Genomic DNA, 115,343 nt, shown 5'->3' on the forward strand with positions numbered 1-115,343 from the left:
CTTGGTCCATGTGGCGCTTGTCCATGAATTTATTGGCCACATAGCCATTTTCTTGGAACTGAGCCATCAGCATTTCACGACCCTTGTTGACAGACAATTCCTTATCTTGATTTTTAAAGAACTGACGAATCTTGTTACGAGCCTTGCTGGTCTTGACCATATTGAGCCAATCACGGCTCGGTCCAAAGGAGTTAGGGTTGGTGACAATTTCAACCTGATCCCCTGTCTTGAGCTTGGTTGTCAGTGGAACCATACGGCCATTGACCTTGGCACCAGTTGCTTTTTCCCCGACTTTTGTATGGATTTCGTAGGCAAAGTCAATCGGTCCTGAATCTTTTGGAAGGGAACGGACAGCTCCATCTGGGGTAAAGACGTAAATCTCCTCAGCCAAATAGTTTTCCTTGACAGAGTCCACAAATTCCTTGGCATCATCAGCCTGGTCTTGAAGCTCCATCATCTCCTTGATCCAGTTCATCCCAATAGCCGATTCCTTGCTGTTAACCTGTCCCTTAACACCTTTCTTATAAGCCCAGTGAGCCGCAACCCCGTACTCAGCCACCTCGTGCATGGCTTTAGTTCGAATCTGGAACTCAATCGGTCCTTTTGGCCCATAGACAGTCGTATGGATAGACTGGTAACCATTGGCCTTGCGGTTAGCGATATAGTCTTTGAAACGACCAGGCATGGGTTTCCAAAGTTCATGCACGTAACCAAGCATGGCATACACATCACTTTGGGTATCCAAAATACAACGAATGGCAATCAGGTCATAGATTTCCTCAAACCGTTTTCTCTTATCCTGCATTTTGCGGAAAATAGAGTAAATATGCTTGGGACGACCATAAATCTTCCCTTTTAGGTGACGATCTGTCGTATATTCCTCTAATTTTGTAACTACCTCATCCACCAAGGCTTCACGCTCTCTGCGCTTTTCCTTCATCATATGGGTAATCTTGTAAAACTCTGTCGGATTGAAATAACGGAAAGATAGGTCTTCCAATTCCCATTTGACGCTAGAAATCCCCAAACGGTGGGCAAGTGGGGCATAAATTTCCATGGTTTCTTTGGAAATACGCTCTTGCTTGTCTTTTCTAAGGTGTTTTAGCGTCCGCATATTGTGCAAGCGGTCAGACAGTTTGACCAAGATAACACGGATGTCCTCAGACATGGCCATGAGCATCTTACGATGATTTTCCGCTAATTGCTCCTCGATTGATTTGTACTCGACCTTACCAAGCTTGGTAACCCCATCTACGATTACCCGCACATCAGGACCAAACTCTCTTTCCAAATCGTCCAAGGTCGCATCTGTATCCTCCACCACATCGTGCAAGAAACCACAAGCTACCGTTACAGCATCTAGCTTGAGTTTGGCTAAAATACCTGCCACTTGGATAGGGTGAATGATATAAGGCTCGCCTGATTTGCGATACTGACCACTGTGGCAATCCACCGCATAGACCAAGGCCTTATGGACAAAATGGACATCCTCTTCTGTTAAATATTCTTTGGTTAAAGCGACAACTTCTTCGCCTGTTAAATTCACTTCTTTTGGCATCTCTACTCTCCAATTCTTCCTACCATTTTATCACTTTTTTAAGAATATGAAAACTAGATTGGAACAGAATAGGAAAAAAATATTTCAGAATTGCTTGACAATTCTGAAATATTTTTTTATAATACATTGTACAGTTAGATTTTCTATTTAGGTGATAGAAGGAGAGATAGAAGAACGGAAACCATATTGTAACCTAAATATAATTTAACTCCCTATCCTTATCACCTTTTCATTCAAGTCAATATAGTTGAATGACGTCGTTTTACAAAGGAGTATTCTATGAAAAAAACTGTACTAACACTATTAGGAGCTACTGCTCTATCTATTACCGTTCCAATCACTGCTGCTGAAACTAGTACAACAAATAACTTTGAAGGTCCTCGTTATGAGCGTATATATTCTCATCGTTATAGTAAAACAGTAACAAAATACTATAACGATGATGGTTACATCCCACCAACTATCTACTATTCAGAATATAATGATAGTTTCCATTCAACCTTCAAAGGAACACTTGAAATAGACAGTGTACGAAGATCAAACGGTGGGACTCGTGTCACATACACTGGTACCTTGACTGGATTTTGGAATTAAAAATCCTCAAGATGCTTTCTTTTATCCTTTAGTTTATAAGGAGAACGCCTATGAAAAAAACTGCTATTTCTATCTTTTCTCTCCTAGTGTTAGGAGTTTGCTGCCTGTTCCTATTCAGCCAGCAAGGCTATAAAAAAACAGTCGTTCAATACTATGCTAACGACCAGAACCTGCCCAATAGAATAACTTATAGTGAATATAGTGACAAACGAGAAGCCAACTACGGTGGCACTCTAAACATCACATCTATCAAACAAGCTAATGACGGAGTTTATGCAACCTATGAAGGGCAATTGACACCTCTCCAATAGTGATAAATTGATAACCAGCCTGTCTTCATCTAGTCATGCTGGTTTTTAAGTTCATCCTAAATCCTTACCTATTCTCCCTAACTGTGCTATACTTATTTAGTACATTCTTTGAGATTGGAGCTAATATGAAAATCCATAAAACCGTCAATCCTGTTGCCTATGAAAACACCTATTACCTGGAAGGCGAAAATCACCTTATCGTAGTAGATCCTGGTAGTCATTGGGAAGCCATTCGTCAGACAATCGAGAACCTCAACAAACCGATCTGCGCTATTCTCCTGACCCACGCCCATTATGACCATATCATGAGTCTGGACTTGGTTCGCGAGACTTTTGGCAATCCTCCTGTCTATATCGCAGAGAGCGAAGCCAGCTGGCTCTATACTCCTGTCGACAATCTCTCTGGACTTCCCCGCCACGATGATATGGCAGATGTGGTCGCAAAACCGGCTGAACGCACCTTTGTCTTTCACGAAGAATACCAACTGGAGGAATTTCGTTTCACTGTCTTGCCAACACCAGGTCACTCCATCGGCGGTGTTTCTATCGTCTTTCCTAATGCTCACCTAGTCTTGACAGGTGATGCTCTTTTCCGTGAAACAATCGGACGGACCGACCTTCCAACTGGTAGCATGGAACAACTCCTCCATAGTATCCAGACTCAACTCTTCACCCTACCAAACTACGATGTCTATCCAGGACATGGTCCAGCTACGACCATCGCCCATGAAAAGACCTTCAATCCCTTTTTCTAGTAAGATGGTGACAATGACTATCGCATTTTAAGTACATTATCCAGCAGTCTTTCCACTATAAAAGGCATCCTATCAAGGTTTTCACACCTGATTGGATGCCTTTTTTCTGATGACTAAATTTTTTGCCTTACCAAATAATCACGCGCGCTTCTGGTGAACGCCACATACCGTCTCCTTCTTTGACATCATAGGTTGTAAAGAAATCATCGAAGTTTGGTACTTGTACATTGACACGGAGTTTGGCTGGCGCGTGCACATCGACGCTAGCCAAAAGTTTCATAAATTCTGGACGACCTTTCATACGCCAGATGCGACCGAAGTTGTAGAAGAATTCTTCTGCTGAGAAGTCTGGTTCTCTCTTAGCTGCTTCAAGCGCTGCAGCGATTCCTCCCAAGTCAGCCACGTTTTCTGATACAGTCAATTTACCGTTGATGGTTGCTCCATAAGAATCTTGTCCATCAAATTGGTCAATGACTTTTTGTGTTTTCTCCTTGAAGGCAGCATAGTCACTCTCTGTCCACCAATCCTTGAGGCTACCATTTTCATCGAAGGAAGCTCCGTTGGTATCAAAGGCGTGAGAAATTTCATGGGCAATAACTGCACCAATCCCACCGTAATTAGCAGAAGATGACTGATGCAAGTCATAGAAAGGTGCCTGTAAAATAGCTGCTGGGAAGACAATTAAGTTCTTCTGTGGATTGTAATAAGCATTGACCATATGAGCAGGCATGCCCCATTCCTTGTAGTCAACAGGTTGGTTCCACTTGCTCCAACTGTGCTTGATTTCCACACGCGCAAAGGCTAGAGCATTGTCAAAAAGACTAGCAGTCTCATCCACTACCTTGTCTTTGTAGCGTGCTGGCATTTCTTCTGGGTAACCGATATAAGGCTTGATGACATTGAGTTTGACGATGGCCTTGTCACGAGTTTCAGGAGTCAGCCAGTCATTCTTAGCCAAGCGTTCCTTATAGACATCAATCATAGTTGCCACTTTTTTCTCCACATCCGCCTTAGCTTCTGGGGAGAATTTTTCATGGGCATACCAGAGACCCAAGGCTTGTTTGAATGGGCCTTGTGCTAGCTGGTAGGCTGCCTTGATCTTGTCTTTGGCTTCTGGAACTCCTGAAAGCGCACGGCTGTAAGCACCTGACAAGACACGGATTTCTTCTGTTAAATAGCTGGTTGAAAGATTCACAACACTTAAAATTAAGGTTGCCTTGAGGAGAGGCCAAGCTTCTTCACTATAGAATTGATCTGCTGCTTGCCAAAAACGTTCCTCGTCTACGATAACCTTATCTGGTACTTGTCCAAGAACAGCTTGGAAGAAGTCTTCCAGGGGTAAGGCGGGCGCAAATTTCTTGAAATCTTCATAAGAATATGGATGGTAGAGTTTAGCATATTCTGAACTTTCTTCATTAGAAAGCACCACTGCTGCAACGCGACGGTCCAATTCTAGTCTTTTCTCTAGCAAGTCTTCAATTTCTGCATCAGAGAAATCATAAGCCTTGAGAAGATTTGCGCTAGTTTCTTTCCAAAGAGTCAAGAGCTCTTCTCGCTGAGGATGGTCTTCTGCATAGTAGGTCGTATCTGGCAGGATCGTGCTTGGAGCGCTAGCCCATAAAACGTTGATTCTGGCATCCATAAAGTCTGGCGATACACCAAAAGGAAGGAAGTTCGGTTTTCCTGCAAGCTCAAACTCTGCTAGTTTAGCCGTGAAATCTGCAAAAGTCTCTAATGCTTGGAATTCTTTAAGGAGTGGTAAGACAGGTGTGATACCGTCAGCTTCTCTCTTGTCAAAATCACGAACTAGGCGGTGGTATTTGACAAAGTTTGCCAAGATAGCATCCTCAGGCACCTCTTCTCCTGCCAACCACTTGTCTGTTGTCGCCAGCATCAGATCTTCAATTTCCTGGTCTAAATCAACAAAACCTCCCGTTTGAGACTTATCTGCTGGGATTTCAGCTGTCTGTTGCCATTCTCCATTGATTGCATCATAAAAATCATCTTGATAACGTGTCATCGTGTTCTCCCTTTCATTTGTACTTGTTTTTAGCTTAACAAAAATTAACTGGGAATGCAATTAAAAATGAACTTTCTCTTGCCATCATTTTTCAGTTATTATTTTAATTTTTTAAAAATTCACAAAAAAATTAATTGTCTGAAAAATGAATTGACAAAAAATATATAAAATGATAAAATTTTATCTATCTCGTAGCTTTGCTACTTGAAATTTAAATATTAGGAGGTAGATTTTATGCTTAAGCAAAAACGTGTTCATTCTGCAAGTATTGCAGGAATCGCAGTAGAAGGATAGTAATACTTTCTTCACCGAGGCTGGTAACTAGACTTTCTCTAGTTACCTTTTCTTTTAATTGATATAAGGAGATATAATGGATCTACTAAAAGCTCGTCCAAAACTAAAAAAGGCTTACCCAGTAGTATATAAAGACGGATCGGTCTATATAGGTGGGTTTGGAGAAATTACAGAATATGAAGACCCTAGCGGAGCTATTGAATACATGCTCAAAAAAATGGATGGAATTAATACCGTCGAAAAAATCATAAGAGAAGTTTCAGAAACCTACAGTGAACTATCACCATCTGATGTAATGGAAGCTATTGATGAAATCAGTAAAGAACGATTTATCGAGGATTTAAATCTTACTGGTTCTAAAATATTATCCAAGTATGAATTAGAACGTTATCACAGAAACATCAACTTTTTTTCATCTTACGCAACTTTAAGTGAAAATAAATATATTTCTCAAAAAAAATTAATTGATTCAAAAATTGGAATTATTGGATTAGGCGGATTAGGCTCTCACATTATATATGACTTAGCTGGCTTAGGTATAGGAGAAATAAAAGCTGTTGAGTTTGATGTCGTTGATATATCTAATTTAAATAGACAAATTTTATATAACTTTGATGATATAGGAAAAAGTAAAGCAAGTATAGCAAAACAACGCATCTATGAATTTAATCCTCAAATAAAATTTACTGTTGAGGAAAAGAAAATCAATTCATCTGAAGATGTTGTTGAATCATTCCGTGGATTTGATTGCTTAATACTAGTTGCGGATAGACCTAAAGTCAAACTAGCAAGATGGGTAAATGAAGCTATAGTAAAGCTGAATATTCCTTTATTTTGTGCAGGTTTAGAAGCACAACGAGCCTTGCAATATACTATTATTCCCAAAATATCTGGATGCATTGATTGTTGGAGAAATACTATCCAAAAAGAACACCCTATTTCTCACCTAATCCTTGAAGAAAGAACTCGTTTAAACTTAGTTGGTGACAATACTGCCATAGCTCCTCTAGTATCTGTAGCAACTGGTATCATTTGTTCAGAAGTTACAAAATATATCACTGGTATCGGTGAATTAACTACTGTAGGCCAATTAAAATCCATAGATATGAATACAATGACTACAAAAATAGCCGAGCATTGGCATATAGATCCCAATTGTATAACCTGTCGTGGAGGTAATATTATTGAATAGAAATTACAAAATATTGTGGCTAACATTTCTTGTATCCAACTTTGGTGATTGGCTAAGAAAATTAGCTCTACCTTTGCTAGTATTTGAGAAAACAGGATCTCCATTTCATATGGCTACTCTATACGGTATTTCATTTTTACCATGGATTTTATTTTCTCTAGTAGGAGGTATATTAGCAGATAAATTCAAAAAAGTATATATCATCTCAATATGTCATTTAATCTCATTAGTCATTCTAAGTTTGCTAATAATATCTTTTAAAAATGATAATATACTCTTACTCTTAATTTATATTTTAACCTTCCTGCTCTCTTCTACAGAGCCATTAGTCCACCCAGCATTTCAAAGCTTGTTACCACAGATTGTGACAGACAATCAGCTATCAAAAGCCAATTCAGGAATCCAACTTATTGACAATACATTAAATCTTATTGGTCCTATGATTAGTGGATCTGTTCTATTACTTATTAATCCAGCTAAAGTTTTATGGGTCAATGCTCTTACCTTTTTAATTGCCAGCGTATTAATTCTCTTCATAAAAACTCCAGAAAATACACTAGTAAATATCTCTAAAAAAGAGAGTCTTTCTAAAACAATATCTATTGGTTTGCACTATGTAAAAAATGATAAAATCATCCTAAGTGGAGCTATTCTTTTTTTTGGAACAAACTTTGCCATTCATATATTTCAGGCCAACTTAGTTTACTATATTACAGATGTTCTAGGCTATACCTCCTTTCACTATGGATTAATACTCTCAATAGCTGGTGTAGGAGCTATATTAGGTGCTATTCTTGCCCCTGAATTAATTAAAAAGTTTAGATATGGAAAAATCCTCTCCATCAGTACAATGCTAGCTGGTCTATCTACTATGTTGCTATCAATTAACACAAACTATATATATATGGGAGTATTCTTAGGTTTGAGTAATATGTTTGGCAATATCAATGCCATTACATATTTTACGTTACGACAAAAAGTTGTCAAAAAAGAAATGTTGGGACGTGTTGTTAGTATTACTAGAATGATCTCATTTGCTTCTATCCCCTTAGGAGCATACCTTGGAGGAATACTTGTTTCACATAACTTAACTATCATAAGTATTCTAATATTAGCAGGTACTATAAGATTTCTTGCAGGGGGATTTAGTTACTTTAGTCCATTAACCAAAAGTAAAAACTATTGATGTTTAAAGTGTGATATACTTATTCAAAATAATTCATCAAAGAATCGCTCATACTCAATAAAAATCAAAGAGTAAACTAAGGGCTTATCCATAGATAGATTAAAATACTTTTTGAAGTACAGATACTAAATCTAATTAAAGAATCTTTAAAATCATAAAAACGCATAATATCAGTGTGTAAACCTTGAGATTATGCGTTTTATTAGACCTCCTACTAAATATATATCAAAATAAACTAAAAACAGGATAAATTGATTAGGAAATTCAAACCAATTTCTAACAATGTTTTAAAAAACTCGGTGGACTATTCCAGATTCAATCCACTATATATTGATTTCCTTGCGTAATGTGTAAAGATTTTGGTAAAGATTTTTCAGTTATTATTTTAATTTTTTTAAAAATTAACTTGACTTAATTTTTTTTTTAATGTATATTAAGATACAGGAGGAATATAAGTTTATGATACATATCGAAAACCTCAGTGTCTCCTACAAAGAAACGTTGGCACTTAAGGATATTTCACTAGTGCTCCAGGGACCAACAATTACCGGTATCATTGGTCCAAACGGTGCTGGGAAATCAACATTATTAAAAGGGATGCTGGGAATTATCCCACATCAAGGTCAGGCATTTCTCGATGACAAGGAAGTTAAAAAATCCTTACATCGAATCGCCTATGTCGAACAAAAAATCAATATCGACTACAACTTTCCCATCAAGGTCAAGGAATGCGTCTCGTTAGGACTCTTTCCCTCTATCCCTCTCTTTCGAAGTTTAAATGCTAAACATTGGAAGAAAGTGCAAGAGGCCCTTGAAATTGTCGGTCTAGCTGACTACGCTGAACGTCAAATCAGTCAACTGTCTGGAGGTCAGTTCCAGCGGGTCTTGATTGCCAGATGTTTGGTGCAGGAAGCTGACTATATCCTCTTGGATGAACCCTTTGTTGGGATTGACTCTGTCAGTGAGGAAATCATCATGAATACGCTGAGAGATTTGAAAAAAGCTGGGAAGACGGTTCTCATCGTCCACCACGACCTCAGCAAGGTTCCCCACTACTTCGATCAAGTCTTGCTTGTCAATCGAGAAGTGATTGCCTTTGGTCCAACCAAAGAAACCTTTACCGAAGCCAATCTTAAAGAAGCTTACGGTAATCGACTCTTTTTCAGTGGAGGTGACCTATGATTGCAGAATTTATCGATGGATTGCAAAAATTCCATTTCTTACAAAATGCCTTGATAACAGCTATTGTCGTCGGGGTCGTAGCTGGAGCTGTAGGATGTTTCATCATCCTACGCGGGATGTCACTCATGGGAGATGCCATTTCACATGCTGTCTTACCAGGTGTAGCCCTCTCCTTCATCTTGGGCCTTGACTTCTTTATCGGAGCCATTGTCTTTGGATTGCTAGCTGCTATCATCATTACCTACATCAAGGGGAACTCGATTATCAAAAGCGATACCGCCATCGGCATTACCTTTTCTTCTTTCTTAGCCCTCGGTATCATCTTGATTAGTGTCGCTAAAAGTTCAACTGACCTTTTCCATATCCTTTTTGGTAATATCCTAGCCGTCCAAGATACGGATATGTTTATTACTATGGGTGTTGGTGCAGCCATTCTCTTGTTAATCTGGATTTTCTTCAAGCAACTCTTGATAACTTCCTTTGATGAACTCTTGGCTAAAGCCATGGGAATGCCTGTCAATTTCTATCACTACCTTCTCATGGTACTCTTGACTCTCGTGTCTGTGACAGCCATGCAAAGTGTCGGAACTATCCTGATTGTAGCCATGCTGATTACCCCAGCTGCAACTGCTTATCTGTATGCTAATAGCCTGAAAAGCATGATTTTCCTTTCCTCAACCTTTGGAGCGACAGCTTCAGTTTTGGGGCTCTTTATCGGCTATAGCTTTAACGTTGCGGCAGGTTCTAGTATCGTGCTTACAGCCGCTAGTTTCTTTCTCATTAGCTTCTTTATCGCTCCAAAACAACGATATTTGAAACTAAAAAATAAACATTTGTTAAAATAAGGGGTAAAACCCCAATAAATTGGAGGATCTAATGAAAAAATTAGGTACATTACTCGTTCTCTTTCTTTCTGTTATTGCTCTTGTAGCATGTGCTAGCGGAAAAAAAGATACAGCTTCTGGTCAAAAACTAAAAGTTGTTGCTACAAACTCAATCATCGCTGATATTACTAAAAATATTGCTGGTGATAAAATTGATCTTCATAGTATCGTTCCGATTGGGCAAGACCCACACGAATACGAACCACTTCCTGAAGATGTTAAGAAAACTTCTGAGGCAGACCTCATTTTCTATAACGGTATCAACCTTGAAACAGGTGGCAATGCTTGGTTTACAAAATTGGTAGAAAATGCTAAGAAAACTGAAAACAAAGACTACTTTGCAGTCAGCGAAGGGGTTGAAGTTATCTACCTTGAAGGAAAAAATGAAAAAGGTAAAGAAGACCCACACGCTTGGCTCAACCTTGAAAATGGGATTATCTTTGCTAAAAATATCGCTAAACAATTGAGCGCCAAAGACCCTAACAACAAGGAATTCTATGAAAAAAATCTCAAAGAATATACTGATAAGTTAGACAAACTTGATAAAGAAAGTAAGGATAAATTTAATAACATCCCTGCTGAAAAGAAACTCATTGTAACCAGCGAAGGAGCATTCAAATACTTCTCTAAAGCCTATGGTGTCCCAAGTGCTTACATTTGGGAAATCAATACTGAAGAAGAAGGAACACCTGAACAAATCAAGACCTTGGTTGAAAAACTTCGCCAAACAAAAGTTCCATCACTCTTTGTAGAATCTAGTGTGGATGACCGTCCAATGAAAACTGTTTCTCAAGACACAAACATCCCAATCTACGCACAAATCTTTACTGACTCTATCGCAGAAGAAGGTAAAGAAGGCGACAGCTACTACAGCATGATGAAATACAACCTTGATAAAATTGCTGAAGGATTGGCAAAATAATACTCTTCAAAAATCTCTTCAAAACACTGTTTTGAGCAACCTGTGGCTAGCTTCCTAGTTTGCTCTTTGATTTTCATTGAGTATAAACCTCTGAAAAACGTCATTCTCACATGAACTGGCGTTTTTTTTCTATGTCCATATTTCCGATCAAATCATTGGATAATTTCGACCGTTTCAGCTAAAATGGAAGAAAAAAGATTGGAGTATCTTATGGTAACTTTTCTCGGAAATCCTGTGAGCTTTACAGGTAAACAACTACAAGTCGGCGACAAGGCACTTGATTTTTCACTCACTACAACAGACCTTTCTAAAAAATCTCTGGCTGATTTTGATGGCAAGAAAAAAGTCTTGAGTGTCGTGCCTTCTATCGATACAGGCATCTGCTCAACTCAAACGCGTCGTTTTAATGAAGAACTGGCTGGTCTGGATAATACAGTTGTCTTGACTGTTTCAATGGACCTGCCTTTTGCCCAAAAACGTTGGTGCGGTGCTGAAGGTATTGAAAATGCTATCATGCTCTCAGACTATTTCGACCATTCCTTTGGACGTGATTATGCCCTCTTAATCAATGAGTGGCACCTATTGGCACGCGCAGTCTTTGTCCTCGATACTGACAATACTATTCGCTACGTTGAATATGTGGACAATATCAATTCTGAGCCAAACTTCGAAGCCGCAATTGCAGCTGCTAAAGCCCTATAGAAAAAATCCTCTGTCACAAAGAGTTCCCTACTATTTGAAACGGAGGATTTTTGTTTACGAGTAAATATCAATTCAATCAGCTAAAAACAACTACCTTACTCTACGAAAATCTCTTCAAACCACGTCAGCTTTATCTGCAACCTCAAAGCGCGGTGCTTTGAGCAACCTACGGCTTGCTTCCTAGTTTGCTCTTTGATTTTCATTGAGTATTACTCTACAGATTTCAAGGCTTCAAGCATATCAACCTTTCTCAGATGATAATTGACAAAGAAACCAAGCAAGGTCAAAATGATACTTACTGCTGCCACTGGGATTACATAGACTTCCCAACCTACCTGCGGATAAAAGAGAATAGTCGCAGGCGAAATCATTTGAATCAAAAATTGGTGTAAATAGAAACCAGATACCAAACCAAGTACGATTCCCACAAGGGACAGCACAATCGTCTCACGGTAAATGTAGAGAGTGACTTCATTGTTATGAAAACCGAGAACCTTGATAGTGGAGAGTTCACGGATTCTCTCAGCTACGTTGATATTGGTCAAATTGTAGAGGATAACAATAGCCAACAGAACCGATACGATGACCAATATGGTCATGGTCTGATTGAGTGAACTTGCGACCGAGTCAAAGAGTCGAATGGCTGAAGCATTCTGGACAACGCTGGACACCGCAGATTGATTCATAAGCAAGCCTGCCTGCCTTTCGATACTAGTAGCACTGGTATCCCTTAACGAGACCAGATAAGTGTTGGCTTGGGGTAGCTGTCCGTAAATTTGCTCATAACTAGCCTGACTCATATAAATAAAGTGACCAACGTAGTTCTCAGTAATAGCAGCAACCTTTAGCTCCTTACCTTCAATTTCTAAAGTCTGCCCAACCTTAACACCTGCCAGCTGGGCTAGTTTAGCTGTGATGACAACTCCATCTTTTAATGTCAACTCTTGCTGATGATGTTGCAGATGAATAAAGGGAGTCAAATCTTCCTTCTCTGTCATCATAAGGGTAATTGTTTGAAGACCTGCCTTACCTTTGAAATCCTTGTCTAGCGTCTTAGAATAAATTTTCTGGTAGTCTTGAATATCCTGCCCTTTCAACACTTCTTCTAGCTCTTTCTTGTCCTGATTGGTCGCACTAGGATTTTCAGAAACAATCATCTGATACTGTTGGATTTGTTGAAACTGTCTGGACGGAACTCCTGCCACAGAGGATTGGATTCCCAAACCTGCAAAGAGAAGGGCTACAGAACCTGCCACACCAAAGATCGTCATCAACATCCGCTGCTTATAACGGAAGATATTGCGGGCTGTTACCTTATGAGTAAAACTGAGACGGCGCCAGATAAAACCGATGCGCTCCAGTAAGATTTTAGCTCCTTTAACAGGAGGTTTAGGCAGTAAAAGCTGGGCTGCTTCGTCATGAAGTTCCCTCCGAGCTACCAAGTAGGCTGGTAACACACTCGCCAACCAACTTAAGACAAGAGCCAGTAAGCTATAGGTCCAATAGAACTGAATCTGGGTTTCTCCCACCACCATGCCTTTTGTAATGACACTTGAAATCACACTGGCTAGTAAATAATGGCCAAGTATACTACCTAGAGCTGTTCCGACAGTCCCAGCTACTAGGCCGTAGAGGAGAAACTTGGCGATAATATCCTTGCTACGATAGCCCAAGGCCTTAAAAATCCCTGCATGTGTTCGCTCTTCATCCACAAAGCGAGTCATGGTCGTAAAGGTCACCATGGCTGCTACGGCATAAAGCACCACAGGAAAGATATTGCCCACTGCTCGAATACTGGATGAAGCATTGCTATACATGAGATAGCCCTGACCACCTGGCATGGTCTGACGATTATAGACCTGATACCTTGGCTCCACCAAATCATCCAAGACTTGCTGATGTTTTTCTAATTTTTCCTTTTCTTGGTCTAGATTTTGTTCAGCCTGCTTTAGCCTATCCTCTTCCTTGCTCAATTCCTGCTTGGCTTGGGTAAGTTGAGCACTGGCCTGCTCTCTCTGGGCTTGAGGAAGCAAGGCTAGTTGACTTTCTTGAGCCTGTATACGAGCTTGAGTAGCTGCTAAACGACGCTTGCCTTCCTGCAAATTAGTCTCAGCCTTGTCAAGGGTCTCTTGCCCCTTATCGAGAGACTCTTGCCCTTCTTTTTTCAACACTTGCAGACGTGCCTTGCCATTATCTGACAAAGCTTGTTCAAGGTCTTCCTGATGTTGCTTGGATTTCTCTTCATAAGCTTCTGAAAAAACATTTAAACCTGCCAAATCTTGATATTTCAAACGAGCTATATTGTAAACTTTCTGATCAAACTGACTAGGTAAAATCACTCCATAGGCTGTCAGAGTCCCACTTCCACTTGCTGCGTAGCCCATATCTCGCTGGGAGAGGATTTCAGCTGAATCCACAAAACCAGTAATGGTATATGTATGATTTTTTAAAGAGGAATGACCACCTTCTTTTTCTTTAAAGCTAATCTCCTGTCCCACACGATATTGACCTTGCAAATGACTTGCCAAGGCGATTTCCTTATCTGACTGCGGAAGTCGTCCCTTTCTTAGCTGAAAGGTTGAAATTCGATCTGGTTTGGAGTACAGCCGAATGGCATCCTGCCCATTATCCATAGTCACATCTGTCAAATAGCCAAACTCAACCTCTGCGCCCTGCGTCTGTTTTAGTTCTTCTTGATCTTCTTGATCCAAACCATAATTAGACATAACTGCCAAATCCAAGGTTTGAGCAGCTCTTAAATAAGCATTAGCTGTCGCCTCCATGTTGGGGCTAGTCACTTTGAGGCCTACTAGGGCTAAAGAACCCAACATCATCAAGGTCAAGATGGATAAAAAACGCCCCTTGGAGCCTGTGAAGGACTGAATTAAGTCCTTCCAATAGGTTTTTCGCTTGATCATGCTAGTACTCCAAACTATCGATATCCTGAGGATGCTGGTTGATCACCACATCCTTGACACTGGCATCGTGCATATGAATCACGCGATCAGCAATGGGAGCCAAAGCTCCATTGTGAGTCACGATAATCACCGTCGCTCCCTTTTGACGAGACATATCTTGGAGGATTTTCAAAACCTGCTTGCCCGTCTGATAATCCAAGGCGCCTGTCGGTTCGTCACAAAGGAGAATTTTAGGATTTTTGGCTACCGCGCGTGCAATGGAGACTCGCTGTTGCTCCCCTCCAGAAAGCTGGGCTGGAAAGTTATTGAGACGATGAGCCAGACCTACATCTGTCAAGACCTGTTCAGGATTCAAGGCATCTGTCACGATTTCTGAAGCCAACTCCACATTTTCCTTAGCAGTCAGATTGGACACTAGATTGTAGAACTGAAAAATAAAACCGACATCATTGCGGCGGTAATTGGTTCTCTGGTGGGAACTATAGCCTGCAATATTGGCACCATCAATCCAGATTTCCCCTTCATCATTGGTATCCATGCCTCCAAGAAGGTTAAGAACCGTTGACTTGCCTGCACCAGATGCACCTAGAATAATAACCAATTCACCCTTTTCAATCTCAAAATTCACATCACGATTGGCCACAATCTCCGTGTCCCCAACCTGATACCGCTTGTAACAGTGTTTCATCTCAATATAAGCCATCAGACCCACCCTCTCTCAAACAAATTACTTCATATTACCATTATAACGCTTTTTCAACTAGTTGGAAACTGCTTACATTCTCAAATCCTTATTAAAAGGCAGTCTCAAACTACTGCCTTCTATCACCTTCTTAAAAATAAAATTGAACCAGATCACCTTCTGCTGTCGCTACTGAAATACAATCTTTCTCTATGCATTTCGCTTTTATTTTTTCTTGATTCACTTCAATCACACTCTTCTCAATATCTGGATAAGAAACTCGCAAATCTCCTCCACTCCTTGATAAAATGGTCAACTGTAAAAGTTTTTTATCCTCCCACCTCATGCTCACTTCAAAATGTCCACGTGCCACTAAGCCTGAAACATAACCTGTTGACCATGCATCGGGAAGGGCAGCTAGAGGTACCAGATAAGCTGCATGAGACTGGAGTAACATTTCTGCCATGCCACTAGTAGCACCAAAATTACCATCTATCTGAAAAGGAGGGTGGCTACACCAAAGATTTGGCAAGGTGGATGACTTTAACTGCTCTGCTAATAATTTATGGGCTCGATTGCCATCTCCTAGACGCGCCCAAAGATTGATCTTATTGGCCTTAGACCAGCCTGTACCCCCATCTCCACGATCACTGAGGCTAGCACGCGCCGCTTCAAGATACTCTTGTCCCTTATAGCTAAAGAGAGTTCCAGGATAGAGTCCCACCAGATGGGAAGCGTGCCGATGCTGGGCCTCCACTTTCTCATTTTGAAAATGCTGCTCTTCCTCCTCATACCACTCCCTGATTCGACCAGATTGAGTGATTTGAAGAGGATTAAGCAAGTCAAACTTCTCCTTGACCTCAGTCAACAAAGTCTCATCCAGTCCCAATTCCTGAGCAGCCTGAATAAAATCATGAAATAACTGCCAAATCAGAGATTGGTCATAGGTATTGCCAATCGAAATCGGCCCATGTTCTGGCGAATAAGATGGAGAAGAGACCCAACGCTGCGCCTGCTGATCCTTATGTAAAAAGGCATTCCAAAAACGAACCGTTTCCCTCAACATGGGATAAATTTTCTCCCTGAGATAGTCTTGGTCCCTGTAAAATGTATAGGCCTCATAAACAGTTTGCATCATCCACGCATTGGCAGCTGGTGACCAACCCCAATAGTAATCCCAACCAGGTGCCGTCCAGCCAAAAGGAGTCGCTTGGGTATGGACTAACCAACCATTCTCTTCCCCTTTCTGAGAAACGATTCCTGCATACCTTGCAGCTGCTAGGCGACCATAGACACGCAAATCATCGATATAGTTGATGACTGGAAAAGCCGTCTCTAGGAGATTGGTAACATAGGCTGGCCAATAATTCATCTGCAGGTTGATATTCAGGTGATAGTCCGAATTCCAAGGAGGATTATCGACCGCATTCCAGACTCCTTGCAGGTTAGCTGGTAGCGAATCTGGGCAATCTCTAGAAGAACTAATCAATAAATACCGCCCATACTGGAAGAACAGTTCCTCCAAAGCCTGCCCTTCTTGTGGCTTATAATTTCTTAGCAACACATCTGTAGTAGAGGCGTCAACCTCAGCTTTCAAATCCAATTGAACACGCTGGAATAAGGCTTGGTAGTCCTCAATATGCCTTGATTTCAATCGAGTATAGCCCTTTTCTTTAGCTGTGTCCACCAAGTCCTTTACTTGCTGCTCTAAATCTAGTTTCTTGCGATAATTGCTAGCAGGATTTTGAGCAAAATCCGTCTTAGCCGCCAAGAAGAGATTAGCATAACTAGCCCCTGATATCTGAACCTTATCCGACCAGACTCTAATATCACCATCAGTTTGCCAAGCTAGACAGCCAGCAAACTGCAGATTATTATCCTTAACTCTTCCCTTCATCAAGATATGAGAATCAGTAATATCCAACTTACACTCCTTGTAATCAGATTTTTCCTGCTCATACTTTCCATCAGAAGCCAAATCACAGGTCAAAGATAGTTCTATAGTAAAATCTAGAGTTTCCAACCCTTCCTTAGTAAAATGTTGAACCAATAGATCATCTGGAAAACTCGCAAAGGCTTCACGTTCAAATCGCGTTCCCTTATAGGCATAAGAAGTCGTCTCAAGTGCCTTACTAATATTCAGCTGTCTCTGATAGTCCGTCACCTGAGACAAAGTTGTGCCTTGCTGGCTGAACTCAATGAAAATATCTCCAAAGGACAGATAGGTCCCATATTGACTCGTTTGGGGCCCAACTAGGTTCTGTTCAGCCAGTTCCTTAGCTCGATTGTAATCTCTCTTTTCCAAAGCCTGCCGAATCTCAGCTAAAAAGTTATGCTGATCTTGAAGATTTCCACCCTGATAATCTGAACTATCAGGAAGTGGACCTCCAGACCAGAGACTTTTTTCATTAAATTGAATCCGTTCAGCACCTATAAGCCCAAATACTTTAGCCCCTAAAGAACCATTGCCTATCGGTAAGGCCTCTTCTTCCCAACCCTTATATGTTCTTGAAGCTGGTTGCTTGTAGGCCAATACATAATCTTGTTTTTTATTCCTTATCATACTACCATACTAACATAAAAAGCCTAGAAATCAATCCTAGACTTACAATCCTATTAAAATAATTGCTCAGGGATAGCTTTATTTTTTTAACCTATAATTACTATATAACGTTAGTACAGGAGAAAATAAGCTTGGAATAACGATCAATATGACCGGCAAAATATTTCCCGATGTCAAAAAGGATATCATCATCAAAATACACGCAAAAATTATTTCTTTATAATTAAATTTCAGAGCTTCTAACACTGTAATTTTTCGTGTATCTTTTGGTGTCACTAAGAAAACTGCTTTCTTTCCAAATATAGATTTAAATGAGGAAACCAAACTAACATAAAACATAGAACCAAATAGCATAAATGAGGTAAAAAGATAGAATATAAGTTGAAAAATATTTATTTTTCTACTATAAAAAATAATATCATTAGACATTGGAGCCAATAAAAAGATAAAGGTTGGAATTAAAAGCCATGCTGGGTACTCTAATTTATAATGTAGTAATGGAAATAAAATTAGATTCATAACGATATAAAAAGCAAAAACTGCCGTTAGAGGTAAATTATATGTAAATAATATAATATCTAACTTCTCCTGCCATTTTAGTTTAGATTTTAAAATAATTGGAGTATATCTTTTAATAAATTCCATATTTCCTTGCGTCCATTTAGAATGCCGTTTTTTAAAGGCTAAATAGTCTACCGGATATTCTTCCTGACAAACAATATCGTCAGCAAATCCTACATGGTAATCTCCTTTAATTCTGGATTCAATACTGAAACACAAATCTTCAGCGACAACATGTGGAAATCCTCCAGCTGCTTGGTAACAGTCTTTACTAATCATAGCACCATGACCTAATAGTGATAAAAAACCATAGCGATGCTTCACATTTTGATACACTGGCCAATGAGAATCTACTCCAATCGCTAAGGTATCCATAAAAAGATTTCTGTTCCTAGACGCAACGTGAGTCGCTTGTAGAATTCCTAAATTTCTATTCTTCTCGAAATAAGCCAATGATTTTTTTATAAAATTTGAAGGAATAATCTCATCGCTGTCTAATAAAACAAAGTAATCATAATCATTTTTATTTTTTAAATAATTATTGATATTACCAGCCTTAAAGCCATTTCGATCATCTCTTCTGATAACAGAAACATTGTATTTTTTAGCAAACTCATCTACCTGCTGTTTATAAACCTCTGATTTGGAGTCATCTAATATAACTGTTTCAAAATTTACGTAATCTTGTTGCATTGATTCTGCTAAACACTCTGGAACAAAATCATTAGCGGTACAATATAGCAAGATTACTTTTTTATCTTCAGAAATTGAACTACTTTTTTTAAAATTATTTCCATATATATATATACTTATTGAGATAAAATGTCGAGACGTATATAATATCCTTTAGACCATTTAACCAAAAATAGCTAATAAATAAGGCATTCAATACAACTAATACCAATACCAAAGGCCTCAATACTCCTTGATACTCACTGGCGTCTCTAACGGTGTGAATAAATGCTGGCATCACAAGCAATAGCAATGCCAACCATGTCAGTAACAATGTAATATACATTGTAGATTTGGTCCTAATTTTCCTCATATTCTATCCTTCTTTTCAGCTTACACTTTACAACAATCATTATATCAAACCTTTGAATTTTTATCAACTCTCTTAGAAAATATAGCCTAGGTAGATTCATTCAATCCAACATCGTTGCTTCCATTTTCAAAAACAATCGTTTATAATGGCATATACTTAATTGATATAGTCTGAACCAGAACAATATCGATGGCTTATACTTCTGCAAAGCACATCAGTTCTATATATAAGCTCAAAGAACATCTTTGAGTAATTTGTAGCTAGTTGGCTTTTTGATTTTCATTGAGTATCATAGTCAATTTAATTTAGTATAATATACTGCAGTCCCTAAAATATTATTAGAAATTGGTTTGAATTTCCTAATCAATTTGGTCAGTTTTTATCTCATTCCTCTATACTATAATAGACTGAATTTAAAGCAGTACAACTTGTATTCTAAATTATTGTTATAAATTGATTTGAATTCAAATACTAAATCGTTTAGTTCTTATTTCATTTTTTATATTTAATATCAAGGTAAGTAGAAAAAGTAGGAGGCTGGGACAAAAAGATTTTGATTTTGTAGTAGATTGAAATAAAATGTGAACAAATCTGTTAAGAAAGTCAATTTAATTTCTAGCAATGTTTTAGAAGTCGTAGTGTACTATTTCAATTTCAATCTACTATAAATTTTTAAAATCGATAGATTAGACAGAAAAGCGAACAAGACAGAATTCTGAATGTCAGATAACTCGTTTTGTTCGCTTTTTATATTTAAGGTTAGACTTTTGTCCCAGCCTCATACTCACAGTATATATTTTTTTAACTACAAATACACTAGTAGAAACTAATTAAAATCCTACCCATCTCACAACTTGATACTTCCAAGGTGGTTCTTAGTCAGAATCAAATTGTTTATTTCTAAACAATCTGATTCTGCAACAATTCTTTTAAAAAAGAAAAGCTTATTTTCCAAGGTAGTATTCAGAAACAACGTTCAATTTTTCGTCGAATTCGAATACCAATGGTGGGAAGTTAGGGATTTCCACGTCCATGATTTCGTCATCTGACAAACCTTTGATGTGTTTTACAAGGGCACGGATTGAGTTACCGTGAGCTCCTACGAATACGTTTTTACCATCTTTAAGAGCTGGAGCGATTTTATCTTCCCAGAATGGAAGGGCACGTTCCAAAGTCACTTTCAAATTTTCAGCATCTGGGATTACTGAGTCGTCAAGTGAAGCATAACGACGGTCTGTGTGAGCTGAGTGCTCATCATCACGATCCATGTTTGGAGGCAATACATCGTATGAACGACGCCAGATGTGAACTTGCTCATCACCAAACTGTTCAGCAGCTTCAGCTTTGTTTTTACCAGTCAAACCACCGTAGTGACGTTCGTTCAAACGCCATGATTTTTCAACTGGAACCCACAATTGGTCAGAAGCTTCAAGAGCCAAGTTAGTTGTCTTAATCGCACGTTTCAATACCGAAGTGTAAGCTTGGTCAAATTCGATACCAGCTTCTTTGATCAATTTACCAGCGTCAATCGCTTGTTGTGTACCTTTTTCAGACAAATCAACATCAGCCCAACCAGTGAAAAGGTTAGCTTTGTTCCATTCAGACTCACCGTGGCGAGCAAAAACCAATTTTACCATTAGATGGATTCTCCTTTAAATTTTCCGAGGTTTCCCCTCGTTTATCTATTCTATTTTACACAATTTTTCACAAAAAAGCTAGTCAAAACCAAAAAGGAAAGAGTTTCACACATGAAGCTAACTTCTCAAAGTAACTTCCACTTGCCTGACCAAAGTGGAAATTAGTCTAAAACGGATTTTTATGGTGGAATTAAGTATGAGACGTTTGAGTTAGAAACGAGGTCTACTATGACAAAACATAAACACCTTACCCTTTCAGACCGTAATGATATCCAATTAGGTTTAGAGCGCAGTGAAACCTTCAAAGCTATTGGACAATCCATTCTAAAAGACCCGACTACTGTTTCTAAAGAAGTCAAACGAAACAGACAAATCCGAGAGTCTACATGCCATAACCTTCCTTGCCCTCTACTCGACAAATCTCCCTTTGTCTGTAACGGCTGCCCTAAAAGAAGACAGAATTGTGGCTATAAGAAGATCTTCTACCTCGCTAAGCAAGCTCAAAAACAATACGAACAAACTCTTGTCGAAGCTCGTGAAGGAACTCCTCTTAATTCTCAGACTTTCTGGGACATAGATAAAGTCATTTCTGATGGGGTTAAAAAGGGACAACACATCTATCATATTCTGAAAACTCATAACCTCGATGTTAGCTCCTCAACTGTCTATCGACACATCCGAAAAGGGTACCTGTCTATCGCTCCTATTGACCTAGCCAGAGCCGTTAAATTTAAAGAAAGAAGAAAAAGTAAGCTACCTTCCATTCCTAAAGAAGCCCAAAAAGGCCGCTCCTATGAGGATTTCCAAAATTATTTATCCCTTAACCAACTAGACTCTTGGTTGGAAATGGACACCGTTATGGGCAGGATAGGATGTAAAGTCCTACTCACCTTTAATCTATCTTTCTGTAACTTTATCTTCGCTAGGCTTCTGGGGAATAAAACTGCCCTTGAGGTTACCAAACACCTCTATGCCATCAAGAACACTCTTCATGAAGCGGATAAAAATTTCTTCCAACTCTTCCCTGTCATCCTGACAGATAATGGTGGAGAGTTTGCCAGGGTTGATGACATCGAAATGGATGTGCGAGGAGAGAGTAAACTCTTCTTTTGTGACCCTAATCGCTCTGACCAGAAAGGGAGAATTGAGAAAAATCACACGCTGATTCGCGACATTCTACCTAAAGGAACTTCTTTTGACAATTTAACTCAAGAGGACATCAATCTCGTCTGCTCTCATGTCAACAGCGTCAAACGTGCTGCTTTGAATGGAAAGTCAGCTTATGAACTCTTTGCCTTTACTTATGGAGAAGAAATTCCTAAGCTTCTCGGCATTTCTAAAATACCTGCAGAAGACGTCTGTCAGTCTTCTAAATTACTCCAACATAAGTTCTAAAAACTAACCTAAAACCCTATTCAAACGTCTCACACTAACTTCCACCATAGCGGAACTTAATCTGAAACGCTTTCAGATAAGAGGATTTTGTGCGCTCTTTTTTTCGATTCATTTTGGCTACAAAAGCAATAAAATCAAGCATTAGTAAAACCAGTGGAACTTACCCTGACATGGATTTCCACTGGTTTTTACAATTTTTATCAGATTAACTTCCACTTCTACTAGCGGTGGAACTTAGTTTGGGAATTTACCTTTCACACATGAAGAAACGAAACCTATCTTCATGTGCTACCCCTAATTAGTAAATTTATTTTCCTCATCAAATATTGAAGTTCTAAAATCATCAGTTTGATCTAGATAAGCTTTGAAAATAGCTTTTTTAAGTTTGTAAACTTTACTACTTTCTTTTGGATATAATATTGAAGCATAATTAGTAGCATCTTCTTGCACCGCTTTTTCAATCAATGTTTTTAACTTACTAATATTATCAATAGTTACCGTCTCTTGACGTCTCCAATTAGTTGGATCTATAAAGTTAATATTTGTTAATTTATTAAATTTACTTTCTCGTTCTTTATACATTGCTTTTTTAAAATCAATCCAAGACGAATACTGTTTATTAAATACCTTTTCAAGAACTAGTTTATCAGTTACCAACCCTACTTCTTTACCATATAAATTAATTTTACTTCCATTTGCTTTTGCTTCTTCTGCATATTGGTTAGAAATATATGGTACCATACCTTCTTTATATCCTTTTGCAGCTAATAGTTCAAACGCTATACGACGACCCATTAAATCACCCGGAGTCCCTTTATCATTACTTAAGGCAGAATATATTGGTGAGAAAAGATTGATTGTGTAATATCCATTTCGTTTATACTCACCTTCATCAATATACCCTCTTCTTGTGATTATATCGTTTTCTATTAAACTATTGAAAGAAGTTAATTTATTAAGCTCATCTAGTTTTAATCTACGAACAACATTTGTTGCGTAAACCTCATTTCCATCAGGATCAGGTTTAAATTTATTCTCAACTTTTCTCAACAGATCATATTTTTGATTGCTATCTAACTTAGCTACTGCTTCTCCTTCTAACATCTCAAGTGTATAAACTAAATCAAATAAATTGTGCATATATTTACGTAAATCTTCTGCATTATTAAATCGTTGAGTTGGATCTTTTACTTGTAGTCTATCAGCATTTTCCGCTTCATCATATTTCAACACAGAGTTTATCGTGATTGTTGCATCATTTGGATGATCAGGAGCTTGCAATAATCCTTTTGCATAAAACTCTGGTCCAAGCCCATTTCTTCTTCCATATCCTCCAAGATAAATCTCTCTATCAGAATTATGTGTCATTTCATGAGTATATGTTACCGCACCAGATTTATCAAGCATACGATAAGCCATATAGTAGAACGCATCTCCCGTAGCATATGCTCCGTGTCCATTATGAACAACATTATTCCCCGCAGGACCGAAGAAATGTTTTATTGCTGGATGATCAGTTTCAAAATCTGCTTGACTAGTATTTTTATCTTTATCATTACCAAATCTAAAAGAATCATATACCAAAATACTTCTAAACAATTTATCTTTTTCTTTCGTATCTAGTATTTTGTACCAATAATCATAATGATCTCTAAATCGTTTAGCCGCTTCTTGTGCATTATCTTCTACAAATTTGTTTAATTTTTCTCCCTCAGGATATTCAGAACTTCTATATCTATCGTAAGCACCAAATCCTATAGTTGAAATATTGGCAATCATAAATATCATTTTTTCTTCTGGTAAAGTTAATAACGGTAAGACCATACTTTGATATTTCCATGATGGACTAGTTAATCTATCATAAACACCTATAGAGTGTTCTGTTCCTTGTTCTGACTGCTTAGAACTTACTTCAGGAATAGTAGATTTTTCTTCAACTATATAAGCTTTAGATTGTGTTTTGAACCAGTCGTTATTAGAAGTAGTTGGTAAGAATACTTTTCTATAACCTTCTAATGCTTTAAATAAACTATCAGTTCCATAATTTTTCGCTAATAACACATTATAAGTAATTACATTATTTTTCGCTAATAAATTGTTAAAGCCAGATTTACCTAACTCAATAACATTATCTAATGCAGAACTATTAGATTTACCAAAGAAGTCTAAATGATATAATACTAAATCTTTTGCACTTGCATTATCATATTTAAAATTATACCAACGTTCTAGATAAGTTAAACCTAGAAGTAACGCTTCTTTATTATTCTTAATTTTTTCTATTACATAATTATCTATTATCTTATTACTATTTTCAGCTATTGCCGCATCAGCAGAAAGAAGTTTTGATAAACTATCTTCAATTTTTGCTTTTGTTTTCGTAAATTGTTCATCTAAATATAATTCTGTTAATTTTATATTACTAGAAATATCTAATACTTTTCTAATAGCATCTGAATTATATTGAACAGAATTCAAATCATTTAAGACAGATTTTACAATATTATTATAATCATGCAATAATGTATTAGGCGTGTACATTAGTTTTGTATTAGTGATTTCATATTCTGCTACTTTAGAGAAATCATCTTTATATGTAATATTTAATACTTGTGATTTATTACCTTCAAAATGTAACAATAATTTATTGATTTCGCGTTTATTTTTATTAATATCAGTTATTACTTCATTATTTTTCATAGGAACAACTGATAGTAGCTTTTCAGTAAATAAATCACTGTTATTCTCTACTAAATTACCATACTTAATTATTGTTTCTCTATTATAGAAAGGAAGTAATTTTTCAATATTTTTATACACTTGTTCTCTTGACTGCTGATAGTCTGTTACTTCTGTGTAGCTAGTAGTGTATCTCGAAGTAAAATCAAAATCTTCTACTTTAGTACTATGTTTAGAAACCAACTCTACTTTTTTAGCATTCACTTTATCCGCTTCTAATACAGTACCTCTTTGTTTTTCTGAATCTTTAGTCACAAGTTCATCATCTACTTGAACTACACTAACCACCTTGTTATTTTTATTACTATAGGTATTAGTTGCTTTTATTCCTGTAAAATCATAACCAGCTATAGCATTACCGTTTGTAACATTAACATCACTTAAGACATTAGATAGTTGCCCAGATTTCTCTTCACCTGATATAGCATCCCAAAGATTACCTACAACTCCTCCTACTTTACCAAAATGCTTCACATTGTTAAGATTTCCTTCAACGTAACTATTACTAATTCTAGCACTTCTATCAACAACCCCAGCTATACCACCAACTGTTTGGTCACCTTGATTAGCATTTGTCGCCATATCAATAGATGAAATTGATTTTTCTATTAAAGCATTATCACCTGAAAGTTTACCAACTAAACCACCTATTTGATAAGTAGCCGTTGTGTCATAAGTATTAGTTATTCTACCAGTATAACTACTATTCAAGATTTTAGAATCTGTAACTTGTGAAACTAAACCACCAATGCTATGTTCACCAGCAATTACACCAGATGAATGAACATTAGTAATTGTAGTACCATTATTCGCTGTTTTCGCTATTGTAGCTGCATCTTCTTTAGAAGAAACATTTGCTTCTTTAATTGAAAGATCTTGAATAGTAGCATGATTTAAAACGTTAAATAACGGTTTTTTCAGATTATATATAGCGTAGTACTTATCATTATTTTTACCAATTAATGTACCTGTAAACTCATTACTAACATAGCTTTCTTGACCATCTTGAAGTTCTACTTCACGAGCATCCATAGTTGCACCTAAACGAAACTCTCCAGAAGGATTACTATTCATTGCTTCGACTAAATTTTTGAATGATGTATAAACACCATTTTCACTTCTCACCATCTTAGGTAGGTAGTAAGTGTAATTGTCTAAAGTACTATTGTTTTCGTGTTGAATTAAATCATTAGCTTGTCCTACAATTTTGTATACTTCTTGACTATCTCTTGTAACACTTGTAATACTTGAAACAGGTAACATCACATCTTTAAAGTTCTCTGATTTGACTTTCATAAAGTAAGTATCTGGATTACTTGGTAAGGTAGCAAGTGAAGTTACATGACGATACTTATCACCTTCTTTAGAATATAGTTCAACAGAAGATATATTTCTAAGTTCTAGTTTCTTGTCGACTTCTTTTTCTTCTTTAGAAGATTCTTCTTCTGCTGGAGACGGTGTTTCTGATTTTTCTGAAGTCGTTTCTGTATCTATCGTTCTTGACGTTTCTGTTCCTGAAATTGAATCCCCTTCTTTCGGAGCCGGCGCTGAATCCACTGTTCCTGCTTCTCCTTCTGAACCTGCTCCTTCTGTTGCATTTTCTTTAGGTGTTGGGTTGGCTTCTGATTCTTCAGTTTCTTTCGCTTCTTTTGCAGTTGGTTTTACTTCTGTTCCTGATTCTGCTGTTGTTCCTTCTTCTTCTGGTGTAGCTGGTTTGGCTACCTCTGACTCTGTTCCTTTTGGTTCAGTTGCCACTTCTTCTGTTGAAGATGGTGTAGCTGCTTCTGTTGAAGCTGGGGTTTCTGGTTTTGATGGTGCTGGAGTTTCTTCTGCTGGTTGGCTTTGTTCTCCTGAAGTTGTAGCCTCTACCACTGGTGCTTCTGAAACTTCTGCTTTTGGTGTTGTTCCTGAAGCTTCTTCTGTTGAACCTAGAGTCGCTTCTGAACTTCCTTCCGCTGCTGGTGCACCTGTTGTAGCTACTTCTGAACCTGTTCCTGCTTCTTCAGTTTCTTTTACTTCATTTCCTGCTGTTGTTCCTGCTTCTTTTGGAGCTGGTTTCGCTGCCTCGGACTCTGTTACTTTTGGTTCCGGTGCTTCTGTTGCACCTGGTTGTTCTTCTTTATTTTCTGGAGTTGTAGGTGCTTCTGTTTTTGGTTCAGCCAATTCTGCTGACTCTGTTCCTGTTTCTCCTTCTGAAACTGTTCCTTCAGGTGTATCTTCTTTTGGAGTTGTAGGTGCTTCTGTTCCTGATTCTTCAGTTTCTTTTCCTGTTACTCCTGGAGTTACTTCTGAAGCCCCTTCTGTTCTTCCTGAAGCTCCATTTGCCACTAATTCTGTTGAATCTGGTGCTGATTCTGCTGTTCCTGTAAATGTTCCTTCAGGTGTTGATTCTGCTTCTTTAGGATCAGCTGGTTTTTCTACCTCTGGCGCTGATTCTGTTGGTGCTGGAGACACTGGTTTTTCTGCTTTTGGCGTTGTTACAGTTGGCTCTTCTGCTTTTGGTGCTACTGGAGCTTCTGTTTCTTCTTTAACTTCTGGGCTTGTCTCTGCTGGTGCTTCTGAAGCAGGTTCTTCACCTGATTCTTCCGCTCTTTCCACTACTGGTGCTGATACAGGCTGATAAACTAGGCTATAGTTCACAGTCATTTTTTCAACTTTCTCAGTGACATCTGTTAATTCAAAGGTAACAGCTTTTGTTTCCTGATCTTTCTTGAGCAAGACTTCGTAAGTGCGAACTTCGCCACTTGCACCACTTTCTTTGATGACAATCTTGTGTTTTGTGACTGTATCTGAAACCGTTTCAGCTTCAGTAAAGTACAATTCATTGTGTGGTAAGAATAAATTCTTGCCTGAAGCTTGATTCATTTCTTGGAGTACATCTACAGGGATATTGCTTGCTTCGCTGATAACACTTAATGTATCTCCCCACTTAATGACATACTTAAATAAATCACCTTCTTTTTGAAGGTCAGCTTTCACTTCCTCAACTGTTCTGGCTACCCAGACACCATCTTGTTCACTGGCTGATACAGTTGGGGCTAAAAAGCCCAGACCCAATAAAATCACACCTGTCGCAACAATTGCACCAGTTCTCAATTTTCTAAAGCCACGGAGGGACAAGCTTCCTCTAACATTTGTTTGTCTCATAATGTTTATTTTTCCTCACTAGTTTAAGAAATCGCAAGAAAAACAATCTTGCGATTTTAGCATACTTACTTTCTCCTAGTATTAGCAAAACCAATTCTCATCAAACTTTAGCATCTCACAAGAGAGATTATAAACTTGGAATAACTGATTTTTATATACTAGACGCATAGAAACTTTTCAACCTTATTTCTCTTCAAATCCTTCTGCGACTGCGTCCGCAAAATTTTCTTCTACAATGCTTGCACAGTGGTCACAGATGACTGCGTGGTAGCTGCGTTCTGCTGTTGTTGGGTCGATACGACGGCAACGGTCACATACTTGGCCTGCAGCGCGTTCAACTGTAAAGGCTACATCTTCGAAGATAACGGCAGCTTCTGGAGCTGGTCCTTCTGCGATGGTCAATTCAGACACAATCAAAAGTTGAGCTACATTGCTGTTTACTGCTTCGAGTAGAGTTTTCACCACTTCATTTGGGTAAACTGTCAAGTGTGCTTCGAGTGATTTACCGATAACCTTGGCATTACGAGCTTCTTCCAAGGCTTTTTGAGCTTGTCCACGGAAGTCCATGAAGGCAGCCCATGTATCCAAGATTTCTTCTTGGTTAGCAAACGTTTCTGCTTCTGGCAATTCTGACAATTGAACGAAGTCTTCTGCTTCAAACTCAAGATATGACCAGATTTCTTCTGCAGTGTGAGGAAGGATTGGTGTCAAGAGTTTGGTGATTTTGACAAGAATATCATAGAAAACAGTCTGCATTTGACGGCGTTCCAATGATTTGGCTCCTTCAATGTAAACAACGTCTTTAGCAAAATCAAGATAAAAGGCTGACAAATCAACGTTGATAAAGTTTACCAAGGCCTTGTAGATTGTCAAGAATTCAAAGTTTGCATAAGCATCACGAATGGTCTTCACAAGCTGGTTAAAGCGAATGGTCATGTACTTATCAACTGAACGAAGTTCTTCGTAAGCTACTGCATCCTCAGCTGGGTTAAAGTCAGATGTATTGGCAATCAAGAAACGGAGAGTGTTACGAATCTTACGGTAAGTTTCAGAGACTTGGCTCAAGATATCCATAGAGATACGCACGTCGTTGCTTGAGTCAACACTTGTTACCCAGAGACGCAAGATTTCCGCACCAAATTGTTTTTCAACATCGCTTGGAGCAATAGTATTTCCAAGAGATTTAGACATCTTCTCACCTTTCCCGTCAAGGGCAAAACCTTGTGACAAGATTTGTTTGTAAGGTGCTACACCATGGTTGGCAACAGATGTGATGAGTGAAGAGTTGAACCAACCACGGTATTGGTCAGAACCTTCTAGGTAAAGGTCTGCTGGGTAAGTCAACTCAGGACGGTTTACTACCACTCCATTCCATGATGAACCTGAGTCAAACCAAACGTCCATGATATCTGTTTCTTTCTTGAATTCACCATTTGGAGAACCTGGGTGAGTATATCCTTCTGGCAAGAGGTCCTTGGCATCGCGTTCCCACCAAATGCTTGAACCATGTACTTCAAAGAGTTGAGCTACATGTTCAATCGTTTCAGCAGTCATGATCGCTGTACCATCTTCAGCGTAGAAAATTGGAAGTGGAACACCCCAAGCACGTTGACGAGAGATGACCCAGTCACCACGGTCACGAATCATATTGTAAAGACGGACTTTACCCCATTCTGAGTGGAATTTCACTTTTTCAATTTCATCCAAGATTTCTTGGCGGAATTTAGAAACTGAGGCAAACCATTGTGGTACTGCACGCCAGATGATTGGTTTCTTAGTACGCCAGTCAAATGGGTATGAGTGAGAGATTTCTTCTTGGGCAAGAAGGAGGTTACCAAGTTTCTCGATAACAGTTGGAACTACCTTTTCATAGAATTGACCTTCAAACCCAGGACCAGCATTCTTCATCATGATACCACGTTCGTCAACAGTCACTGCGACTTCAAGACCATTAGCAATACCAACATTGTAGTCGTCCTCACCAAAACCAGGGGCTGTATGGACAATACCTGTACCAGAGTCAGTTGTAACGTGGTCACCAAGGATAACGAGCTCATCTACAGCTGTATCCCATGGGTGTTCTGTTACGATGTGGTTGAGTTCTTGACCACGGTAAGTTGCCAAGACTTGAACATCAACCCAGCCAAATTTTTCAGACAAGCTAGTCAATAATTCTGCAGCAACCACAAACTTACGAGGTTCAGCAGCAGGTTGAACCAAGACGTAATCAATATCCGCTCCAACAGTCAAGCCACGAGAAGCTGTGATGGTGAATGGAGTAGTTGTCCAAACAACGATATAAGTATCTGTATCTAGGATACCTTTTCCGTCCTTAACCTTGTTGGCATAGTAAAGGGAAGTTGAAATCAAGTCATGGTATTCAATCTCTGCTTCAGCAAGGGCTGACTCAGATGACCATGACCAGTAAACTGGCTTGGCACCACGGTAGATATAACCTTTATTAGCCATCTCACCGAAGACACGGATTTGGGCTGCTTCATAGTCAGGAGTCAAAGTTACATATGGATTTTCCCAGTCACCAGAAACACCCAAACGTTTAAAGTCTTCACGTTGTTTATCTACTTGAGAAAGAGCGTATTCGCGGCAAAGTTTCAAGTACTCAACCAAGTCCATTTCTTTGCGTTTAACACCTTGTTTTGCCAAAACTTGCTCGATTGGCAGACCATGAGTATCCCAACCTGGGATAAATGGTGCGTAAAAACCTGACATAGATTTTGAGCGAACAATGATATCTTTTGAAATCTTGTTCATAGCGTGTCCAACGTGGATATTTCCGTTCGCGTATGGAGGGCCATCATGCAAGGTGAAATGAGGTTTTCCTTGGTTCAATTCTTGACGACGTTGGTAAAGGTTTGCATCTTCCCATTCCTTTTGCCAAACTGGCTCTTTGGTCGGAAGGCCTGCACGCATTGGGAAAGCTGTTTTCCCAAGGTTAAGGGTATCTTTGAGTTTCATGGTATCTCCTTTATAAATAATAACAAATTAAAAACCACGACTTCCAAAAAGGACGAAAATCGTGGTACCACCTTTATTCGGAAAAAGATTTAGTCTTTCTCCCTCTTATCCCGTAACGTGGGGAACGTCAAATCCTACTAACTTCAGACTTGAGTTTTTGAGAGGATAATCTTATCGTTAGGGAATGCAGGACTCACACCATCTCCTGCTCGCTGGAAATATAAGGATAAGATATTGTTCTCAGAATATTTCTTATAAAATTGTAACAGATTCTTGCGGTGCTTCAAATCCTGGTGCTGAATCAAACGTTTCTGTAGCTGGTGTTGGAGCCGAAGGATGTACTGGAGCTACTTCTGGTTCTTCGTACATTGGACCAACTGGATGAGCAGGCTCTTCTTCCATTTGAGGACTCACTACAGGAGTTGGATCTTCCACTTCCTGTTTAGCCTGAGCTTCAAATTCAGCCAATTCTTTATTGGCTGCCTCAATACGAGCCTGTAACTCTGCCATTTCTGCTTGAGAGAACTGACGTGTCATATCAATTGGTTCTTCTTCAATTGGAGCTGGAATCGGTTCTCCAAGCACTTCGCTAACCACTTCTTTAAAGGCTTCATCACTGGTTTGAAGATAAGTAGCTGTTGGACGGAGAATATCTTCCCAATCTGAAGATTCAACAATAGCTAACTGGCTCTCAATTGTAGATTTAAGACGTTGGTGGAAGACACGACTCTTGTTCTTCAATTCTTCGGTTTCAACAGCAACTTTCTTAGCATTATCAGTTGCTTGACGAAGAATCTCGTTTGCCTTATATTTAGCTTCTTCCAACAAGCGTTGCGCATCCTGCTCTGCTTGATGAATGATATTGTTTGAACGTTCATGCGCCGCCTGTTTCACTCGCTCAGCTGTATCTTGGGCAATCAATACAGACTGGCTCAATGAATCTTTCATTTCGTCAAAGTAAGACAAACGCTCTTCTAAACTCTTAATACGCAAATCTTTATCATGATTCGCACGAACAAGATCTTCGTAATCACGAACCACAATATCTAAAAATTCATCGACTTCTTCTGGATCAAAACCTCTGAATCGAGTTCCAAAGGTCTTGTCCTTTATTTCTAATGATGTAATTGGCATTCTATTCCTCACTTATTTAATAATAACTGGACGGTTATTTTTTTCTTCTCTTTTTTTGTTTGTCCCTTATCTTGAAGCAATCTCAAGCGCCCAAATTTTCTCACACTAATCAAGTCTCCAACTTGAACAGTATAATCTGATTTGTCTACCACATGATAATTTACTTGGACAAGTTTCTTTTCAATCAACTGGTTTGCTTGATTCCTAGATAGTTTCAAAACATTTGATAAAAGAACATCTAATCGAAAACTAGACACACATAAATCCAGCTCTCGATACTGTTCTAGCTTATCTATTTTCTCGGTGAAAGGACGTTCCTCCAGCGAAACGGGTATACGGCCAATTTTCTTTAATCCATCTTGAAAGAGAAGAAGAAACTGCTGATTGATCATAATCTGCGCCCGTTCTTCATCTACTAGGATATCTCCAAAAAGTTTCCGTTCAATCCCTAATTGATTGATGACTGTCCCTAAAATCTTAGCATGCGTTAAATGTTCAAATTTATTGGAATACACAATTTCCTGGAGAGATATTTCAAAATCTGAAAACTCGGGTTGGAAATAATCTGGGTATAATAAAACTCGAACATACTCACTCGAGACGAATTCCCCACTACTGCTACAAGCAAGACCATAGGTTTTGGCCAAAATCTTTAATAGCTTCTCCTGATGAGGATTGATAAAAGGAGTTAAAAAAGGAGCATAGCTATCTTCTACCTTCTTTATCCATTCCATTCCCTTGTCAAGAAAGGGACGATCTTCTATGGAGAAATGCTGATAAATCCCTTTATTCATCCTATCATCGCCAGAAAACGGACTAGGTTTTCTCCTAAAAATCGAACCAAAACAATCGCAACCCAAACAGATAAATCAAGGCTCGCTATCTGTAAAGGCAGGCGTTGCAAGGGAGCAAGCACTGGTTTTACCAACGCTACAATCCAACGACCCAAACTGGATTCGTAGGCACCTGGAAACCAAGACATGACAGCAAAGGCCACCAAAATCAGGGAGTAAATATCTACTGCATTATAAATCATACGAATTAAAAAAATCATTATCGTACTCTATTTCGCTTCATATCAAAACCAAACTCACCCTGTTGATCTTCATCTGGTAAACGAATATCTTCAACATTGACAATAACATTCACTGGTGTCAACAGATACATTGTAGAAGCTACCTTTTTCAAATTTCCAGCTAAAACATGACAAGCTCCATCCAAATAGTCCAAACAACGACGAGCCTGCACCTCTGTCATATATTGAAAATCAATCAAGATACTTTCGTTTCCTGCCAATAAATCAACAATTTCTGTTGCATCTTCATATTTTCTAGGATAACGAACATCTATAATGACCTTATCCGTTGCACGCTGACTCTGATTTGCCAATTCCTGTTGTCTTGCATGCAGTCTGGTGATATTGTTCTCCTTTGTTCCAGCTGATTGTGGAGTTTGAGTGATTGGGAGAGCCGGTTCCTGTGAAGAATTTACTGGAGTAAGCACAGGCTCATCTCTTTTTTCATAAGGGAGACTTGAATCCTCATCCTCCGTAAAATAATCTATAAATCTATCGAATCTATCTTTTAAAGACATGGTTCTCTCCTACTTAAAAAATGATGTACCTATACGAACAAAGGTGGAACCGAATTGAATCGCTTCTTTATAATCACGACTCATTCCCATACTTAACTCGGTCATAGGCATATTTGGAATTTGTTTTTCTTGAATTTCTCTTTGCAAATCTTGGGTCGCCTTGAAAATTTCTTTCAACTGCTCACTGCTAGCCTCAAAAGGTGCCATCGTCATTAAACCAACATATTCAATCTTATCTAGTCTGGCTAACTCTGGCAAGATTTCCAGCAGTTTCTCTCTCGAAAAGCCGTGTTTGCTTTCTTCTTTAGAAATATTTACTTGAAGGAAACACTTGATGACTCGGTCACTTCTTTTTTGTATTTCCTCTGCTAGCTTGACGGAATCCAAGGCATGGAAATAATCAACGTATTGAATGACATCTTTCACCTTACGTCTTTGCAAGGTACCAATCAAATGCCAAGTCACATCTCGATCTTTTAAAGCTTCATATTTCTCCAGAAACTTATCGACACGATTTTCACCGATATGATGAACACCTAGCGGAAGCAAGGCTTCCGCTGTCGGTACATCTACATACTTGGTAACTGCAACGACAGAGACTGAACCACTCTCTCGATGAGCATTCAGACTAGCCTCTGCAACTTCTCGAAAAACAAGTTCTGTATTTTCTTTTACATTCATTTACTTAACGATTTTTGAAAAATGGAGGTGTATCCAATTCATCTTCATCTTGTGATGTTGGGGCTTCAAAGCGTTCAACTGGAGAAACGACTGAATCTGTTGTACGAACAATCGATTCACGGCGAAGATCCCAATCACCAAAAGCAGATGCCTGAGTTGGTTCCAAACGACGTGGATTTTGTTTTGGCAATTCAGCTGTTTCTGCCATATCAAAATGACGATCAAAGCCATGTGAATGAGCTGGTTTCACTGTCTCACGGTAGTTAGTAGTCGGTCTAGCTTGTGGAGCCACAACCTTTTCTACGCGGTCTTGACGAACACCCGTTGCGACAACTGTCACACGAATTTCATCACGCATACTTTCATCAATTGAAGTACCGAGCCAGATGTTCACTCCTTGACCCGCCGCCTGGTTCACAATTTGTGAAGCCTCTTCTGCTTCAATCAAGGTTAAGTCAAGACCACCAGTTACGTTGACAATCACATCTTCTGCACCGTCAATAGTTGTTTCAAGAAGTGGTGAATAGATTGCCTTACGTGCTGCTTCTACCACACGTTCTTCTCCACTACCGATACCAATACCCATTAGAGCGTTCCCTTTATTTGCCATAACTGTTTTCACATCGGCAAAGTCAAGGTTAATCAATCCTGGATTGGTAATCAAATCGGTAATTCCTTGAACACCTTGACGAAGAACGTTATCTGCTTCGCTAAGAGCCTCCAAAAGTGGTGTCTTCTTATCAACAATTTCAAGCAAGTTGTTGTTTGAAATAATCAATAGAGTATCTACATGCTCACGAAGTTGGTTGATTCCTTCAACAGCAAATTGTCCACGCTTGCTTCCTTCAAAACCAAAGGGACGTGTTACAACACCAACTGTAAGAGCACCTAAATCTTTGGCGATACGAGCAATAACAGGAGCAGCTCCAGTTCCAGAGCCTCCTCCCATACCAGCAGTGATGAAGACCATATCTGCACCACTGATAGCTTCCGTCAGCGTTTCTTCGCTTTCTTCAGCAGCTTTACGACCAACCTCAGGTTGACCTCCTGCACCCAAACCGCGAGTCAATTTAGGTCCCAACTGAATAACAGTCTCAGCTTTTGTACTACTCAATGCTTGTACATCTGTGTTTGCTGCGATAAATTCTACGCCTGTAACACCTTCGTCGACCATACGGTTGATGGCATTGCCACCACCTCCACCGACACCAATTACTTTAATCACTGCACCTTGAGCAGCAGCTGTATCAAATGAAAATGTCATAATTTATTTTTCCTCTTTATTCGTCAAACATGCTTCCGATCAAGCCACGGAAACGATCTGCTAATTTCGGTTTATTTTGTGAAGCTTGTTGGAAATCCGCCATTGGTTCTGTAGGCGCCACCGGCTCTACTTCTGGAGCAGGAGCTGGTTGAACAGGCGTTGATTGTACAAACTGAGCTGTTTTCTGAATCATTCCCCCAAAACTAATCGGTTGATGAGTCAGAGCAACTTCACCCTTGACTGCTCTTTGAGCCAAAAGATTGACTTCTGTCAATTGTCCAGCAAATTCTGATAAACTAATCACATGCGCAAAGGCCGGATTACGAATACCAACTTGGTTTGGAACATAGAGTTTGACACGGACGCCAAATACTTCCTGAGCAAGCTCAACCATACCTGGTAAAATGGCATTCCCACCGATCAAGACAATACCACCAGGGAGCTCCAATAGACGTCTTCTGTCTAATTCTTGCTTGATTTGCTCAAGGATGTGCTTGATTCGTGCAGAAATAATTTCTGACAAGTAGGCTTCCGTCACTTCGACTGCTTCTACTTCTCCAATAACTTCTACTTGGAAGGTTTCTTTGCTTGCAAGAGGCGGATAGGCTTCCCCGTAATTCAGTTTCAAGCCTTCTGCTAATTTGCGAGAGGTTTTCAAAACCTTGGAGATATCTTTAGTTACATAATCTCCACCTTCTTGGAGAATATGTGTGAATTGGAGTTCTTGGTTACGGATTGTAGCGACAGTCGTTTGACCTGCCCCCATATCAATCACTGTAGCACCAAATTCACGTTCCCCTTCGTTCAAAACTGATTGAACCATTGCTAGTGGTGAAATGATAACATTTTCAACCTGAACACCTGCACGCTCAACCGTCTTACGCAAATTGTGCAAGATAGTACGAGGGCCTGTATAAAGCAAGCCACGCATTTCAAGGCGAACCCCCATCATGCCACGTGGGTCACGAATCCCTTGGAAGCCATCCACAATAAATTCTTCAGGAATAAAGGTAATGACTTCACGGTCAGGTGTCATACTTTTTGTCAAAGCTGATTTGACAACATTTTCAACATCTTGATCCGTAATTTCCTTGGTATCAGATGTTACTGGAATCATCCCTTGAGTTGGTTCAACCTGCAAAAGATTACCAGGCAAGCCGACATTCACTGATTTAATCGAAATGCCTGCCTTTTCTTCTGCTTGGGAAATAGCTGATTTGATAGCAGTTGCTGCTGCATCAATATCAACAATAATTCCATCCTTTACACCTTTACTTTTGGCATTACTCACGCCAATTACATTTAATTCACCATTTCTCTTCTCGGCTACAAGCACCTTGACAGAGCTTGTTCCAATATCTAGACCTGTAAAAAAGCCTTCTCTAGCCATTACATCGCATCCTCTCTATCTTCCAAGTTTCGCACTTCGTATTATTCCATAGCTAAACCTAGGCATAGCTATTCACAGAATATTATAACACAAAAAATTTAATCGTGCTTGCTTTTTTCCTAAATTTCCCAGCCATTTTTTGAGTTTCTATGTTCAGAAATTCTTATTTTATAAGCTGCTTGTAAAAATTCTCTAAGACCAAAAAAAGAAAGCTCATTTCTAAGCTTTCTTTGCAATCATTTTTTCTGCTTCTTGTTCTAAAAATAGTTCCAAGATTTTCTTTGTCAACGTAATCGCTACTGACAAGGTCAGAGAAACGATTAAATAATTAGCCACTAAGCCGTGATCTCCAACCAATGGCGGTTTTGTCAAGAATCCGTAATCCCCACCTGTTACCAAATTGACTACAAAAATCAAGGCATTTAGTCCAAAGGTCATGAGAAAAATTCCCTTCACATCCAGCAATCGCGCATTATACTGTCTCAAGAGATAAACTAGAGAGTTCCCCAAGAGTGCTAAATGCCCAAAAATAAAGGATAAAATGGTGATATGGGGGAAAGGATAGGCATCTGACACTGGATAAACAAAGGCTGCTAATGTCCCAAATGTTCCTAGTAATGCAAAATATTGCCTATATTTAGACTGACCAGGAAGCAAAAGCACCACAAACATAGCCATACGGCAATGGTAAAAGGGTAAGCTTTCTGATAGTGGCATATGGTTGACCCCATACCAACCATAAAGTAGGATTAACTGAACGGCCTGTAAAATCTGGAAAAATCGTTGGTAAACTCTCGTTTCACGATAGCGATAGGCTGTATAAAAGGTCAAACCCAAGAGTGTAAATATACTGATATACCAAAAAAGATCAAACTTGGGTGGTTCTGTTGCTTGGGTCGTAAAGAAAATATCCCATAAATTCATCTAGTCTTCCTCATGATTCAAAATTTTCCTGCATTTTATTATACCATGCTATTTGTCAAAAATGGATTTATAAATACGTAAATGTTTGACAAAATTACTTGTCTTCAGTTTCTAAACTTTCTACCAACTTGGCTAGATTCATAGAATTAGAGCCTTTGAGCAGGATTTGGTCATGGGCTCCAAGTCTTTCTGTGACCTGCTTGACTAGGTCTTCAAATTGGTCTTGGTCTTCTGTTTTCTTGAAGTAGTAAACGTGGCCTATTGGGAACATTTGACTGGCAAGTTGGGCCAATTCTGCGATATCTTCTCCATAGAAAATCACGGTATCCAGCACATCTGGCGAAAGACTCAAAATCATCTGGTTATGAAGTTGAACAGACTGGTCACCAAGTTCCTTCATATCCGCCAAAACCGCAATTTTTTTGCCACCTTCATTGGCTGGAATGGCAGAGAAAGTCTCCAAAATCAGCTTCATAGCAGTTGGATTGGCATTGTAAACATCTGACAGGATGTCTGCTCCATTGGCTGCTTTCTTCCACTCAGTACGGTTACGCGTCAATTCAAGATGTTGGAAGGCCTGACGAATTTGTTCCTCAGTCACTCCTTCTTGCAGGGCAACATAGGATGCAATCATAGCATTGGTCGCATTGTACTTACCAGTCACTGGCAAATCAAGGTCTTGTTCCAAGAAATTAGCCTTAAAGGTCAAACTATCCTTGCACTCAACCAAGTCTGTGATTTCCAACTCTGCTCCTTGCCCAAAACGGACCACCTTTTTATCAGTTGGCAAGTAGTCCTCTACAATCGGGTCAGCTGGCGCTAAAAGCAAGGAACCAGATGCCATCCCGTCTGCAATTTGCATTTTCCCTTTAGCAATCTCAGAACGGTCTTTGAAAAAGGCCAAATGGGCTTCTCCAACCAAGGTCACGATGGCTGTTTTTGGACGAGCCAATTCAGACAAGAGATGAATATCTCCCAAGTGATCCTGTCCCATCTCCAAGACCAACTTTTCTGTTTCTTCAGGCATGTGGAGAACCGTGTAAGGAAGACCAATCTCGTTATTGTAGTTGCCTTGTGTTTTGTAGGTCTTGTAGGTCGTTGACAGTAAGTGCGCTAACATATCCTTGGTCGTTGTCTTGCCATTTGAACCTGTAACAGCAAAGACATCAACTCCTGTTTTTTCAAGATAGTAGGCTGCTAGTTGCTGAAAGGCAGTCAGTACATCATCTACTAGGATGTAGGGATGATTTGCGATTTCTTTCTCAGACAGGGTTGCTGCCGCACCATTTTCAAAAGCTCTTTCGATAAAGTCATGGCCATCACGCGCACCCTTGAGTGGCACAAATAAATCTCCAGTCCCAATCAAACGACTGTCAAACTCAGCCTTTTCTAACTGAGCATCTGCAAAAAGAATAACATCATTTTTAGCTCCTACAACTTGAGCCACTTCATGGATTGTTAATTTCATTTCTACTCCTTTAAAAAGGGTCGAAGTCCGAGAACTATGATCACCTTGCAGTGATGGTTCTGGCTCCTACCCTCTCTTTCATTTTATAGCAAATGCGCTTCGCGCTTGTCAAAACTTTCCTTGGCAAGGTCAACCAAACGCTCGATTAGTTCTGGGTAGCTGATTCCCATATTGTCCCAAAGCAGTGGATACATTGACCACTGGGTGAAACCTGGCATGGTATTAAGCTCGTTTAGAAAAATCTCTCCCTTATCTGTATAGAAGAAATCGCAACGAGAGAGACCGAGGCCACCAATGGCACGGAAGGCCGTTTCTGCATTTTGACGCATGACAGCTACCACATCATCACTGATTTTAGCCGGAATATCCATGGTAATCTTGTTGTCAATATACTTGGCGTCATAATCGTAGAAGGCAACATCCTTGACTACTTCTCCTGGAAGCGTACTCTTGACATCATAGTTGCCCAGTAGACCAACCTCGATTTCACGGGCATTTACCCCTTGCTCTACCAAGACACGACTGTCATATCGGAAGGCAAGTTCCAAAGCCTGACGAAGTTCTTCTTGATTTTCAGACTTAGAAATACCGACACTAGAACCCATGTTGGACGGCTTTGTGAAGACTGGATAAGCCAATTTTTCTTCCACTTCAACGATTTTAGCAGTCACATCATCCCCTTCAACGATAGCCACATAAGGAACTTGGGCAATACCAGCAGATTCTAACACACGCTTGGTAGTGATTTTATCCATTGCAAGGCTAGATGACAAGATATTGCAGCCGACATAAGGCATTTTCAAAACTTCCAAGAATCCTTGGACAGAGCCATCTTCTCCCATCGGACCGTGAAGGACTGGAAAGACCACTGCCCCTTCTTCGTAGATGGCACTTGGTGCAACTTTCTTATCCCAATCAATGGTCGCATTGGTCATGAGACGATCCTCTTGCCCCGGAGTCTGGCTAAATTCTTGCGTTTTAATAAAATCACCTGACTGACTGATAAAGAAAGTCTTAACTGTGAAACGGTCATAATTGACCGCACGCATGACACTCTCAGCTGAAAGGACAGAGACTTCGCGTTCCGCACTCCGTCCACCATATAAAAGAATAATCGTTTGTTTCATATTATTTGTCCTAATTCTACTAGAATACTCGCTCTTTAGTATATCATATTTGCTTGTTTTTTTAAAATTTGAACCTGATCCTACTCATCACACTATACAAAAAGAGGCCGATAGGAACGATTTTCAGCCTCCTTGATTTTTTATAAATGATTGGAGTTCGTAAATTTGTCTACACTTACAACTCTGTTCGATTTTCAATAGCCCGTAAGAGGGTCACTTCGTCCGCATACTCGATATCTGCTCCCACAGCAAGGCCTCGTGCCAGACGCGTAACCTTGATCCCAGCTGGCTTGAGTAAGCGGGAAAGATACATGGAAGTCGCTTCCCCATCTGCTGTGGCATTGGTTGCTACGATTACTTCTGAAACCTCACTATCCATAAGACGAGTCATGAGACTCTTGAGATTGATATCGTCTGGACTGATACCATTCATAGGGGAAATGAGGCCATGCAAGACATGATAGAGTCCGTGGTATTCTTGGATATTTTCCATGGCCGCCACATCCCGACTATCCTCTAGCACCAAAATCGTTGTCTGGTCACGAGTCGGATCAGTACAGATAGAACAAGGATCGTCGTCTGTCAAACGTCCACAAATAGAACAGTAGGTCAATTCTCTCTTAGCAGAAAGGAGATTTTTTGCAAATTCATTGACATCATCATCAGACATCCCAATCGTATAAAAGGCCAGACGCGTAGCCGTCTTAATCCCGATACCTGGTAACTTGGAATAACTGTCAATCAGCTTAGCAATAGGTGTTGGATAAAGCATAATTTCCTTTCTAGTTCATCGGATGGTATTTTTGATACAGATTGATAATGTCACGCGCAATGGAAGGTCCTACACCATTTGTTAGATTGGTATTATGAGGAAAGACCACTGCAACAGCGATTTGGGGATTATCAGATGGGGCATAGGCCACTGCATTGGTATTGGTTGCTTGCTGACCATCTGCCACATAGCTTTCGGCTGTACCCGTTTTTCCGCTAATAGATACCAAGGCACCATTTGAAAAGGCACGTCCAGTTGTCAATCCGCTAGTCCCATGAGCAACCTGATAAAAACCTTGGTGCAAGATGCTCATATCGGAGTCGGATATATTGACCTTATTCATCTCTGTCGGTTGCAGTTGCTGAATCAAGTCGCCCAGTCCTCCCTTATCATTATTGCCATAAATGCCTTCCACAATACGAGGAGCCACACGAACACCATCATTTGCAATAGTCGCCACATACTGAGCCAACTGCATGGGCGTATAGTTATCAAACTGCCCAAAGGCATTGGTGATGTAATTAGCAAAGCTATAGTCTTTGGGAACAAATCCAGTAGATTCATCTGGTAGGTCAATCCCGGTCGCAGCCCCCAAGCCATATTCGCCAAAGGTCGCACGAAGTTTTCCCATAGCTGTTTCCAAATTGCTGGTTCCAACAAACATATTTGGTTGATAGGTCTGGCCCATGATTCCAAGAGCGGTTTGAACCATGTAAGCATTAGATGAATACTCCAAGGCTTCCACAGCTGTAATAGGAAAAGATCCATATGCCAATTTATACCAAGAATAAATTGGAGCTGAACCTTGGAAAACAATAGGCTGATCTGTTAAGGTTTGGTTTCCTGATAAAACACCATTTTCCCAACCTGAGCTGATGGTAGCGGCCTTAACTACTGACCCTGGGACAAAGACATTGGTTACCGTTCCCAAGGAATCAGGCGTCAAGTCTCCCGTTTTCAAGTCATGTTTGAGACCTGACATAGACAAAACAGCACCTGTTTTGGGGTTCAAAGCGACTGCATAGACACCTTCAGAATACTTGGCTCCACCATTTCCTAGCTCGGAATTGAAATAACTTTTCAGCAGAGCATCCACGCTATCTTGGAAGGCCAAATCAATGGTCAGCTTGATATTGTTTCCCTTACTACCTTCCTCAATTGTATCCACGCTTTCCATATTACCATATTTATCCAGATGGATTTCTTTTACCGAGCGTTTTCCTTGCAAGGTCTCTTCATATTGCTTTTCCAAATAGGAGGTTCCAACACGGTCATTTAGAGAATAGCCTTTTTTAAGATAGGCTTCTGCTTCTTCCGCTGGGAGACCAGCTTTTTCACTGGATACACTCCCTACTATAGAAGAAAGGGAAGTTTCCAAAATCTTTCGATCCCAAGAAGTAGAAATACTAATGCCAGGCATCTCCTTTGAAATAGAGGCAATAACAGCCACCTGAGAATCATTTAGAGGATCTGTCGCAATGGTTCCTGTCGCAAAGTTTCCAACAGCATTTAACTGACTAAAAAGATAGATTTCTTTCTTTTCATCCTCTGTATAGTTTAGTTGACTTGTTGGGACACTATCGACCGCATTGTTATACAGTTCTGATTCGGATAGGCGATTGCCATCTGAATCCAAGCGTTTCTCACTTGGGAGAGCTTCCACTGTTTTTTTATAGATTTCAGGATCAGCCAAATAGTAATCAGCCAGCTGGCGTTCTGTCAAGTTTGGCGAACTGATGCTCACATAAGTCAGTAACTTTTTAGCTATTTCTTTTAAGTCTGTAGCCGTCATTTTATTGCTACGCGTAAAGGAAACAACCTGCTTTAACGTATTTTCTACCAAAGGTTTTCCACTAGCATCATAAATTTCCCCACGGGCAGAACTGGTTGTGACCTTGGTCTGACTAGCTGAGGCTAGCTTTTTTTCGTAAAAATCCTTGTTCAAAACCTGCATATACAACAAACGACCAATAATGGTCATAAAGAGCAAAATGACAATTGAAAACAATAAATTAAGCCGAATCGGAATCGAATGGCTGTTAAATTTTCTCATACAAATCAGTCTCATTTCTAACTTAAAATCTTACTCTTAATTGTACCACAATTTGAGCAGAAAATTATGGAAAAGAAAGAAGCTTTTTTTCGTTTTTACAGTAAGATACGTTTTTATTTATTCATCCCTATATTATATGTTATAATGAATGTAAAAGTTCAATAATCTAGTCTTTTTCCAACACGACTCATTTAAAGGAGCCTTCCCTATGGACAAACCAGATATCGCAACTGTCATTGATTCACATTTTGAAGAAATGACAGACCTAGAGCAAGAAATCGCTCGCTATTTTTTGCAAGCAGAAACCATTCAAGATGACCTTTCCTCCCAACAGGTCACTCAAAAATTACATATCTCTCAGGCTGCTCTGACCCGCTTTGCTAAAAAGTGTGGCTTTACTGGCTACCGAGAATTTATTTTCCAATACCAACATGAGGCAGAAAATCAAGCCAACCAAGTCTCCAAGCACAGTCCACTGACCAAACGAGTCCTCAGAAGCTATAGCAACATGAGGGAACAAACACAAGACTTGATTGACGAAATCCAACTAGAACGAATTGCCCAGTTAATCGAAGAGGCTGAGCGTGTCTACTTCTTCGGAACAGGGAGTTCTGGCCTCGTCGCTCGTGAAATGAAATTACGCTTCATGCGTCTAGGTGTGGTCTGCGAAGCCTTGACTGATCAAGATGGCTTTGCCTGGACAACCAGTATTATGGACGAAAATTGTCTCGTACTGGGTTTCTCACTTTCTGGCACAACTCCCTCTATTTTAGACAGTCTATTAGACGCTAAGGAGATGGGGGCAAAGACTGTACTCTTTTCAAGTGTTCCCAATAAAGATAGTCAGGCCTACACAGAGACTGTTCTTGTAGCCACCCACAGCCAGCCTTCCTATATCCAACGAATATCCGCTCAACTTCCTATGCTCTTCTTTATTGATTTGATTTATGCCTACTTTTTGGAAATCAATCGCGAAAGCAAGGAGAAAATCTTTAATAGCTACTGGGAAAATAAGAAACTCAACGGCTATCGTAGACAAAAACGCGTCAGAAAATCCTAGTTTGGTTGGGCCAAACTAGGATTGTTTTGTATTGATACTCTTCGAAAATCAAATTCAAACCACGTCAGCTTCGCCTTGCCGTACTCAAGTACTGCCTACGGCTAGCTTCCTAGTTTGCTCTTTGATTTTCATTGAGTATAAAATGATAGTAGGCGCCCAACATACCTGCTGTATTTTGATGATGAGCAAATTCTAATCGTGTTTTTTCAGCTAGACTTGGTACCAAGGCCTCTTTCAAGGCTGTGCGAATCTTGGGTTTGAGGATAGCCTCTTGTCCCATGATGCCGCCACCGAGAATGACCACTTCTGGATTGGCAACGTAGCAAATATTTGCCAGACCTTTTCCTAGATAGTCTACCATGCGGTCAATACCTTCCATGCAGAGTTTATTGCCCTCAGTGGCTTCCTTGAAAATGCGTCGGCCATTCCACTGGTCAACTGGATCTCCATGTGCTTCAGCTACATATTTCACTAAAGCTGTCGTAGAAGCCAAGTCTTGGAAAGCTCCATCCTGCATATGCATATACCCAACTTCACAGGCTGAATTGCTAAATCCATGGAAGACTTTCCCATCCATAATCAAGCAACCACCGATACCTGTTCCAATGGTCAAGCAAAGGGTCACACTTGCTCCCTTGCCTGAACCAGATACTGCCTCAGCAAGACCTGCACAGTTGACATCATTCTCAATTTCACAAGGAATAGTAAAGCTAGTCTCGATTTCCTTCTTGAACTGGGTTCCTGCATAATTTGGAATCTGAGGCCCAGCATAGAAAATCTCACCCTTATCTGGATCCACCATTCCTGCAGAAGAAATGGCAACACCTGCTACTGGGCCTTTTTCTAAATAGCTAGCTACAATATCTTTGGTTTTTTGTAAGATATGAGGTCCACCCTTATGCGCCTCTGTTGGCATTTCATGTGATTCAACAAGTTGGCCTTCTTGGTCGATTAAACCATATTTGATGTTGGTTCCACCAATATCAATTGCAACGTAGTATGTCATAAATACCTCCTTTGAGATTAGAGGAAGCGCTCCTTGGTTTCACGAATCAAGGCTGCAGCTGCTTCTACAACTGGACGATCGTCTTCAGTCACTGGTGTCAAAGGTGAACGAACAGATCCAATATTCAAACCTTCATTGATTTTCAAAACTTCTTTGATGACACCGTACATATTTCCATGTGCAGCAGTCAATTTACCAATGATAGCGTTGATAGCGTATTGCAATTCACGCGCTGTTTCTAGGTCTTTATCCGCAATCAATTGATTGAGTTTCAAGAAGAGTTCTGGCATAGCACCATAAGTACCACCGATACCAGCCTTAGCACCCATGAGACGGCCACCTAGGAACTGCTCATCTGGACCGTTAAAGACGATATGGTCTTCTCCACCAAGGCTAACAAAGGTTTGGATATCTTGAACTGGCATAGAAGAGTTCTTCACACCGATAACACGTGGATTTTTCAACATTTCTGTGTAAAGGCTTGGAGTCAAAGCAACTCCTGCCAATTGAGGAATGTTGTAGATCACATAGTCTGTGTTTGGAGCTGCAGAACTGATATCGTTCCAGTATTTAGCAACTGAGTATTCTGGCAAGCGGAAGTAAATTGGTGGAATTGTTGCAATGGCATCTACTCCCAAGCTTTCAGCGTGGCGAGCCAGTTCCATACTGTCTTTGGTATTGTTGCAGGCAACGTGAGCAATGATGGTCAATTTACCTTTGGCAACTGCCATGACTTCTTCCAAGATTAACTTGCGGTCTTCAACGCTTTGGTAGATACATTCACCAGAAGAACCATTGACATAAAGACCTTGAACACCTTTATCAATGAAGTATTGCACCAAGGCACGTGTGCGCTCTGGACTTACTTCTCCTTGATCATCATAACATGCGTAGAAGGCTGGAATGACACCTTCGTATTTTTTCAAATCTGACATAGATTTTCTCCTATTATTTTTATTTTCTGCTAAAGCAGATTCTTTCTTTACTTCTTTAGTATACACTTTACAGAAAAGGCTTTCAATATCTTATAGACACTTAGATTTTAGTTTCTCGCTTATAGAATAGCGTTTGGAGCCTTTGAAAGTAGTTTCAGAAATAATTGCAACCCTTACTCATACTTAGCAAATAGCTTTTCCATCACTCCCACTTGTAAAAAAGCAAGAAGTCCAAAACCAAAGAGAATAAAAGCTGATCCTCCCAATAGAAGGGTAAAGGCTGATAGATATAGAATCATCAAAATCAAAAAGATAATTGCAATCATCAAGATAAACCAAGGAGCATTAAAACTAGCCAACATCAATCCTTTTTGAAGAATTTCTTTCCAAGATAGGTCATAACGTGCAGCGATGGGATAGCTAGCCAACATCACGATAGTAAGGAAAATCAGAATACCTAGACAAATAGCTTTCACCATTTGGAAAGGCATAGCTGTCTGCCCCCAAAAGAGATAGAGGTCTAAAAGACTCAACAAAACAATGCCCAGCTCAAGCAGACCTAACTGAAGACCTAGTTTCAGATTTTGCTTGAAAGCTCTTAGATAGATTTTAAAGACAGGCACCCGTCTGCTTTTCTTAATCTCAAACATGGTCTCGTAGAGGCTGATTTTAGCCACTCCAATCGTTACGATTGGCAAACAAGTTACTACAAAGAGAAGATTGACTGTTACAATATCTAAAACCTTCTCACTAATTCGCATTAGAAAATTATCTGTATCAAATGCAGCCTTGATGAGACTTCTTCCTTTTTGTGACATGTTTGCTCCCCCTATAATTTAATTTATATCACTTGCTAAATCATTCCGATTTATCAATTGATAAGATTCAACTCTTAAACTCAATTTTCAAAAGCACTTAATAAGATAGTCAGCAGCTATCTCTGCTGATCATTCTAATCAATTAAAATTTTAAACAAATACTTGCGAACTTGATCTTCCATACCTGCATAACCATTTGGTTGATGTGGCTCTCCTGGGAAGAAAATCGCAAAATTGTGATAACCCAACAAGAGTGGGTAGTGTTCATGACAATGGACAAAACCAATATCACTTGCTTCGTCAAATGCTACTGCTTCATCTTTGATACGTGAACCGTAGCTCGAATATTCATGCCCTTCTACCAACAAATGCAAGTCTGCATAGTTCTTGTGATGTTCAAACTGGTCATTTTCAGCTTTATTTAGGGCATTTTCTTGAACAACCAGAAAAACCTTGTCACCATCAATATCATATTTTCCTAACTCGAATGAATCTTTACGATGTTCATAAAGATAATCAATTGCCTTGTCAAGATTGGGATGAATCCCTTTATAGAAGCTAATATTTTTCAAATCGTCAAAAATCATTATTTTCTCCTTTAAAAATCGTCATTAAGCGACTAAAACTAACACCTCCAACAGTGTCATTTACTGTCGGAGGCTTTTAGATAGTGCTAGCAATAGCCAATTGATACTGTAAAAGAAATCGTTTCTTATCCTTTGACCGCTCCCATAGTAATACCCTGTGTGAAGGATTTTTGGAAGACAAGGAAGACTGTTACGATTGGCACGGCTGCAAGAGCTGCACCTGCCATGATCAAACCATAGTTGGTTGCCATTTCAGCCTGCATGGTCGCAACCCCAAGTGAGATGGTCAAGTTTTGACGTGAAGTCAACATAACCAACTGCATGAAGTAGTCGTTCCAAGTGTTGATGAAGGTAAAGATTGCAAGGGCTGCAAATCCTGGTTTCACAATTGGAAAGGCTACGCTCCAGAAAGTACGAATCTCACCACAACCATCGATTTTAGCTGATTCAAGCAACTCTGTAGGGATATTTTCACTGAATTGTTTCATAAGGAAGACCCCGAATGGCCATCCAATCAAAGGCAAGATAACTGCCCAGAGAGTATCGTGAATTCCCATGAAGTTGACGATACGTACCAATGGTACAAGGACAACCTGTTTTGGAAGAGCCATGGCTGCAATAAAGATTGCAAAAAGAATGCGTTGACCATAAAAACGTTTTTTCGCTAGTACATAACCTGCTAGAGAAGAGGTTGCACAGACTAGAAACATGGTTACCAATGAGATAAATACTGAGTTCCACATCCATTGCATAGCAGGGTTTTGCACCATGAGTTGTTGGAAGTTTTCCATGGTTGGCATTTTAGGGAACCACTGAGGAGGAATGACGATTGTATCAGGTTGTGATTTGAATGCCCCTGTCAAAATCCAGTAGAATGGAAAGATGAACAGCACAGTCAACAAGAGCAAAATAATTGTTGAAATAACAGTAAAGGCTGTTAATGGTTTTTTTTCTGTAGATTGCATAGCTGTCTCCTTTCTTTAGTATTCTACGTCGTTTCCGAGTACTTTAAATTGAACAAAACTTACGATCGCAATCATGACTGCCAAGAAGACACCAATTGTGTTGGCATAGCCGTATTCTGTCAATTGGAAGGCTTTTTCGTAAAGGTAATACATAAGTGTACTTGTTGAGTAGTTTGGACCACCAGATGTCAAAAGCTGAATCAAGGCGAAACACTGGAATGAGTTAATTGTTGTGATGATTGCAATATAAAGAGTTGTTGGAAGAAGGCTTGGCCATTTAATCTTCCAGAAAACTTGAAACTCAGTTGCACCATCAACACGCGCCGCTTCAACCAGTGAATTGTCAATATTCCCCATAGCAGCGATATAAAGGATAATCGGTTGACCAACTGAAGTTGTCAAGAGAATAATCATAATCGCCATCAATGCCCAGTTTTTATCTCCCAACCAAGAAATGTTCTGGCTGATGATATGACTTGACTTGAGGACAAAGTTTAGAATCCCTGATAGTGGGTCATAGATCCATTTCCATACAACTGTTACGGCAACACTACCTGTAACAACTGGAAGGAAGAATACGAAACGATAGAATGATCTAGCGATAGCATTTTGATGGTAGGTCTGTGACGCTACAAAGAGTGAGAATAGAACAACAACTGGCACAGATCCAATAACCAAAATAACTGTGTTAATCAAAGATTTTGTAAAGACAGGATCTTTAAACATACGGATATAGTTATCTAAGCCCACAAATTCAAAGCTAGTCATAGAGTAGTTAAAGAAACTTGTAATAAAGCCCATAATCATTGGAGCCAATACAAAGATGACAAAGAAGAACAACACTGGTGCTAGGAAAGCATAGGAAATCACTGTTTCCCTCATACGGATTTTATTGACTTTCACAGTCGGCACCTCTCTTTCAAATAGAATAATTTTTTGACTTTCTTGAACTGTTTTAAAATCAAAATGAAATTTTTTATGATTCGCTTATGTAAGAACTTCATTTTAATTTCGTGACAATTTCTTACATTTTAAACAAAAGCCCCCCTTTTCTTACACTATCTGTGTAGAGGGAAAAGGGGGTATACACTCTTAGGTTCTTTAAAAAACTACTTTTTATAGAATAACTAAGGACTATTGTTTCATAGCTTTTTTGATTGTTTCGTTCGCTTTTTCAGTGAAGGCTTTCAAAGCGTCCGCTGGTTTTTCGTCACCATTTGATACAGATTGCAACATTGGGAACCAAAGTGTTCTCATTTCAGCAAATCCATCAATAGTGTTGTAGTATGGTGAGTAGTATTGAGTCCAGCTGCTGATTGTTTCCATACGTTTGTCATCATAAAGTTTGCCAAATGATGTACGAACTGGGAAGGCACCTGTACGAACAACGTCTTTTGGACCCCACTCTTTGTCATCTGCGATAAATTGGATGAATTTCTTAGATGCAGCGACTTTCTTGTCGTCTTTATTGTTGAATACTGCAAATCCGTTTACAAGGTATTCAAGAGCTGGCTTACCTTCGTCTGATGGGAATGGTACTTCTACCACTTCTACCTTACTTGCTTCTAAAAGTTTAGCTTGGATACCATTTTGAGCTGGTGCCCAAAGGATTGTGTAAGATGTTTGACCGTTGGCAAAGTTTTGGATATCTGCTCCACCGTCAAATTGTGAACCATTATTGAGCAAATTGTCTTTAATCCAGCCAGTTGCTTTTTCAAGACCTTTGACGAATTTAGGATCATCAGTTGTATATTTGCTAACTTTTTCATCTGTTACAGAACCGCTATAAAGGTTAGAGATAAAGGCACGTGTTCCTTGGTCTCCCCCTTGACCAGAACTGAACAATGAACCTGGTGTGTAACCCTTGTCTTTGAGTGCTTTCAATACTTTTTCAAAATCATCAGTTGTCCAACCTTCTTTTACAAGGTTTGCCACTCCAGCATCTTCTAACATTTTCTTGTTCATTGCCATGTAGAATGGGGCAGAACTAATTGGATACATGTAAGCCTTGTCTCCAGCTTTACTTGCTTGTACGATGTTTTCATTGTTGACATCTTTAACAAATTCATCTGTGAAAAGGTCGTTCAAGTCAGCCAATTTACCGTTTTTACCGTATTGGATGATACGTCCTGGTGCATCAAAGAGTACGTCTGGAGCTGTTCCAGCTTCGATAGCTGTTGTGATTTTTTCAGGACCTGACTTGAAGTCAATGGTTTCCAATTTCACTTTTACATCTGGGTTTGCTTTTTCAAAAGCTTCGATGATTGATTTTTCATAAGTTCCAACACCGTCACCAGTTTTTTCTTGGGTAAATACTGGGAATGCCCACCAAGTGATTTCCGTTTTGGCACCGTCACCACCTGATTTGCCAGCATCTTTACTTCCGCCAGAATTGCCACAAGCAGCAAGACCAAGAACCGCAGCACTCGCAAGTACTGTACAAGCTAATTTTCTAAATTTCATCTGTATTCTCCTATGTAATAAGCGTATCCAACTTGGATAATGAGTTCTTTATTTCTTGTATGCGATTTCATTCCATCCTACTCATCCACCACTCTCCTCTGTTTTAAGATTGTGTTATTTGAGACCAGCAACGAAGCGTTCTGTAATCTCTTTTGGTCTAGTAATAGCGCCACCGACAACAATACCTCGCACTCCATATCCAAGGATTTGTTTGGCTTGTTCTGGTGTATGAATTTTCCCTTCTGCAATGACATCTACACCAGCATCACAAAGTTTTTTGATCAATTCAAAATCGGGACCATCCACTTTAGGACTGTAAGATGTGTATCCTGATAAGGTTGTTCCGACAAAGTCAATTCCTGCTTCAACAGCAGCTAGGCCTTCTTCAAAAGTACTTGTGTCAGCCATCAAGAGCTGGTTAGGGTATTTCTCCTTAACCTGACGGATGAACTCTTGAATCTCCAAACCATCATAGCGTTCACGCTTGGTACAATCCAGAGCAATGACCTCTATATCAAGTTCTGCCAATTCATCAACTTCTTTCATAGTAGCAGTGATGAAGGGTTCTTGCGGTGGATAATCTCGTTTAATTATCCCAATGATTGGAAGGTTTGTGACCTCCTTGATTTCCTTGATATCGCGAACACTATTTGCTCGGATACCGACTGCTCCACCTTGCTCAGCCGCTTTGACCAGCAAGGGAATGACTCCTCCCGCTTCTGTATAAAGCGGTTCGTGAGGAAGGGCCTGACAAGAAACGATGATTCCATCTTTGATTTGCTCAATCAAGGCTTCTTTGCTAATCTGTGGCATCCTCTTTCCTCCTTTTCCTTTTTCTTTGTTTCTATGAGATTATTATACCTTAAAAATAAAACGCTTTCAAGAGTTTGTAGTATAATAGATTTCAGTTTCAAAAACTAGCCAAGTCAAACAGCTCCTCTAAAAGTACTTTCAGAGGAGCAAGTTGGCCTATAATAGGAGAATACCAAAATTTAGTTTACAATTTCTGACAATTTTACTTTGCGATCTTCAAACATAGACTGAGTACAAGCATCTGCAGTAGCAATTGCTTCTAGGGCAGCTTCACCTGTCAAAAGTTTTGCAAATTCTTCTGATACTGGAGCTCCTTGCATAATCTCATGCAGATAGCGCATTTCTTTATCAATGACAGATGATAGCCATAATGGAGTACGTTTACCTGGTTTACCATAAGCAATTGCTCCATCCATCTCTGTACTATGATAGATACGAGTACGATCATCATCATCTTCTTGCGATTCGTGAATCAAGAAATAACTTTCTTGCCCATCTAGCTTAAGAGTTCCTTTACAGTTGAATAAGTCTAAGCGGATGGCACCTTTGGTTCCTTGGATTAAGACATAATGTTCACCCCAACGATAAGCTGAACCCCATTCTAACAAGGCAAAACGCTTATTAGAAAATTCCATATTGACAAAAATCATATCATCTTCATCACCGAAATGTTCACCTTCATGGGCCACATTTCCACCTGTCATGGTTACAGTTTCAGGCATGCCCCCCATAAGGAATTGAACACAATCCAATTCATGGATGTGGTGATACAAGTGACCACCTGATTTTTCACGAATTTTTTTCCATGATACTGACGGTTGTTGTTCTTCCCAACCATTACGAGCTGTATGACAATATAGAACGTCTCCGATAACTCCTTGATTAATGAGTTCTTTTGCATGATGAACACCATTAAAGAAATTCATAATATGTCCTGCCATAAAGGTTACATTGTTTTCTTTACATGCATCTACCATCTCGCGACAATCTTGATAAGAAAGCGCAATTGGTTTTTCACAGAAAACATTTTTACCATGTTGTGCAGCCTTAATAACCGGTTCCTTATGAAGATTATTTGGAGTTGCGACGATAACACAATCTACTTCATCGCTAGAAACCAACTCATCTAAGGAACTTGCTACTTTTGCTCCCAATTCTTCTGCAATTGCCTCTGCATTATCTGGATCATAGAGAAGAGTAATCTCTGCTCCATCATTCTTTTGCATATAACGAGCTAACTCAGCTCCAAAATATCCTGTTCCAACAACACCATATTTAACCATGTTTTTTCTCCTTTATTTTGTTAAATCATTAATTTCCAAATCTATATACTGAACTACATTGCTTAAATGCAATTCATTTCTTGACCATGAATCATATTTTTCAAACAATACACCTATGTGATGATTTGGCAATTCTGTAATCGCAGAATAAGCATAACCATACGAAGGCAAATCAATGTCATAGTGGTATTTCCAATCGATACTATCATCTTCTTTATTGACTAAACCGACAACTAATTGACCTCCCTTACGGCCATTTCTAGAATTTGGTGTACTCAAAATGACTGCTTCTTTTCCATCAACTAATTGAGAGTATCTAATTGCAGATACTTGTGTACCATATGAAGTTTGTTGAATTCCATCGATATACGAAACTTCTGACCATGTTTCTCCAGAATCTCTACTAGTCATATAGGCAATCTTACCTGTAGTAGTTCTAAAGAATGTTCTAATCACACCATCTCTCATTTCAACCATTTGCGCTTCTGCTGTCGCATTCTTAAACGGAATTGAAGCTGAGGATTTCTTCCATGTTTGACCACTATCATCAGAAATGAGATAAGTTAGTTCGCCACTAGTATACGTTGCAAAAATTAATCTATTACTTGATTTTAATGCTAAACCTTGTCCGGGACATAAGTAAGTTCCATTATGTTTTTCTCCTAAGAACGGAGGCAATAACTTAAATTGTTCCCAACTCTCTCCTCTATTCTGACTAGTTGTCATTGCTATATAATTAGTAGGAGTCACTTTAAATAACGAATCTTTGTAGAAAACATTCATAGGAACCTGTTTTCCATTATGCCTTTCTCTTAAAGAGCCACTATCAAAATCAACCGAATATTGTTCAACTGTTAAAGACTTTCCTCCCTCTAAAACTTCATACTTATCATTTATAGTATAATTTGTAGGTTTATTAGTTGTTTCATCATAAACGACACCATTTTCTCTGACTGTATAACGGAAATCATTATCTCCATCCTTCTTTAGTTTTAAATAATAATGACCATTTATTTCTTTAAAACCTGAATCAGCTTTATTTGCATTATTATTTCCAATACCCGCAGGCATAACATCAGCTAATAATATCGTTTTTCCAGATTTTTTATCTTCAACAATGGATGAATCTATGAATGAAGCACTTCCACTAATTTGACTATTCTTTAATTTATTGTCTCGTGGCCAGTAAACTAACTGCTCCTCATAGTCATTAAACTTCATAGCAAAAGTTGGCTCACTCCACGTTTTCCCATTATCATCACTATAAGAAGTGGCGATATTAATCTTACTTTTAGAATCATGAGTCCCACCATAACGTGCATCAATACTTGATAGAACTCTTCCACTACTTAATGTATATAATGTCGGTATTCTAAAATAGTTAGCTTGAGTAGAATCTCCTGATTGGAAAATTAACTGAAATGGATTTGACAAGGGAATAGTTGAAACTTCCTGATCACTAATTGCTTTATTAAATAGACTGATTTCATCAATACTTCCTCTTGCAAGATAATGATCCTTGCCTTCACGATTAACAGCTCCTAGTGTTGCCTTATCTATACCATTTATATTTGAAATCGGCAAAAATGTATCAACTGTTTCAGAGAACACTTCTATACCATTAACATACATTGTGTATGTCTTATCTTTAGAATCAGATACAAATACGAGTGTATTTTCAACTGCCTGTCCTTTATGCTTTCCCCATAATGAAGCTGGTCTAGAAAATAAATAATTTATTCCCTTTTGGGCGTCTCTTATTTCTACACCTATCTCACCAGAATCTCTCATGAAAATTGAAAAGTAATTATTTTTAAAGCCTGCTTTACTATTAGATAGACCAAACAAAGCTTGAAGCGAGTTTGGTTTATCTGCTTTAAATTTCATTACTACTGTCTGACTCTCTCCAGATAATTTATCTAATAACAAAGAGCTGATATCTATACTCTTATTGTTCAGTTGATATGAACCTCCTTGAAAAATAGGAGATATAGACAGTTGACCATAGTTTAATTCATTCGCATGAATCAAAGTGGGTACTCCCATTAAAAGACTAAATCCTACAACAGAAATTCCTAGTTTTGAATAAAGACCTCTCTTATTCATTTTTTCCTTCTTTCGTTTACTTCACAGATCCTTCTGATAATCCACTTGCAATCTTATTTTGGATAATAGAGAAGAAAATAATTGATGGAAGAACCACAATAACAGATGCTGCCATCATATCTCCCCAGTCTAAAATTTCTGAACCGTTAAGAGATCGAAGAGCTACTGCTACTGTCATCTTTCCTGTATTGTTAATCAAAATTAAAGCATACAAGAATTCATTCCAAGCATTGATAAATGTATAAATAGCTGTTGCTACAATACCTGGTGCTACAATCGGTAGCACAACTTTATAAAATGTAACAAATTTATTTGCACCATCAATTCTAGCTGCTTCTTCAATTCCAATTGGAACTGTTTGGAAAAATCCAACTAAGAGCCAAACTGCATATGGAACACTAAAAGATAGATAAACCATCATCAAGCCAAATAAACTATTTGTTAATCCAACTTTAGCAATGGCAATTGAATAGGGAATTGCTAACAAAATTGGTGGGAAAATGTAGGTAATGACAAGTAATCTCGACATGATTGCTCCCAATTTAGGGAAGAATCTAACAATACCATAGGCTGCCATAGCAGAAATAATAATCGCAATAAGGGTTGTAGCTAAGGCAATGATTAAACTATTTCGAATGTTATCAATAAAGTGCAAATCGTTGATAACATGTATAAAATAATCTAATGTAAACTGTTCAGGCCAAAATCGTGTTGGATACTGAGTCAATTCCCCTTTCCCCTTGACAGACGATATGATAATCCATACCAATGGGAAAATTGCAACAATAGTCGCACCAATCAAGAGTGCATGTGAGAGAATATCTAAATAAATACTGGATTTCTTCTTCATTATTTTCTACCCTCCTTTTCCCACTTACTGATGATAGCAAAGTAGATAAAGCAAATCGCCATCAAGAAGATAAAGAGCAACACTGTAACTGCTGAAGCACGACCCAACAATTTAGTGCCCCAACCCAGGTTGTAAGCAAAAATTGGAAGCGTCGTTGTAGCATTAGCCGGTCCACCACCCGTAATAAGGTAGATAATGTCAAAGTTATTAAAGATCCATACAGTTCTCAAAACAACTAGAAGTCCTACAACCACTTTAATATGTGGAAAGACGATAAACTTGAACACCTGCCAACTTGAAGCACCATCTATCTTAGCAGCCTCAAATTGTTCTTCTGGTACTGTTTGCAAAGCTGAAAGTACATTAACCATAATCATCGGCGCTCCAAACCAAATGTTGATAAACACCAAACATAGGAATGCCCATGTACTATCTGTCAAAAATGCAGGTGTATGATCCATTAAACCTAATTTTACGATTAGATTAGGTAAGTAGCCATAAACCCCGTTTAGAATCCACTGCCAAGAAAAGGCAATAACGATTGTAGGAAATGCCCAAGGAACAATCAATAAGGTCCTATATAATTTCTTGAAGTGGCGTACTCTGTGAAGAGCTAAAGCCAATACAAACCCTACTAAAACTTGACCAACTAATGAGAAAATGGTCCACTTAATTGAATTAAAGAACGCATTAAAGAAGTTGGGATCTGATAGCACAGCTTTATAGTTAGCTAAACCAACAAATTTATAATTTGGCATAATCAAATGCTTATTGGTAAAGCTATAAAAAATACTCGAGAAAAACGGATAAACAAAGAGTAATCCTACGATAATCATAGCTGGCAAAACAAATATCCAGCGAGTTAAATTACGTTCTTTAACCATTCTCCTTCTCCCTTCTTTTACAAGATTGGGCTAGGGCTTTTCAGCTCACTAGCCCACCTATTTTCTAGTCTTTTACATCTACTGAGCAGCCTCAAATAAATCGTTTAATTGTTTTTCTGCTTCTTTTGCTGCTTTCATAGGATCTGTTCCATTTGAAATGATATCTTGGAACATTTGTTCAATAATGTGTTGGTTAGTCAACATACCAGCTTGTACACTTGGTCCATTTTCATAACCAATAGCAGTACCTTTTTTAACAGCTTCAGTAATCACTTCTTCAGCATGTTTAAATTTCTTACGAGTTTCATTTTCTTTATAGGCTGCAGAATCGCTAATCCCCTTAATAGTTGGCAACATACCTACTGGAGTTGAATCAAGGAATTTAACGTAGTCTTCTTCATTATAAAGTGATTCTAAGAATGCTTTAGCAACTTCTGGATGTTTTGAATTTTTCCAAACAACCATTGGAATGTTTGAAGTTTCAATTCCTTGGTCCTTATCAGACTCTTTGATTTTTGGAATAGGATAAGCATCAATTGAATCAATCAATTGAGGACTGTTGGCATTGATTCCTCCAATATGGAAGCCAGAGTTAAAGTCAAATGCTGTTTTTCCTTGATAGAACAAGGTAGCTTGTTGAAGGACATTAAAGTTCAAAGAATCTTGAGGTGAAATTTCTTTATACATTTTAACCCAGTATTTAATACCATCTTGAGCAAGTTGACTTGTCAAATCTGCTTTAAGATCTTTTGTCAAGAGACTTCCACCACCACTACGTACGTAGAAGTTCAAGAAACGTGTTGCCATTAAGTCATTTGTTCCAAACGGAACAGACAAGCCATAAACTCCAGCTTCTTTCAATTTTTTAGAAGCTTCATAGAGTTGATCCCAAGTTTTAGGAACCTCAATATTATGTTCTTTTAACAAATCAGTTCTAACCCACATAACTTGTGCATGTGAATAAAGAGGAACAGAGTAGTAATCATCTCCGATTTTTGCCTCATTTAAGGCAGTTTCGTTAAATTTATCCTGTCCAATACGCTTGATAGAATCATTTAGCGGAACCAAAGCATCTGAGTTGACCATTTCCATTACTTGGTTAGGAAGAGCTGTACTGATATCTGGCACATTCCCATTTGCTAAACCTGTAGTCCATTTAGTATAGAAGTCATTCCAAGAGAATGTTTCAATCTTGATTTTCGTTTTTGGATGCTTTTGCATGAAAGCATCTGCTGATTTTTGAATGCTTTCTAAACGCGGTCCTTGAGTAAAGGAGTGCCACATTGTAATCTCACCAGATAATTCTGTCGGTGGTTCAGTACTAGTTGTAGCTTCTTTTTTTCCTGAACAAGCTACCAAGGCAACGGCTGCTAACGCAACTCCAGCTAGACATAAAAACTTTCTCATTTTTTTCATTGTTCTTCCCTTTCTACATTAAGAAATTGCAACTTTAAAGACAACTTTTTTCACAGGTTCATCATTTATACGAACCTTGGGTTGATGTAAATCTTCTGGAAAAGTGATGAGGCATTCGCCAGCTCTCAAATGAACCAACTGTTCCACTTTCCCTGTGTATAATTCAATATCCTTCTCTTCATCATATTCTTGGGTAACGCTTACATTTTCCGGCGACGTAACAGCCATGGCTTCTTCGTTTTCCAAAACTAAATGAATATCCAAATATTTTTGGTGTGTTTCAAAGAAAGCCCCTGCTTGACCATCTGCTAGATAAGTAAAGCAATTCCCAAACAATCGATCACCATCGATAGCAATCGAACCTTCTGTTAAATTTTCTAGTCCTGTTTTTTCTAGAAAATCTATTAATGTTGCAAAATGTGGATTTACTCCCACATAAGTTCCTAAACGGCTAATTTTTGTAATAATCACACCCTATCCTCCTTTCTCAATCTATTTTTCCTATCCAAGTTCCCCATTCTTCTGTCTAGCATTTTCTACTAGAAGGACATAAAAACACAACACTCTCTAGCCTATACTCTTTGAAAATCTCTTCAAACCACAGTCGCTTCACCTTGGATTATATAGGTCAGTCTTATCTACAACCTCAAAGCGGTGTTTTGGGCAATCTGCTACTAGCTTGCTAGTTTCTTCTTTGATTTTCATTCAGTATCTTCACAAGAAGATCTGATTTTTCTAGCGACAAACAGAATAAATAAGTTAGTTCAATTAGCTACCTTCCTTATAGATGAAATTGATATTCATGAAGGAAGTCGCCCTTTATTTTTTGCAAAAGATACTAGTATGAATCTATTTGGGGAATTGAATTTATAAGCTGCTCACTTATACTCTTCGAAAATCTCTTCAAACTGCGTCAACGTCGCCTTGCCGTACTCAAGTACAGCCTGCGGCTAGTTTCCTAGTTTGCTCTTTGATTTTCATTGAGTATTAGTTTTTCTAAAATAATTCTAATCTATTATTCTAGCACTAATAGACTCTTTGGCTAAATCTCCTTTCTAAATATCGTTTCACCAAGAACTTTTTAAGAGAGAAATACTCTAAATTAGTTTTGTTACCGTTTTCAATTAGAGTATACTTTTTTTTTTTTAGTATTTCAAGCCTTTTTTAATTTGGAATTTAGTTTCAAATCTTTTAACTATATCAACTACATTAAAAGTACTTTCAAAAATAAGTAGGTTTCTTGCAAGACCTGTTTCGAGTGGACAAGATAAAAAAACAAGAAAGTCAATTTTAGGAGAAAATGAAGGAAATATAGCAGATTGAAATAAAATGAGAATAAATCGATTGGGAAAGTAAAATCAAATTTATAACAAGGATTTAGAAGCTGCGGTATACTATTCTGTTTTCAATCAACTATAGTGTCCTAATATAGATTCACTGCACTATAAAACGCATAGTATCAAGCTTGTTCAATACCTGATACTATGCGTGTTTGTGATTTTTAAGATTTTGTGATTAGAGTTTTTTAATTCCAAGAATGCCATCTTAACCAGATGGTTTTCTTGTCTATTATTGCTGATCTTACAACAACGCCTCAAACTCAGATACTGACATACCCAACTGCTGACTGGCAACCTCGGAAGTCAGAAGTCCTTGGCGAACCATATCCAGAAAGGCAAAAAGTTTTCCACGTTCAAGTCCTTCTGCCCGACCTCTCTCCAACCCTTTTTCTTCAGCTTGTTCCAAGGCATAGTCCTGTGCTAACAAGGCTTGTTCTTCTCGCATACGTAGTTGACTAAACATTTCCCTATCCTCCTCGGACCAGCTCTTGTAGTCCAGCAGTTGATCTGCTTGGCTGATGGCTCGCTCGGGGCGCTGGGTAAAGGGTTTGTTCCCAAAAAACTCCAACCACGGTTTGCGAATGCTATCTTTGCTGGTTTCTCTGTATTTTCTTAATTCCAAGAACGCCATCTTGACTAGATGGTTTACTTGACCGTTATTTGTGATGGTTAAGACCTCACCTGTCGTATCCTCGCGCATGCTAAAGCTATGAAAAGCTAAGTCATCTTGAAAATAATTACTGTCCACGATTGCGATAGCGTAGACAGGTGCGATATGTTTGTAGCTCTGGTGGGTATCACCTTCTCGTTGGCGAATTTTTTCTAGGTTTTGATTTACCTGACTGCACAGATAAGCCCACAGGCGATTGATGAAAAAATTCTGATGATGTACCTGAATCTCAATAATAACTTGTGTCCCATTGTCTAACTCTGCCAAGACGTCTATACTGGTATAGAAATCCTGCGCTGAATAAGGCATGGAAGGCAAGACGTGAATGTTACTTCCCTCCAAAATGGTCACATTTTTTGCTGGCAAGTCCAGCATATCGCGAATAAATTGACAAGTGATTTCTGGGTTGCTGAAAATTTTCTTAGCAACCAAGTCATTGGTCGGGCTAATGCCCGGATGTCTTAGAATCATCCTTTTCCTCCTTCTATTATACCATAGTTTTAAATCTAATTTTGCTAGATTCTATGGTTCTATCTATTTATTCGGAAAAGAAGTGAGAAAGTTAAAAACTATTGACCCTAATCACTTGCAAAGAGATATATCTTGCTCGCATTATTTATTAAAAGCTATATTTTACAAAAAAGATTACAAAATCAACCATTTTAGAAAATCCTTACCACTTTCTAGACTATGAATTCTAGTGTTTTTATACTCCTAGCTTTCTCGTCAATATGCCATAAAGCAAGTTCAGTTGATCCATTCCCCGTACTCGTTCACTCTATAGCCGTCTGGTGTTAGCGATACGAAATTTTCCTAAACCTTTTAAATATAAAAACATCTTTTTCCTCACTTTAGTTTCTAATACTTATTTATCCAGATATAATAGCTTACAATCTTTTAAAATCTTCAAATAAGTTATGATTGTTCCATACTCTTCAAACCATGTCATCTTCGTCTTGCCGTATGTATATGTTACTGACTTCGTCAGTTCTATCTGCAACCTCAAAACGGTGTCTTGAGCTGACTTCGTCAGTTTCATCTACAACCTCAAAACGGTATTTTGAGCTGACTTCGTCAGTTCTATCTGCAACCTCAAAACGGTATTTTGAGCTGACTTCGTCAGTTCTATCTGCAACCTCAAAACGGTGTCTTGAGCTGACTTCGTCAGTTTCATCTACAACCTCAAAACAGTGTTTTGGGCTGACTTCGTCAGTTTCATCTACAACCTCAAAACAGTGTTTTGGGCAGGCTACGGCTAGCTTCCTAATTTGCTCTTTGATTTTTTGAGTATAAGGACATGTTGGATTCTATGTGCTGTACTGTCAACAATACACTCTTCTTGTATATCTACCAATATGATTTACAGAATTTTATTTTACTATAACTTTACCTATATTCCAAGACAAGAAATAAAATAATTAAAAACAAAAACGCATATAACCAATAACTAGCTATATGCATTTTAACACTTAAAGCGAACTGTTACGTTGCGACTAGCAGTATCCAGTCCTAAGTAAGTCAGAAATATACAGTTTATTTACGACTAGCAAGTCATTGACTCGGCAATAGGAGCTCATCTAAATTGATTTTTTCTTAGAGTAGAAATTTCTACGAAAACTATCTAAATAAACTTTTAATCTCTATGACGGACAAAACGTGTCTCAGTTATTCATCAACATCCAAGGTTCTAGTAGTTGACCCATTCCCCATTGGAGTTAACTTTATAACCATCTACTATAGTATTAACCGCTAACCTTCCGTTTTCATTAACATAGTACCATTTGTCTCCAACTTGGAACCATTGATTTACCTTCATTGCACCAGATGATTCCTGATAGTACCAATGGTCTCCATCTTTTATCCAACCAGTTGCCATTGAACCGTTAGCATTGAGATAGTACCACACACCGCTGGATTCAACCCAGCCAGTAGACATTGCTCCACTCTCACTCAAATAATACCATTGGTTACCATCTTTCACCCAACCAGTTGCCATCGCACCAGTAGAACTCAAGTAGTACCATTTACCCGCTTCCTGATGCCATCCTTTCACCACTTCACCAGCAGATGTATAAAAATACCATGCACCATTTTCTTGCTTCCAACCAGTCGTTACTGGAACTTTGGTCTCAGTTTTAAGAGGAGTTAAAGTAACATCTCCTACATAAGATTGGAGATAACGAGAAGCAAGAGAAGTAAGAGGAGAGTTTGCTACCATTCTGCCTGAAGGCTCCATAGACACTTGATTCTTCTCTGACTTCCTTTCTGTCATCTCCTCAGATACATCTTCTCTTACTGTATTCATGGTCTCGACAGGATTTTCTTTCGCATCTTCAGGAATTCTACTACCAGCTAGTGTAACTGGTAAATCATGCATACTGTCAATTCTACCGGCCAGTAGACCTGTAATTTCTTGACCTGCATCTTCTTTATTAAAGGTGAAAAGTAGAGTTTTTTGATCTGCTTGTGTCAAGAAGGTAGCTTTGTGTCCATTCGCTAAAGTCAAAGTCGGAATAGAATTCACTAGTACCTCAGAATCAAATTGCATAGCTAAGATGCCTTGTTCTGCATCCTCTTCTTCTGTTTCCAATTTACGAACGTCCCTGATAGTTACACTTGTTGGATATACCGGATCTTTTGTTAAAAATTCCCAGTTAAATTTTCTAAATGATAGGGTATAGGCATTTTGTCCTTTTTCAGTATGTTCATACAAGATACCATACTCACCGTTTCCTAATTCTTGAAGCGAATTATAGGCAAACTCTCCTTTTTGAATTGGTCTATGATGTAACCAAGTCAAGTCTCCGTTGTCCTCTACACGAGCCAAATGAGCCATTCCATTCGTCCGTTTAGGTCCTCCTGAATTGGTTAAAATGATGTATTCTTTTCCTTCGTGCATGGTGTGAATAGCAGCCATTTGGACATAAACATCTTTAACCTGATTGTATCTCTTGATTTCCTTGTCCCAAGTTTGCCCACCATCTTTACTTGTGGCAACCTGTAAATCACCCGTTAATCCTCTCATAAAGAGTTTCACATCACCATTATTTAACTGTACAGCAACTGACTCTGTATTTTGGGCAGGACTATTATTCATAGTTGAGGAATGAATTTTCCTTCTACCTACCGTCCTATCATCATTGACAGCCGCTCCAGCCTGCCATGTTTCTCCATGGTCATCTGAATAAATCAAACGAGAAGACTGAGATCCGCTTAGATGGGAGATAGCGTTGGTGGTATAAGTAGGAACTAGGATACGACCCTTGTGCTCTCCTGTTCTAAGCACAATTCCTGTACCTGGACCTGTTCCTAAAAATTTCATCCAATCTTGGCGAATTGATGGTGTAATATCTCTTGGTTGCGACCATGTTTTCCCATCATCATCACTATAGGAAAGCCACAAATAGCTCGTATAGGCTACACGAAATGGATTTTTAGCAGATTGAGCAAAGTAGATATTTCCAAGAAGCTCTTCTCCTTTATAGAGGTCACCCTTATCTCTGTAGGCTTCTTCTTTTGGATCCACTACAACGCGATAATCTGTTTTTTGATTATTTGCATCATATACTTCTCCGTTTTCTCGAACAGTATATGCTTGATTTTCCCCTTGTTTATATAGTAATTGATAGTGCCTGTCTCCAACTTGTTGATAAGCTTTTTGAGGTTTGTTTGGCATTCCAAAGACAGCTCGACCTTCTGGAAACATATCGTAGATTGAAAAAATTCTCTTTGTGGTAGGATCTTGAACCAAGACCATATCGATATTAAGTGGAGATGGTGCCTGTGGATCTTTTGCTTCTGGATTGTCTCGCAGATTGGTCAAGGTTAAGGTTGGCTGCCAAGTAGTTCCCCCATCCTCACTTCTCCTAACGACCATAGCAATATCTCCCCAGTCAGAATGGTGGAGACGACGCTGATCTGCTCCTGCCAGTAATGTTCCTTTATCCGTACGTAGCAAAGCTGGAATCCGATAACTCTTAATTCCTTCACTATTTGGCTTATCATTGACACCACTCCTAAACAACTCTTGCTTTTCTGTCAAGACTGCCCCTTCAGGAAGTGACGGTTCAATATCTGTCACATCAAATAACTGGCTACGTTTTTTGACTTCCTCTGGAGTTAGAGCACGATTGTATACAGTCAGATTACGAATAGAGAGATTTGAGCCCCACTTCAGTTCTCCTGCTCTATTAGTTGCACCTAACTGAAGTTTATCCACATCTGGCATGTCTGCCAGGAATTTCCCTGACTTTTTATTCGTACGAGATAATACACCATTCACATAAAGACGAACCTGACCATTTGGACTATCCTTTCTTGGTCTTTCAACAGTAAAAGTAACCGAATTATACTTGCCTGGTCTAATCTTCAAAGGCGCATCTGTATAACTTCCATAAAATTGACTACCATCAGCTCCACGTCCCTCTATCAAAGCTGTCCCATTATTGATTGCCATTGTAAAGTACTCATTTACTTTAGTTGTACTGGAAGCAGAAAAGAGATTGTAAAAACTAGGACCATCAGCAGCCGGTTTGAACTCCACATGAACAGTTGCATTTTGGAGTCCCTTTACTTTCTCTAATTCATCAGACAAGTCTACTCTTTTTCCATTTGAATCATTCGTCTCTAAGTCATCTTTTTCTATCACTGTTTCGACATTTTCCAAATCTCGTGCATAGTAATCTCTTGGAATTTTTTCTTCTTGCTTATCTTCCCTTTCTTGTTCTTGCTCATTGCCAGAAAGTTCAGTCTCTGAAACAGACTCTACATGCTCTGCAGGAAGAGTTATATTTTCTCCTTCCTCAGAAGGCTGGCTCTTTTCTGTATCAGTTAGGGTTGAGCTCCCCCCCCCCCGAAAGTTGAGTTTCATTTGCCAGAGGTTGCTCACTCGCCCCTTCTTGAGCTAAAACAGGAGACGTTCCAAACACCACTGCTCCCACAATCATAGAAACCGCTCCTACCGATAGTTTCCTAATGCTATAACGACACTTACGTTCTTGAACATTCCGATTCATACTGTTCCTCTCTATATCTATATCCCGATTTCTGAAATAAGACATTTACTCCAGAAAATGCACTTAGTTTGTCTTTTCTTAACTTTCTTTTACTACAGTTCATTTAAATGACAAAAATGAACTAAACAAACTATCTCAAATTGGTGCCAAATTTCCCCTCTCCTTTCTCCAATCAGACTCCTACCAATCTAGTTTATCTACCAGGACACCTCTGCAATTAAACTAAAATATCTCTTTATAAGCAAATTATTGGACATCAGCTTATGCTATTTACACCATACTTCCTGCTCAATCCTTATCGAACACTTTTTCAAATAGCTTTTCATAAGCATAAATACTTGTAGAAATAATGGGAAATATAATCAAGCTCACAATCAGAATCTTATCCAGCTTAAAGGGGACAATCCCAAATAAGTGAAGAAATAAATCAATCAGAAAACTGTCGAAAAAAACTGTCAAAAGTAGTTCAATTTGTCTTTTTCTCTGCTTTTTTGTCTTGAATGCCTTAAATATCATATTATTCCCCTTTTCTAAGCTTCAATCCCTTCTCTCTATCTGTCATTTCGCATAGCTGCTACTATTTTTACAGCAATCTATCTTTAAATATACATAAAGATAAGATTCTATCACTTTTTATAAGTGTTAGCAAATTTATTATATCTCATTTCTAAAACGCTTTCAATACAGTGTAGTATAATAGATTTTAGTTTCAAGAAATTCTTTTATACAATAATGTCCTTGAAAGTAGTTTCAGCTGAACATTTATAGTCCATAAAAAGAAAACAGAGATTCATCTGTTTTTATACTCAATGAAAATCAAAGAGCAAACTAGGAAGCTAGCCGCATGATGCTCAAAACACTGTTTTGAGGTTGTAGATGAAACTGACGAAGTCAGCTCAAAACACCGTTTTGAGGTTGTAGATGAAACTGACGAAGTCAGCTCAAAACACCGTTTTGAGGTTGTAGATGAAACTGACGAAGTCAGTAACCATACCTACGGCAAGGCGAAGCTGACGTGGTTTGAAGAGATTTTTGGAAAGTATTAACACCTACAGACAAGCCTGACGATAGCAAGAACTACCCTACTCGATAGGTATCGGCTTTTGCTTTCTGAAAAAAATTATTTTAAGCAATTTGACAAAGCTAGCAACAAAAAATTCTATAAATATTTCCATGATAAAACGCATAGTATCAAGTCTTCTTAATCCCCTGATACTATGCGTGTTTGTGATTTTTAAGATTTTGTGCCTAGAGTCGACTCCTTATTTTAGATATTTGAAAGGAATCTCACTCCCACAGAGCCAGTTATAAACCTGGTCATTGACAAAAACATTCATGGCTTCGTGGGCATACTCAGGCATGATGCGATAAGCCTTATCGCAGATCAAACGATTGTAAATCGCAAACTGGGTAATGGGATAGCAAACATCGTCGTCCAAGCCCGTAATCATCTTAACCTCACCTTGGATACGATGGGCAAGATTTTTGACATCGATATAGGCAAGGGTCGCCATGATTTCCTCCTCTGTTTCATGAAAAGGATCGTGGAACTTGAAATAACGGAAAAGTTCATCATAGGCCTCACTAGTATTGCCAATCTCAATCACCCGTCTGAAATCTGATAAGAAGGGATAGATGGAAACTGTTTTCTGAATTCGAGGATTGAGCGCTGCTGCAACCAAAGCTAGAGCACCACCTTGAGAGGCACCATAGCTAGAAAGACGCTTCTCATCTACCTCAGGCAGATTAGCAATAATTTCAACCAACTGGTAAATATCCAGATAAACATCCTTATAAAAGAGGTGATCCCGACCCTCCACAGCACCACGGATAATATGTCCCTTAACCGTATTTCCTAGAGGAGAACGCAAACCGTCTTGCGAGTAACCTGACTGGCCCCGCACATCCATTGAGACAACACCGTAACCAGCCACGGTGAAGGCCAGCATGTCGGCCCAGTCCCAGCCACGTCCCATATAACCATGAAAATGGAAGATTAGAGGAACCTTCTCCTCACTCTTTGGAAGAACGACGCGTGCATAGACCTTGCCTTCATTGGTTCCTTCAAAGGTTAACTCATAGCACTTGACTTGAGGAATGTGGAAATCTCTTTCCTCCAAGTGGTAGGATGGAGGTGTGGAAACATTTTTCACTTCCCCATCCCAGAAAGCATCAAAGTCTTCCGGAACCTCATCCCTTCCTCTATAGGTCTTAATTTCTTCTAGCAAAGCTGGATTTTTCATAGCATGCTCCTTTTATTTTGTAATCGTTACCACAACTGTAGCATATCTAGGGAAGCAATGCAAGAAAGAAGGATAATACTCTTCGAAAATCTCTTCAAACCACGTCAACGTCGCCTTGGATTATATATGTAACTGACTTCGTCAGTCTTATCTACAACATCAAAGCAGTGCTTTGAGCAACCTACGGCTAGTTTCCTAGTTTGCTCTTTGATTTTCATTGAGTATAAGATTTCCTTAGAGAAAGCTTAATCTAGATGTTCTTTCTTTTCCAAATGAAGAGCAATCATGCGCCACTCTGGATCCTCTTGCCAAGCTTCTATCGAACTAATATAGCTAGCCACTTTTCTGGCTTCTTCTAAAATCGGAAAATCTTCGATAATATCAGCCACTTGAAATTCTGGAAGTCCTGACTGTCTGGTTCCAAAAATCTCTCCTGAACCCCGCATTTTCAAATCTTCCTCCGCAAGGACAAATCCATTGGTGGTTTCTGTCATGATGCGCATGCGGTCTTTCCCAGAATCCGTCTTAGGATTGGCAACGAGAACAGCGTAGGACTGCTTGTCTCCCCGACCGACACGACCTCTGAGCTGGTGAAGCTGGCTGAGCCCGAAGCGATCCGCATCCATGATAATCATGACGGTCGCATTGGGAACATTGACCCCAACCTCAATAACCGTTGTCGAAACCAGAATATCAGTTTTTCTCTCCTTGAAATCCTGCATGATCTGGTCTTTTTCGTCACTCTTCATCTTACCATGTAGAAGAGCCACTTCTGCCTTGCCTGCAAAATGAGCCGTCAGCTCTTCTGATAAGGCAATGGCATTTTTCAAGTCCAGAGCTTCTGATTCTTCAATCAAAGGAGAGATGACATAGGCTTGAGAACCTTTTTGGATTTCCCCCTCTAACCAAGTCAAAACCTGAGGTAGTTGCTCATGCTTGATCCAGCGCGTCACAATAGGCTTCCGCCCTGCTGGCATCTGGTCGATAATGGAAACATCCATATCACCAAAGGCTGTGATAGCCAGCGTTCGAGGAATGGGAGTCGCCGTCATCATGAGGACATCTGGGTTGTCGCCTTTTTCTCTCAGAACACGCCTTTGCCCCACACCAAAACGGTGCTGCTCATCTATAATGATCAAGCCAAGACGAGCATAATCTACTCCATCCTGAATCAGAGCGTGGGTTCCGATAATCAAATCAGCCTCACCCTTGGCAATGGTCTCCAAGACTTCTCTCTTTTCTGCAGCTTTCAAGGAACCTGTCAAGAGAGCCAGTTTCAAATTAGGAAAAAGGTTCTGTAAACTCTCAAAGTGTTGCTCTGCGAGGATTTCTGTTGGTACCATGAGGGCTGATTGGTAGTCAGCCGTCACTGCCGCAAACATAGCCAAGCCAGCGACTACCGTTTTTCCGCTCCCCACATCTCCTTGTAGGAGACGATTCATGTGGTGGTCGGACTTCATATCGGTTAAAATTTCCAGCAAACTTTTTTCTTGAGCTGGGGTCAGGGCAAAAGGTAGATTTTCTTTAACTGCTGTCACCTTTTCCTGAGACCAATTCAGAACCAGACCGCTTCCTTGAACTCTATTTTCAGACTTGAGCGTCTGCAATTGCATTTGGAAATAAAAGAGTTCCTCAAACTTGATACGGCGAAGAGCCTGCTTGTATTCTGCCAAATCCTTAGGAAAATGCATAGCTCGGACTGCCTGACAACGGGACATGAGTTTGTATTTGTCCAGCAAGGACTGGGGCAGATTTTCCTCAATCAAGAGGTCCAGTCCCTGATCAAAGGCTGTCTTAATGACCTTGACCAGACTGGCTTGACTGATTCCCTGAACCAGACGATAGACAGGCTGGAGGTCATCTTCCACCTGAGCTAGGACCTTCATTCCAGTCAGACTAGCCTTGGCGCGGTCCCATTTTCCAAAGACAGCAAGGGTTGCTCCCAACTCTATCTTATCTGCTAGATAAGGCTGGTTAAAGAAATTCACCGCAAAAACAACTTCTCCCTGCTTAAGACTAAAGCGTAGGCGATTGCGCTTGAAACCATAATACTGGACACTGGCAGGAGTCACGACTTGACCAGAAAGAACTGCCTTCTCCCCGTCTTCCAGCTCCAGCACCTGCTTGGTCTTAAAATCTTCATAACGGAAAGGAAAGTAGAGCAAGAGATCTTGCAAATTTTCAATTCCTAGTTTGGCGTATTTTTCTGCTGACTTTGATCCCACACCAGGTAAGACATGCAAGGGTTGATGTAGATTCATGCTCCACTCCTTTCTTTTCTAATAATATTCTCTCGGAATGCGGTCGCTGAGAAGACAAACCACCTCATAGTTAATAGTCCCACGGTAGGCAGCTACCTGAGTTGCAGTGATTTCCTTGTCACCGTCGGAGCCAATCAAGGTTACCTTGGTTCCGAGTGGGTAAGGCTTAGGTAATCGAATAGTGATTTGGTCCATCGAAACCCTGCCGACGATTGGGCAAGCTTGGCCATCTACCAAGACAGAGAAATTCTGCATGTCTCGTGTCCAACCATCCGCATAGCCGATTGGCACGGTCGCGATGACCTGCTCGCTATCTGCCTGATAGGTCGCCCCATAGCCCATGCAAGCTCCAGCTGGAACTGTCTTGACATGAACCAGAGCAGACTCCAAGGTCAAGGCCGGAATCAAGTCATAGGGTAAGTCCAAGACCTCTCCGCTAGGATTAAGACCATACATGGCATCTCCCATACGAACCGCATTGAAAATAGTCTCTACATGCCAAAGAGTCGTTGCCGAATTGCTGGCATGGATCAGCTCTGGAAGACCTTTCATACTTGATAGAATGGTTTTAAACCGTTCTAACTGGGCATTAAAATAGTCATCTGATTCCTCATCAGCAGTAGCAAAGTGGGTAAAAATCCCTTCAACACGAGCACCGTGTTGTTGGAGCAAGTCTTGAACCTGATCAGCTTCACTAGCCTCTCTAAAACCAATCCGTCCCATTCCTGAATCAATCTTGAGGTGGACTGTTAATCCAGTTAGGTCCGCTTCCTTATCTAAGAGTGCTTGAATCCACTCCAGTCCAGCCACAGTCAAGGTGATGTCATATTCTTTAGCTAGAGCAACAGCTTCGATTTCAGAAACTCCTAAAATGAGGATTGGCTTGCTCAGTCCAGCTTGTCTGAGTTCAATGGCTTCATCAATATTGGAAACGCAAAAGCCATCAACATCATCCTGAATTGCCTTGGCAACGGCAACAGCTCCATGACCATAGGCATTGGCCTTGACCACAGCCCACTTGAGCGTTCCTTGAGGGATATGAGCCCCCATTTGCTGAATATTTTGTCGAATAGCTCCCAGATGAATCAGAGCCTTGGTTGGTCTATGCGGACTAGCTTTCATGATTTCCCTCCAAAATGACACTGGCTGTCACAAACTGATCGGTATGGCTGATAGACAGCCAAATCTTTCCTGAAAATGGTGCCTGACTAAAATAAGGCGCCCCGCGTTCATTGTTCAAGACTTCCAAATCCTGAAAACCGAGCTTGCCAATACCCGTTCCCATGGCCTTGGAAAATGCCTCCTTAGCCGACCAGCGACCAGCCAAATATTCGATTTGCCTGCGCCCTTTGAGACTGGTGAAGCGCTCCATTTCCTTAGCGGTCAGCACGCGCTTGGCAAAGCCTTCATGTCGTGTAACTGCGCTTTCTATCGAAGACAATTCTTCGATGTCAATTCCGTGTCCAACTATCATTCTCATCAAAAGGAGTTGAGATTCCCCAACTCCATCCTTTTCACTTATTTTGTCAAGGTAGCATAAATCTCTTCTACCAAAGCCTCTGTATTTTCCCAACCTAGGCAAGGGTCAGTAATAGAGCAACCAAAGACCTCTGGTTGGTTTTGACGACCATCTGCTAGGTAAGATTCAATCATAAAGCCTCGAACCGTCTTTTTGATTTTCTCATTCCAATCACGATTTTGCAAGGTCTGGCGAACAATTCGAATCTGCTCCATATATTGCTTGCCGGAGTTATCATGGTTGGTGTCGATGAGGATAAAAGGATTTTCAAGTCCCATGGTCTCATAACGTTCAATGGCTTGGAGTAGATTTTCATAGTAGTAATTCGGCATATAATTGCCATACTCGTTAACTGCCCCACGGAGGATGACATGGGACAAAGGATTACCTGAAGTCTCAACTTCCTGACCATGATAAAGGAAGGTTTGCTTGTTTTGAGCAGCATAGATGGCGTTAAACATAACACCCAAATTTCCAGAGGTTGGATTTTTCATCCCTACTGGTGCATCAATCCCAGAAGCCACAAAGCGGTGCTCTTGGTCTTCCACAGAACGAGCACCAACGGCATGGTAGCTGACCAAGTCATCCACCAAGATCAGATTTGACGGATAAAGCATCTCATCTGCCGTCGTCAAGCCAGTCTCTGTAATCACGCGGTAGTGCAGCTGGCGCACAGCCTGCAAACCGTTAATCAGGCTTGGAGCCTTAGAAGTATCTGGCTGGTGAACCAAACCTTTATAGCCGTCTCCGTTGGTACGAGGTTTAGCTGTATAAACACGCATAACCATGAAAATCTTGTCCGCTACCCTCTTTTGCAAGGCGGATAAACGGCGAGCATATTCCAAGACAGCCTCTTCATTATCAGAAGAGCAAGGACCAATTACCAAAAGGAGACGGTCATCTTCCCCTGAAATAATATCTGCCAATTCCCTGTCACGGCTTTCCTTGAGTCTCAAGGCTTCCGCAGACAATTGGGTTTCAGCCTTGATGACTTCCATATCGATTTCTTGACCTTTTTCAATAAATGCCATCTTATTCTCCTAACGTTTTATAAATTTCTCTGACAAGAGCTTCTGTGTTATCCCAACCCAGGCAAGGATCTGTGATAGACTTGCCAAATACTTCTGGCTCATTTTGTCGACCATCTTCCAGATAAGACTCAATCATAAAACCACGAACGAACTGCTTGATTTTTTCATTCCAAGCACGGTTAATCAAGGTCTGGCGGACAATTCGGATTTGTTCCATATACTGCTTGCCAGAATTGTCATGATTGGTATCAATGATGATAAAAGGATTTTCCAAGCCCATTTTCTCATATTGGGCAATGGTATCAATTAAATTGTCATAATAGTAGTTGGGAATATTTTTTCCATATTCATTAAGAGCACCACGAAGAATGGCGTGCGAAAGCGGGTTCCCAGTTGTTTCCACTTCTTTTCCTAGAAAAAGGAAGCTTTGTTTGTTTTGAGCAGCATAAATCCCATTAAACATGACATTGAGATTTCCAGAGGTTGGATTTTTAAAACCAGTAGAAAATCCTGCCCCACTTGCCACAAAGCGGTGTTGCTGATCTTCAACTGAACGAGCACCAACCGCCATATAAGAAATCAAATCATCTACAAGCGGCAGATTTTCAGGATAAAGCATTTCATCAGCAGTTGTCATACCTGTTTCCGTGATGACACGATAGTGAAGATGGCGAACGGCTTTGATTCCGTTGATGAGGCTTGGCGCTTCTGTCGCGTTAGGCTGGTGAATCAAGCCCTTATAGCCATCTCCGTTGGTACGAGGTTTGGCAGTGTAAACACGCATCACCATAAAGATACGATCTGCTACTTCTTCTTGTAGGACTGCCAAACGCTTAGCGTACTCAAGAACAGCTTCTTCATTGTCAGATGAGCATGGCCCGATTACCAAGAGAATTCGTTGGTCTTCTCCACGTATAATGGCTTCTAGCTCTTGATCACGCTGTGATTTTCTCTCCAAAGCCCGACCTTCTAATTTTGACAAGGCACGAACTTCTTCAATATTGATTTTAGGACTTTTTGCTGTAAATACCATAACTCATCTCCTTATAAAGCAAACGGATACCAAGTAAAAATTTACTTTTCACAAGGTATCCGCCTCTAAACTATCTCATTTTATTGTCTTTTACCGTGACAGTTTTTAAACTTCTTACCAGAACCACATGGGCAAAGTTCATTCCGTCCAATCTGGCTCAAATCCAAATCTTCTGGTATATTTGCTTGGTGGGCAGCGATATTACGAGTCGCTGTTGTACTGATATGGCGTTCTGCCTGTGGTCTTTCTTGTTCATGAATTTGTGCTTTCATCATCAAGCGTGTCACATCAAACTCAATCGAACCAATCATGTCATTAAACATACGGAAACCTTCTGCCTGATACTCAACAACAGGATTGTTCTGAGCATAGCCACGAAGTCCAACCGCGTTACGCAATTGATCAAGGGCATCGATATGATCTGTCCACTTGTTATCTACCACTCGTAGAATCAAGACTTTTTGGAATTCTTTGACTGCTTCTTCATCACGTAGTTTTGAAACCTGACTATCGTAAACTTGCAAGGCACGTTGGAAAAGCTCTTCCTTAATAGCCTTATCAGACAAACCTGACAAGTCTTCCATCGTAATAGAATCTTCTGGAAGCAAGTTGTACTTAGCAAAGTTCAAAATCGCTTCTAGTTTTTCATCTTGTTTGGCACGCGCATGACCATCAACGACACGTTCAATCGTGCGTTTGATCATAGACTGAATTTCAGGTGCCAAGTCACGGTCTGCAGTAATGACATCGTAACGTTGAGCATAGATAATCTCACGTTGTTCACGCATGACGTCATCGTATTGAAGGACTTGTTTACGGGTATCGTAGTTATTTCCTTCGACACGTTTTTGCGCTGCTTCAACCTGACGCGTCAACATACGAGACTCAATCGCCTCTTCAGACATGTTGAGACGTTCAAAGATTCCCTTCAAGCGTTCAGAACCAAAACGTTTCATCAAGTCATCTTCAAGAGAGAGGTAGAATTGTGACTCACCTGGGTCTCCTTGACGACCTGAACGTCCACGAAGCTGGTTATCGATACGACGACTTTCATGACGTTCTGTACCAATCACACAAAGTCCACCTAATTCGCGAACCCCTTCACCAAGCTTGATGTCGGTACCACGACCGGCCATGTTGGTTGCGATAGTAACAGCACCACGTTGACCAGCATTCATGATGATTTGGGCTTCTCTATAGTGGTTTTTGGCATTCAAGACTTCGTGAGGAACGCCAGCTGCGACTAATTTCTTAGAAATGTAGTCACTAGTTTCAACCGCTACTGTACCAACCAAGACAGGCTGACCTTTTTGGTAACGAGCCTTAACGTCTTCGACAACCGCCTTAAACTTAGCCTCGATACTTGCATAAAGAAGGTCTGAGTGGTCAATACGTTGAACAGGGCGGTTTGTTGGGATTGGAATCACACGAATGTTGTAGATTTCACGGAATTCTTCTTCCTCAGTCTTACCTGTACCCGTCATACCTGACAATTTCTTGTACATACGGAAAAGGTTTTGGTAAGTGATTGAGGCAGATGTCTTGGTTTCATCCTGGATTGGCACACCTTCTTTAGCTTCAATAGCTTGGTGCAATCCATCAGAATAACGACGACCTTCCATGGTACGACCTGTAAATTGGTCGACAATCAAGATTTCTTGCTCTTCGCTCACCACATAGTCAATATCGAGAAGCATGATGTAGTTAGCACGAAGGGCATTATCGATAAAGTGAGTCAGAGCTACGTTTTCGATGTCATAGAGGTTTTCAAGCTTGAAGTAGCTTTCAGCCTTGTCAATCCCTGAATCAGACAAACCAATAGTCTTAGACTGCACATCGATGATGTAGTCGTCTTTGTCCAAAGATTTTACATAGTGGTCTGCCATATGGTAGAGCTGACTAGTTTCAACTGCGTTAGCACCTGATACAATCAATGGTGTACGAGCCTCGTCAATCAAGATAGAGTCAACCTCATCGACCAAGGCATAGTTGAGCGGACGTTGTACCATGTTTTCAGCGCGAACGACCATGTTGTCACGAAGGTAGTCAAATCCGATTTCTGAGTTGGTTGAGTAAGTAATATCACACTCATAGGCTTCTTTTTTCTCCATTGGAGATTTGGCAGCCAAGTTAATCCCTACTGACAAACCAAGCCATGAGTACAATTCACCCATCTCAGTCGCATCACGTTCTGACAAGTATTCATTGACCGTAACTACGTGAACCCCTTTACCTGAAAGGGCATTGAGGTATACGGGCATAGTCGCAGTCAAGGTTTTCCCTTCCCCTGTACGCATTTCTGGCACGTCACCATGGTGAAGAACGATTCCCCCCATGACCTGAACCTTATATGGGAAGAGACCTAGGACACGTTTGGCACCCTCACGGACAACCGCAAATGCTTCATAAAGCAATGAATCCAGCGATTCTCCATTTTGATAACGTTCTTTAAATTCAACTGTTTTTGCTTTTAGTTGGTCATCTGTCAAAGCAGCCATTTGGTCTTCGTATTTGAAAACCTTGTCAGCCATCTTTTCCAGACGACGGATTTCTCCTTTATCATTTTCGATAATTGTTTTTAAAATATTAGCCATGTTTTTCCTTACTTTAAATTCCGAATATTTTAGAATGTTCTTTTAATTTTAGCACAATTACTGATTATTTTCAAGGAAGAATCCCCATTTTGAAAAGGAAAAAGAGGCTAGTTTCCAAGCTAACCTCTCTGACTTTTATGATGCTTTAATTGCCAACAAAAATCGGCAAAATCGCAAATAGGATAAATAGATTTATCCAAAGAGAAAAACAGCAGATCAATCCAAAAACAAAGAGACTGACTTTCTTGGACAGCAAGGCCATCAAAATCGACAGAATTCCAAAAACTAGCAAGACTTTCTGTATGCTGAAGAGGTCAATCTTCCCCCCCAGAATCGGACTGCCCCAAGGAAGAAAGAAGAAAGCAATCCAGATCAACAGAACTAAACCAATATAGACCTTAGAATAGCGTGTAATAAATGATTTTAGATGTGCCATAAGCTACCTCCTAGGATTGTATATCCTTTATATATTGTATATGTCCGTTTTCGACAACTAATACATCTGTACAAAGATCTGAAATATCTTCCGATATGTGTGACGTCAGGATAACCAGACTATTTTCTTTTTTCAGGTAAGATAAAATGACCTGTTTGGTTAACCTCACACTCTTCTCATCTAAAGCATTCATAGGTTCATCGAGAAAGAGTATAGATGGTTCGGCAATAAAGGCTTGAATCAAGGCCATTTTTTGTTTCGTTCCTAAGGATAAATGACGGTACTCAACGTCTTCAAATTCCTGTAAATCATAATATTGGATCCAATCGGCAATTCTTTTTTCCGTAACTTTAGATGAAAAACACCTTAACAATTCCAAATTTTCTCTAAGGGATAAATGAGATAAAAACTCGACTTTTTCAATTAAAACCCCTGCATCCTGAATATAATGATTTTTTATCCCATAGACTTCCCCATCTTGAAGAACTTTTCCTTTATCAAGCTTAATATAACCAGCAAGTATCTTTAAAAGAACTGTCTTACCAGATCCATTATCACCTTTAAGACCATAAATATTTCCTGATTGAAAGACCAGATTCAACTCATTTAAAATAGGTCTTTTCCCATAAATTTTCTGTCCATTTATAATTTCAAGTCTCATCGTTTATCCTTTCTTAAATTTCTCTTCCAAGCGACTAACAATCAACATAACTAATAAACTTAAGAGTACTAAATACACTGTTACAATATGATCCATCATCCATTCTTGTCCCACAAATGCTAAAAAATAGAGAAAAAAGGAAAAACCAGCGCCCGCACTAATAAGTGCTATCAGATAAGACAGTAGTAAGTACAAGATCATTAACTGAGCAAGTAAAAAGAAAAGTGCGACTGTTTTGAAATGAATTCCTAGAGGAAGTAAACCAAGGAACCAGACAAATAAATCTTGAATAAAAAATTTAGAGATGACAACCAATCGTTTCCTTGTATAATCGAAAAAGGAGGTTGATTGATAGCGGATCAAGTGATGGTAATGGTCTGCCAAATCAGTTTCAAGTAAAATGACAGAGAGCCATCCTACCATGAAAAGCGAAAGATTTAACAAGAGTTTGGGGATTTCTAAATTCGCTTCAGAATAGTCATTATAGGAAAAGATTGAAATCAATTCCCTCTTGAAAAAGAGAAAAACATCCTGCTTTTGAACCGCTATTGACAATAGATAGTTAATCAAAATCATCATCAGAACTATACGAAGTAGTAAAACGATCTTTCTCTTTAGCCAAATATTGTTAAAGTTCTTAAACATTATCTTCATATTTTTTAAGTACCATATAGGGGACAATATAAAGGATATAAGGAGTAAAGAGTCTCATCAAACTTACATCCCCATAGCTAGCTTGCATCAAACTCGTCATAGGAACCATATAGTATGGCAAGATACTATAGAGCATCATAGAACCAAGCCAAAGAAACATCAAATAGGCAATTGCCGAACGAGTCACATTCCCTAAATAATCAACTATTTTAAAAAAATAGACTGCATTGATGAAAATACCGATTAGTAGGACACAAGTAAAGAACAAATAGCTTGTTATCTCTCCATCTAGGAGCCTTTGTAAACTACTCCCATCAGAAAATAGAGAATTCCATTCAAGAGGAGAAAAAGTCCCAAAGAAATAAGTTAAAATTGCAATTATCAGCACAGTCACTAAATATATCACACAAGGGATACTTGCAAGTTGAAAAGTCAACTTTCTTTTTAACCCTTGATAACTCACTTCTCTTCCAATACTCAATCGTAAAACTTTATTTTTCAGCTCAATATATTGAAAACCTAGCAAAACAATGATGATTGGAATAATAAATGATTGATAAAAACCTAGATTGAACTGGAGAATACGAAAATCTAATGCTGATTTTAATAAGTCATTTTTAATTGCTTGTCCATCGAATTTAGCTAGATCGGGCGCATGAATATCAAAAAAGAAATAAGTCATCAAAACATCACGATAAACCAAAGCAAGAAAAAGCAAAGTAAGCAAGACATAAACAAATTTATGCCTTGCCAAAGTTAAGAGAGGAATCTTCATAAATTATACCTACTTTACGAATTAATTTGGTGACCAACTACCTGAAATGGCAGCTGATAAATCCCACCAATTTTGTCTTGCCATATCTGCTGCATAAACATAGCCAACCGTTGCCCAATTACCATGAGTTGAACGAGTACCACAGGTTGTTAACGATTCTCCACTACGAGCTTCTCCATTAGAATTTACTATACGATGCTTAACAGTCATGGGATGTAAATTTCTACAAGGATTTAAGTTCATGATATATTCCGCACCTTCATTTTCTTTGGTCAAATAACCTGTTCTCTTATAACTGGTAGTAATAACAAAATTACTAAAAGCACCTATCTGATTTGCTTCTACGAAAGTAGTTCCAACAGCACTTATCATTAAAACAGGAATAACCATTTTCAATAATTTTTTAGTTTTCATTTTTTCTGTTTCCTTTCATTTTTTATTCAAGAAGATTCCTTATAACTTCTATTTTAAATATAGACTTATTCTAAACGATGGTATATCATACAAATTCCTCCTTTACTTAATTATGTATGGACTCTAATTTCTTTATCCCCAAAACCACGTTTCAAACCAGATAAGTTGAATCCAACTCCAAATCAAAGATATAATAAATCCAGAGTTTTTCGGTAAATTCTTCAAATATTTTTTAAAGCCCATGACTTTTTCCCTCCTTTTTGATATAATAATACCACCTTTTTCTACGTTTTTTATAAATGTAGAAAATATTCACATTTACCTAGGAGGAACAATATGAGATGGGATTATGGACAAATTTTTAAAGAAATTCGAAAGTCAAAAGGATTGACCCAACAAGATGTATGTGGACAAGTCATACATCGAACAACTCTAACAAATATTGAACACGGTAAAGTTATTCCCAGTTTTGAAAACATGGTATTTCTTCTTGAACAAATTGATATGAGCTTAGCAGAATTCAAGTATATATGCAACGAATACCATCCTAGTGAAAGGCGAGATATTATTGTAGAGAGCCAAAATCCGTCTACTTTTCAAGATACTAGAAAAATGGTTGAACTCACTGAGAAGTGTCAAAAATATCTTAAGACACATCACGATGTTCCTATTCAAAATATCTATCGTCATACAAAAATTGTCACAGAGTTACGAACTAAAGGATTCAAAAACAACCACGTCTTGAAAGATTTGTATGAAGAAATTTGGGACTATCTTAAACCTATGGATACATGGTACATTAGTGATTTGAAATTACTTGGAACCATTCTCTTTTTCTTTCCTTCTGAAAATCTTCCCCTTCTTATTGATAGAATTATGAAAACCATCGAGAAATATAAATACTTCCGAGAAACAAAAGTATTTTTATCATCTTTTTTAGCCAATCTCTCCACTGTATATTTTCAACATCATTTATTCAAAGAATGTGAAACAATCACCCTACAACTTTTGGTATTAGCAGAAGAATTAAAAATATACGATATTCTTGGATTTTCTCAAGTACGCTTGGGAATACTACAACATAACTCCGATTTGATTGATAAAGGAATAACCTTATTACGACTAACCAAAGAAGAGTCATTAGTTAAAATACTCGAAAAAGAAATTAATGATTTTTCAAACCTATAATTTATAATAATTCTTATCGTTTTATTGTAGTAGATTGGAATAGAATGTGAACGAATCAATCAGGGGATCTAAAGCATTTTATACCAATGTTTTATAAGTTGTATTGTATTATTCCATATTCAATCCACTATACAAGACGAACACTTCTCTCAGGTTTCACGATTAAAATAAAAACGACTGTATCTATAGCTCCATAAACAAATCATAGATACAGTCATTTTTTAGTTCCTACACCTTCCTTTATTCACGCCTTTAGACTTCCCTAGTTCTCGTCTCAAGCGAAGCATTTTTTTGAAACAGAAATAAGTTAACCTATTCAGACCAATAGCTAGCAGAATAAAAAGAAACCAAATGCCCCATAACTTGATATCTGTCAAATTTCTCAAGACGATATTGAAAAACAGAACTGAAACAACTGCCCAAGCAAGGCTAAAAAGAGCATAGAGGGGAATGTAAAACCAGTAAAAATAGTAAAAAATTGGGAAAAATTTACTTTCTCTATTATCCTTTTCAATCCAGCTGAAAAAGTAAAACCAGGGAAATAAGATTATAAATTTAAACAAATGTTTCATCGACACCTCCTTTTTGATAGCGTTTTCTATTATTTTATTATATCAAAAAAATCTGGAAATGTCATTCCAGATTCTACTTTTTTATTTACGCTTTCTTGCGATGAGATGGATTGGAGTTCCCTCAAAGACAAAGGCCTTGCGGATTTGATTTTCCAAGAAACGCAGGTAAGAAAAGTGCATAAGCTCTTCTTCGTTGACAAAGATAACAAAGGTTGGTGGTTTGGTTGCCACTTGGGTCGCGTAGAAAATCTTAAGACGTTTTCCTTTGTCTGTCGGTGTTGGGTTGATGGCAATGGCATCCATGATGACATCGTTCAAGACAGCTGATGGAATACGTGTGTTTTGACTTTCACTGATTTGCTTGATCATCTCAGGAAGTTTGTGGAGGCGTTGCTTGGTCAAAGCGGATACAAAGATAATCGGGGCGTAAGGCAAGTATTGGAACTGCTCACGGATATCTTCTTCCCAGTTTTTCATGGTGTGGTTGTCTTTTTCAAGTGTATCCCACTTGTTGACCACGATAATCATCCCTTTACCAGCTTCATGGGCAAAACCTGCGATACGCTTATCGTATTCACGGATGCCTTCTTCCGCATTGATGACCATCAAGACCACATCAGAGCGGTCAATAGCTCGCATGGCACGCATGACAGAGTATTTCTCAGTATTTTCATAAACCTTACCAGACTTACGCATACCAGCCGTATCAATCATAGTAAATTCTTGGCCATCTGTATCTGTAAAGTGGGTATCAATGGCATCACGTGTTGTTCCAGCAACAGGACTAGCAATAACACGGTCTTCTCCCAAGATAGCATTGATCAAGCTTGATTTTCCGACGTTAGGACGACCAATCAAACTAAACTTAATGACATCTGGGTTTTCTTCTTCATATTCATTTGGAAGATTTTCTACAATAGCATCTAGCACATCCCCTGTACCGATACCATGGACAGATGAGATAGGCAATGGTTCACCCAAACCGAGGGCATAGAAATCATAGATATCATTTCGCATCTCAGGGTTGTCCACCTTGTTAACCGCGAGGATAACTGGTTTGTGGGTCTTATAAAGCTTACGGGCTACGTATTCGTCCGCATCGGTAATTCCTTCCTTACCAGACACCACAAAGACGATAACATCAGCTTCTTCCATGGCAATTTCTGCCTGGTGCTTGATTTGTTCCATGAAAGGAGCATCGACATCATCGATTCCTCCTGTATCAATCATGCTAAAGGAACGATTGAGCCACTCACCCGTTGCATAAATACGGTCACGTGTCACTCCTTCGACATCTTCTACAATGGAGATTCGCTCACCAGCGATCCGATTAAATAGGGTTGATTTCCCAACATTGGGACGTCCTACAATGGCAATAGTTGGTAGGGCCATAATTTCTCACTTTCTACAATAACTTCTTCTGTTCAAGATTTTTTCTAGTTGAGCTTGGTTCAGCTTGACCAAACTGTTCTGCTAGACGCTGACTCCAGCTTGTGGTCGCACGCACCCCAGCATAGTCAGCCTGTACACGGTCATAAGATTCAATCGCATCAACTGTTTGTTCCTGATATTCTTCCTCAAACACCACTTGATGCAATGGCAAGCGAGGTTTGACTTCATGTTCCTCATTTGGCACACCTAGCGCCATCCCAAAGACAGGATAGGTGTAGTCAGGCAGGTTAAAAAGCTCTGCCACTTCTTCTGACTTGTAACGCACCAAGCCAATAATGACACCTCCATAGCCCAAGCTTTCAGCTGCCAGCAGGGCATTTTGTCCAGCAAGGGCCGCATCGACTGAACTAATCAAGAGACCTTCTACACCTTGGGGTTGGAATGAGTCTGTATGAAGTCGGGCTCCCTTTTCTGCTCGGTTCAAGTCTCCGACAAAGAGAAGGAAAACAGCAGACTGGCGAATGGCTTCTTGAGGTACCAATTCATACAAGGCATCTTTCTTTTCTTGACTTCGTACCACAATCACAGAGTAGGATTGGAAATTTTTCCAAAACGAGGCCATTTGGGCTGCTGTCAGGATTTCAGTCAAGTCTTCCTGAGGAAGGGCTTGCTCCTTAAATCTTCGAACAGACTTATGAGCTTTCATCAGTTTAATCGTTTCTGTCATCGACGGTTTACTCCTTCTAAACGAGTCTCCTCAGCCAAATAACGGATGCGTTCCATGACGCGTCTGGCCTCCCAGGTTTCGTCATTTCCATGCTTCCCTTTAGCGAAATGCTGCTCCAATTCTTCAAAGTTGAAGTTGGAGGTGAAAAAGGTCGGTAAATTTTCCTGCATCCGATATTGAAGAATGACCTGCAGGATTTCGTCACGCACCCAAGCTGTTGATTGCTCGGCACCAATATCATCTAAAATCAGGACTTCAGAAAGCTTAATCTCATCCACCAAGGTCTTGACATTACCATCACCGATAGCATTTTTGACATCAATGACAAAGCTAGGATAGTGGAGAAGAGTGGATGAAACACCACGTTTTTCTGATAAATCATGGGCTAGGGCAGCCACCATGAAACTTTTACCCACACCAAAGTCTCCATATAAGTAAAGACCTTTTCGAATAGCTGGATATTGCTCCACGAAGGCTAATAGCTTTTCAAAAACTGGCAAGCGTCCCAAATCATCCAAGTCAACTTGAGCTAAGCTAGCTTTCTTGAGACTGGCTGGCAGATTGATTAACTTGAGACGGTTCTTAATAGCCGCTTCTTTTTCCGCTGCGATTAGTTCAGGAGTTTCTTCATAAGAAACGTCCGCATAGCCATGATTCATAATCAAAATCGGCTTGTAGCCTTTGGCAATATAATCCGTATCACCACGGAGAAACTTGTCACGCTCGGTGATGTATTGATTAAACTTGGAGATACTGCGATTTAATTCCTCTGGAGTCAGGGATTCTTGCTGTATAAAGGCCGCAACATCAGGATCCTTCATGATTTTCTGGACCAAATCTTGATAATGAAAACGGCTAGGTTGACGTTTGAGTACGTCTCCGACACTTTCCATCTAATCTCCTCCTTTTTCTAATCGAGCTAATAGTTCTTGTTTCTTACGTTCTAGTTCCAGACGAGTTTCCTCGCTGGTTTCATTCTTATAATCTGGATTGCTCCACTTGGGTACATTGGACTTGGCAGGACTGGGTTTACTGCTTTTTTGAACCTGATTCTTCTGTCCTCGCTCACGAATGCGCAAGACTGCCTCTTCTGCCGAATGAATCTTTTGATAGGCGTAATCATTGGCTACCTTCATGGCATATTTCTCATTGATATTTGCAGAATCTACCTTATTAAAAGTCAATAAGAGAATAATATTGATGACTTCGTCCAGCAAGCCCAAGCCAGCCATCTGTTGCAAGAGTTCTCTCTCTGTTTGGGTAATGGTCCCCTTGCGGGTTTGCTTGATTTCTGCCAAGAACTGCAGGGCAGTTTTACTTTTTGCTTCCTTGATAATGGTTGCTTCCTTAGGACTAAAGTCAGAGGAAACAGGTTTTTGAGCGATTTTCTCCCGCATGCGTTTGGTTGAAATAACCTGGGAAACAGCTGTTGACTTGGCCAGTTGATAGGTCTCAAACCAAGTCCATTTCTTCTCCTCGGCAATGGCAAAGAGGTTCAAGACATCGGACTGCTCATCCGCAAAACGAAGCCCATCTCGAGCCATAAGCTGGCGAAAATGGTCCAAGTCAAAATCGTTGGCCACTTTCTTCTTGAGACCAAGGTCTTCTTGACTTCCTAGTTCTGCCAAATCTGGAAAGACTTGATTGAGGGAGACAGGTATTTCTTCTCCCTCAGCACTCTCAACTTTCAAATCCTCCACAGCTACATCGCCAATCTTCTTCTCTAAGAGTCTGCGATAAACAGGATGCTCCAAGAAGTCTTGACTAGATAGAGGAGCATGGAGAGCTAGCTGATAAACATCCCCCTTTTGATAGAGGGTTAAGAGATTGAAAGCAGATAGGATTTTCAAAGATTTTATCAGTCTATCCATCCCAAAGTTGAGATGGTTGAGAATACTTGAAAAGAGATATTCCTTTCTGCCATTGTCCCAAAAACTGATTGTATAAAGATAAAGGCTCAGTGCCTCCTGACCGATAATCGGGAGGTAGCACTGTACCAGAGATGAGGTATCTTGAGACACCCGATTATTCTTTAGATAAGAAAAACGGTCAATTGGCTTCATTTATCTTTCCTTTTTCTTTTTAGAGGACTGGGTGATTTGTTGGAGCAGGCTCTCTAGCTCACTAACATCCTTAAAACTACGATAAACACTGGCAAAACGTACATAGGTAATCTCATCTAACTCAGCCAACTCCTCCATAACGAGTGAACCAATGTCCTCACTTTGAATTTCATTTTCATTTCGACTACGGAGTTTCTGTTCGATACGATTGACTACCATGTTGATTTCATCACTTGACACAGGACGTTTCTGGGCTGAGCGGATAATTCCATTAAAGATTTTATCTCTAGAGAATTGTTCCCGTGTGCCATCTTTTTTAACAACCACCAAGGTTCTTTCTTCTACTCGTTCGTAGGTTGTAAAACGGTGCTGGCATTCGTCGCACTCACGTCTTCTACGAATGGTGTTCCCTTCTTCTGCTTGGCGACTATCGATAACACTTGACTTGGTAGCTCCACATTTTGGACAACGCATCCTTTCCCTCCTTATCGTTTTCTTTTCATTATACCATTTTTTAAACGATTCCCAAAACAATTCTTCTTTTTGCTTGACAAGTTTTTTGTTTTGTTGTATTATTTAACTAAGACAAAAGGATAAAAGAAAGGAGACCAAGATGTCCTGGACATTTGACAACAAAAAACCCATCTATTTACAGATTATGGAAAAAATCAAGCTTCAGATTGTTTCCCATACACTGGAACCCAATCAACAACTTCCAACCGTGAGAGAGCTAGCTAGCGAGGCTGGTGTCAATCCAAACACCATCCAAAGAGCCTTGTCAGACCTCGAACGAGAAGGATTTGTCTACAGCAAGCGAACAACTGGACGGTTTGTGACTGAGGATAAGGAGCTAATCGCCCAATCGCGTAAACAATTATCGGAAGAAGAATTGGAACACTTCGTTTCCTCCATGACCCATTTTGGCTATGAAAAAGAAGAACTACCAGGCGTAGTCGGTGATTATATTAAAGGAGTTTAAGCCTATGTCATTACTAGCATTTGAAAATGTATCCAAATCTTATGGAGCAACACCAGCCCTTGAAAATGTTTCTCTTGACATCCCAGCTGGAAAAATTGTTGGTCTCCTTGGACCAAACGGCTCAGGGAAAACAACCCTGATTAAACTAATCAATGGCCTCTTACAACCAGATCAAGGACGTGTCCTTATCAACGATATGGATCCAAGCCCAGCAACCAAGGCTATCGTAGCTTATTTGCCGGATACGACCTATCTCAATGAGCAAATGAAGGTCAAAGAAGCCCTAACCTACTTCAAGACCTTCTATAAAGATTTCAATCTTGAACGTGCCCATCATCTACTTGCAGACCTAGGTATTGATGAAAATAGTCGTCTCAAGAAATTATCAAAAGGGAATAAGGAAAAGGTACAACTGATTTTGGTTATGAGCCGTGATGCTCGTCTTTACGTTCTGGACGAACCCATTGGTGGGGTGGATCCAGCAGCCCGTGATTATATCCTCAATACCATTATCAATAACTACTCACCAACTTCTACCGTTTTGATTTCTACCCACTTGATTTCTGATATCGAGCCAATCTTGGATGAAATTGTCTTTCTCAAAGACGGAAAAGTCGTCCGTCAAGGTAATGTAGATGATATTCGCTATGAGTCAGGTGAATCCATTGACCAACTCTTCCGTCAGGAATTTAAGGCCTAAGCAAAGGAGATTATTTATGTTTTGGAATTTAGTTCGCTACGAATTTAAAAATGTTAACAAGTGGTATTTAGCCCTATACGCTGCTGTGCTAGTCCTTTCTGCCCTTATCGGGATACAAGCACAGACCTATAACAATCTGCCTGTCAAAGAAAGCCAACCTGTCCTACTCATTTTTCTAGCAACTGTCTTTGGGGGGTTGATGATTACACTGGGGATTTCAACCATTTTCTTAATCATTAAACGCTTCAAAGGTAGTGTCTATGACCGACAAGGCTATCTGACTTTAACCTTGCCAGTATCTGAACACCATATCATCACAGCCAAACTAATCGGCGCTTTTATCTGGTCGTTGATTAGCACTGCTGTCTTACTCCTATGTATCTATATTATCTTACTGTCAACAAATTTTGATGAAGTTCAACTTTCTATTCTTCTATCATTTGTTGGAGAACATTTTACCGGCTTTGGTCTTACTGTCTTATCCTTCCTACTAAATACCATTTCCAGTATCCTCTGCATCTACTTGGCTATTTCCATTGGACAGCTTTTCAATGAATACCGTACAGCACTCGCTGTTGCAGCCTACATTGGTATCCAAATCGTCATTGGATTTATTGAACTTTTCTTCAATCTTAGTTCTAATTTCTATGTCAATTCACTTGTAGGACTTAATGACCATTTCTATATGGGAGCAAGTATAAGTATTGTTGAAGAACTCATTTTCATAGCTATCTTTTACCTCGGAACCTACTATATTTTGAGAAACAAGGTTAATTTGCAATAATTTTAAAATCAAAAAGGATAACATCTCATCACAGAGAGGCTATCCTTTTTGATTTTATATCATTTTCTGTCTAACTTTATTTTAAAGACGAATCCTTCTAACCAATTAAATGACAAAATCTGATTTAAAGGTCTTGTTTAATTTCTCTATTGTGACACTATCATTATATTCCTTAAATATTCTCATAGCTTTGGAACATTCTTTTTTACCTAACTCTACTTGATTCGTTTTTATGAGATAAATACCTTTTAAAAAAAGTAAATAATTCTTTTCAAAATAATATCCTTGTCTGGTCAGTAAATTTTCTAAATCATCTATAAAAAATTGAGCGCTATCTAACAAATTATTTTTTAATAGTAATTCTAAATTAAATAAATATAAAGGAATTACTCTATGTGTTCCCATATCTGTTTTTAAAAAATATCGTGTTTTCTTGATGACCGCTCTATATAGTAAGCTTATGGTCTTAGTATTCATAAAAAACACCGAATTATAGAAAATTTTCAGTTCATACTCCATCCAATTATCTACAGAAAGCAAATACTTTATTATCTCATTACATTTAGAGGCATTATAAGGAAGATTTGCAAGCCGGTTGATCTGTTGTTCAGCAATCAACTTTATGTGACAATTGCATAAACTTTTTTCCTGCTTTTGTTTTAGTTCTATTTTCTTTATTAGTTCTTGTAACAAAATGATATCTGAAGAGTTTACAGCATGTTCTAATTCTTCAAAAAAACATTCTTTTTTGGAATAATAGCAATGAACTAATTCTTCAAATTCCGAAAATGATATCCCCAGGCGATTTAACAACATGTAAAAATGATCAATAGATAATTTTGTAATCCCATTTTCGAAACGAGAAATAGTTGACTCACTAATCTTATCACAAGCCAAATCTTTAAGACGAAAATTTTTTGAAATACGGATATCCTTTAAAACTGCTCCAAAATTTTCCATAGTATTCCTCTTCCATTTCTGCAAAAAATTAAACCTGTTTTTTTTATTTGTGATATGATTATGATTATACAAAAATAAAACAGAAAGGACAATATGATTATGAAAAAAATTTTATTGTCATCAGTTGCTTTACTGAGCCTAGTGACATCACTATCAGTAAATAGTCCAGTTTCTGCACAAGAATCTATTTCTCCCAAGTCTTATAGTCACTCTAATGGCAGTTGGATTCAATCGAATGGTCGTTGGTGGTATAAACATTCTGACGGTTCTTACACTAAAAACGGGTGAAACATCAACAAGAGCAGTACCTATCGAAGATGTTAATACTATGTAAAAGGTTTTTAGTAACCAAAACTTTAGTAAAGTTGTTCGTTTCCCAGATAAAACTAAGTCCGAGATTATTGCAAAAATGCAAGAGCTTTTCAAATTTTCTAGAGAAAGCGATGTGAACTACCTTTATCTTACTTGCCATGGTGGAGAAGATGGGACGATAGCCATTGGTAGCGATAAAATATCCTTTTCAGGTTGGGATTCACTTCAAAATAAAATTATTTCGCCTATGGCAGACACCAATACTAACGGAAAAATCACTTTAGGGGAACTGTATCAATACTCTTATCCTCTAGTCCTTGAAGCTGCATCACAAATTCACGAAGAGCAACATGTATCAGTTTATCCAAAAAACAGTCAATTTGTTTTATTCCAAAAATAAGGAGTTAAGAAAATGAAAGTATCAAAAAAAATCACACTATTTAGTTTGGCTCTAGCAGGTCTAGCTTTATTAGCTTTCCCTCATTCAGGTCAAGCCTTTGAGTTGGAAGAAGAATGGGTTATTAAGGGTGGGGTTAAGTATCAAGATGGCAAAATTCTTCGATTTAACAATGGCCATGAAGTGGATATCAAAGTCTTGGATTTGCCAAAAACTGAGAAAATCGAGTGGACGGTCAGTCTCAATGGTCAAGATCAGACTATCAATTTCCTAGGTCAAGAAAAGGACAAATCTATGGTCGGTACAGAGGGGCGTTACCTGAATTTCTATGTACCTTATGGCTATAGAGGAGATATCAAGGTAGAAGCCAAGAGCGGAAATGAGGTAAAGACCTGGTCCACTAAAGTAGTAGATGATGTATATAATGATGGCGGAAAGAGTGGTTACTTTCGTATTGACGAATCAAATGATCAACACACCTACCTTGATGCAAAATGGGACTATCAAACTAAGACCTACACTGCTACCTTACCAGAGACTCTCAATGGTCAAAAAGTATTTGCTTGGGAAGACGACTATGTAGAATTGAAACTTCAAAAACCAGGAGTTATCAGTCATTCCTACAGAGGGGGAGGAGCCTTCAAAATACTTTATCCGATTCTAAAAGCAGAAAGTTGGCTAAAAAAGAATTACAGTGAAAGCTGGTACTATCAAAAACAAGGGCAATTAGTTAAAAATACTTGGGTTAAGGACAAGGGAACTTGGTACTTTATGAATGATAAAGGGGTCATGTTCAATCAAACTTGGCTCTATCAGGGTAGCAACTGGTATGCCTTTAAATCATCAGGAGCTATGATTGCTAGTGACTGGCTATATGATAATCACTCTTGGTATTACCTAAAAGACTCAGGTTCTATGGCGACAGGTTGGATCAAAGATAGTGGATCTTGGTATTACCTAAGCAATTCAGGTGCTATGTTAACAGGCTGGGTCAAAGATAGCGGCTCTTGGTATTACCTTGCTTCATCAGGTAAGATGCTTCACAATACCTACACACCTGATGGTTACTATGTAGATGCCAGTGGCGCTTGGAAATAATCTAATGTACACATTTTATTCCATCAGCTATTAGTGTACATGCCCAGACTAAATGTTATCAGAGCTACAAAAAAACTAGATAATAATACGAAAAGCGAATCGAAACAATGAATTCTGTTTTGTTCGCTTTTTGTTTCAATCTGTGTCATTACGATATTTTCATTTAATTGTATATCCCCCAAAAATTTACATTTTTATATGAAGTATTTGAGATAAAGGAGTATAATAACTTTAAAACTGATTACATGTATATCGATAAGGAGGGCAACTCTTTATGCTGAGAAGATTTGTTACTAAGAAACACCTCATACTTTACTTCTTTTCTATTGCGATTACTTGGCTGGAAGCAATTATCACACCAGCCCTTGTTCAGAATATTGTTACCAGTTTTACCAATCAAGAGCTAGGCCTTCTTTGGAAAGTTTTGATTTTGGGAATCCTTGGAAACCTCATCCTCTTACTAGGCTTAGCTGGGAAACGCTATTACTACGCTCGTTTGATTACTGACTTCAAATATGGAATCAAGAGTGCTATTTTCAAGCGATTTTTAAACAGTTATGAGATTGATGAAAAGGATATTTTGTCCGACCTAGAAAATGACGTCAAGCAACTAGAAGAAAGCTATATTGAGCCAACGGTCATCATCATTTCTTCTCTTGGCTTCACAACTGTGTCCATTCTCTATGCCCTATGGACTAATTTTTACCTAGGCTTGATTTTCATCCTCTTCTACTCCTTTCCTGTACTCTGCAGTGCTATCGGATCAAAGCGTTTGGACTCACTTTCTGAAAAGCGGTCCACTGTTAACCAGAGCTACTTAGCAAGCTTGACAAATTTTATTGGTGGTAGCCAACAAATTCGCCATTATCAGGGACAAGACTACTTTTTTACTCGCTACCAAAAACAATTACAAACCAGTCTAGATGCCGAAATCAACTATGAAAAACAACGCACTTTAAACAGTCTCTTGATCAATAGCATCGATGCCTTTTGTTCTGTCACACCAATCGTCATCGGTGGCTTTATGACCTACTATAATTATTTAGATGCGGCGAGTTTTGTGGCTATCTATCTAGTTTCCCATAATATCGGCTATCAATTCCAAGAGTTGGCTTACTTTACCAACACCCGAAAAGCGACTCGAACTCTTCTCAACAAATACCAAAAACTTTTGAACCAGTCTGATCCCATCTCGCCTAGAAGCATAGAAAATATTTTCCCTATCCAACTTGACACCATCTCCCTTGAAAAAGAGGGGAATAGCCTCTTGTCTCCGATTTCCATACACATCAAGCAAGGAGAAAAAATTGCCATTATCGGGGAAAGTGGCTCTGGTAAAACAACCCTGCTCAATATCATTCATGGAGAAGAGACACCAACAAGTGGTCAGATTAGCTTTGCTGGTCAGAACCTGTCACGTCAAGAAATCACAAGTATTAGTTCCTATATTCTCCAAGATAGCCATTGCTTTGACACGCTATCTCTGGAAGACAATATCCTTCTAGGACTGGATAAAAATCCAGAGACTTTAAATCATATCCTCAAAAAAACAGGATTAGAACATTTGAAAAATCGAACGCTCAGTAATGATAGTCTATCTGGTGGCGAGAAGCAACGCCTAGAAATCGCTCGCGCCCTCTACCATGATAGCCAACTCATCTTAGCAGATGAGATTAAGGCCAATCTTGACTTAGAAAATAGCAGAAAAATTAGCGACTTGCTCTTCTCCCTACCTCAAACAGTCATTGAAGTCATTCACCACTACACGGAAGAAGACTTAAAACACTACGACCAAGTCATTCACTTAAGCAAAGAAAAGTAGTATTCTTCGAAAATCGCTTCAAACTATGTCAGTTTGACCTACAAACCCAACACTTTGCTTTGAGCAACATGCAGCTGACTTCCTAGTTTGTTCTTTAATTTTCATTATCCCTTGTGCATTTCCTTGAAATTTTCTGAAAAAATAGTAAACTGGTATGTAAGAAGTCTATTTCGTGGAGTTTAGGATGAAATTATATGTTCAATTAATGATTCTCTTTGTGATTTCTCTAATCGGAGAGGGGATTTCCAGTTTCTTTCATTTGCCCATACCAGGCAGTATTATCGGTTTGATTATTCTCTTTCTAGCCCTGCAGTTCAAGTGGCTGAGAACCAGACATGTCAACATGGTTGGGAATTTCTTGCTGGCCAATATGACCATTCTCTTTTTACCGCCAGCAGTGGGAATCATGGAGAAGTTTGATGTGATTGCTCCCTATCTTTTGCCCATTGTTTTGATTGTCTTTTTTGCAGCAGTCATCAATATTATCCTTATTGCCTTGGTGGTTCAGTTTATCAAGAGACGATTTGAGGGAGATTATGAGAAAGGAGATGCCAAATGAGTGAATTTGTTTCCAATCCCCTGTTCGGGCTTGCCCTATCTATCCTAGCTTATCTAGTGGGAATGCTGATTTACAGACGTTTTCCCCATCCATTGACAACTCCCCTGCTTTTGTCGGCTATTTTTATCATTATTTTTCTTAAGGTGACAGGTATTTCTTACCAAGATTACTACCAAGGTGGGGTTTATCTGAACAACTTGATTGTTCCGTCTACAGTGGCTCTAGGGATTCCGCTTTATAAGAGTTTTCACCTGATGAAGCACCATGCTCGGAGTATTCTCTTTGGTAGTCTGTTAGCAGTAGTGGTCAATACCTCTTTCACAGCCCTTGTGGCAAAAATATTTGGAATGGACTTTTTCCTAGCCATTTCTCTCTTTCCTAAGTCAGTAACAACCGCCATGGCAGTAGGAATTACAGAAAAATTGCAAGGTCTGACGACCGTGACCTTGGTGGTTGTAGTGGCGACTGGGATTTTAACCAGTGTCATCGGACCAACCCTTTTGAAGTGGTTGAAAATTGACGATCCAGTAGCTGTTGGTCTTTCCCTTGGAGGAACAGGCCATGCAGTCGGAACAGGGACAGCCTTCCGATACGGCTCTGTAGCAGGAGCTATGGGTGGTTTGGCTATCGGTGTCACTGGTATTCTCTATGTCTTTGTCAGCCCTATCGTAGCCAGTTTGATATTGAGTTAATACTCTTCGAAAATCTCTTCAAACCGCGTCAACGTCGCCTCGCCGTAGGTATGGTTACTGACTTCGTCAGTTCTATCCACAACCTCAAAACACTGTTTTGAGCAACCTGCGGCTAGTTTCCTAGTTTTCTCTTTGATTTTCATTGAGTATAAAAAGCAAGGAATTCGAGCAATCTCATTATGGTAGTGATATGGGGGTCTAACTTCTCATATTTATACATTTCTCCAATCAGTTAGTTGATTACAATCGAGATTTTCTATACTCTCCTTATAAGATTTTCGCATAAGATGAGACAGCACACGCTGAAGACGTCTATGTTATTTAGATTTAATGCAATCTTTTAAAAGAGTTTTGATAATCTATATTTCTTATTTAGTTTAGTTGATTTCATATCACTTCATATCACTATACTATAATGCTTATCCAAATGATTACACTATCAAAATACCCTATTATTAGATGCTTACGAAACAGATTTTTATACTCTTCAAACCACGTCAGCTTGTCCTTAGTGTGTATATGTTACTGACTTGGTCAGTTCCTAAACCTCAAAACATAGTTTCGAAGATCCTTCCGCTAACTTCCCAGTCTGATTTCCATTGAATATTAAAGATACTTTATCACATAAAGAGGCTGGATGAAAAGTCTTCACAATCAAAAAACGCATACTATCAGGTCTTGAAAAATCCTGGTAGTATGCGTTTTTTGTGAGCTGACTTATTTCCTTTCACTATATCGCAAAATGAAATAAGAACGGAAAACGATGGGATTTTGGAATTCAAATCAATTTATAAGAATGTTTTAGAAGCAATATTATCCTATTCCAGATTCAGTTCACTATACAATCAAGTTTTCAAGTAACCTATTTACATAATGTGTAAGTAATTAGGTTCGTGATTCCACTCTTTTCATCTCTAAAAAACCTCGCTTTCGCGAGGCTCTTCTATTTATAAGCTAAGGCACGTTTAAAGGTTTTCCAGATTCCTAAATCATCTGTTTGCAGAACGAGACTAGCATACATGCGTCCGATAAATCCTGTTGCTACCACCGCAAAAATCACTGTAATAGCTAGCGAAATCCATGCTTCTGCTCCCCCTGCATAGCCATTAATGGTTCTAAATGGCATGAAGAAGGTCGAAATAAAGGGAATATAAGAACCAATCTTCAAGATGAGATTGTCACCAGCTGCACCCAGAGCTGTCACTCCAAAAAAACCACCCATAATCAAAATCATCAAAGGCGACAAGGCTTTTCCTGCGTCCTCCGGACGAGAAACCATAGAACCTAGAAAGGCCGCCAAGACGACGTACATAAAGAGACTAACCAAAATAAAGAGCAAGGTATTCAGTGAGAAAGCATCTCCCAAGTGATCTAAAACACCAGACTGAGCCAAGAATGGCAAATCTTTAAATAACAGAATGGCAGCGATACCACCTACAACATAAATCCCAATATGCGTTAAAATCACTAGAAATAGAGCCATCATCCGCGCATAGAAATAGTGACTTGCCCTTATGCTAGAAAAAACGACTTCCATAATTTTGGTGCCTTTTTCACTGGCAACTTCCTGAGCCGTCACACCCGCATAGGTAATCAGAATCATATAAAGAAAGAATCCTAAGGCGCCTGCTGCAATTGTTTGAATAAACTTTTTATTTTCCTTGGCTTCATCAATCTTTTCTGTGAATTGAACTGTCTGCGCTAAGCGTTTTTCCTGCTCTTGAGACAAGGAGGCCGTTGAACGATTAAGCTGATTTTGCAGCTCATTGAGTGTACCTGTAACTGCAAATTTAATTCCATTTTCAAGCGATGTTTCGCCATGATAAACTGCCTTTAGAACACTATCTTCTTGATCAATAGTCAAATAGCCTTTTAATTTTTCATCTTTAATCGCTTCTTTGGCACTTGCTTCGTCTTTATAGTCAAAGTTAATACCATTTACATTCTTCAGTCCTTCTGCCACAGATGGCACTGTTGTCACTACTGCCACTTTATTATTTTTAGCCATTGAAGAGCCTTGAAGATGCCCAATTCCTACAAAGATTCCTAAAAAGAGGAACGGCGAAATCACCATAAAGAAGAAACTCCACGATTTGACATGTCGAAGATAGGTTTCCTTGATTACAACCCACATATTTCTCATACTTCCACCCCTGATTCTAGTTTAAAGATTTCATCGATTGTCGGCGCTTGTTGGTCAAAGGTTGCGATATATTGCCCCTGAGTCAAGATTGGGAAGAGTTCCCTTCCAGCGCTCTCATCCTCCAAAATCAATTTCCAACTGCCTTGTTTGGTCAAGCTCACCTGTTTAACATGAGGAAGTTTTTCCAGTTCTTCCTTGCTTCGTTCACTTGCAACAAAGAGACGCGTTTTCCCGTATTGATTGCGGACATCCTGAACTGGTCCATGCAAGACCACACGGCCATCTCGGATCATGAGAATATCGTCACAAAGTTCCTCGACGTTGGTCATAACATGGTCAGAAAAGATAATGGTTGCCCCACGTTCTTTTTCCTGAAAGATGACTTGCTTGAGCAATTCAGTATTGACTGGATCCAAGCCACTGAAAGGCTCATCCAAGATAATCAAGTCTGGTTCATGAATCAGAGTAATAATAAGCTGAATCTTCTGCTGATTTCCTTTTGACAGACTCTTGATTTTATCAGTCAGCTTCCCTTTCACTTCCAACTTCTTCATCCATTGAGGGAGTTTTTCCTTGACCTCCTTGGCATCCATACCTTTTAGAGTCGCCAAATAGCGAACTTGTTCAAGAACTGTCAATTTAGGCATGAGACTGCGTTCTTCAGGCAGATAGCCAATCCGAGTGTAGGTCTCCTGACGAATATCCTGATTATCAAGACTAATTTCTCCTTGATATTCTAAAAACTTCAAAATACTGTGGAAAATCGTTGTCTTCCCAGCACCATTTTTTCCGACTAGTCCCAAAATACGACCTGGTCGCGCTTGAAAGTCAATACCAAACAAAACTTGCTTGGATCCAAAACTTTTCTCTAGACTTCTTACTTCTAGCATCTTTAACCTCCGAAATTTCTTTCACTCATTATACTCTTTTTTGATAGCCTTTACAATGATTTCTGTCCATTTTTAGAAGACTAATGCTATGTAAAATATGGCATGGAGCGTTTTTAGTGATAAATCCATTATACAGTAGCAAACTTAATTTATCCACTCTGCTCCTCAACTGTCTATTTTTGATCCTGAATTGTTATTTGAGTAACTCCTTTTTCCCCATAAAGTTCTCTTCCTCTAAAACTTCTGGAAAAAAGCGAATAATTTCTTGACAACATTTTTTATAAGAAACAAGTTCATCTGTCATTTCAAGAAGGAGTAATCCTTTATCTACTAATGGACGGAACGGAATTCAACCGCCTGTCCGATATGTTTTCTAAGGAACATATCTACTATGCACATCCCTATACCTCTTGGGAAAGGGGAACTAATGAGAATCACAACAGGCTTATTCGTAGATGGTTACCTAAGCCTAAGGGAACTAAGAAAACGACTCCCAAAGAAATCGCATTCATCGAAAAATGGATTAACAACTATCCTAAAAAATGCTTGAACTACAAGTCGCCTAGAGAAGACTTCTGGATGGCTAACTTGAACTCGAAATTTAGCAATAATTCATTCACCATCTAACTATATTTAGTAATTATTTCAGAACTGATTCATATTAAAATTAACTAACGATTCAAAGGATTCATACTAGACATAAATTACATCCATCAGATAGAGACCCTTATTATTTTTAGATTTTAGCTTTTCTAGCTTCAGAATACATCTAAACTTTAGGGAATATGACTATTCGAAAGCTCGAATGCATCAAAATTATCTCAGATAAGCTATTCGAAACTTAGAATGCTTTTAAATTTATGTAATTGCGATTATTCTAAACCTAGAATACATGTAAACTTTAGGGAACGGACCTATTCTAAGTCTCGAAGGACTATTCACTATCCATTCCTCATCAAAAACACTCATTCCCCCTTTCTCCTCCAAAATATGGTATAGTAGAGTTATACTATCTATGAGGAGTTTACATGTCACAGGATAAACAAATGAAAGCTGTTTCTCCCTTTTTACAGCAAGTTATCAATATCTCATCGATTGTCGGTGGGGTCGGGAGTTTGATTTTCTGTATTTGGGCTTATCAGGCTGGGATTTTACAGTCCAAGGAAACCCTCTCTGCCTTTATCCAGCAGGCAGGTGTCTGGGGGCCACCTCTCTTTATCTTTTTACAGATTTTACAGACTGTCGTCCCTATCATTCCTGGGGCCTTGACCTCGGTGGCTGGTGTCTTTATCTACGGTCACATCATCGGGACTATCTACAACTATATCGGCATTGTCATTGGCTGTGCCATTATCTTTTATCTGGTGCGCCTCTATGGAGCTGCCTTTGTCCAGTCTGTCGTCAGCAAGCGCACCTACGACAAGTATATCGGTTGGTTGGATAAGGGCAATCGTTTTGACCGTTTCTTTATCTTTATGATGATTTGGCCCATTAGTCCAGCTGACTTTCTCTGTATGCTGGCTGCCCTGACCAAGATGAGCTTCAAGCGCTATATGACCATCATCATTCTGACCAAACCCTTTACCCTCGTGGTTTATACCTACGGTCTGACCTATATTATCGACTTCTTCTGGCAAATGCTTTGACACATAAAAAATCCGTTTGGTTTCCCAAGCGGATTTTGTGCTTTATTTTGAAACTTCTTTTGCAAGGACAAAGTTTCCAAGAGTAGCAGAACCATTTCCTGCGACTGCTGGCGTCACGATATAGTCACGCACATCAGGTACTGGTAGGTAGCCATTGAGAAGAGCTGTAAATTTCTCACGGACACGGTCCAGCATGTGTTGTTGAGCCATGACCCCTCCACCAAAGACAATCACGTCTGGGCGGAAAGTCACTGTCGCATTAACCGCAGCTTGAGCGATATAGTAGGCTTGAACATCCCAAACAGGGTTGTTGAGTTCAATGTTTTCCCCACGAACACCTGTACGAGCTTCCAAACTTGGACCAGCTGCATAGCCTTCCAGACATCCCTTATGGAAAGGACAAACACCCTTAAACTCTTTTTCAATATCCATTGGGTGTCTAGCAACATAATAATGACCCATTTCAGGGTGACCCACACCACCGATAAACTCACCACGTTGGATGACACCTGCACCGATACCTGTACCGATTGTGTAGTAAACCAAGTTTTCGATACGACCACCCGCATTGTTACGGGCAACCACTTCACCATAGGCAGAGCTGTTTACGTCGGTTGTGAAGTACATTGGCACGTTGAGGGCGCGACGAAGGGCACCAAGCAAGTCCACATTTGCCCAGTTTGGTTTTGGAGTCGTCGTGATAAAGCCATAGGTTTTTGAGTTTTTATCAATATCAATCGGACCAAATGAACCAACTGCAAGACCAGCAAGGTTATCGAATTTCGAGAAGAACTCGATGGTTTTATCGATTGTTTCGATTGGAGTTGTTGTTGGAAATTGTGTTTTTTCTACAACGTTAAAGTTTTCATCACCGACAGCACAGACAAACTTTGTACCGCCCGCTTCCAAGCTTCCATATAATTTTGTCATGATAAACCTCTTGTTTTTATTTTCTTTATTATAGCATATTTCGAAAGTCTAAATTTCTCTATTTTTTAGATTTTCCTCTGTAAATCTTACCATTCAAGCAAAAACGAACAAACATGTCATTTGTTCGTTTTCACATTAGAGAGGATTGATTAGATTTTTACTTCGATCACAGCATCTCCCTTCGCAACTGAACCTGTTGCGACTGGAGCTACTGAAGCGTAGTCAGCTGTATTTGTAACGATAACCATTGTTGTATCGTCAAGACCAGCTGCAGCGATTTTGTTTGAGTCAAATGTTCCAAGAACATCGCCCGCTTTAACCTTGTCACCTTGAGCAACTTTTGCTTCAAAACCTTCACCATTCATAGATACAGTGTCAATACCAACGTGGATCAAAACTTCAGCACCATCAGTTGTTTTCAAACCAAAAGCGTGCCCTGTTGGAAATGCGATTGAAACTTCAGCATCAGCTGGTGCATAAACCACACCTTGACTTGGTTTCACAGCGATACCTTGTCCCATAGCTCCACTTGAGAAGACTGGGTCATTGACATCAGCAAGAGCGACAACATCACCGACGATAGGAGTTACAAGTGTTTCATTTTGAAGAGCTGCTGGAATGTTGCCAGTTGTTTCTTCTTGGACCAAACGTTCTGTCGCCGCTTCAGTAGCAACTTCTTTTTCATCCTCATAACCAAACATGTAAGTAAGAGCAAAACCAAGTGCAAATGATACAGCTACCATAAGAAGGTATTGGGCAAGTTGTCCGTTACCAACATAAAGCATTGTACCAGGGATGATGGTGATACCACTACCATTACCAGCAAGTCCAAGGATAGAAGCCAATCCACCACCGATTGCACCAGCAATCAATGAGAGGAAGAATGGTTTACGGAAGCGCAAGTTCACCCCGAAGATAGCAGGCTCTGTAATACCGAGGAAGGCAGAAAGAGCAGCTGGGAAAGCAAGTGTTTTTAGTTTTGGATTTTTAGTTTTAACACCAACCGCAACAGTTGCAGCACCTTGAGCTGTCATAGCAGCAGTGATGATAGCGTTGAATGGGTTAGCATGGTCAGCAGCAAGCAATTGAACTTCAAGCAAGTTGAAGATATGGTGCACACCTGACACGACGATCAATTGGTGAACCCCACCAATCAAGAAACCACCAAGACCAAATGGCATACTAAGGATCGCTTTTGTCGCGATAAGGATGTAGTTTTCAACAACGTGAAAGACTGGTCCGATGACAAATAGTCCAAGGATAGACATAACCAAAAGTGTCACGAATGGTGTTACCAAAAGGTCAATGACATCTGGAACGACCTTGCGGACAGCTTTTTCAAATTTAGCTCCGACAACCCCGATGATGAAGGCTGGAAGAACGGAACCTTGCAAACCAACAACAGGGATGAAACCAAAGAAGTTCATAGCTGTTACTTCACCACCTTGAGCAACTGCCCAAGCGTTTGGAAGTGAGCCAGAAACAAGCATCATACCAAGAACGATACCAACGGCAGGGTTACCACCGAATACACGGAAGGTTGACCAAACAACCAAACCTGGCAAGATGATGAAGGCTGTATCTGTCAAGATTTGTGTGTAAGTTGCAAAGTCTCCTGGAAGTGGCATTTCAAGAGCAATGAAAAGACCACGCACACCCATGAAGAGACCTGTCGCTACGATAACTGGGATGATTGGAACGAAAACGTCACCGAAAGTACGGATAGCACGTTGGAACCAGTTCCCTTGTTTAGCAGCTTCTGCTTTCATGTCATCTTTAGATGATGTTGGTAAACCAAGTGCAACAACTTCATCGTACATTTTGTTTACTGTACCAGTACCAAAGATGATTTGGTATTGACCTGAGTTAAAGAAAGCACCTTGAACTTTTTCCAAGTTCTCAATCACTTCTTTATTGATTTTTCCTTCATCTTTGACCATGACACGAAGACGAGTCGCACAGTGAGCTACACTGTTGACATTTTCACGTCCACCCAAGGCATCGATGACTTTTTTTGCAATTTCCTGATTGTTCATTTGCAAAAATCTCCTTATATAAAATTTTGTTCTTGTTTGAAAGCGATTTTATTCGCCCTACGACTATTATTTTATCATGTTTTAGAAATATGTCAAGCGTTTTGCAGAAAAAATATTCTATCCACTTAGTTTGCTCGCTTTAGATTGATTGATTTTGACTGTTTTATCAGGTGTTCCTTAAAAAAATAAGTTTAAAATCTTGGTTAAAAGGGTTTTATTTCATTCTCTTTCATATTTTTGTGAAAATTTGATTGATTTCCTGCATTTATTTTATGATAAACGTTTGACAGTTTTTTCTCTTTTTTAACATAAAAGTCTTGCTTTTTTTTCCGAAAACGGTTACTATTAAAAGTGATAAGATTTTTGGAGGAATAGAAGAATGGAATGGACAACTGAGCGTCGTTACAGACTTTATCAAGATTGGACGCAAGAAGAAATTAAGAATATTAAAGAAAATATGGCACAATCTCCATGGCATACTCATTATCATGTTGAGCCAAAAACAGGACTTCTTAACGACCCAAATGGCTTTTCTTACTTTGATGGAAAGTGGATTGTTTTTTATCAGAACTTTCCTTTTGGTGCAGCCCACGGTTTGAAATCTTGGGTTCAATTGGAAAGTGAGAACTTGGTTCATTTCACAGAAACTGGAGTCAAAGTTTTGCCTGATACTCCATTAGATAGCCACGGTGCCTACTCTGGTTCTGCCATGCAGTTTGGCGATAACTTATTCCTATTCTATACAGGAAATGTCCGTGATGAAAACTGGATCCGTCACCCTTACCAGATCGGTGCTTTGATGGATAAGGATGGCAAGATTACGAAGATTGACAAGATCTTGATTGACCAGCCAGCAGACTCTACTGACCACTTCCGCGATCCGCAAATTTTTAACTTTAAAGGTCAATATTATGCTATCGTCGGAGGACAGGACTTGGAGAAAAAAGGCTTCGTCCGTCTCTACAAGGCTGTGGACAACGACTACACAAACTGGCAAGCAGTTGGCGACCTTGACTTTGCTAACGACCGCACTGCCTACATGATGGAATGCCCAAATCTAGTCTTTGTAGGAGAGCAACCTGTCCTTCTCTACTGCCCACAAGGATTGGATAAGAAAGTTCTAGACTACGACAATATCTATCCAAATATGTACAAAATTGGGGCTTCCTTTGACCCTGAAAACGCCAAAATGGTAGATGTATCTCAACTTCAAAACATGGATTATGGTTTCGAAGCCTATGCAACTCAAGCCTTCAACGCTCCTGATGGACGTGCTCTAGCAGTTAGCTGGCTTGGTTTGCCAGATGTTTCTTACCCATCTGACCGTTTTGACCACCAAGGAACCTTCTCATTGGTCAAAGAACTGACTATCAAAGACGGCAAACTCTACCAATACCCAGTCGCAGCTATCAAGGACCTTCGTGCTTCTGAAGAAGTCTTCTCAAACCGTGCTCAAACCAATAACACCTACGAACTCGAGCTCAACTTGGAAGCTAATAGCCAGAGCGAGATTGTCTTACTTGCTGACAAAGAAGGCAAGGGACTTGCAATCAACTTTGACCTTGTAAATGGTCAAGTGACAGTGGATCGTAGCCAGGCTGGTGAACAGTATGCTCAAGAATTTGGGACAACTCGTTCTTGCCCAATCGATAATCAGGCTACTACTGCTACAATCTTCATCGATAACTCTGTCTTTGAAATTTTCATCAATAAAGGAGAAAAAGTATTTTCTGGTCGTGTCTTCCCACATGCGGACCAAAATGGTATCCTGATCAAGTCTGGAAACCCAACTGGAACTTACTATGAATTAGATTATGGTCGCAAAACTAACTGATGTCGCAAAACTCGCAGGCGTCAGCCCTACTACCGTTTCTCGGGTTATCAATAAAAAAGGCTATCTATCTGAAAAAACCATTCAAAAGGTCAATGAAGCCATGCGAGAATTGGGCTATAAACCCAACAACCTGGCTCGTAGTCTGCAAGGAAAATCAGCTAAGTTAATCGGCCTGATTTTCCCAAATATTTCCAACGTTTTCTACGCAGAATTGATTGATAAGCTGGAACACCAACTCTTCAAAAATGGCTACAAGACCATCATTTGCAACAGTGAGCATGATTCTGAGAAGGAACGCGAGTACATCGAAATGCTGGAAGCCAATCAGGTGGACGGCATCATTTCGGGTAGTCACAACTTGGGAATCGAAGACTACAATCGCGTGACGGCACCAATTATTTCCTTTGACCGCAATCTGTCACCAGACATCCCTGTCGTTTCTTCTGACAACTATGCTGGTGGGGTTCTCGCAGCCCAGACCTTAGTCAAGACAGGCGCCCAATCTATCATCATGATTACAGGGAATGACAATTCTAATTCGCCGACTGGACTACGCCACGCTGGCTTTGCTTCTGTACTCCCCCAAGCTCCTATTATCAATGTTTCCAGTGACTTTTCTCCCGTCAGAAAAGAAATGGAAATCAAGAATATTTTGATGCGACAAAAACCAGATGCCATCTTTACTTCAGATGACTTAACAGCTATTCTGGTCATTAAAATCGCTCAAGAATTGGGCATTTCTGTCCCAGAAGAGCTCAAGGTCATCGGCTATGATGGGACCTACTTTATCGAAAATTACTATCCTCAACTCGCGACCATCAAACAACCTTTGGAAGAGATTGCCTGCCTCACTGTTGACCTACTCTTGCAAAAAATCGAAGGCAAGGAAGTCGCAACAACCGGTTACTTCCTACCAGTTACTCTATTACCAGGAAAAAGTATTTAATACTCAATGAAAATCAAAGAGCAAACTAGGAAGCTAGCCACAGGCTGCTCAAAGCACTGCTTTGAGGTTGTAGATAAGACTGACGAAGTCAGTTACATATATCTACGGCAAGGCGAAGCTGACGTGGTTTGAAGAGATTTTCGAAGAATATAAGCACAAGAAAACTCAGACCAATTCGTCTGAGTTTTTTATGATCTTAAATTTTCTAAATAACGCTGGGCTGTCTCTAGGTTAAAGGTTTTATCTACGATGAGGCGCTCGACTAGGGGAGCTACCTCGGATTCACTGGCACCTGCTAGGAGAGCTAAGGATTTGGCCTGCAATTTCATGTGGCCTTGCTGAATTCCTGTGCTGACTAAAGCTTTCAGGGCTGCAAAATTTTGTGCAAGACCGATAGACACGATAATCTGGGCCAATTCTTTGGCAGAAGGATTTCCCAGTAGCTCATGACTGAGGGCTACACGAGGGTTAAGGCCGATAGAGCCACCCTTGGTCGCCACAGGCATGGGCAGGGTCATCTCACCAACCAATTCTTCTCTTTCAAGATCCAGCGTCCATTGACTAAGACCTTGGTAATGTCCATTTCGACTGGCAAAAGCATGAGCTCCCGCCTCAATGGCACGCCAGTCATTACCAGTGGCAATCAAAATGGCATCAATACCATTAAAAATCCCTTTATTGTGAGTAGCGGCTCGATAAGGATCAGCCTGCGCAAACTGACTAGCCATGGCTATCTTCTCCGCAATTTCTCGTCCTTGATCCTTTTGACTGCTCAAGTAGCGAAAGGCGATACGACAACTTGCAGTCACCAGAGAATCGGTCGCGTAGTTGGACAGGATTCCCATAAGACTCTGTCCCTGGCTGAGTTCTTCTAAGACTGGTTTCAAGGCTTCCAGCATGGTGTTGAGCATATTGGCACCCATGGCTTCCTGGGTATCGACATGGAGATAAACAACGAGAAAGTCTGTTTCGCCTTTGATCTGCTCTACATGCAAATCACGCGCCCCGCCCCCACGTTTAACAATGGAAGGATAGGCTTGATTGGCAAGCTCCAAGAGCTCCGCTTTCTTGCTGGCAATCTTCTCTTGGGCTTGTTCAGGATTAGCAACTTGATAAAGGGCTACCTGCCCAATCATCTGGCGCTCATGGACTTGGGCAATAAAACCGCCTGCTCGCTTGATGATTCTACTGGCATAGCTGGCCGCAGCAACCACTGAGGGTTCTTCTGTCACATAGGGAACTGTGTATTCCTGACCGTTAACGAGAACCTCTGGGACCAGCGAATAAGGCAGAGAAAAAGTTCCCATTACATTCTCACTCAGCTGGTCTGCCACAGTCACACTCATCTGTTCATCCTGCTCCAAACTCTCTTGTCTCTCAGGACTAAGGAGCGCCTGAACTTTTAACAGCTCGAGGCGCTCTTGGTATGATTTTTTAGAAAATCCATTCCAACTTATCTTCATTATTTTTCAACCTTGCTATAACGGCGTTGGTGGTCAACAATTTCAACCAAGGCAAAATCTTGATTTTCATAGCCAGCAAACTGGGCAGAGTTTGTTTCATCCAAGTCTACTTCCTCAAAGAAGATTTTTTCATAGTCTGCAACAGACAGGGCAGTTCGTTGGTTGAGCTTGTTCAAACGGTCTTTATCCAGATAAGCTTCATATCCTTCAACCAATTCACCACTGAAGAACTCAGCCACAGCCCCGCTTCCATAACTATAAAGGGCGATTTTATCCCCAGCCTTCAAGCTATCTGTATTTTCCAAGAGAGACAAGAGTCCGAGGAAGAGGGAACCTGTGTAGATATTCCCCACCTTTTGACTGTAGAGAATAGACTGGTCAAAGTGCTTTTGCAAGAGGTCTTTTTTCTCTTGAGGCAGGCTCTTATCCATGATTTTTTTCAAGCCTTTTAGCGCTAATTTAGGATAAGGCAAGTGGAAGCAAACCGCCGCAAAATCATCCAAAGTAAGCTGGTAGCGTTTTTGATATTCCAGCCAAGTCGTTTTCAAACTATCCAAATATTGTTGGGTAGAATAGACACCATTTACATAAGGAGTTGTCGAGTAATTTGGACGCCAAAAATCCATGATGTCACGGGTTTGAGCTACATTGTCATTATTAAAGGCCATCATGCGTGGATTTTGTGTAATTAACATAGCCACACTTCCAGCACCCTGAGTTGGTTCTCCTGGAGTTTCAATACCGTATTTGGCAATATCACTGGCAATGACCAAGACCTTGGACTCTGGAGAATTTTCCACATGCAATTTGGCATAATGAAGGGCAGCTGTCGCTCCATAGCAGGCTTCTTTAATCTCGAAACTACGAGCAAAGGGCTGGATGCCCAGCAAACCATGTACAAAGACGGCTGCAGCTTTACTTTGGTCAATTCCTGACTCGGTAGCCACAATGACCATATCGATTTCTGCTCTTTCTTGCTCAGTTAAAATAGAGTCACTTGCACTAGCCGCCAAGGTCACGATATCCTCAGTTAAGGGCGCAATACTCAATTCCTCGAGTAAGAGTCCTTTACTTAATTTTTCAGGGTCAATTCCCCTCGCTTCTGCTAAGTCTTGTAATTTCAAGACATATTGACTGGTCGCAAAACCAATCTTATCAATACCGATTGTCATATTTACCTCTGTTTTATCATTCATGTAAAAAATCGTTCAGTACTATTTTATCACAAATGGTAGTAAAAGAGAGAAAAAAGACTTGATTCACCCAATCAAGCCTCTTATTGGTCATAATTTCAAAGAATGATTAGTTGCTATAGAGTTCACCGATATAAGTAGCTTTATAAGCCCCATTCACAGTTCTCAGCTCCTGGAGGATTAAATCTCCTGAGTAAGTCCTTCCCATCTCATCTACAAATTCTTGATAAAACTGACTGGTCGGAATTTCTCTGACATCCTTATCAAATGTCTTGTCAAGTGTTTTACTAACCTTTTCGGCAATCAACTGATGCTCTTGCCATCCACTTTGAAATTCTGAGCCTGAATTAGAAACCATGACTGGGAAAAATAACAAGGTCAGTAGACTTACAAACAATAAGGAAAATAGTGATTTTTTCATGATTTTTCCTCCTATATATAGAGAATGGCATACATAGAAAGCCTTGTCACTATATTTATCTCTTTTTTCAGAAAATTCTTTTATTTCTGTAAAGTCTACGATACTCGATGTGTTTTTATATAATGATACAGTCTGAGAATCACTGTTCCGCTAGCCATTCCAATGGAAATGACCAGAGCCAGCATGACAACCAAGGTCGCACTTGCCAGCGCTTTATTATAGTCCCCTGTCACAAAAAAGGCAGTTGTCCGATAAGAAAGATAACCCGGAACCAGAGGTGCCAAGATGGCCAAGATAAAGACCACAGCAGGTGTCTTATAAAGAATACTTAAAATCTGGCTGACACAAGAACCAATAATAGCTGCAATAAAAGTAGCCACAATAACATTGGTCGGTTCCTTGAGCAAGAGATAAATTAGCCAGACAGCCATGCCCAAAATCCCTCCAGGTAAGAGCATAGAGCGTTGCACATTGAGTACGATTAAAAAAGTGATAATGGCAAGAAGACTTGCTACTGCTTGTAATAAAAAGGTTGTTAGTGTCATATTAGTTCATCAATACCAAGGCGACAGAAGTTCCCGCCCCTAAAGCAAGGGTAATGAGCAGGGATTCAAACATCTTGCTCATACCAGAGTTTATGTGGTTGGTCATAATATCACGGACCGCATTGGTCAAGGCAATACCTGGTACAAAAGGCATGACTGCACCAGCTATAATCAAATCTGCTGTTGAAGGAAAACCTGTGTAGCGAGCCCAAAACTGGGCAATCATTCCAAAGACGAAGGCCCCAGCAAAGGCTGTTACAAAAGGAATTCGGATAAACTTCTCCACATAGAGGGAAAAGGCAAAACCAAACAAGGTCGCCACTCCTGCCCCAAGTGCGTCGTAGATATTTCCACTAAACATAATTGAAAAGAAAGGGGCACTTAAGGTCGCAGCCAAAGTTACCTGCAACTTAGTATAGGGAAGGGGTTGGGCTTGCAAGGCCGTCAATTGCTTGAAGGCCGTTTCTAAATCAATCCGCCCCCCAACCAGTTGACGAGAAATCTGGTTCACATCGCAGACTTTTTCAATGTTATAAGAAGAGGAAGTCACGCGCTTCATGCGCGAAATATTGGTATTTTCAATCGAGAAAAAGATAGCGGCAGGCATGGCAAGGACATTGCAATCCACAATCCCCTGCGAATGCGAAATCCGAATCATGGTATCTTCTACACGATGAATCTCTGAACCACTTTTGAGGAGAATGGTTCCTGCTAGCATAATCACATCGATGACGGCATTTAATTCTCTTGATTCTTCCATGCTTTCCTCCTTTTATCAACTCTTTCTATTCTATCACAAATCCGGACTCAAAAAAAATCTTTGCCATGAAAACATGACAAAGATTCGTTTAATTACGAGAATTTTCGTGGTTCCCTTCACTACTTGATTGAGTAGTAGCAGGTGAATTCTCTCGTTGATTTCCTTGTTGGTTCCCCTGACTTGGTGTCGTAGTAGAACCTTGGTTTCCACGTTGGGCTGGTGCTGATGATGACGTTGACGGCGGTGTTTTTGGTTTGTAGATTGAAATCTTGACACGCGTCTTAGTCAAATCAACCTTTTCACCTGCTTTTGGACTTTGCTCTACAACAGTCCCCTCAGCAGTTCCATCAGGAGCTGTCGACACTTCTACAACTTCAATATTGGCTTCCTTAATCCCAACAATTTGAACGAGATTGTTTTTAGTAAATTCGAGACTAGATCCTATATAACTTGGCATAGCAACGCTAGTTACTTTCTTAGCAACGGTTAAGGTAATCGTTGAGGCCTTGCTCAAATCATAGGTTGTTCCGGCAGCTGGACTCTGTCTGAGAACGGTTCCTGCTTCGCTCTCACTTGATTCTTCTTCCTCAATCTTGATGAGATTTTCAGGAACCTTCTTCTGCTTGAGTTCTGCTATAACATCTGTCGATTTCCGGCCGACATAATTACTAATTTGGAAAGATTGCTTGCCTGATGAGACAACCAAATTGATTTTCGTTCCTTCTTTTCGACCAGTTCTAGCGCCAGGATCTGTACGGATAATCCGCCCCTCTTCCACCTTTTCACTGGCCTCTGACTTCTCCTCGCCAATCTCAAAATTGGCTTTCTTGAGGGTTTCCTTGGCTTCCGCAACTGTCTGACCTGCCACATCTGGAATGGCAATGGTTGCAGGAGTTCTGGATAGTATCCAAATAAGAGAAGCTGCCACCAACACAATGCTGGCCAAAAAAATCAGGTAACGCATCTTAAATCTACGTTTTTTCGGTGCTTGTGGTTGGTAAGTTTCCTCTGTCACAGCCTGGCTTGTTTTTTTGATTGGTTTGTGTTCTGTCTGCGCTTGAACCTTAGGAATCGAAGTCAAGGTGCTCTGGGATACTTTTGGTAGAGTCTTGGTGTCCGCCTTAGTCGCATCATCAAAGACCAGCTTTGGTTCATTGCGACGATTATAAGACAAACTACTAGACAAGTCCACATACATTTCAGCTACTGATTTGTAGCGATCTGTCAATTTCTTAGCAGTTGCCTTGATAACAACATTCTCCAAAGCCTGGGGCACAGATGGATTCTCAGCAATAACGGACGGCAGGGGCTTTTGGAAATGCTGGAGGGCGATGGTCACCGCACTATCCCCGTCATAAGGAATATGACCTGTCAGCATCTCATAGAAAATAATCCCCATGGCATAGATATCACTTTGTACAGTCGCCTTAGAGCCACGCGCCTGCTCTGGTGACAAGTAATGCACCGAACCCAGCATCGAGTTAGTCTGAGTCAGACTCGTCTCAGCAAAGGCTACTGCAATCCCAAAGTCTGTAACCTTGACAGTCCCATCTGGTGTCAAGAGGATGTTTTGAGGTTTCAAGTCCCTGTGAACAATTCCTCTGGTATGGGCCAAGCGCATGGCGAGAAGAATTTGTCCCATGATACGGACGGCTTCTTCATTAGAAAGAGGATAGTGTTCCTTGATATAGCGTTTAAGGTCAAGTCCAGCAACATACTCCATTGCAAGATACTGTTGACCGTCTTCCTCGCCAATATCTGTTATCCGAACGATATGAGGATGGTCTAGATCTGCCATAGCTCTCGCTTCACGCTGAAAACGAGCTACAGCTATCGGGTCCGTCTGGTAGTTGGTCCTCAAGACCTTTACTGCCACTTCTTCCCCATCTAAGATTAAGTCTTTGGCTAGGTAGACATCCGCCATGCCTCCTCGACCAATCTGTTTGACAATCCGATAGCGTCCGGCAAAAATCTTGCCGATTTGGATCATTCTGCATCCTCCTCGTTCATAGAAACAAGGGCAACCGTAATGTTGTCTAAACCTCCTGCATTGTTAGCAAAACGAACAAGTGTCTCCGTTTTATCTGCCAAAGGAATATCACTGGTTACAATATCACGAATCTCACTACCTGAAATCATGTTGGTCAAGCCGTCACTATTGAGCAAGAGATAGTCGCCTGACTCAAGGATAACTGTCCCAAAATCAGGCTGAATTTCATCTTTTTGCCCAATAGACTGGGTGATAATATTTTTTTGCGGATGAGCTTCTGCCTCTTCTGGTGTCAATTGACCAGCCTTGAGCAATTCATTGACCAAAGAATGGTCGCTCGTCAACTGATGGTATTCTTCTCCACGAATCAAGCCGATACGCGAATCACCAATATGAGCATAGATAGCCTGATTATCAATAATAGCAAGGACTTCCAAAGTAGTTCCCATGCCTCTGTAAGCTTCATCCTGACCAAGCTGGTGAATCTTTTGATTTTCAATTTCTAGGTAATGGGCGAACCATTCACGCACTTCATTGACTGTATCGATTTGGGTGTCAACCCAAGCTATACCTAGGTCTGTTACCGCCATTTCACTAGCGATATTCCCTGCGCGATGACCTCCCATCCCATCAGCTAAAATAATCATAGTACGCCCAGCTCTATTGACATAGTGGTTGACATAGTCTTGGTTATTTGTCCGTTTCTGACCAACATCTGTTAATAATGAAATTTCCATGTGTCAGTTCCTTCCTAATTAGATATCTTGCGAAATTGACTGATAAAGAATCCATCACTTCCATACAATTCAGGTGTAATGAGGATACAGCCGTCTTTCATGATATCCTTACATTCATGTTCTAGTCTTACCTGCTCGAACTCAGGATGACTTTCTAAAAACGCCTCAACGACTTGAAAATTCTCCTCTGAGACAATAGTACAGGTACTATAAGTTATTATACCACCTTTGCCTAGTGTTTGACAAACACTACCTAATATTTCTAGCTGAATTTCCTTTAAGGACGCGAAATCTGCCGTTTCTTTATTGTATTTGATATCTGGTTTTCGGCGTAAAAGACCGATTCCTGAACAGGGAGCATCCACTAAAATCTTATCAAAGGAATTTTGACTAAAAAACTCATGCACCTTTCTGGCATCTAATTTTTGCGTTTGAACCCGATCTGCAACTCCCAGACGTTGGGCATTTTCTTGGATTAAGTCCAACTTATGGTCATATAAATCCAGAGCAGTAACCTGACCTGTCGTAAGATAAGAGGCTATATGGGCTGTTTTCCCACCCGGAGCCGCACAGGCATCAAGCACTCGCTCATCACCTTGTAAATCAAGCGTCGGAGCAACCAGCTGACTAGACTCGTCTTGAATGGTAATAGCTCCCTCCGCAAACAAATCATGGCCTGCAAAATGCCCTTGCTCCTTAACCAGACCAGTGGTTGCTAAAAGGGAATTATTCGCCTCCAACAAGGCTTGGATTTCCTCTTTTCTGCTTAAATCAGTCACACGAATACTGGCCTTGTTGCGCACCAAAAGACTTTCAAAAATAGATTGCGCTCGCTCTTCGCCGTATTCTTCTTTGAGCTTGGCAACTAGCCAAACTGGGAGAGAATAGGCAATGGAATCACGCTTGTTTTTTCGCTTGATGCTAGCAATATCTGGCCAGCCTTCACGCAAGATACGGCGAAGGAGGGCGTTGACCAATTTTTCACTGCCTTTTTTACGGATTTTGGCCAATTCCACTGCTTCGTTGACCACAGCATGATCTGGAATTTTGTCCAAATAGCGGAGCTGGTAGGCACTCATGAGAAGCAGGACATAAAGCCAGCTGTCTAACTGATCTCTGTCCTCGATAAAGTGGGATAGGTACCATTCCAGAGTCAGTTTACGGGCTACCGTTCCATAGACTAGCTCGGTCACCAAACCCTTGTCTGTTGCCGAAAGTTGACTTCCCTTTAGATGCTTATTTAGGGCAATATTTGAGTATGCTTGGTTGATAAAAACATCCTCTAGCACTGCTAGGGCTAAACTTCTAGCCGTTTCTACTTTAGTCACCAAATCGTTCTCCTACTGTCAATGTGCGTCCAACTCCATTGAGGAAGGAAGCAATATCCATCTTAGGCTTACCAGCTGGCTGCACTTGCTTGAGGGATAGAGCTCCTTCTGCCGTTGCGACAATCAATTCTTTCTTGCCGATAGAGAGGATTTCTCCTGGATTTCCCTGACCTTCTACTGGTAGAGCTTCATAAATCTTAAAGCGGTCGCCCTTAAGGAAAGTATGAGCAATAGGCCAGGGGTTCATGCCTCGGATTTGGTTAAAGAGTTGACGATTGCTTTTATTCCAATCCAACTTTTCTTCCTCGGGTTTGATATTTGGCGAGAAGGTAACCTGACTTGGATCCTGCGGTTCTGGTTTGATTTCCCCAGCAATGTAGGCAGGCAAAGTATCCAAAAGCAAATCGCGACCAACTAGCGCCAATTTCTCAAACAAGGTACCGACATTGTCCTCATCTGTGATCGGAATGCTACGACGAGAAATCATATCCCCTGCATCCATTTCCTTAACCATTTCCATAATGGTCACACCAGCTTCCTCATCCCCTTGAATCAAGGCATAATGGATAGGCGCACCACCACGGTGTTTTGGAAGAAGAGAAGCGTGAACGTTGACAGCAAAGTCCATACTATCAAGGAGCTTACTTGGGAGAAACTGCCCAAAAGCAGCAGTCACAATTCCATCTGCTCCTAGCTGCATAATAGTTTCCATCTCTGGACTTCCAGATAATTTTTCAGGTTGGTAGATAGGAAGTCCTGCCTCTTTGGCAGCTTGTTTAACTGGGGTTTCCTGAATCACTTTTTTACGACCAACAGCACGGTCTGGCTGGGTCACAACGGCTAGAATTTCGTAACGATCATCTGTCAAAAGCCCTTTTAAAACTGTTGCTGAAAAGTCGGGGGTCCCCATAAAGATTAATTTTGTCATATCTTCTCCTTCTTATAAAAATTGCTGTGGCTCATGGTCAATGCTGAGACGGAGCTCACTATTTTCCCGTTCTTGAGTCAGGGCCAGAACCTGATTTAGAGTCGGCCCCAGCTTATCTTCTAAACGGTATTTAATTAAAATCTGGTAATGATAGAGGTTGTGGGTACGAGCAATCGGTTTGGGCGTTGGCCCAAGGATGTTACTGATTTCAGACAGGCCTGAGCGCAAAATGTTCATAACTTCATAGGCACGTTTGACCACCTCTTCTTCTTTCTTGTGAGAAAGGGTAATGCCAATGGTGAAATAGTAAGGTGGATAACCAAGTTGCCGTCTGATTCCCATTTCATAAGCGTAAAAGCCTTCGTAGTCCTGGTCTTTTGCAAATCGAATAGCGTAGTGCTGCGGATTGTAAGACTGGATCAAAACCTGACCAGCTTTTTCAGCCCGACCTGCTCGACCTGCCACCTGAGTCAAGAGCTGGAAGGTTCTCTCAGAAGAACGGAAATCAGGCAGATTTAAGGCCGTATCCGCATTTAGAACTCCGACTAGAGTCACATTGGGAAAATCCAATCCCTTAGCAATCATCTGAGTTCCTAGTAAAATATCTGCTTCCCCTCGACCAAACTGGTCAAGCAGAGCTTGGTGACTGCCTTTCTTACGCGTTGTATCCACATCCATGCGCAAAATACGGGCCTGCGGAAAGAGTTCTGCTAGCTCGTCATAAGCCTTCTGAGTTCCCGTCCCGTAGTAACGAATGCTACGGCTCTTACAGTTAGGACAGGCTTGAGGAATGTCTTTCGAAAAAGCACAATAATGGCAGTTCATGGTCTTGGTATCCATGTGCAATGTTAGAGAAATATCACAGTTGGGACAAGTATCCACCGTCCCACACTCCCGACACATGACAAAGCTAGAATAACCACGGCGATTGAGCATGAGAACCACCTGCTCTTTTTTAGCCAGACGGTCTTGGATGGCTTCTAGCAAGGGAGGTGTAAAGTTTGACGTCTCATTTTGTCCGATATAGTCTCGAAAGTCAATCACTTGAACCTCAGGGATTGTAGCCAAAGGATTGGCCCGTTGGGTCAGACGTAAGTGTTGATAGACGCCTTTGCCAGCTCGCGCACGGCTTTCCAGACTTGGTGTTGCAGACCCAAGGACCAAGGCAGCTTGATTGTACTGGGCACGTAAAAGAGCCACATCTCTAGCATGGTAGCGGGGATTACTGTCTTGCTTATAAGTCGCTTCGTGCTCCTCATCGATAATCATAACACCTAGATTTTTCAGCGGAGCAAAGATGGCCGATCTGGCACCAACAACAACTTGAGCGTCTCCACGCTCGACCTTGCGCCATTCATCATACTTTTCACCATTGGATAAGCCTGAGTGAAGAATGGCCACTTTCTCACCAAAACGAGCAATAAAACGCTCCGTCATCTGTGGAGTCAAGGAAATCTCAGGCACTAACAAGATGGCTGTTTTCCCCTTATCCAAAGCTCCTTGGATTATTTGTAAGTAAACCTCGGTCTTCCCACTTCCTGTAATCCCTTGAAGGAGGAAGGGAGGCTGATGACTGCCAATAGCACTCACAACCGCATCACGCGCCTGTCTTTGCTCTGGATTCAATTCCAAAGGCTGACTTGCTTCAATGCCTTCAAAATAAGCAGCCGAGCGTTGAACTTCCTTTTGGACTATGGTCACAGCACCTTGTTCCACAAAGAAGTTGACTTGCTCCCGTGAATAGAACTCTAGCAAACTAGCCAAGGAAGCACTCTCAGGATGAGACAGTAAATAGTCTCTCAGTTCC

General features: G+C 39.9%; 97 protein-coding genes and 1 pseudogene (2 of these 98 cut by a window edge). 25 read left to right on the top strand and 73 right to left on the bottom strand.

The window, feature by feature from the left end; translation table 11 throughout:
* Positions 1-1,558 carry the 5' portion of a RelA/SpoT family protein gene (locus OC529_RS00315; RefSeq protein WP_262081238.1) on the bottom strand. It extends 665 nt beyond the left edge of the window, so only the first 1,558 of its 2,223 coding nucleotides appear in the window; its start codon is at positions 1,556-1,558; its stop codon lies off the left edge, out of view.
* A gap of 279 nt (positions 1,559-1,837) precedes the next feature.
* Between OC529_RS00315 and OC529_RS00320 the strand changes: the two genes are divergently transcribed.
* From OC529_RS00320 to OC529_RS00330, 3 genes are all read left to right on the top strand, one after another.
* Positions 1,838-2,152, top strand: a complete 315-nt coding sequence (locus tag OC529_RS00320) for a hypothetical protein (protein WP_016397434.1) — start codon at positions 1,838-1,840, stop codon at positions 2,150-2,152.
* A gap of 86 nt (positions 2,153-2,238) precedes the next feature.
* Positions 2,239-2,463 (top strand): hypothetical protein, encoded by a 225-nt coding sequence (locus OC529_RS00325; protein WP_316043895.1) that lies wholly within the window; start codon positions 2,239-2,241, stop codon positions 2,461-2,463.
* A gap of 125 nt (positions 2,464-2,588) precedes the next feature.
* A complete protein-coding gene (locus tag OC529_RS00330; protein ID WP_173219873.1) occupies positions 2,589-3,218 on the top strand; it encodes an MBL fold metallo-hydrolase in 630 nt (209 codons plus the stop codon).
* A 127-nt stretch (positions 3,219-3,345) separates the two neighbouring features.
* Here OC529_RS00330 and pepO read toward each other — a convergent pair whose 3' ends face one another.
* A complete protein-coding gene (gene pepO, locus OC529_RS00335) occupies positions 3,346-5,238 on the bottom strand; it encodes an endopeptidase PepO (RefSeq protein ID WP_262081240.1) in 1,893 nt (630 codons plus the stop codon).
* 370 nt (positions 5,239-5,608) lie between these two features.
* Here pepO and OC529_RS00340 point away from each other — a divergent pair, with 370 nt between their 5' ends.
* The 6 genes from OC529_RS00340 to tpx all read left to right on the top strand — a co-directional run bounded on the left by OC529_RS00340 (position 5,609) and on the right by tpx (position 11,600).
* Positions 5,609-6,724, top strand: a complete 1,116-nt coding sequence (locus tag OC529_RS00340) for a HesA/MoeB/ThiF family protein (RefSeq protein ID WP_112443925.1) — start codon at positions 5,609-5,611, stop codon at positions 6,722-6,724.
* Positions 6,717-7,910, top strand: a complete 1,194-nt coding sequence (locus OC529_RS00345) for an MFS transporter (RefSeq protein WP_262081241.1) — start codon at positions 6,717-6,719, stop codon at positions 7,908-7,910. The genes OC529_RS00340 and OC529_RS00345 overlap by 8 nt, the downstream gene beginning before the upstream one ends.
* A 459-nt stretch (positions 7,911-8,369) precedes the next feature.
* Positions 8,370-9,092, top strand: a complete 723-nt coding sequence (locus OC529_RS00350) for a metal ABC transporter ATP-binding protein (protein ID WP_261060145.1) — start codon at positions 8,370-8,372, stop codon at positions 9,090-9,092.
* Positions 9,089-9,937, top strand: coding sequence for a metal ABC transporter permease (locus OC529_RS00355; RefSeq protein WP_000559786.1), 849 nt, complete (start codon positions 9,089-9,091; stop codon positions 9,935-9,937). Before OC529_RS00350 ends, OC529_RS00355 begins: the two co-directional genes overlap by 4 nt.
* Before the next feature lie 31 nt (positions 9,938-9,968).
* Positions 9,969-10,898 carry a metal ABC transporter substrate-binding lipoprotein/adhesin PsaA gene (gene psaA, locus OC529_RS00360; protein ID WP_050207836.1) on the top strand — a complete coding sequence of 310 codons (930 nt, stop codon included), beginning with the start codon at positions 9,969-9,971 and terminating at the stop codon, positions 10,896-10,898.
* Positions 10,899-11,108: 210 nt separating this feature from the next.
* A complete protein-coding gene (gene tpx, locus OC529_RS00365; protein WP_000256026.1) occupies positions 11,109-11,600 on the top strand; it encodes a thiol peroxidase in 492 nt (163 codons plus the stop codon).
* 209 nt (positions 11,601-11,809) lie between these two features.
* Here the strand turns inward: tpx and OC529_RS00370 are convergent, their stop codons facing one another.
* From OC529_RS00370 to OC529_RS00390, 5 genes are all read right to left on the bottom strand, one after another.
* Positions 11,810-14,518 (bottom strand): FtsX-like permease family protein, encoded by a 2,709-nt coding sequence (locus OC529_RS00370; RefSeq protein ID WP_262081242.1) that lies wholly within the window; start codon positions 14,516-14,518, stop codon positions 11,810-11,812.
* A gap of 1 nt (position 14,519) precedes the next feature.
* Positions 14,520-15,221, bottom strand: a complete 702-nt coding sequence (locus OC529_RS00375; RefSeq protein WP_262081243.1) for an ABC transporter ATP-binding protein — start codon at positions 15,219-15,221, stop codon at positions 14,520-14,522.
* Between the two features lie 130 nt (positions 15,222-15,351).
* Positions 15,352-17,763: a glycoside hydrolase family 95 protein gene (locus tag OC529_RS00380; protein ID WP_262081244.1), complete on the bottom strand. Its 2,412-nt coding sequence runs from the start codon at positions 17,761-17,763 to the stop codon at positions 15,352-15,354.
* Positions 17,764-17,841: 78 nt separating this feature from the next.
* On the bottom strand, positions 17,842-19,068 hold the full coding sequence (locus OC529_RS00385; protein ID WP_262081245.1) for a glycosyltransferase family 2 protein: 1,227 nt from the start codon (positions 19,066-19,068) through the stop codon (positions 17,842-17,844).
* Positions 19,069-20,313: 1,245 nt separating this feature from the next.
* Complete coding sequence (locus OC529_RS00390; protein WP_000240129.1) at positions 20,314-21,006, bottom strand: phosphoglycerate mutase; 693 nt, start codon at positions 21,004-21,006, stop codon at positions 20,314-20,316.
* A 228-nt stretch (positions 21,007-21,234) separates the two neighbouring features.
* On the opposite strand from OC529_RS00390, the gene OC529_RS00395 reads away from it, so the two are divergent.
* The gene (locus tag OC529_RS00395) at positions 21,235-22,401 is read left to right on the top strand and encodes an IS30 family transposase (RefSeq protein ID WP_262081246.1); all 1,167 of its coding nucleotides are present in this window, start codon (positions 21,235-21,237) and stop codon (positions 22,399-22,401) included.
* A gap of 294 nt (positions 22,402-22,695) precedes the next feature.
* On the opposite strand, the gene OC529_RS00400 is transcribed toward OC529_RS00395, so the two are convergent.
* From OC529_RS00400 to pbp2b, 14 genes are all read right to left on the bottom strand, one after another.
* Complete coding sequence (locus OC529_RS00400; RefSeq protein ID WP_262081247.1) at positions 22,696-28,287, bottom strand: ZmpA/ZmpB/ZmpC family metallo-endopeptidase; 5,592 nt, start codon at positions 28,285-28,287, stop codon at positions 22,696-22,698.
* Between the two features lie 183 nt (positions 28,288-28,470).
* Positions 28,471-31,263 (bottom strand): isoleucine--tRNA ligase, encoded by a 2,793-nt coding sequence (gene ileS / locus OC529_RS00405; RefSeq protein ID WP_262081248.1) that lies wholly within the window; start codon positions 31,261-31,263, stop codon positions 28,471-28,473.
* A gap of 252 nt (positions 31,264-31,515) precedes the next feature.
* Complete coding sequence (locus OC529_RS00410; protein ID WP_316043891.1) at positions 31,516-32,397, bottom strand: DivIVA domain-containing protein; 882 nt, start codon at positions 32,395-32,397, stop codon at positions 31,516-31,518.
* Between the two features lie 8 nt (positions 32,398-32,405).
* Positions 32,406-33,191 carry an RNA-binding protein gene (locus tag OC529_RS00415; RefSeq protein WP_262081249.1) on the bottom strand — a complete coding sequence of 262 codons (786 nt, stop codon included), beginning with the start codon at positions 33,189-33,191 and terminating at the stop codon, positions 32,406-32,408.
* Entirely contained in the window at positions 33,188-33,451 is a 264-nt protein-coding gene (locus tag OC529_RS00420) for a YggT family protein (RefSeq protein ID WP_050966533.1), read from the bottom strand. The genes OC529_RS00415 and OC529_RS00420 overlap by 4 nt, the downstream gene beginning before the upstream one ends.
* A complete protein-coding gene (locus OC529_RS00425) occupies positions 33,451-33,990 on the bottom strand; it encodes a cell division protein SepF (protein WP_262081250.1) in 540 nt (179 codons plus the stop codon). The genes OC529_RS00420 and OC529_RS00425 overlap by 1 nt, the downstream gene beginning before the upstream one ends.
* A 9-nt stretch (positions 33,991-33,999) precedes the next feature.
* On the bottom strand, positions 34,000-34,671 hold the full coding sequence (locus tag OC529_RS00430; protein ID WP_262081251.1) for a YggS family pyridoxal phosphate-dependent enzyme: 672 nt from the start codon (positions 34,669-34,671) through the stop codon (positions 34,000-34,002).
* Positions 34,672-34,675: 4 nt separating this feature from the next.
* Complete coding sequence (gene ftsZ, locus OC529_RS00435; protein ID WP_000144272.1) at positions 34,676-35,935, bottom strand: cell division protein FtsZ; 1,260 nt, start codon at positions 35,933-35,935, stop codon at positions 34,676-34,678.
* Positions 35,936-35,951: 16 nt separating this feature from the next.
* Positions 35,952-37,325, bottom strand: a complete 1,374-nt coding sequence (gene ftsA, locus OC529_RS00440; RefSeq protein ID WP_164226770.1) for a cell division protein FtsA — start codon at positions 37,323-37,325, stop codon at positions 35,952-35,954.
* 219 nt (positions 37,326-37,544) lie between these two features.
* The gene (locus OC529_RS00445; RefSeq protein WP_112443903.1) at positions 37,545-38,249 is read right to left on the bottom strand and encodes a TIGR02206 family membrane protein; all 705 of its coding nucleotides are present in this window, start codon (positions 38,247-38,249) and stop codon (positions 37,545-37,547) included.
* A 94-nt stretch (positions 38,250-38,343) separates the two neighbouring features.
* Positions 38,344-39,717 (bottom strand): UDP-N-acetylmuramoyl-tripeptide--D-alanyl-D-alanine ligase, encoded by a 1,374-nt coding sequence (murF, locus tag OC529_RS00450; protein WP_218764372.1) that lies wholly within the window; start codon positions 39,715-39,717, stop codon positions 38,344-38,346.
* Between the two features lie 83 nt (positions 39,718-39,800).
* Positions 39,801-40,844, bottom strand: coding sequence for a D-alanine--D-alanine ligase (locus OC529_RS00455; protein ID WP_262081252.1), 1,044 nt, complete (start codon positions 40,842-40,844; stop codon positions 39,801-39,803).
* A 175-nt stretch (positions 40,845-41,019) separates the two neighbouring features.
* Positions 41,020-41,616, bottom strand: a complete 597-nt coding sequence (recR, locus tag OC529_RS00460; protein WP_000966754.1) for a recombination mediator RecR — start codon at positions 41,614-41,616, stop codon at positions 41,020-41,022.
* Positions 41,617-41,626: 10 nt separating this feature from the next.
* Positions 41,627-43,684 (bottom strand): penicillin-binding protein 2B, encoded by a 2,058-nt coding sequence (gene pbp2b, locus OC529_RS00465; protein WP_262081253.1) that lies wholly within the window; start codon positions 43,682-43,684, stop codon positions 41,627-41,629.
* A 193-nt stretch (positions 43,685-43,877) separates the two neighbouring features.
* Between pbp2b and OC529_RS00470 the strand changes: the two genes are divergently transcribed.
* Positions 43,878-44,729, top strand: coding sequence for a MurR/RpiR family transcriptional regulator (locus OC529_RS00470; RefSeq protein WP_262081255.1), 852 nt, complete (start codon positions 43,878-43,880; stop codon positions 44,727-44,729).
* 109 nt (positions 44,730-44,838) lie between these two features.
* Here OC529_RS00470 and OC529_RS00475 read toward each other — a convergent pair whose 3' ends face one another.
* From OC529_RS00475 to OC529_RS00620, 30 genes are all read right to left on the bottom strand, one after another.
* Positions 44,839-45,735, bottom strand: a complete 897-nt coding sequence (locus tag OC529_RS00475; RefSeq protein WP_173249589.1) for an ROK family protein — start codon at positions 45,733-45,735, stop codon at positions 44,839-44,841.
* A gap of 17 nt (positions 45,736-45,752) precedes the next feature.
* Positions 45,753-46,670: a dihydrodipicolinate synthase family protein gene (locus OC529_RS00480; RefSeq protein ID WP_001281493.1), complete on the bottom strand. Its 918-nt coding sequence runs from the start codon at positions 46,668-46,670 to the stop codon at positions 45,753-45,755.
* Positions 46,671-46,843: 173 nt separating this feature from the next.
* On the bottom strand, positions 46,844-47,488 hold the full coding sequence (locus OC529_RS00485) for a YesL family protein (protein ID WP_262081256.1): 645 nt from the start codon (positions 47,486-47,488) through the stop codon (positions 46,844-46,846).
* Between the two features lie 134 nt (positions 47,489-47,622).
* On the bottom strand, positions 47,623-48,075 hold the full coding sequence (locus OC529_RS00490; protein WP_099180491.1) for a YhcH/YjgK/YiaL family protein: 453 nt from the start codon (positions 48,073-48,075) through the stop codon (positions 47,623-47,625).
* A 125-nt stretch (positions 48,076-48,200) separates the two neighbouring features.
* Positions 48,201-49,040, bottom strand: a complete 840-nt coding sequence (locus OC529_RS00495) for a carbohydrate ABC transporter permease (protein ID WP_001192010.1) — start codon at positions 49,038-49,040, stop codon at positions 48,201-48,203.
* 15 nt (positions 49,041-49,055) lie between these two features.
* Positions 49,056-49,922, bottom strand: a complete 867-nt coding sequence (locus OC529_RS00500) for a carbohydrate ABC transporter permease (protein ID WP_164176750.1) — start codon at positions 49,920-49,922, stop codon at positions 49,056-49,058.
* Positions 49,923-50,174: 252 nt separating this feature from the next.
* Positions 50,175-51,503: an ABC transporter substrate-binding protein gene (locus OC529_RS00505; protein WP_262081257.1), complete on the bottom strand. Its 1,329-nt coding sequence runs from the start codon at positions 51,501-51,503 to the stop codon at positions 50,175-50,177.
* A gap of 114 nt (positions 51,504-51,617) precedes the next feature.
* Positions 51,618-52,316: an N-acetylmannosamine-6-phosphate 2-epimerase gene (locus OC529_RS00510; RefSeq protein WP_262081258.1), complete on the bottom strand. Its 699-nt coding sequence runs from the start codon at positions 52,314-52,316 to the stop codon at positions 51,618-51,620.
* 179 nt (positions 52,317-52,495) lie between these two features.
* Positions 52,496-53,599, bottom strand: a complete 1,104-nt coding sequence (locus OC529_RS00515; protein WP_262081259.1) for a Gfo/Idh/MocA family protein — start codon at positions 53,597-53,599, stop codon at positions 52,496-52,498.
* A gap of 12 nt (positions 53,600-53,611) precedes the next feature.
* Complete coding sequence (nanB, locus tag OC529_RS00520) at positions 53,612-55,705, bottom strand: neuraminidase NanB (protein WP_261105812.1); 2,094 nt, start codon at positions 55,703-55,705, stop codon at positions 53,612-53,614.
* Positions 55,706-55,721: 16 nt separating this feature from the next.
* A complete protein-coding gene (locus tag OC529_RS00525) occupies positions 55,722-56,555 on the bottom strand; it encodes a carbohydrate ABC transporter permease (protein ID WP_000730466.1) in 834 nt (277 codons plus the stop codon).
* Positions 56,555-57,439 carry a carbohydrate ABC transporter permease gene (locus tag OC529_RS00530; RefSeq protein WP_173212413.1) on the bottom strand — a complete coding sequence of 295 codons (885 nt, stop codon included), beginning with the start codon at positions 57,437-57,439 and terminating at the stop codon, positions 56,555-56,557. The genes OC529_RS00525 and OC529_RS00530 overlap by 1 nt, the downstream gene beginning before the upstream one ends.
* Before the next feature lie 78 nt (positions 57,440-57,517).
* Entirely contained in the window at positions 57,518-58,855 is a 1,338-nt protein-coding gene (locus tag OC529_RS00535) for an ABC transporter substrate-binding protein (protein ID WP_000738774.1), read from the bottom strand.
* An 18-nt stretch (positions 58,856-58,873) separates the two neighbouring features.
* Entirely contained in the window at positions 58,874-59,326 is a 453-nt protein-coding gene (locus tag OC529_RS00540) for a YhcH/YjgK/YiaL family protein (protein WP_000587462.1), read from the bottom strand.
* A gap of 1,110 nt (positions 59,327-60,436) precedes the next feature.
* On the bottom strand, positions 60,437-61,336 hold the full coding sequence (locus OC529_RS00545) for an Rpn family recombination-promoting nuclease/putative transposase (RefSeq protein ID WP_262081260.1): 900 nt from the start codon (positions 61,334-61,336) through the stop codon (positions 60,437-60,439).
* 1,216 nt (positions 61,337-62,552) lie between these two features.
* Positions 62,553-65,735, bottom strand: coding sequence for a sialidase domain-containing protein (locus OC529_RS00550; protein WP_262081375.1), 3,183 nt, complete (start codon positions 65,733-65,735; stop codon positions 62,553-62,555).
* Positions 65,692-65,925, bottom strand: a complete 234-nt coding sequence (locus tag OC529_RS00555) for a YSIRK-type signal peptide-containing protein (protein WP_316043892.1) — start codon at positions 65,923-65,925, stop codon at positions 65,692-65,694. Before OC529_RS00555 ends, OC529_RS00550 begins: the two co-directional genes overlap by 44 nt.
* Positions 65,926-66,168: 243 nt before the next feature.
* Positions 66,169-66,396 (bottom strand): hypothetical protein, encoded by a 228-nt coding sequence (locus OC529_RS00560; RefSeq protein ID WP_000576348.1) that lies wholly within the window; start codon positions 66,394-66,396, stop codon positions 66,169-66,171.
* Between the two features lie 746 nt (positions 66,397-67,142).
* On the bottom strand, positions 67,143-68,123 hold the full coding sequence (locus OC529_RS00565) for an acetylxylan esterase (protein WP_262081262.1): 981 nt from the start codon (positions 68,121-68,123) through the stop codon (positions 67,143-67,145).
* A gap of 245 nt (positions 68,124-68,368) precedes the next feature.
* Positions 68,369-70,384, bottom strand: a complete 2,016-nt coding sequence (gene recG / locus OC529_RS00570) for an ATP-dependent DNA helicase RecG (RefSeq protein WP_262081263.1) — start codon at positions 70,382-70,384, stop codon at positions 68,369-68,371.
* 18 nt (positions 70,385-70,402) lie between these two features.
* A complete protein-coding gene (alr, locus tag OC529_RS00575; protein ID WP_262081264.1) occupies positions 70,403-71,506 on the bottom strand; it encodes an alanine racemase in 1,104 nt (367 codons plus the stop codon).
* Entirely contained in the window at positions 71,496-71,858 is a 363-nt protein-coding gene (gene acpS / locus OC529_RS00580) for a holo-ACP synthase (protein WP_262081376.1), read from the bottom strand. The genes alr and acpS overlap by 11 nt, the downstream gene beginning before the upstream one ends.
* A gap of 44 nt (positions 71,859-71,902) precedes the next feature.
* Positions 71,903-72,934 carry a 3-deoxy-7-phosphoheptulonate synthase gene (locus tag OC529_RS00585; protein WP_261013321.1) on the bottom strand — a complete coding sequence of 344 codons (1,032 nt, stop codon included), beginning with the start codon at positions 72,932-72,934 and terminating at the stop codon, positions 71,903-71,905.
* 1 nt (position 72,935) lies between these two features.
* The gene (locus tag OC529_RS00590; RefSeq protein ID WP_057487144.1) at positions 72,936-73,967 is read right to left on the bottom strand and encodes a 3-deoxy-7-phosphoheptulonate synthase; all 1,032 of its coding nucleotides are present in this window, start codon (positions 73,965-73,967) and stop codon (positions 72,936-72,938) included.
* A gap of 80 nt (positions 73,968-74,047) precedes the next feature.
* Positions 74,048-76,561 carry a preprotein translocase subunit SecA gene (secA, locus tag OC529_RS00595; protein WP_262081265.1) on the bottom strand — a complete coding sequence of 838 codons (2,514 nt, stop codon included), beginning with the start codon at positions 76,559-76,561 and terminating at the stop codon, positions 74,048-74,050.
* Positions 76,562-76,706: 145 nt separating this feature from the next.
* Positions 76,707-76,997, bottom strand: a complete 291-nt coding sequence (locus OC529_RS00600; RefSeq protein WP_000940698.1) for a hypothetical protein — start codon at positions 76,995-76,997, stop codon at positions 76,707-76,709.
* A gap of 10 nt (positions 76,998-77,007) precedes the next feature.
* Positions 77,008-77,658, bottom strand: coding sequence for an ATP-binding cassette domain-containing protein (locus tag OC529_RS00605; RefSeq protein WP_001235271.1), 651 nt, complete (start codon positions 77,656-77,658; stop codon positions 77,008-77,010).
* Between the two features lie 3 nt (positions 77,659-77,661).
* Positions 77,662-78,303, bottom strand: coding sequence for a hypothetical protein (locus OC529_RS00610; protein ID WP_000475785.1), 642 nt, complete (start codon positions 78,301-78,303; stop codon positions 77,662-77,664).
* Positions 78,296-79,087 (bottom strand): hypothetical protein, encoded by a 792-nt coding sequence (locus OC529_RS00615; protein WP_000701267.1) that lies wholly within the window; start codon positions 79,085-79,087, stop codon positions 78,296-78,298. Before OC529_RS00615 ends, OC529_RS00610 begins: the two co-directional genes overlap by 8 nt.
* Before the next feature lie 21 nt (positions 79,088-79,108).
* A complete protein-coding gene (locus tag OC529_RS00620) occupies positions 79,109-79,501 on the bottom strand; it encodes a hypothetical protein (protein WP_000850412.1) in 393 nt (130 codons plus the stop codon).
* Positions 79,502-79,837: 336 nt separating this feature from the next.
* Between OC529_RS00620 and rgg1518 the strand changes: the two genes are divergently transcribed.
* Positions 79,838-80,689 carry an Rgg/GadR/MutR family transcriptional regulator Rgg1518 gene (gene rgg1518 / locus OC529_RS00625; protein ID WP_262081266.1) on the top strand — a complete coding sequence of 284 codons (852 nt, stop codon included), beginning with the start codon at positions 79,838-79,840 and terminating at the stop codon, positions 80,687-80,689.
* A 221-nt stretch (positions 80,690-80,910) separates the two neighbouring features.
* Here the strand turns inward: rgg1518 and OC529_RS00630 are convergent, their stop codons facing one another.
* The 6 genes from OC529_RS00630 to nrdR form a co-directional block, all read right to left on the bottom strand.
* Positions 80,911-81,261 carry a hypothetical protein gene (locus tag OC529_RS00630; RefSeq protein ID WP_054367326.1) on the bottom strand — a complete coding sequence of 117 codons (351 nt, stop codon included), beginning with the start codon at positions 81,259-81,261 and terminating at the stop codon, positions 80,911-80,913.
* An 81-nt stretch (positions 81,262-81,342) separates the two neighbouring features.
* Positions 81,343-82,653 carry a ribosome biogenesis GTPase Der gene (gene der, locus OC529_RS00635; RefSeq protein WP_001207696.1) on the bottom strand — a complete coding sequence of 437 codons (1,311 nt, stop codon included), beginning with the start codon at positions 82,651-82,653 and terminating at the stop codon, positions 81,343-81,345.
* Between the two features lie 13 nt (positions 82,654-82,666).
* Positions 82,667-83,380: an NADPH-dependent oxidoreductase gene (locus tag OC529_RS00640; protein ID WP_262081267.1), complete on the bottom strand. Its 714-nt coding sequence runs from the start codon at positions 83,378-83,380 to the stop codon at positions 82,667-82,669.
* Complete coding sequence (gene dnaI / locus OC529_RS00645) at positions 83,377-84,273, bottom strand: primosomal protein DnaI (RefSeq protein ID WP_262081268.1); 897 nt, start codon at positions 84,271-84,273, stop codon at positions 83,377-83,379. The genes OC529_RS00640 and dnaI overlap by 4 nt, the downstream gene beginning before the upstream one ends.
* Entirely contained in the window at positions 84,274-85,443 is a 1,170-nt protein-coding gene (locus OC529_RS00650) for a replication initiation and membrane attachment family protein (protein ID WP_262081269.1), read from the bottom strand.
* Positions 85,444-85,917: a transcriptional regulator NrdR gene (nrdR, locus tag OC529_RS00655; protein WP_061759264.1), complete on the bottom strand. Its 474-nt coding sequence runs from the start codon at positions 85,915-85,917 to the stop codon at positions 85,444-85,446.
* A gap of 139 nt (positions 85,918-86,056) precedes the next feature.
* Here nrdR and OC529_RS00660 point away from each other — a divergent pair, with 139 nt between their 5' ends.
* The 3 genes from OC529_RS00660 to OC529_RS00670 are packed head-to-tail and all read left to right on the top strand — an operon-like array spanning position 86,057 to position 87,906.
* On the top strand, positions 86,057-86,422 hold the full coding sequence (locus tag OC529_RS00660) for a GntR family transcriptional regulator (protein ID WP_000119149.1): 366 nt from the start codon (positions 86,057-86,059) through the stop codon (positions 86,420-86,422).
* 4 nt (positions 86,423-86,426) lie between these two features.
* Positions 86,427-87,122 carry an ABC transporter ATP-binding protein gene (locus OC529_RS00665; RefSeq protein WP_004256110.1) on the top strand — a complete coding sequence of 232 codons (696 nt, stop codon included), beginning with the start codon at positions 86,427-86,429 and terminating at the stop codon, positions 87,120-87,122.
* Between the two features lie 16 nt (positions 87,123-87,138).
* Positions 87,139-87,906 carry a hypothetical protein gene (locus OC529_RS00670; RefSeq protein ID WP_262081270.1) on the top strand — a complete coding sequence of 256 codons (768 nt, stop codon included), beginning with the start codon at positions 87,139-87,141 and terminating at the stop codon, positions 87,904-87,906.
* A gap of 105 nt (positions 87,907-88,011) precedes the next feature.
* On the opposite strand, the gene OC529_RS00675 is transcribed toward OC529_RS00670, so the two are convergent.
* Positions 88,012-88,866, bottom strand: a complete 855-nt coding sequence (locus OC529_RS00675) for a helix-turn-helix domain-containing protein (RefSeq protein ID WP_262081271.1) — start codon at positions 88,864-88,866, stop codon at positions 88,012-88,014.
* 445 nt (positions 88,867-89,311) lie between these two features.
* Between OC529_RS00675 and OC529_RS00680 the strand changes: the two genes are divergently transcribed.
* The 5 genes from OC529_RS00680 (at position 89,312) to OC529_RS00700 (ending at position 93,746) form a co-directional block, all read left to right on the top strand.
* Positions 89,312-89,578 (top strand): hypothetical protein, encoded by a 267-nt coding sequence (locus OC529_RS00680; RefSeq protein WP_262081272.1) that lies wholly within the window; start codon positions 89,312-89,314, stop codon positions 89,576-89,578.
* A 12-nt stretch (positions 89,579-89,590) separates the two neighbouring features.
* A complete protein-coding gene (locus OC529_RS00685; protein WP_262081273.1) occupies positions 89,591-90,673 on the top strand; it encodes an N-acetylmuramoyl-L-alanine amidase family protein in 1,083 nt (360 codons plus the stop codon).
* A gap of 274 nt (positions 90,674-90,947) precedes the next feature.
* Positions 90,948-92,495 (top strand): ATP-binding cassette domain-containing protein, encoded by a 1,548-nt coding sequence (locus OC529_RS00690; protein ID WP_262081274.1) that lies wholly within the window; start codon positions 90,948-90,950, stop codon positions 92,493-92,495.
* Between the two features lie 184 nt (positions 92,496-92,679).
* On the top strand, positions 92,680-93,054 hold the full coding sequence (locus OC529_RS00695; RefSeq protein ID WP_000781325.1) for a CidA/LrgA family protein: 375 nt from the start codon (positions 92,680-92,682) through the stop codon (positions 93,052-93,054).
* Entirely contained in the window at positions 93,051-93,746 is a 696-nt protein-coding gene (locus OC529_RS00700; protein ID WP_001288943.1) for an LrgB family protein, read from the top strand. Before OC529_RS00695 ends, OC529_RS00700 begins: the two co-directional genes overlap by 4 nt.
* Here the strand turns inward: OC529_RS00700 and OC529_RS00705 are convergent.
* The 3 genes from OC529_RS00705 to OC529_RS00720 form a co-directional block, all read right to left on the bottom strand.
* A complete protein-coding gene (locus tag OC529_RS00705) occupies positions 93,743-93,889 on the bottom strand; it encodes a hypothetical protein (RefSeq protein WP_225904800.1) in 147 nt (48 codons plus the stop codon). The genes OC529_RS00700 and OC529_RS00705 overlap by 4 nt on opposite strands.
* A gap of 800 nt (positions 93,890-94,689) precedes the next feature.
* Positions 94,690-95,889: an ABC transporter permease gene (locus OC529_RS00715; RefSeq protein ID WP_112443876.1), complete on the bottom strand. Its 1,200-nt coding sequence runs from the start codon at positions 95,887-95,889 to the stop codon at positions 94,690-94,692.
* Positions 95,886-96,779, bottom strand: coding sequence for an ABC transporter ATP-binding protein (locus OC529_RS00720; protein ID WP_112443875.1), 894 nt, complete (start codon positions 96,777-96,779; stop codon positions 95,886-95,888). Before OC529_RS00720 ends, OC529_RS00715 begins: the two co-directional genes overlap by 4 nt.
* Before the next feature lie 336 nt (positions 96,780-97,115).
* On the opposite strand from OC529_RS00720, the pseudogene OC529_RS00725 reads away from it, so the two are divergent.
* Positions 97,116-97,406 (top strand): annotated as a pseudogene (locus tag OC529_RS00725) (IS30 family transposase); the annotation flags it as partial.
* Positions 97,407-97,807: 401 nt separating this feature from the next.
* Positions 97,808-98,425 carry a TVP38/TMEM64 family protein gene (locus OC529_RS00730; protein ID WP_262081275.1) on the top strand — a complete coding sequence of 206 codons (618 nt, stop codon included), beginning with the start codon at positions 97,808-97,810 and terminating at the stop codon, positions 98,423-98,425.
* A gap of 42 nt (positions 98,426-98,467) precedes the next feature.
* Here OC529_RS00730 and scrK read toward each other — a convergent pair whose 3' ends face one another.
* Together scrK and OC529_RS00740 are read right to left on the bottom strand one after the other, a co-directional pair.
* Positions 98,468-99,355, bottom strand: a complete 888-nt coding sequence (scrK, locus tag OC529_RS00735; RefSeq protein ID WP_000164309.1) for a fructokinase ScrK — start codon at positions 99,353-99,355, stop codon at positions 98,468-98,470.
* A gap of 149 nt (positions 99,356-99,504) precedes the next feature.
* Entirely contained in the window at positions 99,505-101,391 is a 1,887-nt protein-coding gene (locus tag OC529_RS00740) for a sucrose-specific PTS transporter subunit IIBC (RefSeq protein WP_188108528.1), read from the bottom strand.
* 379 nt (positions 101,392-101,770) lie between these two features.
* Here OC529_RS00740 and OC529_RS00745 point away from each other — a divergent pair, with 379 nt between their 5' ends.
* From OC529_RS00745 to OC529_RS00755, 3 genes are read left to right on the top strand one after another with little or no spacing between them, the layout of a single operon-like run.
* Entirely contained in the window at positions 101,771-103,225 is a 1,455-nt protein-coding gene (locus OC529_RS00745) for a sucrose-6-phosphate hydrolase (protein WP_173306617.1), read from the top strand.
* The gene (locus OC529_RS00750) at positions 103,206-104,171 is read left to right on the top strand and encodes a LacI family DNA-binding transcriptional regulator (protein ID WP_112443872.1); all 966 of its coding nucleotides are present in this window, start codon (positions 103,206-103,208) and stop codon (positions 104,169-104,171) included. Before OC529_RS00745 ends, OC529_RS00750 begins: the two co-directional genes overlap by 20 nt.
* Before the next feature lie 6 nt (positions 104,172-104,177).
* A complete protein-coding gene (locus OC529_RS00755) occupies positions 104,178-104,303 on the top strand; it encodes a hypothetical protein (protein WP_033689216.1) in 126 nt (41 codons plus the stop codon).
* A 56-nt stretch (positions 104,304-104,359) separates the two neighbouring features.
* Here the strand turns inward: OC529_RS00755 and OC529_RS00760 are convergent, their stop codons facing one another.
* The 10 genes from OC529_RS00760 to OC529_RS00805 form a co-directional block, all read right to left on the bottom strand.
* A complete protein-coding gene (locus OC529_RS00760) occupies positions 104,360-105,634 on the bottom strand; it encodes a hydroxymethylglutaryl-CoA reductase, degradative (protein WP_262081276.1) in 1,275 nt (424 codons plus the stop codon).
* Positions 105,634-106,806 carry a hydroxymethylglutaryl-CoA synthase gene (locus tag OC529_RS00765; protein WP_262081277.1) on the bottom strand — a complete coding sequence of 391 codons (1,173 nt, stop codon included), beginning with the start codon at positions 106,804-106,806 and terminating at the stop codon, positions 105,634-105,636. The genes OC529_RS00760 and OC529_RS00765 overlap by 1 nt, the downstream gene beginning before the upstream one ends.
* A 130-nt stretch (positions 106,807-106,936) precedes the next feature.
* Positions 106,937-107,185, bottom strand: coding sequence for a hypothetical protein (locus tag OC529_RS00770; protein WP_057487170.1), 249 nt, complete (start codon positions 107,183-107,185; stop codon positions 106,937-106,939).
* Between the two features lie 158 nt (positions 107,186-107,343).
* Positions 107,344-107,793, bottom strand: coding sequence for a threonine/serine exporter family protein (locus OC529_RS00775; RefSeq protein WP_057487161.1), 450 nt, complete (start codon positions 107,791-107,793; stop codon positions 107,344-107,346).
* Position 107,794: 1 nt separating this feature from the next.
* A complete protein-coding gene (locus OC529_RS00780) occupies positions 107,795-108,553 on the bottom strand; it encodes a threonine/serine exporter family protein (protein ID WP_112443869.1) in 759 nt (252 codons plus the stop codon).
* 88 nt (positions 108,554-108,641) lie between these two features.
* Positions 108,642-110,543, bottom strand: coding sequence for a Stk1 family PASTA domain-containing Ser/Thr kinase (pknB, locus tag OC529_RS00785; protein ID WP_112443868.1), 1,902 nt, complete (start codon positions 110,541-110,543; stop codon positions 108,642-108,644).
* Positions 110,540-111,280, bottom strand: coding sequence for a Stp1/IreP family PP2C-type Ser/Thr phosphatase (locus OC529_RS00790; RefSeq protein ID WP_000406237.1), 741 nt, complete (start codon positions 111,278-111,280; stop codon positions 110,540-110,542). The genes pknB and OC529_RS00790 overlap by 4 nt, the downstream gene beginning before the upstream one ends.
* 14 nt (positions 111,281-111,294) lie before the next feature.
* Positions 111,295-112,608, bottom strand: a complete 1,314-nt coding sequence (rsmB, locus tag OC529_RS00795; protein ID WP_200832351.1) for a 16S rRNA (cytosine(967)-C(5))-methyltransferase RsmB — start codon at positions 112,606-112,608, stop codon at positions 111,295-111,297.
* Positions 112,601-113,536 carry a methionyl-tRNA formyltransferase gene (gene fmt / locus OC529_RS00800; RefSeq protein WP_112443866.1) on the bottom strand — a complete coding sequence of 312 codons (936 nt, stop codon included), beginning with the start codon at positions 113,534-113,536 and terminating at the stop codon, positions 112,601-112,603. The genes rsmB and fmt overlap by 8 nt, the downstream gene beginning before the upstream one ends.
* Positions 113,537-113,548: 12 nt before the next feature.
* Positions 113,549-115,343, bottom strand: partial view of a primosomal protein N' gene (locus OC529_RS00805; RefSeq protein WP_262081278.1) — the 3' portion only. Its footprint extends 602 nt past the window's final position; 1,795 of the gene's 2,397 nt are visible here — the last part of the coding sequence; its start codon lies beyond the right edge, outside the window; the stop codon is at positions 113,549-113,551.

It is taken from the genome of Streptococcus sp. Marseille-Q5855 (assembly GCF_946901985.1).
Lineage (GTDB): Bacteria > Bacillota > Bacilli > Lactobacillales > Streptococcaceae > Streptococcus.

Bases quoted from the DNA above. Each gene is read 5' to 3' on its own strand.
- OC529_RS00320 (WP_016397434.1), top strand. From the start codon at position 1,838: ATGAAAAAAACTGTACTAACACTATTAGGAGCTACTGCTCTATCTATT.
- OC529_RS00330 (WP_173219873.1), top strand. From the start codon at position 2,589: ATGAAAATCCATAAAACCGTCAATCCTGTTGCCTATGAAAACACCTAT.
- pepO (WP_262081240.1), bottom strand. From the start codon at position 5,238: ATGACACGTTATCAAGATGATTTTTATGATGCAATCAATGGAGAATGG.
- OC529_RS00340 (WP_112443925.1), top strand. From the start codon at position 5,609: ATGGATCTACTAAAAGCTCGTCCAAAACTAAAAAAGGCTTACCCAGTA.
- OC529_RS00350 (WP_261060145.1), top strand. From the start codon at position 8,370: ATGATACATATCGAAAACCTCAGTGTCTCCTACAAAGAAACGTTGGCA.
- OC529_RS00355 (WP_000559786.1), top strand. From the start codon at position 9,089: ATGATTGCAGAATTTATCGATGGATTGCAAAAATTCCATTTCTTACAA.
- psaA (WP_050207836.1), top strand. From the start codon at position 9,969: ATGAAAAAATTAGGTACATTACTCGTTCTCTTTCTTTCTGTTATTGCT.
- tpx (WP_000256026.1), top strand. From the start codon at position 11,109: ATGGTAACTTTTCTCGGAAATCCTGTGAGCTTTACAGGTAAACAACTA.
- OC529_RS00370 (WP_262081242.1), bottom strand. From the start codon at position 14,518: ATGATCAAGCGAAAAACCTATTGGAAGGACTTAATTCAGTCCTTCACA.
- OC529_RS00375 (WP_262081243.1), bottom strand. From the start codon at position 15,221: ATGGCTTATATTGAGATGAAACACTGTTACAAGCGGTATCAGGTTGGG.
- OC529_RS00380 (WP_262081244.1), bottom strand. From the start codon at position 17,763: ATGATAAGGAATAAAAAACAAGATTATGTATTGGCCTACAAGCAACCA.
- OC529_RS00390 (WP_000240129.1), bottom strand. From the start codon at position 21,006: ATGGTAAAATTGGTTTTTGCTCGCCACGGTGAGTCTGAATGGAACAAA.
- OC529_RS00395 (WP_262081246.1), top strand. From the start codon at position 21,235: ATGACAAAACATAAACACCTTACCCTTTCAGACCGTAATGATATCCAA.
- OC529_RS00400 (WP_262081247.1), bottom strand. From the start codon at position 28,287: ATGAGACAAACAAATGTTAGAGGAAGCTTGTCCCTCCGTGGCTTTAGA.
- ileS (WP_262081248.1), bottom strand. From the start codon at position 31,263: ATGAAACTCAAAGATACCCTTAACCTTGGGAAAACAGCTTTCCCAATG.
- OC529_RS00410 (WP_316043891.1), bottom strand. From the start codon at position 32,397: ATGCCAATTACATCATTAGAAATAAAGGACAAGACCTTTGGAACTCGA.
- OC529_RS00415 (WP_262081249.1), bottom strand. From the start codon at position 33,191: ATGAATAAAGGGATTTATCAGCATTTCTCCATAGAAGATCGTCCCTTT.
- OC529_RS00420 (WP_050966533.1), bottom strand. From the start codon at position 33,451: ATGATTTTTTTAATTCGTATGATTTATAATGCAGTAGATATTTACTCC.
- OC529_RS00425 (WP_262081250.1), bottom strand. From the start codon at position 33,990: ATGTCTTTAAAAGATAGATTCGATAGATTTATAGATTATTTTACGGAG.
- OC529_RS00430 (WP_262081251.1), bottom strand. From the start codon at position 34,671: ATGAATGTAAAAGAAAATACAGAACTTGTTTTTCGAGAAGTTGCAGAG.
- ftsZ (WP_000144272.1), bottom strand. From the start codon at position 35,935: ATGACATTTTCATTTGATACAGCTGCTGCTCAAGGTGCAGTGATTAAA.
- ftsA (WP_164226770.1), bottom strand. From the start codon at position 37,325: ATGGCTAGAGAAGGCTTTTTTACAGGTCTAGATATTGGAACAAGCTCT.
- OC529_RS00445 (WP_112443903.1), bottom strand. From the start codon at position 38,249: ATGAATTTATGGGATATTTTCTTTACGACCCAAGCAACAGAACCACCC.
- murF (WP_218764372.1), bottom strand. From the start codon at position 39,717: ATGAAATTAACAATCCATGAAGTGGCTCAAGTTGTAGGAGCTAAAAAT.
- OC529_RS00455 (WP_262081252.1), bottom strand. From the start codon at position 40,844: ATGAAACAAACGATTATTCTTTTATATGGTGGACGGAGTGCGGAACGC.
- recR (WP_000966754.1), bottom strand. From the start codon at position 41,616: ATGCTTTATCCAACACCTATTGCTAAGCTGATTGACAGTTATTCCAAG.
- pbp2b (WP_262081253.1), bottom strand. From the start codon at position 43,684: ATGAGACTGATTTGTATGAGAAAATTTAACAGCCATTCGATTCCGATT.
- OC529_RS00470 (WP_262081255.1), top strand. From the start codon at position 43,878: ATGGACAAACCAGATATCGCAACTGTCATTGATTCACATTTTGAAGAA.
- OC529_RS00475 (WP_173249589.1), bottom strand. From the start codon at position 45,735: ATGACATACTACGTTGCAATTGATATTGGTGGAACCAACATCAAATAT.
- OC529_RS00480 (WP_001281493.1), bottom strand. From the start codon at position 46,670: ATGTCAGATTTGAAAAAATACGAAGGTGTCATTCCAGCCTTCTACGCA.
- OC529_RS00485 (WP_262081256.1), bottom strand. From the start codon at position 47,488: ATGTCACAAAAAGGAAGAAGTCTCATCAAGGCTGCATTTGATACAGAT.
- OC529_RS00490 (WP_099180491.1), bottom strand. From the start codon at position 48,075: ATGATTTTTGACGATTTGAAAAATATTAGCTTCTATAAAGGGATTCAT.
- OC529_RS00495 (WP_001192010.1), bottom strand. From the start codon at position 49,040: ATGCAATCTACAGAAAAAAAACCATTAACAGCCTTTACTGTTATTTCA.
- OC529_RS00500 (WP_164176750.1), bottom strand. From the start codon at position 49,922: ATGAGGGAAACAGTGATTTCCTATGCTTTCCTAGCACCAGTGTTGTTC.
- OC529_RS00505 (WP_262081257.1), bottom strand. From the start codon at position 51,503: ATGAAATTTAGAAAATTAGCTTGTACAGTACTTGCGAGTGCTGCGGTT.
- OC529_RS00510 (WP_262081258.1), bottom strand. From the start codon at position 52,316: ATGCCACAGATTAGCAAAGAAGCCTTGATTGAGCAAATCAAAGATGGA.
- OC529_RS00515 (WP_262081259.1), bottom strand. From the start codon at position 53,599: ATGGTTAAATATGGTGTTGTTGGAACAGGATATTTTGGAGCTGAGTTA.
- nanB (WP_261105812.1), bottom strand. From the start codon at position 55,705: ATGAATAAGAGAGGTCTTTATTCAAAACTAGGAATTTCTGTTGTAGGA.
- OC529_RS00525 (WP_000730466.1), bottom strand. From the start codon at position 56,555: ATGAAGAAGAAATCCAGTATTTATTTAGATATTCTCTCACATGCACTC.
- OC529_RS00530 (WP_173212413.1), bottom strand. From the start codon at position 57,439: ATGGTTAAAGAACGTAATTTAACTCGCTGGATATTTGTTTTGCCAGCT.
- OC529_RS00535 (WP_000738774.1), bottom strand. From the start codon at position 58,855: ATGAAAAAAATGAGAAAGTTTTTATGTCTAGCTGGAGTTGCGTTAGCA.
- OC529_RS00545 (WP_262081260.1), bottom strand. From the start codon at position 61,336: ATGATTCTAAGACATCCGGGCATTAGCCCGACCAATGACTTGGTTGCT.
- OC529_RS00550 (WP_262081375.1), bottom strand. From the start codon at position 65,735: ATGAAACTCAACTTTCGGGGGGGGGGGAGCTCAACCCTAACTGATACA.
- OC529_RS00555 (WP_316043892.1), bottom strand. From the start codon at position 65,925: ATGTCTTATTTCAGAAATCGGGATATAGATATAGAGAGGAACAGTATG.
- OC529_RS00560 (WP_000576348.1), bottom strand. From the start codon at position 66,396: ATGATATTTAAGGCATTCAAGACAAAAAAGCAGAGAAAAAGACAAATT.
- OC529_RS00565 (WP_262081262.1), bottom strand. From the start codon at position 68,123: ATGAAAAATCCAGCTTTGCTAGAAGAAATTAAGACCTATAGAGGAAGG.
- recG (WP_262081263.1), bottom strand. From the start codon at position 70,384: ATGAATCTACATCAACCCTTGCATGTCTTACCTGGTGTGGGATCAAAG.
- alr (WP_262081264.1), bottom strand. From the start codon at position 71,506: ATGAAAGCTAGTCCGCATAGACCAACCAAGGCTCTGATTCATCTGGGA.
- acpS (WP_262081376.1), bottom strand. From the start codon at position 71,858: ATGATAGTTGGACACGGAATTGACATCGAAGAATTGTCTTCGATAGAA.
- OC529_RS00585 (WP_261013321.1), bottom strand. From the start codon at position 72,934: ATGGCATTTATTGAAAAAGGTCAAGAAATCGATATGGAAGTCATCAAG.
- OC529_RS00590 (WP_057487144.1), bottom strand. From the start codon at position 73,967: ATGGTATTTACAGCAAAAAGTCCTAAAATCAATATTGAAGAAGTTCGT.
- secA (WP_262081265.1), bottom strand. From the start codon at position 76,561: ATGGCTAATATTTTAAAAACAATTATCGAAAATGATAAAGGAGAAATC.
- OC529_RS00600 (WP_000940698.1), bottom strand. From the start codon at position 76,997: ATGGCACATCTAAAATCATTTATTACACGCTATTCTAAGGTCTATATT.
- OC529_RS00605 (WP_001235271.1), bottom strand. From the start codon at position 77,658: ATGAGACTTGAAATTATAAATGGACAGAAAATTTATGGGAAAAGACCT.
- OC529_RS00610 (WP_000475785.1), bottom strand. From the start codon at position 78,303: ATGTTTAAGAACTTTAACAATATTTGGCTAAAGAGAAAGATCGTTTTA.
- OC529_RS00615 (WP_000701267.1), bottom strand. From the start codon at position 79,087: ATGAAGATTCCTCTCTTAACTTTGGCAAGGCATAAATTTGTTTATGTC.
- OC529_RS00620 (WP_000850412.1), bottom strand. From the start codon at position 79,501: ATGAAAACTAAAAAATTATTGAAAATGGTTATTCCTGTTTTAATGATA.
- rgg1518 (WP_262081266.1), top strand. From the start codon at position 79,838: ATGAGATGGGATTATGGACAAATTTTTAAAGAAATTCGAAAGTCAAAA.
- OC529_RS00630 (WP_054367326.1), bottom strand. From the start codon at position 81,261: ATGAAACATTTGTTTAAATTTATAATCTTATTTCCCTGGTTTTACTTT.
- der (WP_001207696.1), bottom strand. From the start codon at position 82,653: ATGGCCCTACCAACTATTGCCATTGTAGGACGTCCCAATGTTGGGAAA.
- OC529_RS00640 (WP_262081267.1), bottom strand. From the start codon at position 83,380: ATGACAGAAACGATTAAACTGATGAAAGCTCATAAGTCTGTTCGAAGA.
- dnaI (WP_262081268.1), bottom strand. From the start codon at position 84,273: ATGGAAAGTGTCGGAGACGTACTCAAACGTCAACCTAGCCGTTTTCAT.
- OC529_RS00650 (WP_262081269.1), bottom strand. From the start codon at position 85,443: ATGAAGCCAATTGACCGTTTTTCTTATCTAAAGAATAATCGGGTGTCT.
- nrdR (WP_061759264.1), bottom strand. From the start codon at position 85,917: ATGCGTTGTCCAAAATGTGGAGCTACCAAGTCAAGTGTTATCGATAGT.
- OC529_RS00660 (WP_000119149.1), top strand. From the start codon at position 86,057: ATGTCCTGGACATTTGACAACAAAAAACCCATCTATTTACAGATTATG.
- OC529_RS00665 (WP_004256110.1), top strand. From the start codon at position 86,427: ATGTCATTACTAGCATTTGAAAATGTATCCAAATCTTATGGAGCAACA.
- OC529_RS00670 (WP_262081270.1), top strand. From the start codon at position 87,139: ATGTTTTGGAATTTAGTTCGCTACGAATTTAAAAATGTTAACAAGTGG.
- OC529_RS00675 (WP_262081271.1), bottom strand. From the start codon at position 88,866: ATGGAAAATTTTGGAGCAGTTTTAAAGGATATCCGTATTTCAAAAAAT.
- OC529_RS00685 (WP_262081273.1), top strand. From the start codon at position 89,591: ATGAAAGTATCAAAAAAAATCACACTATTTAGTTTGGCTCTAGCAGGT.
- OC529_RS00690 (WP_262081274.1), top strand. From the start codon at position 90,948: ATGCTGAGAAGATTTGTTACTAAGAAACACCTCATACTTTACTTCTTT.
- OC529_RS00695 (WP_000781325.1), top strand. From the start codon at position 92,680: ATGAAATTATATGTTCAATTAATGATTCTCTTTGTGATTTCTCTAATC.
- OC529_RS00700 (WP_001288943.1), top strand. From the start codon at position 93,051: ATGAGTGAATTTGTTTCCAATCCCCTGTTCGGGCTTGCCCTATCTATC.
- OC529_RS00705 (WP_225904800.1), bottom strand. From the start codon at position 93,889: ATGAAAATCAAAGAGAAAACTAGGAAACTAGCCGCAGGTTGCTCAAAA.
- OC529_RS00715 (WP_112443876.1), bottom strand. From the start codon at position 95,889: ATGAGAAATATGTGGGTTGTAATCAAGGAAACCTATCTTCGACATGTC.
- OC529_RS00720 (WP_112443875.1), bottom strand. From the start codon at position 96,779: ATGCTAGAAGTAAGAAGTCTAGAGAAAAGTTTTGGATCCAAGCAAGTT.
- OC529_RS00730 (WP_262081275.1), top strand. From the start codon at position 97,808: ATGTCACAGGATAAACAAATGAAAGCTGTTTCTCCCTTTTTACAGCAA.
- scrK (WP_000164309.1), bottom strand. From the start codon at position 99,355: ATGACAAAATTATATGGAAGCTTGGAAGCGGGCGGTACAAAGTTTGTC.
- OC529_RS00740 (WP_188108528.1), bottom strand. From the start codon at position 101,391: ATGAACAATCAGGAAATTGCAAAAAAAGTCATCGATGCCTTGGGTGGA.
- OC529_RS00745 (WP_173306617.1), top strand. From the start codon at position 101,771: ATGGAATGGACAACTGAGCGTCGTTACAGACTTTATCAAGATTGGACG.
- OC529_RS00750 (WP_112443872.1), top strand. From the start codon at position 103,206: ATGGTCGCAAAACTAACTGATGTCGCAAAACTCGCAGGCGTCAGCCCT.
- OC529_RS00755 (WP_033689216.1), top strand. From the start codon at position 104,178: ATGAAAATCAAAGAGCAAACTAGGAAGCTAGCCACAGGCTGCTCAAAG.
- OC529_RS00760 (WP_262081276.1), bottom strand. From the start codon at position 105,634: ATGAAGATAAGTTGGAATGGATTTTCTAAAAAATCATACCAAGAGCGC.
- OC529_RS00765 (WP_262081277.1), bottom strand. From the start codon at position 106,806: ATGACAATCGGTATTGATAAGATTGGTTTTGCGACCAGTCAATATGTC.
- OC529_RS00770 (WP_057487170.1), bottom strand. From the start codon at position 107,185: ATGGTTTCTAATTCAGGCTCAGAATTTCAAAGTGGATGGCAAGAGCAT.
- OC529_RS00775 (WP_057487161.1), bottom strand. From the start codon at position 107,793: ATGACACTAACAACCTTTTTATTACAAGCAGTAGCAAGTCTTCTTGCC.
- OC529_RS00780 (WP_112443869.1), bottom strand. From the start codon at position 108,553: ATGGAAGAATCAAGAGAATTAAATGCCGTCATCGATGTGATTATGCTA.
- pknB (WP_112443868.1), bottom strand. From the start codon at position 110,543: ATGATCCAAATCGGCAAGATTTTTGCCGGACGCTATCGGATTGTCAAA.
- OC529_RS00790 (WP_000406237.1), bottom strand. From the start codon at position 111,280: ATGGAAATTTCATTATTAACAGATGTTGGTCAGAAACGGACAAATAAC.
- fmt (WP_112443866.1), bottom strand. From the start codon at position 113,536: ATGACAAAATTAATCTTTATGGGGACCCCCGACTTTTCAGCAACAGTT.